Genomic DNA, 114,211 nt, shown 5'->3' with positions numbered 1-114,211 from the left:
GACCGCGCGCTTCAGCTTCTTGGCGGCGATCGCGGCAATCGCCGCGCATTGGTTGGCCTGCGTTTCCTTGCCGCCGAAGCCGCCCCCCATGCGGCGCACTTCCACCGTCACCGCGTGGCTCGGCACGCCGAGCGTGTGGGCGACCAGATGCTGCGTCTCGCTCGGCCCCTGGGTCGAGCAATAGACGATCACCTCGTCATCCTCGCCGGGGATTGCCAGCGACACCTGGCCTTCGAGGTAGAAGTGATCCTGGCCGCCAAGCCACATGCGGTTCTTGATGCGGCGGGGCGCTGCCGCGATCACCGTGGCCGCATCGCCGCGGCGCAAGATCAGCGGCGTGGTCACCTGCTTGTCGTTGACCGGATCGAGATCCCAGATGCCGATCACGGCGGGCAGTTCTTCATACTCGATCCTGGCCAGGCGCGCCGCGCGGCGCGCGGCCTCGCGCGTCTCGCCAACCACGGCGAAGATCGGCTGGCCGAAGAACTGCACCTTGCCTTCCGCAAGCACCGGGTCGTCATGCATGTTGCTGGGCGAGACGTCGTTCTCGCCGGGCACGTCGGCATAGGTCAGGACGTCGACGACGCCAGCGGCGGTCCGCACCGCCGATAGGTCGACACTCCTGAGCATGCCGTGCGCCACCTTGGACAGGCCGAGGCCGACATGCAGCGTGCCAGCCGGTTCCGGCATGTCATCGATATAGATGGCTGTTCCGCTGACATGCTTGTGCGCGGAATCATGGCGCTGGTCGGTGGCGACACCGCCGGTGATTTTTTCGGCCTTGAGGTTGGGAGCAGCGTGCTTGTTCATCGAGCGCCTCTTTTCCCTTCTCTCCGTTCACGGGGAGAAGGTGGCCCGGAGGGCCGGATGAGGGGCCGCGCCAAGGCTGACAAGTTTCCGGCAGCTGGCACAGCACGGCGCCGCCCCTCATCTGCCTGCCGGCATCTTCTCCCCGTGAACGGAGAGAAGGACGCTACTCGCGACCGTCCGGCCTGTTGTCCGAATGAGGTGATCCGCAAGCCCATCACGCCGCCTCGTATCTTGAAACCTGGATCGGCTCGCTTGTGCCGCTGGTCTCGGCAAAGAACCGCAAGAGAAGATTACGAGCCGCCAGAGCCCGGTATTCGGCGCTTGCCCGCATATCGGTCAGCGGCGTGAAATCCCTGGCGTATTCGGCCATTGCAGCCTCGACCGTGTCTTCCGTCCACGGCTTGCCGAGCAGCGCCTGTTCGACGGCCGACGCCCGTTTCGGCGTTGCCGCCATGCCGCCATAGGCGATGCGCACATCCGCGACCGTGCCGTCCTTGGCCAGTGTCAGGAAAAAGGCGCCGAGTGCCGCCGTGATGTCCTCGTCGCGGCGCTTTGTGATCTTATAGACAGCGAATTTTGTGCCCTTGGCCGGCACAGGAACGTGCACGGCCTCGACGAATTCACCGGCCTGCCGGTCCTGCTTGCCATAGGCGATGAAGAAGGTTTCCAGCGGGATCGTGCGCCGCTTGTCGCCCCTGCGCAGTGTCAGCCGTGCGCCGAGCGCGATCAAGGGCGGCGGCGTGTCGCCGATCGGCGAGCCGTTGGCGATGTTGCCGCCGATGGTGCCCATGTTGCGCACCTGCTCGCCGCCGATGCGGTCAAACAGCGGCCCGAGCGCCGGGATGCGTTTCGACAGCGTCGAGAAGGCTTCGGTGTAGGTGACGCCGGCGCCGATCGTTATGATGCCGTCATCTTCCGAAATGGTGCAAAGCCCATCGAGATCGCCGATGAAGATCACCGGCGAGATGTCGCGCATGTGCTTGGTCACCCACAGGCCGACGTCGGTTGAGCCGGCGACGATGGTGGCGCCGGGTTCCTTGTCCAGCACCGCAGCGAAATCATCGACATCGGCCGGCACCACCAGCCGCGCCTTGCCAGCGCCGATCTCGACACGGGCGCCATCATGCATGGCCTCAAGTCTCGCCGTGATCATCTCGCGCTCCGCCGCCAGCGGATCCTTGGCCGCCTTGCCATAGCTGGAGATGGCGTGCGCGGCGCGCATGATCGCCTCGTAGCCGGTGCAGCGGCAGAGGTTTCCTTGCAAAGCCTTTTCGATCGCCGCATCCGATGGGTCCGGCGACTTCATCCACAGCCCATAGAGCGACATGACGAAACCCGGGGTGCAGAAGCCGCATTGCGAGCCGTGGAAATCGACCATCGCCTGCTGGACGGGATGCAACTGGCCAGGTTCCCCACGCAGATGCTCGACGGTGACGACATGGGTGCCGTCGAGCGAGCCAAGGAAGCGGATGCAGGCATTGACGCTTTCATAGACCAGGCCGTCGGCCGAAAGCTTGCCGACGAGCACGGTGCAGGCACCGCAATCGCCCTCCGCGCAACCTTCCTTGGTGCCGCGCAGCGAGCGGTCAAGCCGAAGCCAATCGAGCAACGTCGCGTCAGGCGCCACGGACGACAGCACGACGTCCCTGCCGTTGAGGATGAAGCGGATCTCGTTGCGGATACTGACCTTGGCCATGCCTCAACTCCCCCTGTAGGTCGAATAGCCGTAGGGCGAGATCAGCAATGGTACATGATAATGCACCGCCTCCGCCATGCCAAAGCGGATCGGCACGCTATCGAGGAAGGCCGGCTTCGGCAGTTTCGTGCCCTGGCCGCGCAGATAATCGCCTGCCGCGAACACCAGCTCGTATTCACCGGCGCGGAATTCACTGCCTGCGAGCAGCGGCGCGTCGCAGCGGCCGTCGGCATTGGTGGTAACTGTCTTCAGATATGCCCGCGCGTCGCCGTCGAGACGGTAGAGCGAAATCGACAATCCCGCCGCCGGCTTGCCGGTGGCGGTGTCCAGGACGTGCGTTGTCAGACGACCGCCATCGGCTTTCGACGTTTCTGCCATTGGCCGCCTCCCATTTTTCGGTACACACGAATGGCCCGGTACAATCGAGCATTGCTGACGAATTGTGCGCCAATTAAAGGCGATGCATAAGTCCCGGTCGAGCGGAGTGCGACAAAAACACTTTCAAAAATTTTCGGGGGAATGCGAGAAGCACCCTTTCGATATCCTGATCATACTTCGGGCCATGCCCGGCGGGAGGGACGATGCGTTACACCAGGGACATGCGCGGCTATGGAGCCAATCCGCCGGATCCGAAATGGCCTGGCGGTGCCCATGTCGCCGTGCAGTTCGTCGTCAACTACGAAGAGGGCGGCGAGAACTGCGTTCTGCATGGGGATAAGGCCTCGGAAGCCTTCCTATCGGAGATCGTCGGCGCCGCGGCGTGGCTCGGCCAGCGCCACTGGAACATGGAATCGATCTACGAATATGGCGCCCGCGCCGGCTTCTGGCGGCTGCTTCGGCTGTTTAGCGAGGCCGAGGTCCCCGTGACCTGCTATGGCGTCGCCACCGCGCTTGCGCGCTCGCCGGACCAGGTTGCGGCCATGCAGGAAGCCGGCTGGGAAATCGCCTCGCATGGGCTGAGATGGATCGACTACCGCGACCACAGTGCCGAAGACGAGCGCCGCGACCTCGAAGCGGCGATCAAACTGCATTACGAGGTGACCGGTCAGCGCCCGACCGGCTGGTATACGGGCCGCACCTCCGTAAACACGGTGCGCCTTGTGGCCGAAGAAGGCGGTTTCGACTATGTGTCGGACACCTATGACGACGAGCTGCCCTACTGGTTCGAGCATGAGGGCGGCACGCAGCTGATCATCCCCTATACGCTCGACGCCAACGACATGCGCTTCGCCACGCCGCAGGGTTTCAATTCAGGCGACCAGTTCTATGCCTATCTGAAGGACAGTTTCGACACGCTCTATGCCGAGGGCAAGGCGGGGCGGCCGCGCATGATGAATATCGGCCTGCACTGCCGCCTCGTCGGGCGGCCGGGCCGGGTGGCGGCGCTGAAGCATTTCGTCGACTATGTGAAATCGCACGACAAGGTCTGGCTGGCGCGGCGCATCGATATCGCCCACCATTGGCAAGAGAACCATCCCTACAGGCCGGCGGCACTCAGACCATCGAAGATGGAGTTCGAAACGTTCGTGCACGCCTTTGGCGGCGTGTTCGAGCATTCGCCCTGGATCGCGGAGCGGGCCTACGAACTGGAGCTCGGCCCGGCGCACGATACATCAGGCGGCCTGCACAATGCGCTCTGCCGTGTCTTCCGTGCCGCAAGTGAAACCGAGCGGCTCGGCGTGCTCAACGCCCATCCCGACCTTGCCGGCAAGCTGGCCAAGGCCAAGCGGCTGACGGCGGAATCGACCCGGGAGCAGGCGTCGGCCGGCCTCGACGCGCTGACCGACAAGGAACGCGAGCTGTTCTCCAAGCTCAACGCCGCCTACGTCACCACCTTCGGCTTCCCCTTCATCATCGCGGTGAAGGGCAAGACCAAGGAGGAAATCCTGGCGGAATTCGAGGCGCGCATCGGCAACAGCCGCAGCGTGGAATTCGAGACCGCCTGCAAACAGGTCGAGCGCATCGCGCTGCTCCGCCTCACGGACATGCTACCGCAATAGGTTTGAACCCATGGATACGATCAGGATGCCCGAGCGCACCTACTACGCACCGCATGGCGGCCATTCCGGCCAGACCGAGCTTTTGACGGGCCGCGCCGTCTTCACCGAGGCCTATGCCGTCATTCCCAAAGGCGTGATGCAGGACATCGTCACCAGCGCCTTGCCATTCTGGGACGAGACCCGCGTCTGGATATTGTCGCGCCCGCTGTCCGGTTTTGCCGAGACGTTTTCGCAATACATTGTCGAGGTCGCGCCCGGCGGCGGCAGCGACAAGCCCGAGCCCGATGCCGCCGCCGAGGGCGCCCTGTTCGTGGTCGAGGGCGAACTGACGGTTGTGCTCGCCGGCAAGAAGCATAGCTTAAGGCCCGGCGGCTTTGCCTTCCTGCCGCCAGCCAGCGGCTGGACGGTTCGTAACGAGGCCAAGGCTGCCGCTCGTTTCCACTGGATTCGCAAGGCTTACGAGGTGGTCGACGGTCTCGACACGCCGGAAGCTTTCTTCACCAACGAGCAGGAGATCGCGCCGACGCCGATGCCCGGCACCGAGGGCCGCTGGGCAACGACGCGCTTCGTCGACCCCGCCGATCTGCGCCATGACATGCACATGACCATCGTCACGCTCGAGCCCGGCGCCGTCATCCCGTTTGCCGAGACGCATGTCATGGAGCACGGCCTCTATGTGCTCGAAGGCAAGGCCGTCTATCGCCTCAACCAGGACTGGGTCGAGGTCGAGGCCGGTGACTATATGTGGCTGCGCGCTTTCTGCCCGCAGGCCTGCTATGCCGGCGGCCCCGGCAAATTCCGCTATCTGCTCTACAAGGACGTCAACCGGCACGCCAAGCTCGGCGGGGCTGATATCGGCGGTCGCGCGCGGTGACCCGCATCACGGCCCGGCCGTTGACCCGGGAGGCCTTTGCCGGGTTCGGCGACGTCATCGACATGGGCGGCGACACCCACTATCCAATCAATGGCGGCAAGGCCGAGCGCTACCATGCTCTGGCGACCGCCGAAGCGACAGGGCCGAACGCCAGCGTGCTGATCTCGATGGTGCGCGGCACGCCTTACGAGATGCCGCTGAAGCTGACCATGGTCGAGCGTCACCCCTTCGGCAGCCAGGCGTTCATTCCGCTGTCGCCGCGCCCGTTCCTCGTCGTCGTTTGCCATGACGGCAAGGAAGGCCCAGGCGAGCCGCACGCCTTCATCACCGCGCCCGGACAAGGCATCAACTATTCCCGCAATCTCTGGCATGGCGTGCTGACGCCGATCGGCGAGCCTCAGGATTTCCTGATCGTCGACCGCGGCGGCGACGGTTCCAATCTCGAGGAATTCCATTTCTCGCACGCCTATGAGATCCATCTTCCCGACGAGACCCAGTCATGACCGAGATTTCGCTGATCGACCGCCTGCTCGACGTCATCGAGCACGACATCGTGCCGAAGACGGAAGAGGGCGTCGCGCATGGCAACAAGCTGTTCGGCGCGGCTATCCTGCGGAAGGCCGATCGCTCGCTGGTGCTGGCCGAAACCAACAACGAGATCGAAAACCCGCTCTGGCACGGCGAGGTGCATTGCCTGAAGCGCTTTTACGAGATGCCCAGGGCCGAGCGCGTCGACACCAAGGAGGCTATTTTCCTCGCCACGCACGAGCCCTGCTCGCTCTGCCTGTCGGCGATCACCTGGACCGGCTTCGACAATTTCTACTACCTGTTCAGTCACGAGGATTCGCGCGACAGTTTCGCCATCCCGCATGACCTGAAGATCCTGAAAGAGGTCTTCACCCTCGATCCGGGCGGCTACAATGCCGAGAACGCCTACTGGAAGAGCTTTTCCATACGCAGGCTGGTGCGGGCGTTGCCCGAGGCCGAACGCCTCCGGCTGGAGACGCGCATCGGGAAAATCTCGGCGCGCTACGACGAGTTGTCGGGCGCCTATCAGGCAAGCAAGGCCGAGAACGACATCCCGCTGAATTGATGGTTGCGGAATTTCATTGATGATCGTCTCTTGAATTGCCCCCTTTATGGGGGCATATTGCGCCATGGAGAAGCGCAGGCCTGCTTATGATCTTGATGCGATCAAGACGACATTTGGGTCTATCGATACGCTGGCAATTACAACATCAGCGCTGCGCGATGCTATTGGCCTCGGTTTCGATCGCGCGGGCGTGGTCGAGGTGATCGGCAGCATGACGCGAAAGATGTTCGTAAAGTCGATGACTACCTTCGCGGATCATCGGGTCTGGCAGGATGTCTATCATGTCCCGTCACGCGACCTGATCCTCTACGTGAAATTCCAGGCAGATGTCGTGACCGAATTCATGATCATGTCGTTCAAGGAGAAATGACCATGGCGACGAGAGAAAGCAGTGAAACGAATACGATGATCTCTCCCGAAACCGGAGAAACGTTGATGCGCGGAGTGCGTCCATTCACCGTGACTTATAAGGGCGAAAGCATGATCGTTGACCTGCCAGGTTACTATCCGGCATCGGGTGGCGAAGGCGTGCATGTCGGAGACGACATGATCGCTGTCGACGCGGCTCTGCGTGTTCTCAAGGAAAAGATCGACGGTGTCCCCGCCCCTGCAACCATCCGTCGCGTCCGCACGAAACTCAAACTGTCGCAGCGCGAGGCGGGATCTCTGTTCAAGGTTGGCGAGAACGCCTTCGACAAATATGAACGCGGTTTGATCGAGCCGAGTGGCCCGACCATTCAACTGATGACCCTGCTTGAAAGGCACCCCGAACTGCTGGATGAATTGCGGTAGCGGCACAGGTTGCATAATTCGCTGCTCCAGTCGCGAATCGCGATTGAAAGTTGCGGCGCGACCGGGCGTTATGACGCCATGAAAACCGTCACCGAGTTTCCCCGCAAGGTCGTCGAATTTCCCGATATGGGCATCGTCATGCCGGATGGCTGCCGGCTGTCGGCGCGTGTGTGGATGCCGGAAGATGCCGGCGACGATCCGGTGCCGGCAATCCTCGAGCACCTGCCCTACCGTAAGCGCGACGGCACGATCTTTCGCGATCAGCTGACGCATCCTTACTTCGCCGGTCACGGCTATGCCTCGATCCGCGTCGACATGCGCGGCAATGGCGATTCCGAAGGGCTGATGGACGACGAATATTCCGAGCAGGAATTGCAGGACGCCTGCGATGTCATCTCCTGGGCGGCGGCGCAGCCCTGGTGCAACGGCAATGTCGGCATGATGGGCATCTCCTGGGGCGGCTTCAACTGCCTGCAGGTGGCCGCCAAGCAGCCTCCGGCGCTGAAGGCGGTGATCAGCCTGTGCTCTACCGTCGACCGTTATGCCGACGACATCCATTACAAGGGCGGCTGCCTGCTGCTGGAAAATTTCGGCTGGGCCTCGACGATGCTTTCCTATTCGTCGCGGCCGCCGGATCCGCTGATTGCCGGTGGCAACCGCTGGCGCGATTTGTGGCTCAGCCGGCTGGAGAACCAGCCTTTCCTGCTGCCGCTGTGGCTCAGCCACCAGCACCGCGATGCCTACTGGAAACGCGGTTCGATCTGCGAGGATTTCTCGGCGGTCAAGGTGGCCGTGCTGTCGATCGGCGGCTGGCATGACGGCTATCGCAACACGATCTCGCATCTCGTCACCAACATCGAAGCGCCGGTCAAGGGCATCGTCGGCCCCTGGATCCACAAATACCCGCATTATGCCGGGCCAAAGCCGGCCATCGGCTTCCTGCAGGAAGCGCTGCGCTGGTGGGACCATTGGCTGAAGGGCACCGAGACCGGCGTCGAGAACGACCCCGCCTACCGTGCCTATGTGATGGACAGCGTGCGCCCGGCACGCTGGCACCCGGAACGGCCAGGCCGCTGGGTGGCGGAGAAGCAATGGCCGTCGCCCGCCATCAAGACGCATTCGATCGAGCTGATCCCCGGTGGCGGCAGGCCAGCCATCGTCGCCTCGCCGCAAAGCTGCGGGCTCGCCGGCGGCGAGTATTTTCCGTTCACTTTCGGCCCGGAACTGCCGGGCGACCAGCGCCCCGACGATGCGCTGTCGGTGTGTTTCGACCAGCCGGAACTCAGTGAGGCCATCGATATCGTCGGTGCGCCGGAAGTTCGGGTCACGCTCGCTTCCGACCGCCCGCAGGCCAATATCGCCATCCGGCTGTGCGACGTGCATCCCGACGGCGCTTCGGAATTGATCTCCTATGGCGTGCTCAATCTGACGCACCGCAACTCGCACGAATTCCCCGAAGCGCTGGTGCCGGGCGAAACCGCGTCGGCGCGCGTGGTGCTCGACCAGTGCGCCTACCGGGTGCCGGCCGGCCACCGCCTGCGCATCGCGGTGTCGAACGCCTATTGGCCCGCCATCTGGCCCTCGCCGGAGCCGGTGCAATTGACCTTGTCGGCCGCCGCGCTATCCCTGCCGCTGCGCCCGTTGGCGGCGGGCGACGAAGCAACATTCGCCGAGCCGGAAGGCGCAACACCCTGGGCGACCGAGACGGTTCGGCCCGCCAAATCCGAACGCCATGTCGATCGCGACGAAAAGACCGGAATTGTCATGCTTTCGATAACGGACGACTTCGGCGAAGTCCGTGATCTCGACCATGGCCTGGCCAATGGCAGCATCGTCCGCGAGACCTGGACAATCCATCCTGACAATCCTTTGTCAGCCTCGGGCAAGACGCACTGGACGCAGACCCTGTCGCGAAATGGATGGTCGGTGCGGACCGAAACCTTGGCCGAGATGCGATCCGACGCTGAAAATTTCATCGTCAGCGCCAGAATCGAGGCCTATGAGGGCGAAACTCTCGTCTTCCAACGCAATTTCGAGGAAAAGGTCCCACGCGCGCTTCTTTGAGGGCCGATTTCATTGGTCCAAATGCGACGTGCGATTTACGCCACGGCATGTCGTATTCGGTCTTGCTTACTGCTTTCCCTTGCAGTCATTATTCCCCTCACAAGAAGCAAGAAAATCGACCGCAGAGTCGAACCAACAGAGTGAGGAACTCAAAATGTCAAACGAACTGGAATTCCTTAGCCGGCATGTTGCGTCGGGCAAACTGAGCCGTCGTGATTTTCTCGGCCGGGCCGCGGCCCTCGGCATCGCCGCCCCCTTCGCCAACGCGCTGCTGTCAAGCGCGGCGCGCGCCGCGGGTCCGGTCAAGGGCGGCACGCTGAAGGCTGGCCTGGTCGGCGGTGAATCCACCAACAGTCTCGATCCCGCGCTGATGATGACGCAGGTGCCGTTCGCCTTCGGCAAGTGCTGGGGCGAAATGATCGTCGAGCTGTCGCCGGATGGCAAGCTAGAGAACCGCATCGCCGAGGAGATCGGCTCGTCCAAGGACGCCAAGACCTGGACGCTGAAGATCCGCGACGGCGTCGAGTTCCACAACGGCAAAACCGTGACCGCCGAGGACGTCGCCGCCACGCTCGAGCGCCATTCAGACGAAAAGTCGAAATCCGGCGCGCTCGGCTACATGAAGGGCATCCAGACCATCAAGGCCAATGGCAAGGAAGTGGTGCTGACGCTCAAGGAAGCCAACGCCGACCTTCCCTACCTGCTCAGCGACTATCACCTGATCGTCCAGCCCAATGGCGGCAAGGACAAGCCGGATGCCGGCATCTCGGCTGGTCCATACGTGGTCAAGACCAACGAGCCTGGTGTGCGCCATGGCGGCGAGCGCTTCGCCAACTACTGGCAGGGCGACAAGATGGGCCATGCCGACCAGATCGAGGTCATCGTCATCAACGACGCGACGGCGCGCACGGCGGCCCTGCAGGGCGGCCAGGTCAACATGATCAACCGCGTCGAGCCGAAGATCGTCGACCTGATCAAGCGCGTGCCGGGCGTGACCATCCGCAACCATGCCGGTCCGGGCCATTACGTGTTTATCATGCATTGCAATACGGCACCGTTCGACAACAACGACCTGCGCATGGCGCTCAAGCTCGCCATCGACCGCGAGGAGATGCTGACCAAGGTGCTGCGCGGCTATGGCTCGCTCGGCAACGACTTCCCGATCAACGCGTCCTATCCGCTGTTCACCGAGATCGAGCAGCGCAAGTACGATCCCGACAAGGCCAAGTTCCACTACAAGAAGTCCGGTCACGACGGCACGGTGTTGCTGAGGACCTCGGACGTTGCCTTCCCCGGCGCCGTCGATGCTTCCCAGCTTTTCCAGCAGAGCGCCGCCAAGGCCGGCATCAAGATCGAGCTCAAGCGCGAGCCCGGGGACGGTTACTGGAACGAAGTCTGGAACAAGCAGCCCTTCTGCGCCTCCTATTGGGGCGGCCGCTCGACCCAGGACCAGATGTACTCGACCGCCTATCTGTCGACCGCCGACTGGAACGACACGCGTTTCATGCGCCCGGACTTTGACAAGATGGTTCTCGCCGCACGCGCCGAGCTGGACGAGGCCAAGCGCAAGCAGATGTACCACGACATGGCTGTCATGGTGCGCGACGAAGGCGGCCTCATCCTGCCGATGTTCAACCAGTTCATCGACGCCACCGGCGCCAAGGTCGATGGCTGGGTGGACGATCCGCACCAGGAACTGATGAACGGCTACGCCTTGGCGAAGTGCTGGCTGCAGGCCTGAGTCCGGCTTTGCGGAGATGTCATCGCCCGTTGTGAAACTAATTGCCCAGCGCATCGCGCTGGGCATCATCCTTCTGTTGGCCATATCGGTCCTGATTTTCGCCGGCACGCAGATCCTGCCCGGCGACGTCGCGCAAGCCATACTCGGACAGTCGGCGACGCCGGAGTCGCTCGCCAATCTGCGCGAGCAGCTCGGGCTCAACGACCCGGCCTATATCAGGTATTTCCGCTGGCTTGGCGGCGTGCTCATAGGCGACCTCGGCACGGCCATGTCGAGCGGGCAGGACATTGCCACCTCGATCAAGGACCGGCTGTGGAACACGCTGTTCCTGGCCTTCTGGGCGGCGATCGTGGCTGTGCCGCTGGCGATCATCCTGGGTCTGATCGCGGTGCGCTACCGCAATGGCTGGGTCGACAAGCTAATCTCCGGGCTGGCGCTCGCCTCGACCTCCTTCCCGGAATTCTTCGTCGGTTATCTCCTGGTCTATTTCTTCGCCGTGAAATGGCAGGTCTTCCCCGCCATCTCGACCGTCTATGACGGCATGCCCTTTGGCGAGCGGATGCAGGCGATCGCGCTGCCTGCGACAGCACTGACGCTGGTGGTGCTTGCCCACATGATGCGCATGACCCGCGCGGCGATCCTCAACGTCATGCAGTCGGCCTATGTCGAAACGGCGGAGCTCAAGGGGCTTTCGGCCTTCGCCGTCATCCGCAAGCACGCTTTCCCGAACGCGATCGCGCCGATCATCAATGTCGTCATGCTCAACCTCGCCTATCTCATTGTCGGCGTCGTCGTGGTCGAGGTGATCTTCGTCTATCCCGGCATGGGGCAGTATCTGGTCGATCACGTCACCAAGCGCGACGTGCCCGTGGTGCAGGCGGTCGGCCTGATCTTCGCCGCCGTCTACATCAGCCTCAACATCATCGCGGACATTGCGGCGATCGTCGCCAATCCGCGTCTCAGACATCCGAAGTGAGGGGCGGGCATGCTCGATATAAAACGCATCCCCATCCCCGCCCTGATCGGCCTATTGCTGACCGCCCTGTTCGTGCTGGCGGCGATCTTCGCACCGTGGATTTCGCCGCACGACAATGCCGAGATCGTCGGTGACGTCTGGGAACCGATGTCGGCTGTGCATTGGCTGGGCACCGACAACCTCGGTCGCGACCTGTTGTCCCGCATGATCTACGGTGCCCGCATCACCTTGTTCATCGCCGTTCTCGCCACCGCGCTGTCGTTCTCGCTCGGTGCCATACTGGGCTTCTCGGCGGCGGTGTTCGGCGGCTGGTTCGATACCATCCTGTCGCGCCTCGTCGACCTTTTGATGTCGATCCCGACGCTGATCATGGGCCTGGTCGTGCTCTCTGTTCTGCCGACGAACCTGGTGACGCTGATCCTGGTCATGGGCATTCTCGACTCGACCCGCGTCTATCGCCTGTCGCGCGCGGTCGCCGTGGACATCAACGTCATGGATTACGTCGAGGCAGCGAAGCTGCGCGGCGAAGGCAGCGCCTGGATCATCTTCCGCGAAATCCTGCCAAACGCGCTGTCGCCGCTGGTCTCCGAACTCGGCTTGCGCTTCATCTACGCGGTGCTGTTCCTGTCGACGCTGTCCTTCCTCGGCCTTGGCGTGCAACCGCCTGACGCCGACTGGGGCGGCATGGTCAAGGAGAACAAGGACGGCATCGTCTTCGGCATAGCCGCCGCGCTCATTCCCGCGGCCGCGATCGCAGCCCTTGCCATCTCGGTCAATCTTGTGGCCGACTGGATCCTCAACCGCACGACAAGCCTGAAGGGAGGACGCGGGTGATGGCAGACAGCAAAGCGAAACCCGGCGTGCTGCTCGATATCCGCAACCTGCGCATCGAGGCGATGGTATACCCGCCCGGCGAGGCGCCAAGGAACATCGTGCTGGTGCATGATGTCTCGCTGACGCTCGAGAAGGGCAAGGTGCTCGGCCTGATCGGCGAGTCCGGTGCTGGCAAATCGACCATCGGCCTGTCGTCGATGGGTTATGGCCGTGGCGGCGTGCGCATCACCGGCGGCGAGGTCATTCTCAACGGCCGCGACATCCTGAAAGGCGGCAAGGAAGGTTTCCGCAAGCTGCGCGGCCGCGAGGTCTGCTATGTCGCGCAGTCGGCGGCGGCGGCTTTCAATCCGGCGCACAGGCTTATGGATCAGGTGGTGGAAGCCACGCTGCTGCACGGCACGGCGACACGCGCCGAGGCCGAGAAGCGGGCCGTCGCGCTGTTCAGGAAACTCAGCCTGCCCAATCCGGAAACCATCGGCGAACGCTTTCCGCACCAGGTCTCGGGCGGCCAGCTGCAGCGCGTGATGACGGCGATGGCGCTGTGCTCGGAGCCGGACCTGATCGTCTTCGACGAACCGACGACGGCGCTCGACGTGACGACGCAGATCGACGTGCTGTCGGCGATCAAGGATGCCATCCGCGACACCCATGTGGCGGCGCTCTACATCACCCACGACCTTGCCGTGGTCGCCCAGGTCTCCGACGAGATCATGGTGCTTCGCCATGGCCGGCTCGTCGAATGGGGCGGCACCCGCCAGATCATCAAGGAGCCGCGCCAGGAATACACCAACGCCCTGGTCTCGGTGCATGAGATCGAACATGCCGAGCAGAACCCCGGCGCCACGCCGTTCCTGTCGGTCAAGAACGTCACCGCCGCCTATGGGGGCGGCCACGTGAAGGTGTTGAAGAACGTCTCGGTGGATATCTATCCCGGCCAGACGCTGGCCGTGGTCGGCGAATCCGGCTCCGGCAAGTCGACGCTGGCGCGTGCCATCACCGGCCTCTTGCCGCCAGAACAAGGCACGGTCACCTTCGATGGGCGCCCGCTGGCCAACCGGCTTGCCGACCGGCCGAAGGAGGATCTGCGCCAGCTGCAGATGATCTACCAGATGGCGGACGTGGCAATGAACCCGCGCCAGACCGTCGGCACCATCATCGGGCGGCCGCTCGAATTCTATTTCGGCATGCGCGGCAGGGAGCGCGACAGGCGTGTAGCCGAGCTGCTCGACGAGATCGAGATGGGCAAGGGCTTTATCGACCGCTATCCCGCCGAGCTTTCCGGCGGTCAGAAGCAGCGCGTCTGCATCGCCCGCTCACTGGCCGCCAAGCCCAAGCTGATCATCTGCGACGAGGTAACGTCCGCACTCGACCCGCTGGTGGCACACGGCATCCTCAAGCTGCTCTTGAACCTGCAGCAGCACGAAAAGGTCGCCTATCTGTTCATCACCCACGATCTGGCGACGGTGAAGTCGATCGCCGATTCGATCGCGGTGATGTATCGGGGCGAGGTGGTGCGCTACGGCTCCAAGAGCAAGGTGCTGACGCCGCCATTCGACGCCTACACCGATCTTTTGCTGTCGTCGGTCCCGGAGATGGAGATCGGCTGGCTGGAGAAGGCGATCAAGGGGCGGCGCATGGAAAGTGCGGGGAATTAGCGATCGGCCGAATCAGGGGCGGCCGTCATCCGCATGCAACACAAGAACGCCACCGTCCTTCGGACGGGCGTCGCCTGTGTGACGTTGTTTTTTCAAGAAGGGGTAGGACATGAAGACTGAACTCGACCATCTCGCTGAACTCGCCGGCCGGGGCCGGATATCGCGTCGCGACTTTCTTGGCCGCACCGCGGCACTGGGCGTATCGGCGGCGCTGGCAACGACGCTGGCCGGGAAAGCCTTCGCACAGACGCCGGTCAAGGGCGGCATCCTCAAGGCCGGCCTGCAGGGCGGCGAATCGACCAACAGCCTCGATCCGGCGCTGAACCTCAGCCAGGTCACCTACAGCTTTGGCAAGCAGTGGGGCGAATATCTTGTCAGGCTGATGCCGGACAACAGCCTGACGCATCTGATCGCCGAGGAGATCGGCGCGTCCAAGGACGCCAAGACATGGACGATCAAGGTGCGCGACGGCATCGAATTCCATAATGGCAAGACCGTTGCCGCCGAAGACGTCGCCGCCACGCTCGAGCGCCATGCCGACGAGAAATCGAAGTCGGGCGCGCTCGGCGTCCTCAAGAACATCAAGGGCATCAAGGCCAGCGGCAAGGAAGTCATCGTCACGCTCGGCGACGCCGACGCCGATTTCCCCTATCTGATGGCCGACTATCACCTCGTCATCCAGCCGAACGGCGGCAAGGACAATCCCAACGCCGGCATCAGCGCCGGTCCTTACAAGGTCACGGTCAACCAACCAGGCGTGCGCCATGGCGGCGAGCGCTTCGCCAATTACTGGCGCGGCGACAAGGCGGGTCATGCCGACCAGATCGAGATCGTCGTCATCAACGACGCCACGGCCAGGCTGGCGGCGCTGCAGGGCGGTCAGGTCCACATGATCAACCGTATCGAGCCGAAGGTCGTCGACCTGGTCAAGCGCATCCCCGGCGTCAGCATCGAGAACGTGTCGGGCCGGGGCTACTACCCGTTCAACATGTTCTGCGACACCGCACCGTTCGACAACAATGATCTGAGGATGGCGCTGAAGCTCGCCATCGACCGCGACGAGATGCTGGAGAAGATCCTGCGCGGCTACGGCTCGGTCGGCAACGACTTCCCGATCAACGAGGCCTATCCGCTGTTTACCGCCATCGAACGGCGCAAGTTCGACCCGGAGAAGGCCGCGGCAGCCTACAAGAAGTCGGGCCACAGCGGCTCCATCCTGCTGCGCACCTCCGACGTCGCCTTCCCCGGCGCCGTCGATGCCGCCCAGCTCTACCAGCAGTCCTGCGCCAAGGCGGGCATCAAGATCGAGATCAAGCGCGAGCCCGGCGACGGCTACTGGTCGGAAGTCTGGAACAAGCAGCCCTTCTCGCTTTCCTACTGGGGCGGACGCCCGACGCAGGACCAGATGTATTCCACCGGCTATGTCTCGACCGCCGACTGGAACGACACGCGCTTCAAGCGGCCGGAATTCGACAAGATGCTGTTTGCGGCGCGCGGCGAACTCGACCAGGACAAGCGCAAGGCGATCTATCACGACATGGCGGTGATGATGCGCGACGAAGGCGGCCTGATCGTGCCATTCTTCAACCAGTTCATCGACGCGGCCGCGACCAGCAAGATCAGCGGCTGGGTGAAAAACCCGATCGGCGAAATGATGGATGGCTATGCGCTTGGCGAGTGCTGGCTGAACGCCTGATATCTCCCTGAGACTGAACAGCGCCGCGTGTTCAAACGACACGCGGCGCGCTCTTTTCCGCGGACAATTGCATGGAGGAGCCCGTGGCGCTCAAATCCAAACTCTTGCTGATCGTCCTCGACGGCGTGCCGTACCGGAACTGGCGCCGGCTAATGGGCAATCTCGAAGGCTGGGTGCAGTCCGGCGAGGCGCAAGTGTGGAAAATGCGTTCCGTGCTGCCGTCGACCTCCGCCTGTTGCTACGCTTCTATCCACACCGGGGTGTCGCCGCAGGTGCACGGTATCCTGTCCAACGAGAACCGGTTTCGGGTCGAGCAGCCGGACATCTTCTGCGAAGTCAGCAAGGCCGGAGGCAAGACCGGCGCGGTCACCCACTCCTACTGGTCGGAATTCTTCCGGTCCTATCCGTTCGATCTTGTCGAGGACATGGAATATGACGAGCCCGGCGGGCCGATCACGTATGGCCGCTTCCACACGATGACCGGCTACAACGCCCGCAACCAGATGACGCCGAGCGACGTCGACCTGTTCGCGACGCTGACCATGCTGACCAAACGCCACGGCATCGACTATGGCATCCTGCACACCTGCACGCTGGATTCGATGGGCCACCGTTTCGGCCATGACTGCCACGAGATGGACCATGCCTGCTATGCCATGGACGGCATGCTGGCGGCCTTCCTGCCGGGCTGGATCGCGGCCGGCTACGAGGTCATGGTTACCGCCGATCACGGTCAAACGGATCGCGGCCATCATGGCGGCCGTGATGACGAGATGCAGGATTTCGCGCTGTATTATTTCGGCGCCGGCAAAGGGCCGGAGGCAGATGTACTGCTCGACCAGTTGCAGCTGGCGCCGACGGTGCTGAGCCGGCTGGGTGTCCCGGTGCCGGCGACGATGAAGGCGAAACCGTTTTTGGGGTGAGTGGGCAACCGTGAGGTTGGCGCCCCTCTCCCCGTCCCCATACGGGGTGAGGGGCAGCGTAAACGTCGAATATGATCACTCCAACGCTCGTGCTGCCCCTCATCCGCCTGCCGGCACCTTCTCCCCGTGGAACGGGGAGAAGGGATACTCTGGCAACCTCCCCGCTCTTCGGTTAGCCTCCGCAAATTCCTTGGCGGAGGATGAACCTTTTTGGGCCGTTCAGCGACAGAGCAGGCAGGAGCCAGGCGGCTCGACCGGCCATGACGGCGGCGACGGAGACCGATCGCGCGCTTGTCGACCGGGTCGCGAAGGGCGACCGGGCCGCCGTGCGGCTCCTGTTCATGCGTCATCACGCGCGGGTCTACCGCTTCGTGGTGCGCCAGACGGGATCGGAAATGATGGCTGACGATATCGCGAACGAGGTGTTCCTTGAATTGTGGCGCCAGGCGCCGGGTTTCGAGGGACGTTCCGAAGTCTCGACGTGGCTGCTCGGCATCGCTCGGTTCAAGGCGCTGTCGCTGCTGCGCAAGAAGAAGGAAGACTGGATCGACGACGAGGCCGCGGCTGCGGTGCCCGACAGCGCCGACACGCCGGAAGTCGTCACCATGAAGGAAGACAAGGCCGCCGCCTTGCGGCGTTTCATCGACGCCTTGCCCGAAGAACACCGCACGGTGATCGACCTCGCCTATTATCACGGACAGTCGGTGACCGAGATCGGCGAGGTGCTCGGCATCCCGGTGGCGACCGTCAAGACCCGGATGTTCTACGCCCGCAAGAAACTCGGCGAGGCCCTCAAGGCCGCCGGTTACGACAGGGGGTGGCCATGAGCGCCGCTGAAAAGATGTCGCGCCGCGACGAAATGGAAGCGCTGCTGCCATTCTATCTGAACGGCTCTCTGGAAGGCGCGGAACTGGAAGCCGTCGAGGAGTGGCTGGCCAGCGACCCCGCAGCGATGGCGGCCCTTGGCGAGGCCGAGGCCGAATTCTCGGGTACATCAGCCGCCAATGAAGCGATCCGCCCACCCGCCGACGCGCTCAGCCGCTTCGCCAAGGCGCTCGACGCCGAGGCAGGACCGGCGCGGATGCCGACCGGCTCGTCCTGGCTGGCGCAAGCCTGGGGCCGCTTCATGGCGGTACCCGTCGGCGTCGCCTGGGCGGCGGCAGCGGTCCTGCTGGCGCTGATCGTGGTGCAGTCGCTGGTGCAGCCGGGCGGCAAGGGCAAGGATTTCGAGATTGCCGGCGCCGAGGACGATCTGGCGAAGATGCCGTTCGCGCTGGTCAAGTTCAAGCCGGATGCGAAAATGTCCGACGTTTCCAGCTTCCTCGGCGGCAATGGGCTGAGGATCATCGGCGGGCCGACCGCCGACGGCGTGTTCCGGCTCGCCATTCCCGCAGCCAACACGGCCGACTACAGCAAGGAGCTCGGCCTTATTGCCGCCCAGCCTTTCATCGAGACTGTGAGCGAGGGAAGGAAACCGGCTGATGGCGGCTAAGGCGGTCATTCGATTTGCGGCGATCCTGGAGCGGTTCACGGTTTCACCGAAACGTAAACCCGCTCCGTCTGCTTTCCTTTACGCAATTCCGGACGGAAAACCGCTACGCACTTTTGCTGGAATTGCTCTGGCGGCGGCGATGACAATCGCCGCCGTGCCTGCCTCGGCGCAGACCAACGGTACCAATCCCGACGGCACGAAAATCGACTGTCGCAACGGGGCCAACGCGGCCGGCGCCGATTGCGCCAAGGATGGCAATGGCGCCAAGAACAATGCCGGCGGCGCGGGTCCTGGTCAGCCGGTCTTTCTTCCCGCCCTGATCGTCGATCTGTTTCCCAACCCGGCGCCTGCGCTGGCGCCTGGGCCGGCACCACGGCCGGAACCGGCGATGCCGCCTGCCAACAACCAGGCCGGTCCGCCGCCGAGCGGCCCGATCGTGTCGCCGACCGACCTCATCGCCGTTCAGCCGCCGCGCGCCGTGGCCGGCGAATTCGTGCCCGACGAAGTGTTGGTGACGGTCGATGGCGATGGCGCCGCAGTGCAGCAGATTGCCGCCTCCTTCGGGCTTGAAGTGCGTTCGCAGCGCCAGTCGCGCCTGCTCGGCACCACTCTGGTGCGCTTCGGCATTCCCGACGGCCGCCCCGTCGGCGTGGTGCTGGCACAGCTTGCCGCCGACGGCCGCACGCAGCGGCGCGAACCCAACCACATCTACTCGCTGCAGCAGGCGGCCGGCATCGTCAACTATGCCTTCGACCGCATCGCGCTCGATTCCAAGCAGGCCAGCGGCGAGAACGTCCGTGTCGCGGTCATCGATACCGGCATCGACGAGACCAATCCGGCGCTGGCCGGTGTCATCGCCGCGCAATTCGATGCCATGCCCGATGTGCCGATCGCAAAGCGCGACCATGGCACCTCGGTCGACGGGCTGATCGCCGGTGTCGGCGCGCTGGAGGGCATGGCCCCGGGCGCCCGCATCTATCATGCCCGCGCCTTCGAGGGTGGCAAATCGACCATGGACGTCATCCTGGCCGCCCTGGACTGGGCTGCCGAGCAGAATGTCAGCATCATCAACATGAGCTTCGTCGGCCCGCAGAACGACCTGCTCGGCACCGCCTGCGGCAATGCGCGGGCGCTCGGCATGGTTCTGGTCGCAGCCGCCGGTAATAATGGACCGAAAGCGCCCTATGGCTATCCGGCGGCCTTCGACGGCGTCATCGCGGTGACCGCCACCGACGCCAGGGACGCGCTGATGCCGCAGGCCAATCGCGGCGCCTACGTTTTCATTTCGGCCCCCGGCGTCGAGATGGTGGCGCCGAGCGGCGCCGGTTCCGATGTCGTCACCGGCACCTCTTTCGCGGCGGCAATCGTGAGCGGCGCCATCGCCAACCTCATCCATGCCGCGCCCGACCGCTCGGCCGACGACATCGAGAAGGCGCTGGCTGCAACGGCGAAAGATCTCGGCCCCAAGGGGCGCGACAACGACTTCGGCTACGGGCTGCTGGACATCAAGGCAGCTGAGGCGGTTAAGGAATGAACGTTACACCTAAAACCGTCTAGACTGGCGCCCCGGCGACCGATCCCCTGACCACCAGGTCGACCGGCCAGACCTCGCCACGCGCGCCTTCTTCCAGCCCCGAGATCCGCGCCGCCAGCCGCTCTGCGACGCGCGCGCCGGCGAGACGGATGGAGGAGCGCGTCGTCGATAGCGGAACGGAAAAATTTTCGGGCCTCAGCCAGGGAAAGACGTCGTCATGAGCGATGAGCGACAAGTCGCCAGGGATGGTCAGGCCGAGGTCGCGCACCGCACGCACGACGCCCAGCGCCATGATCAGGCTGGAGCAGGCGATCGCGGTGGGCGCGCCATCCTGTTCGAGCAGGCGCCTGGTGGCGCGGTAGCCATTCTCCTCGGTCATGACGACGGAACAGACATGGCGGTCGCCCAGGGTCAGCCCGCTCGCGGCGAGCGCGCGGCGCACGCCGCGCTCGCGGTGGATGGCGAAGGTCTCGCGGTCGTCGCCATTGATCAGCGCCAGCCGCCGGTGACCGAGCTGGATAAGCAGGCGCGCCGCCTCGTGGAAGGCGCCCTCATTGTCGATGTCGAGATAGGGATAGTCGAAGCCGGAGCCTTCGCTGCGGCCATGGACGATGAACGGAATGCCGAGCGTGTTGACCAGCGCCACGCGCCGGTCGGCCGGCCATGGCGAGGAAATGTAGACGGCGTCGACCTGCCGGTTGGCGACGATGCGCCGGTAGGTCGTCTCCTGGTCGTCGGCATCGGCCGGCGACAATACGAGGTCGAGTTCGTGCGCGCGGGCATAATCGCCGAGGCCCGAGAGAAATTCGACGAAATGCGGATCGATGTCGACGGCCGCACCTGTCGGCAGGACGTAGCCGATCATGCCCGACTTGCCTGTCGCCAGCCGACGCGCGCTCGGGTTCGGGCGATAGCCATGCCGCTTGGCCGCGTCCATGACGCGCCTGCGCGTCTCCTCGTTGACCTCTGGATAGCCGTTCAGCGCACGGCTTACCGTGGTCTGCGAGAGCGCCAGCATATGCGCGAGCTGCTTGAGGTTCACAAGAGGCCTCCTTGCCTCAAAGCGCTTTTAATTGAATCGACCCAAGCGCCGCAAGGGCGCAGCCGTGAGATGGTGACCATAAGCGTGCGAGGAGTGAATTTGAAACAAAAAGTTGCTGCTGCAGTGCCAAAAACTGTGCTGCGACGCACTATTCGACCTCTAAGCGCTCGAAATTAAATCGATTAGCCTGCTGACCCTCTTGACTTCCGGTCGATTCAATGGCGAGATCGAAATAGCCAAAGCGCTTTGGAAGACTTTTCGAAAGGTTGCGGTTCCCTTGCGACTGAGTCACAGTCCTGCGGCGTCGGCGGGCGGAATGGAGGTTCCGTCCGGTGTATGTGACCCACTGGGAGGGAATACCGATGAAGAAAATGCTTTTGCTGGGTGTAGCGTTTGCCACGCTCGCCCTGAACGCGCCCGCGCAGGCCGAACTGAAGTTCAAGCCAGGCGAGGATCCGCGTTTTCACTGGGCGAATTACGAAGACCTCAAGAAAGTCGATCTCAAGGGTGAGACCCTGTCGATCTTCGGACCATGGCGTGGCGAGGACGAGACGCTTGTCCGTTCGGTACTCGATTATTTCTCCGAGGCCACCGGCGCGGAGGTCAAATATTCATCGTCCGAGAACTATGAGCAGCAGATCGTCATCGACACCCAGGCCGGCAGCCCGCCCAACATCGCCGTCCTGCCGCAGCCGGGCCTCATCCAGGACCTCGCTTCCAAGGGCGTGCTCACCCCGCTGGGCGACGACGTGGCCGCCTGGATCAAGGAGAATTACGCCGCGGGTGACTCCTGGGCCAAGCTCGGCACCTACACAGGCAAGGACGGCAAGTCCGGCTTCTACGCCTTTCCCTTCAAGATCGACGTGAAGGGGCTGGTCTGGTACTCGCCCGACAATTTCCAGGAAGCCGGCTACAAGGTGCCTAAGACGCAGGAGGAACTCGCCGACCTCGAAAAGAAGATCATCGCCGATGGCGGCAAGCCCTGGTGCATCGGGCTTGGCTCCGGCGGCGCCACCGGCTGGCCGGCGACCGACTGGGTCGAGGACCTCATGCTGCGCACGCAGCCGCCGGAAGTCTACGACAAATGGGTGAAGAACGAGATCCCGTTCAACGATCCGGCTGTGGTCAGCGCCATCGACATTTTCGGCAAGATCGCCACCGACGACAAGATGGTGGATGGGGGCGCCAAGGCGGTGGCCGCGACCGACTTCCGCGACAGCCCGAAGGGCCTCTTTACCGTGCCGCCGAAGTGCTACATGCACCATCAGGCGTCGTTCATCCCCTCCTTCTTCCCCGAGGGCGTGAAGCTCGGCCAGGACGCGGACTTCTTCTACTATCCGCCTTTCGCCTCAAAGCCGGAACTGGGCACGCCGCTGGAAGTGGCCGGAACGCTGGTGATGATCACCAAGGATTCCAAGGCATCGCGCGAATTCATCAAGTTCCTGCAGATGCCGCTCGCGCATGAATTGTGGATGGCGCAGAAGAGCTTCGTCACCCCCTTCAAGGCGGCCAACAAGGACGCCTATGGCAGCGAGGCGCTTAAGAAGCAGGGCGAGATCCTGATCGGAGCGACGACGGTGCGGTTCGACGGCTCCGACCTCATGCCCGGCAAGATCGGCGCGGGCTCCTTCTGGACCGGCATGATCGACCTGGTCGGGGGCAAGTCCGCGCAGGACGTCGCCACCGATGTCCAGAAGAGCTGGGACGCAATCAAGTAGGCCGCTGCGGCGCGACCTGAATCTTCCATATCGTCCTGCTGGATCCGGGCTACGGCCCGGGTTCGACCGGCGCCGCACACCGGATGCCTTAGCGTTTCGATTGTTCCGAACAACTGAAAGTCGGTGCATCCGGTCGCCAGCACTGCCTGGCCGATCATGCGCAGGGAGAGGGACCCATGGCGACTCAGATCTTCTCGGCCATATTTGTCATCATCATCGGCGTCGGCGGCTGTGTCGCCTATTTCTGGGGCGCCAACAAACTGCTCGACCTGATCTTCCCCTCGCGCGGGGTCTCCGGCACGGCTGCCGTCAACAATCTGCGCCGGCAGGGGTTGGTGCGGCCCTGGCTGTTCGTCGGCCCGGCTCTGATCATCCTGACCATCTACCTGATCTATCCGGTGATCGCGACGCTGTGGCTCTCCGTCTTCGACCGTGGCGGCACCAGTTTCGTAGGGCTCGCCAACTATGAATGGGCGTTGCGCGATCAGGATCTGCGAAACTCGATCCTGAACAACATCCTGTGGCTGGCGGTGGTGCCGGCGGCCTGCACCTTCCTTGGCCTGATCATCGCCGTGCTCACCGACAAGATCTGGTGGGGCACGATTGCCAAGAGCCTGATCTTCCTGCCGCTGGCCATCTCCTTCGTCGGCGCCAGCGTGATCTGGAAGTTCATCTACGAATATCGTGGTGAAGGCCAGATCCAGATCGGCCTGCTTAACGCCGTCATCCAGCATTTCGGCGGCCAGCCACAGGTGTGGATATCGCTGCCCTTCTGGAACAATTTCTTCCTGATGATCATCCTGATCTGGATCCAGACCGGCTTCGCCATGGTTATCCTGTCCTCGGCGCTGCGCGGCATTCCGGAAGAAACGCTGGAGGCCGCGGTCATCGACGGCGCCAACCCGTTCCAGATATTCTGGAAGATCATGGTGCCGCAGATCTGGGGCACCATCGCGGTGGTGTGGACCACAATCACCATCCTGGTGCTGAAAGTGTTCGACATCGTGCTGACCATGACCAACGGCCAATGGAACAGCCAGGTGCTGGCCAATCTGATGTTCGACTGGATGTTCCGCGGCGGCGGCGATTTCGGCCGCGGTGCCACGATCGCCATCATCATCATGATCGCGGTCATTCCGATCATGATCTGGAACATCCGTCAGGCCAACAAAGAGACGGGGGGGCACTGAGATGGCCGTCACCACCGGAAAGTCCTTTGTCGGCCGTTTCGGCGTCCACATCGCGGTGCTGGTCTTCGTCGTGATCTGGACCATCCCCACGCTCGGCATCCTCGTCTCGTCGCTGCGCGACAAGGATCAGATCGTCGCCTCGGGCTGGTGGAATTCCTTTGCCAGTTCCAGCCAGACCGAGGCCGGACGATTGCCGGCCGCCTCGACGCAGACCCAGAAGGACGGCAAATACGTCATCGAAGGCAACATCTTCGGCGATGGCGCCAAGCGCGCGATCAGCGCCTTCGGTGTCAAGGCCGCCGCGCCGACACAGTATCCGGCCGGCACGCCAGCGGACCTCGGTGACGGCGTGACCCTGCAGGTCAACGCCGACGGCAGTTTCGTGCTTGCCTCGCCCAAGGCGTTCGAAGGCGATCGCGGCCAGCGCGTCTATTTCGCCTCCTCGGCGCCACCGAAATTCACCACCGACAACTATCAGACCGTGCTGTTCTCGGAAGGCATCGGCCGCTCCTTCATGAACTCGCTGACGGTCACCATCCCGGCGACGGTTATCCCGATCCTGATCGCGGCCTTCGCGGCCTATGCGCTGGCGTGGATGCGCTTTCCCGGCCGCGCGCTTTTGATCGCGGTCATCATTGGCCTGCTAGTAGTCCCCCTGCAGATGTCGCTCATTCCACTGCTCAGGCTCTACAACGGCGTCGGCACTTTCTTCGGCGTACCGTCTAAGACCTATCTCGGCATCTGGCTGGCGCATACCGGCTTCGGCCTGCCCTTCGCCATCTACCTGTTGCGCAGCTACATTGCCGGCCTGCCGCGTGAGATCATGGAATCGGCGCGCATCGACGGCGCGAGCGACTTCGAGATCTTCGTCAAGATCGTGCTGCCGCTGTCTTTCCCGGTGCTTGCCTCGTTCGCCATCTTCCAATTCCTGTGGGTATGGAACGATCTCTTGGTGGCGATGGTTTTCCTCGGTACGGCGCCCGACCAGATCGTGCTGACGGCCAAGCTCAATGCGCTGCTCGGCTCACGCGGCGGCAATTGGGAGATCCTGACGACATCGGCCTTCATTACCATCATCGTGCCGCTGATCGTCTTCTTCTCCTTGCAGCGCTATTTCGTCCGCGGGCTGCTGGCCGGCTCGGTGAAAGGAGGTTGAGACAATGCAATCGGCTTTGAAGGCGACTTCGAGACCAGATCCCGCCATCGACCGTGACTGGTGGCGTGGCGCGGTCATCTACCAGATCTATCCGCGCTCCTACCAGGACTCCGACGGCGACGGCATCGGCGACCTGAAAGGCATAGTGCGGCGCCTTCCCTACATCGCCGCGCTTGGCGCGGACGCCATATGGATTTCGCCCTTCTTCAAATCGCCGATGAAGGATTTCGGCTACGACGTGTCGGACTATTGCGACGTCGACCCGATGTTCGGCACGCTTGCCGATTTCGATGCGCTGGTTGCGGAAGCGCACCGGCTGGGCCTCAAGGTGATGATCGACGAGGTGCTGTCGCACACCGCCGACATCCACCCGTGGTTCAAGGAGAGCCGGTCGAGCCGCACCAATCCCAAGGCGGACTGGTATGTCTGGGCGGACGCCAGACCCGACGGCACGCCACCCAACAACTGGCTGTCGATCTTCGGCGGATCGGCCTGGCAGTGGGACACCAGCCGCCAGCAATACTACCTGCACAACTTCCTCGCCGAGCAGCCGGATCTCAACTTCCACAACCATGAGGTCCAGGACGCGCTGCTCGACGTCACCCGCTTCTGGCTGGAGCGCGGCGTCGACGGCTTCCGCCTCGACACCATCAATTTCTATTTCCACAGCCAGGGGCTGGAGAACAATCCGCCGCTGCCGCCCGAGGAGCGTAACGACCAGACCGCGCCGGCGGTCAATCCCTACAATTACCAGGACCATATCTACGACAAGAGCCGCCCGGAAAACCTCGGTTTCCTCGAGCGCTTCCGCGCCTTGCTCGACGAATATCCGGCAACCGCCGCTGTCGGCGAAGTCGGCGATTCGCAGCGCGGGCTGGAAGTGGTCGCGGCCTACACCGCTGGCGGCAAGCGCGTGCACATGTGCTATTCCTTCGACTTCCTGGCGCCTGAAAAGATCAGCGCCGCCAAGGTCCGCTCGGTATTGGAAGCCTTCGGCAAGGTCGCCAGCGACGGCTGGTCGTGCTGGGCGTTTTCCAACCATGACGTGATGCGCCCGGCCTCGCGCTGGGCCGCCAATGAGGCTGACCCGATCGCCTATCTCAAGGTCATTTCGGCATTGCTGATGTCGCTGCGCGGCTCGGTCTGCATCTACCAGGGCGAAGAGCTGGGGCTCGGCGAGGCCGATCTGCGCTTCGAGGATCTGCAGGATCCCTATGGCATCCGCTTCTGGCCGGAATTCAAGGGCCGTGACGGCTGCCGCACGCCCATGGTGTGGGACGGCAGCGCCAAGAACGGCGGATTCTCCCAGGCAAAGCCCTGGCTGCCGGTGCCGGCCAAGCATCTGTCGCAGGCGGTCAACGTGCAGCAGGGCGACGACACGTCACTGCTCGAGCACTACCGGCGCTTTCTCGCCTTCCGTCGCGCCCATCCGGCGCTGGCCAAGGGCGATATCAATTTCATCGAAAGCCAGGGCGACACCGTCGCCTTCAAGCGCCGGGCGGGCTATGAGCAGATCGTCTGTGTCTTCAATCTGAGCGCCAAGCCGGCCGAGGTTGACCTTGGCGGCGGATCGCTGCAACCTTTGCCGGGACACGGATTTTCCGGGAAGGCGGACGCAGGCACCATCCGCCTCGGCGGCTACGGCGCCTGGTTCGGGCGCACAGACTGAATTTCAAATCACTGGGAGAAAATCATGGCCGATGTCACGCTGAGACAGGTGAAGAAGTCCTACGGCAATCTCAACATTCTCCACGGCATCGACCTCGACATCAAATCGGGCGAGTTCATCGTCTTCGTCGGCCCGTCGGGCTGCGGCAAGTCGACCTTGCTGCGTTCCATCGCCGGGCTGGAGGAGATCACCTCGGGTGAGCTCAAGATCGACGGCGAGGTGGTCAACGACGTGCCGCCGTCGAAGCGGGGCATCGCCATGGTGTTCCAGTCCTACGCGCTCTATCCGCACATGACCGTCTACGACAACATGGCGTTCTCGATGAAGATCGGCAAGGAAAGCAAGGCCGAGATCGACAAGCGCGTGCGCCAGGCTGCGGAAATCCTGCAGCTGACCAAATATCTCGACCGTCTGCCCAAGGCGATGTCGGGCGGTCAGCGTCAGCGCGTCGCCATCGGCCGCGCCATCGTGCGCAATCCGAAAGTGTTCCTGTTCGACGAGCCGCTGTCGAACCTTGACGCGGCGCTGCGTGTCGCCACGCGTATCGAGATCGCCAAGCTCAAGGAATCGATGCCCAAGACGACCATGATCTACGTCACCCACGACCAGGTCGAGGCGATGACGCTGGCCGACCGTATCGTGGTGCTGAAGGAGGGCCATATCGAGCAGGTCGGAACACCGATGGAACTCTACAAGAGGCCCGGCAATCTGTTCGTCGCCCAGTTCATCGGCTCGCCGGCCATGAACATCCTGCCGGCGACCGTCGACAGGACCGGCAGCCCAACCGTCGTTAGCCATGTCGGCGGCCGCAAGGCGACAGTGCCGATCGCAACGCCGGCATCTGCGAAGGGAGCGGCGGTAAGCTTCGGCGTACGGCCGGAAGATCTCGCGATCGCCGGCGGCACGGACTATCTGTTCGAGGGGACGGTCGATTATGTCGAACAGCTCGGCGAGGTCCAGCTGGTCTATGTCGACATCGGCAGGGCCGACCTGCCGCTGGTGACCAAGCTGCCTGGCAATGTCGAGGTCAAGCGCGGCTCGACGCTGCGGCTGACCGCCGATGCCGGCGACCTTCATATCTTCGACGCGGACGGCCGCTCCTTCGCGCTTCACGAGATAGAGGCAAAGGCGGCCTGAAACAGGTTCTGGTGATGAAAAAGAGCCGCGGGCATCGGCCTGCGGCTCTTTTTGTATTCCACATCAGCTATTAACGGCCGAAGAGGTTCCGGTCGCTGCCCTGTGGGGCGGACTTCTGGACGTCACCCGACGAATTGAGCAGTTTGTAGACAGGCGACTCTTCGTTGCGGATCGAGCCGGTATGCGAAGCGTCTATGTTGGCGGTCGTCGCCTGCTTGTTGATGTCGGTGCCGCCAACATTGTCGTTGGCCGCATAGGCGCTGCCGGCGGCAATCAGAAGTGCGGCGGCGGTAGAACAATCTTTTTCATTTCGGGTACTCCGGTATATTCCAACTCAGGCGGCGGGCTTGCCGCCGCCTGATGTCGGAAAGTTAGTTGTTGCCGAACAGGTTGCGGTCAGCACCGTGCGTGGGCGTCTGAGCCGCCGGTTCGGACTTCTTGATCGAAGCGGTATATGAGGTGTCGGTGGACGTGGCGGCCGGCTGGCTGGCGCCATTCGAGCCATAATTGTCACTGCCGGCGAAAGCGCTGCCGGAAATGGCCAGAATGGCGACGGCAGCAAGAGCGATCTTCTTCATTTCAAGTCTCCTGAATTCTTCGAGTGTCGCCAGGACGGCGAGTCAAAACCCGCCGCCTGCTGGAGATCGACTGTTAGTTGTTACCGAACAGGTTGCGGTCAGAACCGTGGATGGGCGTCTGGGCAGCCGGTTCCGACTTCTTGACCGAAGCGGTGTAGGAGCTGTCGACAGCGGTGGCCGCGGGGGCCTTCGAACCATAGTTGTCGCTACCAGCGAAGGCGCTGCCGGAAATGGCCAGAAAGGCGGCGGCAGTGAGGACAATCTTTTTCATTTTTTGGTACTCCAGTATTTTTCCGTCCGTCTAGCGGCGTGTCTTGGGATTAAAATCGCGTCGTTCGGACGACCCCGATGTGGGAGAGCCAGCTAGCCGTTTCCAATCACGAAGATGTTCAACGTGGACCATGAATCCACCACTTGAAATTGTACCAAGATCCCCCACATAAGATTTTTTTCCATGCAATATCAAAGTGTTAATTAAAATCGGCGCCGCCATCACCGACTGTATCGGAGGCTCAGCGTTCACACCGTCCTGCACGCACCGTCAACAGAAACGAACCGTTCGGTTCGATTTTAGAATCTGCTAATAGTCACTTTTCGAAACCGTAACCCTTTTTTGCTCCCAATCGGGGCCGACTCCCGGCGCCCGGCGCGCCGTCACCGCCATGATTCTCGCTGCCGCTGTTCGCGACCAGCTCGTTGCGCATGCGTGTCGCGCCACATGGATGCGATGTCGCTTTCATGCCGATGTCGCAAGCGCTGTCGTGGTTAGATCATGTCATCTCAGGTGCCGCTTCGTGACGACGGGGCGGAGAATTGGGAAGCCGGTCAAAGTCCGGCGCTGCCCCCGCAACGGTGGTGGAGTTCAAGTCGCAACGGGAGACCACTGGGCGAAAGCCTGGGAAGGTGTCGCGACAGTCCGCAAGGACACTCCAGAGCCCGGAAACCAGCCCGAGATATTTGAACTCGACTGATCGCGGCGGGCGGTCAAGGGGCGGATAGTGCATGTCCGGCGCTTTTACCGGCCTGCGTCCCATCCTTCCTCTCTTCCCCTCCGGTTCAGTCCTTGAATGCGAGGACAGGACATGGATGTGCGCATCGATATGCTGAGGCTCTTGAACAGCCGCAGAGAGGGCTTTTCGCTGGAACAGCCCTTCTACACCGACCCGGACTACTTCAAGCTCGACATGGAGCTGATCTGGTATCGCGACTGGCTGTTCATCGGCCATGATTGCGAATTGCCGAAGCCGGGAAGCTTCATCACCGTGCAGATCGGCGACTATCCGGTCGTGCTGGTGCGCGACCAGCAGGGCAAGATCAATGCCTTCCACAACTCCTGCCGCCATCGCGGCAGCCGCGTCTGCAACACCGACAAGGGCTTGGCCGCCAAACTGGTCTGCCCCTATCACCAGTGGACCTACGAGCTCGACGGCCGCCTGCTGTTCGCCCGCCAGATGGCCGACGGCTTCGACAAAAGCCAGTTCGGCCTGAAGCCGGTCGCCTGCGAGAGCGTGGCCGGCTACATCTTCATCTGCCTGGCCAAGGAGCCCGCCGACTTCGCACCGATGCGGGCGATGATCGAACCCTATCTCAAGCCGCACCGGCTGAGCGAAGCAAGGATCGCCTTCGAGAGCACCATCATCGAGAAGGGCAACTGGAAGCTGGTCTGGGAAAACAACCGCGAGTGCTACCATTGCGCCGGCAACCATCCGGAGCTTTGCAAGACCTTCCCGGAGGCGCCGACCGTGACCGGTGTACAGGGCGCCGACAGCGATCCGGAAATGCTGGCGCACTGGGCGAAATGCGAGGCGGCGGGCCTGGCGAGCAAGTTCCGTATCGACCCGGCCGGGCAATATCGCGCCACGCGCGCGCCGCTGCTGCGCGATGCGGTCAGCTACACGATGAACGGCAAGCGGGCGGTGAAGAAGAACCTCTCCGACAGCGTCTCGGCCGACCGCATCGGCACCCTGATGCACTATCACTATCCGACGACCTGGAACCATATCCTGATCGACCATGCCGTCACCTTCCGCGTGCTGCCGATCAGTGCCACGGAAACCGCGGTGACGACGAAATGGCTGGTGCATAAGGATGCGGTCGAGGGCGTCGATTACGATCTCGCCGAACTCATCCATGTGTGGACCGAGACCAACGATCAGGATCGCCGTATCGTCGAGGAAAACGCCTTCGGCATTCTGTCGCCGGCCTACGAACCAGGCCCGTATTCGGAGCTGCATGAGGGCGGCGTGATCCAGTTCGTCGACTGGTATGCGCGCTTCATTGGTCCGCGCCTCGCCGAGGATGGTCGACCAGCGCTCCGCAGTGTCGCCTGAGAGGCCAAGGGATGAACGCGATGACTGATCTTGGCCTTTACCGCCATCTCGACCAGATGGCGCCATGGAACGACAGGCTCCAGGTGCTGGAAGTGACCGGCGTCAGCGACGAGTCTCCTGACGTCAAGACCTTCACCTTCCGCTCCGACAACCAGACCTGGTTCCGCTACAAGCCGGGCCAGTTCGTGACGCTGGAACTGCCGACAGCCGACGGGCCGCTGATGCGCACCTATACATTGTCATCGTCGCCATCGAGGCCGTTCTCGATCGCCGTGACGGTGAAGGCGCAAGCCGGCAGCATCGGTACGCGCTGGATGTTCGACAATCTGAGGCCCGGATCGCACGTCAAGGCCTATGGGCCGGCCGGCGATTTCTCGCTGCACAGCCATCCGGCGGCAAAATATCTGTTCATCTCGGCCGGCTCGGGCGTGACGCCGATGATGTCGATGCTGCGCTGGCTGAACGACTGCGCGCCATGGACCGATGTCGGCTTCGTCAACTGCGCGCGGCGCCCCGAAGAGATCATCTTCCGCAAGGAACTCGAACTGCTCGGCGGCCATATGCCCGGCCTGTCGCTCGGCTTCATGATCGAGGAGCGCTCAAGCCGTGAGGGCTGGTACGGCCATATGGGCCGTATCGATGCCATAAGGCTGCCGCTGCTGGCGCCCGATTTCCGCGAACGCGAGATATTCTGCTGCGGTCCCGACCCTTTCATGCGGGCCGTGCGCGGCATGCTGGAAGGCGCCGGCTTCGACATGACGAAATACCACCAGGAGAGCTTCGCCGCGCCGGTGGTGGAGGAAATCCCGGCGCCGTTCGCGTCGCCCGCACAGGACGGCGCCCCTGTTCCCGTCGAAGCCGCGACAGCGATCCGCTTCGCGCTTTCGGACGTCGATGCCGAATGTGTCGCCGGCCAGACCGTGCTGCAGACGGCGCGCGCCTGGGGCGTGCGGATACCCGCGGCCTGCGAATTCGGCCTGTGTGGAACCTGCAAGGTCAAGAAAGTCTACGGCGATGTGGAGATGAGCCACAATGGCGGCATCCTCGATCATGAGATCGATGACGGCTTCATCCTGGCCTGTTGCTCCAAGCCGCTGTCGGCGTTGGAAATCGAGGCGTAATCGGTTCAAGGCCTCAACCGATCCGGGAAATCTTGCCGGCGTGATCGATGCGCTCGGCATGCCGGTGCGCCTGCTGCGGCAGGAGAATGCCGGGCCTGGCAGCGCCACGACCCGCGGCATGGCGGCGCTGACGACGCCATTCGCCGCGACGCTCGATGCCGACGATCTGTGGCTGCCGAGCAAGATCGAAAGACAGCTCGCGTATCTCGAGAGCTCTCCCGCGACATCGGGTGTCTTCTGCCATTTGCGGAACTTCCGCAACGACCTGCCCGACGCGCCCGAAGCAGCCGCCGTGCCTGGCTGGTCGCGCTCGACCATGCTGATCCGACGCGAGGTCGCCGAGACCGTCGGGCCGGTCATCGACCCGCCTGGCGGCCGTGGCGAAATGATCGACTGGATCGCCCGGGCACGCGAGGCCGGCTTCGCCCTCGATATGATGGACGAGGTGCTGGCGCTGCGCCGCATCAGACCGGGCAGCCTGTCCTATGGGCGCGACGCGGCCCGCGACCGCGGCTATCTGGAAGTGGCGCGGCTCGCCATGCTGCGGCGGGCCCTCAACAAGGCCGGTCCGGGCTGATGGCGAATATCCGCGGTATCGACCGACGCTTCCCTGATTATGGCTGGTCGTGGCCGACCGGCGGGCTCGACCAATTGCTCAAGGCAGCGCTGCTTCCGGACGAGGATGCCGCTGCTGCTTGCGCCGCGCGCTGGCTGGACGAGAACGATATCGATCTCGTCTCCTTCCGCGAGCACCGGCTGCTGGCCGCGATCTCCGACAGGTTCGGCAGGAAGCTGGCCGGCCACGCCGCCTATCCGCGGCTCGTAGGGCTGCAAAAGATGCTGTGGACCAAATCCCGCATGGCCATGCGGGAAGCCGAGCCGGCGCTGAAGGCGATGGTGGATGCCGGATGCCGGGTGATGCTGATCAAGGGCGCCAGCCGGACCGCCTTGAACGCCTCGGCGCAACGCGGCCGTGTGGCGCACGACATCGACATACTGGTGCGGCCCCACGACATGCAAACGGCCTTCGACGTGCTGCGCGACGGCGACTGGCAGATCGCTACCGGTGTCAGCCCGCAATATCTGAGGACGAGGCTGGCGTCGCTGCGCTCCATGAACTTCTTCAGGGGCAATCTGGGCGACATCGACCTGCACCAGCTTGGCTATGATGGTTCGCAGCAAAGCCAAGAAGACGACCTGGCCATATGGCAACGGGCTGTCGCGGCCGCGTTCAGCGACATCGGCGTGCTGGTGCCCTCGGCTGCCGACCGCATCGCGCTTGCCATCGCGCATGGCGGGCTCGACGCCCATACGCACAGCGACTGGCTGGTCGACTGCGTGGTGGCCATTCGCGGCGGCGATGTCGCCTGGGACGTGCTCCTCGATATCGTCGCCAGGCGTGGGCTTACCGTTGCCGCGGCGGTGGCGCTCTCCTACCTCGCGCTTGAAACCGGCGTCGCAGTGCCGGACAGCGTGCTGGCGCGCGTGCTGCAGATGGCCGACCGCACCGGTCTTTCGCGCTGGTCGGCGATGCTGCAGGCCAAGCCGCGGACCGATTTCGGTCGGCTGGTCTGGTTGTCGCGTGGCCTCGCCAAGCAATTGCGGCTGCGGCGCAAGAGCGTCCGGCTGCGGCAGGAGCCGCCAGCCAAGGCCTGGCGCGGCAGGGCAGCCCGCGCTGAGCCGGCCGAAAAGGCGGCGCTGCCGGTGTTCTCGGAATTCATACCTTGTCCGCGCACGACGGGGAACATGATGCTGGCCATCACGGTCAGGATCAGCGTGCCACCGGTCCGGCGCCGCATCGAGATGGAGATCAATGCCGATGACCACCATGTCGCCCGCCTGCGCGCCATGGCCATCAGCCGGTCCGGTCGGGAACGGGTGCTGCATTTTCGCGGCAAGGTGACGCTTGACGGCAAGAGGGATGCCTTGACGCTGGAGGCGCGTCCCTCCCGGCAGTTCCGGCAATGGGGTGATGAGGCGACAGTCGCGGCCTATGGCGCACTGCCTTTCCAGCTGATCTCGGCGACATTTTCGCCCCTGTCTTGAGCCGCGTTTGGCATCGGGGATGGGCCGGAGGCTGATACGGGCCGTTCATTCCGGCTTCCGGAAACCCTAATCCTCCTCTTTTTCTTCCTGGCTGGCGGGCAGGCTGTGCTCAGCCGACCGGTTAGAACGCCTTTAACCGCTGATCTGCTAGAGACCAACTGTTCTGATGATGAAGGCTGTTGGCATGGACTCGCCGCTTGTTGCTCCCGTCAAGCCGGCAGACTTGAAGCCTCGCCGGGCCGTGTTTCGTCTCGGCGCGCCGGTTGCCGCGACGCTGTTGGTCGTTGCCTATACGATCGCCGTGTCACTCGTCGTCGTGCCGAGCAATGTCGACGTATCGTGGCTGCTGACGGTTGGCGAGCGCGTCCTGGGCGACGAGCGGCTTTATGCCGATATCGCCGAGGGCAACCCACCTTTTTCAACCTGGCTCTATCTGCCTTTCCTCGTCATGGAACGGCTGACAGGGCTTGCAGCGGAGATTTGGGTGAGCGTGGGCCTAGCCGCGTTCGCGGTAACTTCTGTCTACTATTCCGCGCGCGTTCTAGTGCGGGGGGACGAAAAACCGCTGAAACAATGCGTCTGGATCATTCCAGCGGCGGTGTTTGTCGTGCTGTTCCTGTTCCCGCCGGATTTCGGCCAACGCGAGCAGATTGCCGTCATTGCCTTGCTGCCCTGGCTGGCATTGCTTTCGGCGCGCGACCGCGCGGCGGATTTTCGTGCAGGCAGCGTCGCCGAGCGGTTCGGAGCCGGTGTCGGCGCCGGTATCTTCGTCATGATCAAACCACCCTACAGTGTGCTCTCGCTGGCTGTGCCGGCCATGGTCATTGCGCTGCAGCGACGCTCACTCCACCCGCTTTTGACGACGGAAAATATGGTCGGCGGCACTTTGACCGTCGTCTACCTGGTTGTGCTCGCCGTTTTCATGCAGCCCTTCTTTACCGAAGTGCTGCCCTTGCTGCGCCAGGTCTATCTGCCGTTGCGCATCCCGGTGTTCGGCATGCTGATGCTGTGGCCTGTCACGATGTTCGCGGGCATGGCGGCGGCAACGCTGGTCATGGTCTATCCCGGTCGTCTCCATCGCGATGCGAAAATACTGCTTCTGGCGGGAGCGGCCTACGTCCCCGCCTTCGTCATCATGGGCAAAGGGTGGACCTATCAGGCGCTGCCGTTCCTGACATTCGGCGTCCTGGCACTGATGCTTCAGTCTATCCGGTTGAAACCGCTGCAAAGCCTGCCTGCACTAGCCAAGACTGGCGCCTTGCTTGGCTTGTTTTCGATCGTCAAGTTGATCGTGGTGCAACAAAGTCTGGCGTTTGCCCAGCCACGCAGTGATCTTGACGCAGCGGCGGTCGCCGTCAGCCGCGTCACTGATCATCCAACTTTCATGTCAATCGGTTCGCAGCTGCAGGCTGGCAACCCGCTCGCCCGGATGGTCGGCGCCCGTGTCGTGGCACGCAATCCTTCCGCCTGGATGGTCAATGATGCCGGGATTCTTATCCAGTTGGCGCAGGATCCTGCCCAGCGGCTGGATCTGGAGACCCTGCGTCAGGAATATATTCTGGCGATTGCCCGCGAACTTGCTGCCAAGCGACCGGACATCGTGGTAGACGACGGAACGGCAGAGCCGCGTGCGCCAACGCCCTTGAGGGACAATGTCACGATCGCCAAGGCGCTGGAGGGTTACCGCGCGCTGCTTCAGAACGGATCGGTGACCGTGCTCATCCGCGCCGACATCAAAGCGCGCCAATAGACACAATCAAGCTTCCGGCGACGGCATGTCGGTAGCCGCAACCGGGGCTCTGTGCTCGCGGGCAACGATGTTGGCAAGCATCCATGCCGACAGTGACAACGGCACCATCACGCCGATGCCAAGCCCGGCATTGTTTATCAGATGGGCGATGCCCGGATAGAGCCAGATCAACGCCAGAAAAATCCTGGGCATGGTGTTGCGCGTCGCGAATATATAGGCGACGGCAACGGCCAGACCGATCGTGTCGTAGCTGTAGCCGTAAGGCGTCGCCAGCGTCGCCAGCACGGCGGTGAGCACGACCCGTTCGCGATGCTCGACCTGCCGCCACGGCAACCAAGCCCAGATGGCTGCTGCGATCGCCGCAAGCGTGGCAATGGCCTGCAGAGCATAAGCCGCGGCCAGTCCCAAACCAGATGCACGAGCCAGGAAGAACATGGTTGCCGCATTGGACTGATAGGGCTGCGGATAAGGCGCTTCCAGTATCGCCGTCATCAAGGGGCGGGTTTCGGTCCAGAACAGTCGCCAGACATCGAATCCGAGCGAGGCTCCGGTGAACAGGAACAGCGCCGCCGATGACAGTACGGCAGCACCGATGGCGCGCCAACTGCCGCTGGCAAACAGACAGAACGGGACCAGAACGCCAAGATGAGGCTTGACCGTCAGCAACCCGAACAGCAGCCCGGCCAGGATCGGCCGCTTCGGCGCCGCCGCCAATCCGCCAACGAGCAAGGCCGTCGTCAAGGCGCCGTTTTGGCCGAAGGCCGCATTGATCAGCACGGCCGGACAGACAAGGATGGCCACTTCGACAAGCGTGCCCAGTTTCAGTGGCCGTACGGCCAGCCAGAGGCAAAAGAGGGTGCCGAACGTCCAGACGAAGTAGGCTGAAAAGATCGGCAACAGAGCAAGCGGCGCGCCGAAAATCAGGATGCTGGGCGGATAGCTCCACTCCTGATTGGGAAGGTCTGGCGAAAACAACTGCCGCAGACTTGCGCGATAGCTGTCCATGTCGAACAGGAACGCGACATGCCCATCAAGCGCCATACGTCCACCCGCCCACAGGTTTGTAAAGTCCCAATAGGGCATCCCGTGGCTGACCACGGACAGGCCACGCTCGTCTGACGTCCACAATCCCACATGATAGCGCAGCCCGATCAGTATCCCGGCGCACAACACAAGTGCCGCGAAACGGGCATCGGACCGGTTGGGGGCAGTCTGATTGACCGGTGCCATTGCGATCATATTCCGTGCATCCACGACCTTGGCTGCCTTAATAATGCCCGGGGGTTAAGATCGGCTTATGTAAGGGCGGCGCCCCCTTCCGGCTTCGTCACCCGGCGCAGCGTCAGATTGATCCTGCCGCCGTTTTTGAGCAGAGCCGAGGTTGAAGGATAGATGCGGTCGACGCCGTGGAAGGCGAGGCGGCCCTCGCCGCCAAGCACGACGACGTCGCCGCTCTTCAGCCTGAACGATTTGGTGGCGCCGTCGCGCGTCGTCTGGCCGACCCTGAACAGGCAGTCGTCACCCAGCGAGACGGAGATGACGGGGGCGGAGAAATCGGCCTCGTCGCGATCCTGGTGCAAGCCCATCTTGGCTTCGGCCGTGTAGAAATTGATGAGGCAGGCCTCCGGCGGATGCGGATAGCCCGACACCTGCCGCCAGAGATCGAGCAGGCCTTCGGGGATCGGCGGCCATGGCTCTCCGGTCAGCGGATGCGTCGGCTGGTAGCGGTAGCCGCGTTCCTTGTCGGTGACCCAGCCGAGCGGGCCGCAATTGGTCATGCGCACGCTCATCTCCTTGCCGGTGCGCGGCATGGCCGGCACGAACAGCGGCGCCTGCTGGACGATGCGTCTGACATTCTCGACCAGCGCCTCCTGGGCGGTGCGCGGCAGATAGGCCGGCATGTGGCGGACGCCCTTGGGCAGAACGAGCATGGGTTGCCTCGCATGGCGGTGGTGGATCGCCGCAACATGCCATTATCAAACGCGAACGGCGACCCGAAAGCGTCACGTGACGGGCTGCGGGTATTTCGGCACCAATGCGAATGCAGGCGCGGGGATAGACACTTGCAGCGGATAAGTGGAAGAGGCATCGGCACGGCAAACCAACAGCCAGGCGCCTTCGATTTCACCGCTTCGAAACGACGCGACCTTGGTGTGGTGCTTAATCGTTCTCCACCCGGCCGCGCAGCTTCTTGATCGTGCCGCGTCCGGCCTTGCTCTTCAGCCGCCGCTCGACCGCGCCTTTCGACGGCCGCGTCTTCTTGCGTGGCGGCGGCGGCGGTTCCGCCGCCTTGGCGACCAGCGCCGTGAGCCTTGCCCTTGCATCCGCCCGGTTCTGCTCCTGGGTTCGGAAGCGCCCGGCCTCAATGACGATGACGCCGTCCTTGGTGGCGCGCTGGCCGGCAAGCTTGATCGTGCGCGCGCGCACGCGTTCCGACAGGCCGGCGGCGTTGGCCGCGTCGAAGCGCAGCTGTACCGCCGTCGCCACCTTGTTGACGTTCTGGCCGCCGGGGCCGGACGAGCGGATGAAATCCTCGTGCAGGTCGCCCGGATGGATCACCGCTTCGCCTGATATGATGATGTTGTCGTCGGTCGGCATGCCGCAGTCATGGCGCGGCGGACCGAAAAAGAAAAGGCCCGATCGAAACCGGGCCTTCAATGGTGCCGAGCGCCAATGATGCTCAGCGATTCGGGCGGTTACTCCGCCGCTTCCTGCATGCGGGGCGCTGCCCCCATGATGGTTGCATCGACATGCGGTTCGAATTTCTCGAAATTGACGGCGAACATGCCGACCAGCCTTGCCGCCTGCCGGTCATAGGCAGCCTTGTCCGCCCAGGTCGCCCGGGGGTCCAGAATCATCGGATCGAGGATGGCGCTGTCGACGCCGGGCACCGCCACCGGCACCTCGAAGCCGAAATTGGCGTCGGTGCGGAACACGCCTGTCTTCAGCGAGCCGTCGAGTGCCCCGGCAAGCAGGGCGCGCGTCGCCTTGATTGGCATGCGCTTGCCGGTGCCATAGGCGCCGCCGGTCCAGCCGGTGTTGACCAGCCAGCAATCGGCGCCATGGCGGGCGATCAGCTCGCGCAGCAGATTGCCGTATTCCGACGGATGGCGCGGCATGAACGGTGCGCCGAAACAGGTCGAGAACGTCGCCTCGGGTTCGGTTACGCCCTTTTCGGTGCCTGCGACCTTGGCCGTATAGCCGGAGAGGAAATGGTACATCGCCTGCGCCGGGGTCAGGCGCGCGATCGGTGGCATGACGCCGAAAGCGTCAGCGGTCAGCATGATGATGTTCCTGGGATGACTGGCGCGCCCGGTCTTCGAGGCGTTGGGGATGAAGTCGAGCGGGTAGGCGCAACGGGTGTTTTCGGTGAGCCGGCCGTCGTTGAAGTCCGGCACGGCATCGGCGTCGAGCACGACATTTTCCAGCACCGTGCCAAAGCGCTGCGTGGTGGCGAAGATCTCCGGCTCGGCTTCCGCCGACAGCTTGATCGTCTTGGCGTAGCAGCCGCCTTCGAAGTTGAAGATGCCGTGCGGACCCCAGCCATGCTCGTCGTCGCCGATCAGCGTGCGCGACGGATCGGCCGACAGCGTCGTCTTTCCGGTGCCCGACAGGCCAAAGAAGATCGCGGCGTCGCCGGCCGGGCCCTCATTGGCCGAGCAGTGCATCGGCATCACGCCCTTTTCCGGCAACAGGTAGTTGAGCATGGTGAACACCGACTTCTTCATCTCGCCGGCATAGGACGTGCCGCCGATCAGCACGATCTTGCGGGTGAGATCGACCGCGATCACAGTTTCGGTGCGGCTGCCATGGCGAGCAGGGTCGGCGCGGAAGGACGGCAGGTCGATGATCGTCATCTCGGCTACGAACTGCTCGAGTTCGGCGTTGTCCGGGCGTATGAGCAGATTGCGGATGAACAGCGAGTGCCAGGCGAATTCGGTGATCACGCGGGTGGGCAGCTTCAGCTCCGTATCGGCGCCGCCGACCAGGTCCTGCACGTAGAGGTCCTTGTCCGCGGCATGGGCGCGGAAATCGGCGAGCAGCGTCTCGAACTGAGACGGCGAAAGCGCCTTGTTGTTGTCCCACCAGACATGCGGTTCGGTGGCGTCGTCACGGACGACGAACTTGTCCTTGGGCGAGCGGCCGGTGTGCTGTCCGGTTTCGGCGACCAGCGCGCCATGGGCGGTCAGCCGGGCCTCGTTGCGCCTGATCGATTCCTCATAAAGAGCGGCCGCGCCGAAATTGTAGCGCACCACGCCGGAGGTTTTGAGACCGATACGATCGATCGCACAGGCAGGATTGCGTTTGCCGACTTCCGACATTGGTGACCCTTCTCCGATTTGCCGCGTCTTTAAGCTGGCGCATTCCAGCATGCCCGCTGTCCGGGCAAAGATGGCAAAACCAGAAAAGCCAAATGATATCAAATCATTAATCGATTTAAAAAATTTGAAAGTTGTTTAAATCGTTTATATGTGCAAAAAGTTTCGTGGTTGCCCAAGGATTGGCCGTGTTCGTTCGTCCAATCCATGTCGAGGTAGGATTGTGGCCACCGGCACGCCGCCCGTGACAGCGGACTAGGCCTATGCCACATTTTGTACCTAATTTGTCCTGCAAAAGCCCCTTCTCTGCGAAAGAAGGGACAGCTCATGAGGGAGCCGCTTGAAATGGCAACAATCGCGCTTGTCGATGACGACCGCAACATTCTGACGTCGGTGTCGATCGCCCTCGAATCCGAGGGGTATCGCGTCGAGACCTACACGGATGGTGCGTCCGCGCTGGAAGGCCTGGCGGCTCGGCCGCCGAATCTTGCCATCCTCGACATCAAGATGCCGCGCATGGACGGCATGGAGCTTCTGCGCCGGATGCGCCAGAAATCCGACCTGCCGGTGATCTTCCTGACCTCCAAGGACGACGAGATCGATGAGTTGTTCGGCCTCAAGATGGGCGCCGACGACTTCATCCGCAAACCGTTCTCGCAGCGCCTGCTGGTCGAGCGGGTGCGCGCCGTGCTGCGCCGCGCCAGTGCCCGCGAGGCTGCGGCCAAGGCGCCCAGCCAGCAAGCTCGCTCGCTCGAGCGCGGCCAACTCGTCATGGACCAGGAGCGCCACACCTGCACCTGGAAGGGCGAGCCGGTGACGCTCACCGTCACCGAATTCCTGATCCTGCATTCGCTGGCGCAGCGTCCCGGTGTGGTAAAAAGCCGTGATGCGCTGATGGATTCGGCCTATGATGAGCAGGTCTATGTCGACGACCGCACCATCGACAGCCACATCAAGCGGCTGCGCAAGAAGTTCAAGGCCGTCGACGACGACTTCGAAATGATCGAGACCCTTTATGGAGTCGGATACCGGTTCCGCGAGGCATGAATAGGCAGTAGTGAGTAGGCAGTAGGGAATAGTCGGTAGTCAGTTTTGAATGGTGCTAGCGGCCACTCATCCATAGCCGGTCAGCCAGCCATTTTTCTATTCCCTACTGCCTACTGCCTACTCACTAATTAAGCAGGGAACTGCTATTCGATGGCAGTTGAAGCACAACGAAGCAGACCGGCGGGCGCCATCAGGCGGCCGTCGCGTATCATGCCGTCCTTCGTTTCGAGGATCACGGTGCCGATGCGCCGCTTCCTCGGCCATCACATCTTTTCCAGCCTGACGCGGCGCATCCTCTTCCTCAACCTCGCCGGACTGGCTGTTCTCGTCACCGGCATCCTTTACCTCAACACCTTCCGCGACGGGCTGATCGACGCCCGTGTCGAAAGCCTGATGACGCAGGGCGAGATCATCGCCGGCGCGATCGCGGCGTCGGCGACCGTCGAGACGGATTCGATCAGCATCGATCCGGAAAAACTGCTTGAGCTGCAGGCGGGCGAAAGCCTGGGGCCGGGCTCCGACCAGCTCGACAATCTGGACTTTCCGATCAATCCGGAACGCGTCGCCCCGGTGCTGCGCCGGTTGATCTCGCCGACCCGCACACGCGCCCGCATCTATGACCGTGATGCCAACCTGCTGCTGGATTCGCGCCACCTCTATTCGCGCGGCCAGATCCTGCGCTACGACCTGCCGCCGGTCGACCAGGAAGAGCCCGACCTTGTCGAGCGAATCCAGAAGTTCATCTTCGACTTCTTCCGCAACACTGACCTGCCGGTCTATCACGAGCAGCCGGGCGGTAACGGCGCGGCCTTCCCGGAACTGATCAAGGCTCTGACCGGCAGCCCGTCGACCATCGTGCGCGTCAGCGAGCAGGGCGAGCAGATCGTCTCGGTGGCCGTTCCGATCCAGCGCTTCCGCGCCGTCCTCGGCGTACTGATGCTGTCGACCGAAGGTGGCGACATCGACAAGATCGTTGCTGCCGAACGCAAGGCCATCCTGCGCGTCTTCGGCATCGCGGCGCTGGTCACCGCCATCCTGTCGATGCTTCTTGCCTCGACCATCGCCAACCCGCTGCGGCGGCTGTCGGCGGCGGCGGTGCGCGTGCGGCGCGGCGTCAAGAGCCGCGAGGAAATCCCGGACTTTTCCGACCGGCAGGACGAGATCGGCAATCTGTCGATCGCCGTGCGCGACATGACCAACGCGCTCTATGCCCGCATCGAGGCGATCGAGAGCTTCGCCGCCGATGTATCGCATGAGTTGAAGAACCCCCTCACCTCGCTGCGCAGCGCGGTGGAAACCCTGCCTCTGGCCAAGAACGACAATTCGCGCAGCCGGCTGATGGAGATCATCCAGCACGACGTCAAACGGCTGGACCGCCTCATCACCGACATCTCCGACGCCTCCCGTCTCGACGCCGAGCTTGCGCGCGAAGACGCGGGCACAGTGGACCTGAAGAAATTCATCACCGATCTGGTCGCGGTGTCGCGGGAGGCCACCCGCAACAAGAAGGCTGTCGAGATCGAGTTCAGGGTCGCCAAGTTGCCGCAAGGCGTCAAAGGCTATTTCGTCGTTGGCCACGATCTGCGCATCGGCCAGGTCATCACCAACCTGATCGAGAATGCGCGCTCCTTCGTTCCCGAGGACCATGGCCATATCATCCTGTCGCTGGCGCGCGCCGGCAAGTTCAATATCCTGACCGTCGACGACAACGGGCCCGGCATTCGCGCCGACAATATCGACCGCATCTTCGAGCGCTTTTACACCGACCGGCCGGCCGGCGAGGCGTTCGGCCAGAATTCAGGCCTTGGTCTGTCCATCTCCAGGCAGATCGTCGAGGCCCATGGCGGCACGCTGACCGCCGAGAACATCCCCGGCACCAAGCCCGGCGAGATCAAGGGCGCGCGCTTCGTCGTGACGCTGCCAGCCGAAGCGTGACGCCCGATCAAAGATTCAATTCGTGAAACCTGAAAACATCCACGCAACGGCGGTCCTGATCGGCGAGCGTGGCGTGCTCATCAGCGGCGCCTCCGGTTCGGGCAAGACGACGGTGGCGCTGGCGCTCATCGACCATTGCCGGCAGCGCGGAATGTTTTCGCGGCTGGTCAGCGACGATCAGCTTTTCGTCGCGGCGCATGCGGGGCGGCTGGTGTGCCGCGCGCCCGCGACCATAGCAGGCCTGGCCGAGGTGCCGCGGCTGGGTCCGCGGCCTCTGACGTTCGAACCGGCCTGCGTCGTCGACCTGCACCTGCGCCTGCTGCCGGCTGATGAAATCGCGCGTTTCCAGGTGGACGCCAGCACCGACATCGCCGGCTGCGCGGTGCCGCGGATCGATGTCGCCGAGCGCAATGTCGCAGCGGCCCTGCCTGCCGTGATGGCGCGGTTGTCGATCTCGCCTTTTTTATGATCCGTCCGGGTTTTTTTGCTGCAATGCGTCAAAATGGCATGGGCCGTCGCAATTTGGGGCTTGTCAACGGGCCGCGCGTCGACAAGATAGCGCTCCCGCCGCCCGGAATGGCTGGCGAGCATAAAATGCGCCTGTGAAGCGGCGATGACGGGAGCCACCAAAGAATGATCGGACTCGTGCTTGTAACGCACGGTCAACTGGCCACCGAGTTCCGACATGCCGTCGAACATGTCGTCGGGCCACAAGACAATTTCGAAACCGTGGCGATCGGTGCCGACGACGATATGGAACAGCGCCGGCGCGACATCGTCGACGCCGTGGCCCGGGTCGATAGCGGCGCCGGCGTCATCGTGCTGACCGACATGTTCGGCGGCACGCCATCGAACCTCGCGATCTCGGTGATGGAGTCCGGCCGCACCGAGGTGATCGCCGGCATGAACCTGCCGATGCTGATCAAGCTGTCCTCGATCCGCAAGGGCGACAACATGGCCGCCGCGCTCGACGAGGCGCAGGCCGCCGGCCGCAAATACATCAACGTCGCCAGCCAACTCCTGAGCAGCAAATGAGCATGGTTTCATCGGAAAAGGACCAGATCGTCCGCGAGTTTCCGATCGTCAACCAGCGCGGCCTGCACGCACGTGCCTCTGCGAAATTCGTCCAGCTCGCCAGCGGCTTCAACGCATCCGTCCATGTCGAGAAAGACGGCGTCAAGGTCGGCGGCACCTCGATCATGGGTCTGATGATGCTGGCCGCAAGCCCTGGATTGTCGATCCGCGTCACCGCCAGTGGGCCGGAGGCGCTCGAGGTCATGGACGCATTGGAACAACTCGTTGCCTCCCGCTTCGGCGAGGAATGCTGATCCCGTGCACCGCCAGTGCATGTCCGAGAGACATGCAGGGATAAAGATTTCTTTATATCCCATTGTCGTCTGGATGCCGATCTGCTAGTCAGGCCGGCAATTCGCGCCCTTCGATGCGCCTGCCAGCGCGGGCGCATCCGCAACCAATTCGCAAGCATAACAATTCGCATCGGAGTACTGCCATGACGGGTAGCAAGGATTATGTGGTCGCCGACATCTCGCTTGCCGGCTGGGGCCGCAAGGAACTCGATATCGCCGAAACCGAAATGCCGGGCCTGATGTCCTGCCGCGAGGAATTCGGCGCCAAGCAGCCGCTCAAGGGTGCGCGCATCACCGGCTCCCTGCACATGACCATCCAGACCGCGGTTCTGATCGAAACGCTGAAGGCGCTCGGCGCCGATATCCGCTGGGCTTCCTGCAACATCTTCTCGACCCAGGATCACGCCGCGGCAGCTATCGCCGAGGCCGGCATTCCGGTCTTCGCCGTCAAGGGCGAGAGCCTCGAACAGTACTGGGACTACACCGACCGGATCTTCCAGTGGGCCGATGGCGGCCTCTCCAACATGATCCTCGATGATGGCGGCGACGCCACCATGTACATCCTGATCGGCGCCCGCGCCGAAGCCGGGGAGGACGTGCTGTCCAATCCGCAGAGCGAGGAAGAGGAATATTTCTACGCCCAGGTCAAGAAGCGCCTGAAGGCCTCGCCCGGCTTCTTCACCAAGCAGAGGGAAGCGATCCGTGGCGTCACCGAAGAGACGACGACCGGCGTCAACCGGCTGTATCAGCTGCAGAAGAAGGGCCTGCTGCCCTTCCCGGCCATCAACGTCAACGACTCGGTCACCAAGTCGAAGTTCGACAACAAATATGGCTGCAAGGAATCGCTGGTCGACGGCATCCGTCGCGGCACCGACACGATGATGGCCGGCAAGGTCGCGGTCGTCTGCGGCTATGGCGACGTCGGCAAGGGTTCGTCGGCCTCGCTCAAGGGTGCCGGCGCCCGCGTCAAGGTCACCGAGGTCGACCCGATCTGTGCCCTCCAGGCGGCGATGGACGGCTTTGAAGTCGTCACGCTGGAGGACGCGGCTCCGACCGCCGACATTGTCATCACCACCACCGGCAACAAGGATGTCGTCACCCTCGACCATATGCGGTCGATGAAGGACATGGTGATCGTCGGCAACATCGGTCACTTCGACAACGAGATCCAGGTGGCGTCGCTGCGCAATTTGAAATGGACCAACGTCAAGCCGCAGGTCGACATGATCACCTTCCCGGACGGCAAGCGGATGATCCTCTTGTCGGAAGGCCGCCTGCTCAATCTCGGCAACGCGACCGGCCATCCGAGCTTCGTCATGTCGGCTTCCTTCACCAACCAGGTGCTGGCCCAGATCGAGCTGTTCACCAAGGGCGAGCAGTACCAGAACCAGGTCTATGTCCTGCCCAAGCATCTCGACGAAAAGGTCGCCCGCCTGCATCTCGACAAGCTCGGCGCCCGCCTGACCGAACTGTCGGGTGAGCAGGCCGCCTATATCGGCGTCACGCCGCAGGGTCCGTTCAAGCCGGAACACTACCGCTATTAACCAAAGCTAGATATCCTACCAGATATTGAGGCCGGGCGATTGACTTTTCGCCCGGCTTTATTTTTGCGCGCGACCAGCCTTCACGGCGATTCGGCGAGGGTTTATTGTCAGGTGATTCGCGACGCTTCCGGCCCGAGAGGGGATCGGAGAGGCGCGTTTCAGGGCGGTCTTGCATTCAGGCGGCGGAGAGGACCAAGACATGCCGGGGCAATACCCGCACGGAGCGGGACGGGCCGTTTCCGGCGGCCATGACGATTCGGGGACCACGGGCTCCCCAACACGGCGCGGGCGTCTTTCATGGCGTGGCCGCGCTGGATTGTTGCTTGCCGGCTCCACGCTTGCCAGTCCCTTGCTTGGCGCGGTGGCACGTGCCCAGGGCGCTGGCGTACCGGCAGCCGGTCTATCAATCAGCACGATCGAGGTGATGCAGCTTGCCGTGTTCGTCGGCGTGACGGGCGCGGCCTTTCTATCGGCCATCGTTCTCATCCGCGAACGGGCCCGCACCTCGGCGGAAAATGTCGAACTGAGAAGCCGCATCGCCGACGTCAACGCGGCGCTGCGCCGTTCGGAAGCGTTGCTCAATCTGCGCGACCAGCGTGTGGTCGTCTGGGCCTCGGAAAACAAGAAGCCCGAACTCATCGGCACCTTGCCGGTCGAAAGCGGCGCGCCTGAGGAGCGGGCGGCTTTCCTGGCCTTCGGCCGCTGGCTGATGCCGCGCTCGGCGGCGGCGCTCGAGCATGCCGTCGCGGGCTTGCGCGAAAAGGCGAGGCCCTTCGACCTCATCATCGAGTCCCAAGCCGGCGCGCCGCTCGAAGTGCATGGCCGCAAGAGCGCGGCGCACATACTGGTGCGGTTTGTCTCGCTTTCCGAGACACAGCGAAGCCAGGCCCGTCTGAAGATCGACAACCAGCGGCTGGCCGCCGATCATGACACGCTGATCGGTCTGCTCGAGGCGCTGAAGATGCCGGCATGGCTGCGCGACGAGCACGGGCGGCTGAAATGGGTCAACCGGGCCTATTCCGACGCCGTCGAAGCCGAGAGCGCGGAAGCCGCCGTCCGTGATGCCAAGGAGTTCCTCGGCGGCCAGGCACGTGAGACAATCGCCGCGCAGCACAAATCGCACCCGGTTTTCGAGCAGTCGCTTTCGACGGTGATCGAGGGCGACCGCCGCGTGTTCGCGGTGACCGACTTCGCCGGCGCCGACGGCTCGGCCGGCCTTGCCTGCGACACCAGCGCCATCGAGACCATTCGTGGCGAATATGAGCGCACGGTGCGCAGCCACGCCGACACGCTCGACCAGCTCAACACCGCGGTCGCCATCTTCGACACCGACGAGAAGCTGCGCTTCTTCAATCAGGCGTTCCAGAAACTGTGGGGGCTCGACAGCGGCTTCCTGCATAGCGCGCCCGACAATGCCTTGCTGCTCGACCGGCTGCGCAGCGAGGGCAAGATCGCCGAACAGCCCGAATGGCGCCGCTGGAAGGAAGGCCTGCTCGGCGCCTACCGCGCGGTGGAATCGCAGGAGCACTGGTGGCATCTGCCCGACGGCAAGACCATCCGAGTCGTCGCCAATCCGCAGCCCAAGGGCGGCGTCACCTGGGTGTTCGAGAACCTGACCGAGAAGATGGACCTGGAGAGCCGCTACCGCACCGCTGTGCGGGTCCAGGGCGAAACGCTGGACAACCTCGCCGAGGGCGTTGCCGTGTTCGGCCCGGATGGCAGGCTGCGGCTATCGAACCCGGCCTTCGCCGCGCTGTGGGGACTTGGGGCGGACGCCGCCAAGCCCAATGTGCACGTCTCGACCATACGCGACCTTTGCGACCGGCAGACGGCGGACAGCCCCTGGCCCGGTTTCGTCGCCGCCATCACCGGCTTCGACGACGAGCGCCGCGACCGCCATGGCCAGACCGAGCTCAACAACGGCACCGTGCTGCGTTACGCCGTGATCCCCTTGCCCAATGGCCAGGTGATGATGACCTTCGTCGACGTCACCGACAGCGTTCATGTCGAACGCGCGCTGAAGGACAAGAACGAGGCCCTGGAAAAATCGGACCAGCTCAAGAACGACTTCGTCCAGCACGTGTCCTACGAATTGCGCTCGCCGCTGACCAACATCATCGGCTTCACCGAACTTCTGTCCTTGCCGACGACCGGCCCGCTCAACCAGAAGCAGCGCGAATATGTCGAGCATGTCGGCTCGTCCTCCTCGGTGCTGCTGACCATCGTCAACGACATACTGGATCTCGCGACCGTCGATGCCGGCATCATGCAGCTCGACATCTCCGAGGTTCATGTCGACCGCACCATCGCGGCTGCCGCCGAACTGGTCGCCGACCGGCTGCAGGAGCATTCGATCCGTCTCGAGGTCAATGCCGCCGCGGCGCCGAAGACGTTCCACGGCGACGAAACCCGCATCCGGCAGATCCTCTATAATTTGCTCAGCAACGCCGCCAATTACGCCCCGGAGGCCAGCACCATCCGGCTCGCCTGCCGTCAGCTCGCGGACGGGGTGGAATTCTCGGTTCATGACGATGGCCCCGGCATGCCGCCGGATGTGCTCGATTCGGTGTTTCGCCGCTTCGAACCGCGCGCCAATGGCGGCCGCCGGCGTGGCGCGGGCCTCGGCCTGTCGATCGTCAAGAGCTTCGTCGAATTGCACGGCGGCGGCGTCCGCATCGAAACCGGCAAGGACAAGGGCACGACCGTCATCTGCACCTTCCCCGACATGCCGGGCATTCGCGCCGCGGCCGAGTAGCGCGTTCGATGACGGAACCGGTGCTCGAGCGTCTGCTCGCCGACGAGATACAGACGGCGCGGCTGGGCGAGGATCTGGCGCTGGCACTGCGCGTGGGCGACGTGCTGGCGCTCAAGGGCGATCTCGGCGCCGGCAAGTCAACGCTGGCGCGGGCGCTGATCCGGACGTTGGCGGACGATGCCGGCCTCGACGTGCCGAGCCCGACCTTTACGCTGGTGCAGAGCTACGACACGCGCATTCCGGTCCATCATTTCGACCTCTACCGCCTGTCGTCGGCGCGCGAGCTCGACGAACTCGGTTTCGAGGAAGCCCTGACGCAAGGTGCCGCCCTTCTCGAATGGCCGGAACGGGCCGAAGGCGAACTGCCGAAAACGACCGTCCTGATCGAACTCGTCCAGCATGGCGAAGGCCGCCTGGCGCGTCTGTCGGGGCAAGGGGCGGCTTTCGACCGCGCGGCGCGATCGCTGGCCATGCGCGGTTTCCTGGAAAGCGCCGGCTGGGGCGAAGCCCACCGCCGCCATTTCATCGGCGATGCCTCGGCCCGCTCCTATGAGATCGTGACACTTGCCGGTCGGGAACAGGTGCTGATGAATTCGCCACGGCTGGTGCTCGGCCCGCCGGTGCGTGACGGCAAACCCTATGCGGTGATTGCCCACACCGCCCAGTCGGTCTCCGCTTTCGTCGCCATCGACCGCGCCTTGAAAGCCGGCGGTGTCAGTGTCCCCGAAATCCTTGCCGAGGACCTGGACCAGGGCTTCCTCCTGCTCGAACATCTCGGTAGGCAAGGTTTTCTCGGCAAGGAGGGCGAGCCTGTTGCCGCGCGCTACGCAACGGCGGCCGAACTGCTGGCCATGATGCATGGCAAGAGCTGGCCGCGGCGTCTTGAAGCGGCACCGAACCGCTTCCACGACGTGCCGCCGTTCGACCGTGACGCCATGATGATCGAAGCCGACCTGCTGGTCGACTGGTATGTGCCGGCGATATCGGGCGGCCCGGCCAGCGACGACCTGCGGACGGGTTACACCAGGGAATGGAACGCGCTTTTCGACCGGTTGCAGGGCAGCGAATACACGCTGATGCTGCGCGACTTCCATTCGCCCAACATCATCTGGCGCGGCCACCGCTCCGGCCATGACCGGCTGGGCATCGTCGATTTCCAGGACGCGTTGATCGGACCTTCGGCCTATGACGTCGCCTCGCTCGCCATGGACGCCCGCGTCACCATTTCGCCGGAGATCGAGAAGCAGACGCTCGACGCCTATGTGGCAGCGCGCCACGCAGAGGGTGCCTTCGACGAAGAGAGTTTCCTGGAGGCCTATGCAATCATGGCCGCGCAGCGCAATTCCAAGATCCTCGGCATTTTCGTGCGCCTCGAAAAGCGGGACGGCAAACCCTATTATCTCAGGCACCTGCCGCGCATCCGCGACTATCTGCGCAGGGCGATGTCCCATCCCGCGCTCGCCAGCCTGCGGGATTTCTACGACACGCATGGGCTGCTTGAGGAACGAACGCTGTGACAGCAAGACCGGACACCGCCATCGTACTTGCCGCCGGGCTCGGCAAGCGCATGCGGCCGATCACCGACACGATCCCCAAGCCGCTGGTCACGATCGCCGGCAAGACGCTGCTTGACTGGGGCCTCGACAGCCTGGCCGCCGCCGGCGTCGTCAAGGCCGTGGTCAACGTCCATTATTTTCCCGAACAGATCGTCGCCCATGTCGCCGCGCGCCGCGCGCCGCGGATCATCATTTCCGACGAGAGCGAACGGCTGCTCGATTCCGCCGGCGGCATCGTCAAGGCGCTGCCAGAGTTGGGTGGAGAACCCTTCTACCTCCTCAACGCCGACACATTCTGGATCGACCACGGCCCGCTCAATCTCGGCCGCCTCGCCCTTGCATGGGACGCGGCGAAAATGGATATTCTGCTGATGCTGGCGGACCTCCATCAGGCGACAGGACATTGTGGCGGCACCGATTTCCTGGTGGCGCCGGACGGTGCGTTGCGGCGTTCAAAAGGCGATCCGGCAGGCCTGATCTATGCCGGCGCCGCGATCATTCATCCGCGCCTGTTCAAGGACGCGCCGACCGAACCGCATTCGCTCAACGCCTATTTCGACAAGGCCATTGCCGCCGACCGCCTGTTCGGCATGCCGATGCACGGCCATTGGATCACTGTCGGCACACCCGATGCCATCCCGCTTGCCGAAGCAGCGGTCGCCGACGCGCTAACCGAGCCGCAATGAGCGGCCCAAGCCGCGTTTTCTCGATCCCCCCTGGAGCGCCGTTTCTGCCGACGCTGGCCGAGGCGCTGCTTGCCGGCCGGCTGGTTCCGGGGTTCCGTTTCGATGGCGATCCGCTCGCCTTGGCCGATGTCACCATCTATGTGCCGACGCGCCGCGCCGCGCGGGCTCTACGTGGGGTCTTCGTCGACAGCTTGAAAGCACGCGGCGGTGGCGGTTCGGCGATCCTGCCGGTCATTCGTCCGCTCGGCGAGTTCGACGAGGACGAGGCCGCGTTCGACGCCGAGCCGTCGGCGGCAATCGATCTTGCGCCACCGATCGCCGCGACCGAGCGCCTGTTGCTGCTGACGCCGCTGGTGCGGGCATGGAAACGCAGGCTGCCCGCTCACGTCGCCGCCCTCTTCGCCGAGGAAATTGTCATCCCGGCCTCGACCGCCGATGCGATCTGGCTGGCGCGCGATCTCGCTGCATTGATGGACGAGATCGAGACGGAAGGCACCGACTGGAGCAAGCTCGCCGACCTGGTGACCGGCAACCTTGCCGGATGGTGGCAGGTGACGCTCGAATTTCTCGGCATCGTCACCGATGCCTGGCCGAGGTTTCTTAGAGAGAGCGACCGCTCCAATCCGGCCGCGCACCGCAGCGCGCTGATCCGCACCGAGGCGGCGCGGCTGCGGCGCAATCCGCCGGCCGGGCCGGTCATCGCCGCTGGGTCCACCGGCTCGATACCTGCCACGGCCGAATTGCTTGCCGCGATTGCTGGCTTGCCGGGCGGCGCCATCGTGCTGCCCGGGCTCGACCGGACGCTGGACGAAGCGTCCTTCCAGGCGCTTGTCGCCCCTGGCGCGCGCCCGGCCGTGCTTGGCCATCCGCAATATGGCCTGGCCAGGCTGATCGGCAAGATCGGCGTGCTGCGCTCGGATGTCGAGGAGATCGGCACGGCCGAGCCGCAGCTTGCGCTTCGCGCCGCCCTCGTCGGCGAGGCACTGCGGCCGGCCGAGACCACCGAATTGTGGGCCGAGACCCGCAACGGGTTTTCGGCAGCCGATATTGCCGGCGCCTTTGCCGACGTGACGCTGCTCGAAGCGGCCAGCGAACGCGACGAAGCTATCGCCATCGCCGTCGCGCTCAAGCAGGCGGTCGAGGTACCGGGCCAAAGGGCGGCTCTCGTCACCGGCGACCGTGCGCTGGCGCGGCGCGTCTCGGTCGAGCTCAAACGCTTCGGCGTCGTCGCCGACGATTCCGGCGGCACCCCGCTTGCCAACACGCCCGCGGCCAGCCTGCTCCGGCTGATGCTCGAGGCAGTGTTCCGGCCTGGCGACCCGGTCGGCCTGCTGTCGCTGCTCAAGCACCCGCTGCTCGGCCTCGGGCTCGAACGCGCCAATGTGCGGCATGCGGCGGAACTGGTCGAACTGGTGGCACTGCGCGGCGGCACCGGCCGCCCCGACATTGCCTCGCTGCCGGAGCTGTTCGAGGCCCGCCTCACGGGACTCGGCGATGATAGCCGCCCGCCCTTCTGGTTTGCCCGTCTCACCGTCCGCTCCATCGAGAATGCGCGAACCCTCCTCGCGCGGCTGGCAGAAGCGCTGGCACCGCTTTCGGTGTTTCGTGGTCAGCCGGATGCCGATCTTGCCGCGCTGGTCCGGGCGAGCGTCGAGACTCTGGAAAATCTCGGCCGCACCGCCGATGGCGGCCTTGGTGACCTCTACGCCGGCGATGCCGGCGACAAGCTCGCTGAACTGCTGCGCGGGCTTGTGTCGGCGTCGGCATCGCTGGCCTTTGCCGCCAGCGAATGGCCCGATGTCATGGACGCGCTGATCGCGCCCGAGACGGTCAAGCCGGCGCAGGGTACCGACAGGAACATCGCCATCTGGGGCGCGCTGGAGGCGCGGCTGCAGGATATCGACACGATCGTCATCGGCGGCCTCAACGAAGGCGTTTGGCCCCGCAAACCCGAGAGCGACCGCTTCATGTCGCGGCTGATGAAAACCGGCATCGATCTCGAACCGCCGGAACGGCGCATCGGCCTCGCCGCGCATGATTTCCAGATGGCCATGGGCGCTAAGAAAGTGGTGCTGGCACGCTCGGCCCGCGCCGGCGACGCGCCCGCCGTGCCATCGCGCTGGCTGCAGCGGCTGCTGACCTTCATCGGCAACGAGCACGCAGCAGCACTGCGCCGGCGTGGCGACGAATTGCTCGCCTGGGCGCGCGCGCTCGATACCGGCCCGAAGCTGGATTTCGCGCCGCGACCACAGCCGAAGCCGCCACTGCCGGTGCGCCCAACCCATTTCTCGGTCACCGAGATCGAAACCCTGCGCCGCGATCCTTACGCCGTCTATGCAAGGCGGATCCTCGGCCTGATGCCGCTCGATCCGCTCATCCGCGATCCCGGTGCGGCCGAGCGCGGCACACTGTTCCACGCCATCCTGCATCTGTTCTCGTCGCGCGTGGCCGATCCGCGCGCGTCCGACGCGCTCGCCAGCCTCATTGCCGCCGGCCGCGCGTGCTTTGCCGAGGCAGCGCTTCCAGCCGATGTCGAGGCGGTGTGGTGGCCGCGCTTCGAGAAGCTCGCCGCCAACATCATCGAGTGGGAGCGCACCCGGGCCGATGCGGTAATCCGGCGTCATGCCGAGGAGCGAGCCGGCAAGACCGTCGTCGGCCAGTCCGGCGTGACGCTGTCCGGCTACGCCGATCGTGTCGATCTGCTGGCCGGCGGCATGGCCGACATACTGGATTACAAGACCGGCTCCTCGCCATCCAAGGCGCAGGCGCACACGCTGCTGGCCCCACAACTGGCGCTGGAAGGCGCACTGCTGCGGCGCGGCGCCTTCAGGGATTTGGGCGCGCGTGAGCCTTCTCAGCTGGCCTTCGTGCGGCTGAAGCCGAATGGCGAGGTGTTCGAGGAGTCCATCCTCGAGCACAACCGCCAGCCGCGGACCGCGACCGATCTTGCCGAAGAGGCCTGGGCGCGGCTGGAGAAGTTGCTGATCCATTATGCCAAGCCGGAGACCGGCTATCTGTCGCGCGCGCTGCCGTTTCGCGAAGGCGAGACGGATGGCGACTACGACCATCTCGCCCGCGTGCTCGAATGGTCGGCCGGCGGCGATGCCGGTGACGAGGGAGGGGAGGCATGAAGAAGGCCTATCCCGTCCCGAGCGACACCGCTTCAAGCCAATCCCGCGCCGCCGATCCCGGTAATTCCGCCTGGGTGTCGGCCAATGCCGGCTCGGGCAAGACCCATGTTCTGGCCCAGCGCGTCATACGGCTGCTGCTCAACGGCACCGACCCGTCGAGGATCCTGTGCCTGACCTATACGCGCGCAGCCGCCGCCAACATGTCGAACCGGGTCTTTTCCACGCTGTCCGACTGGACGGCGCTCGGCGACGCCGAACTGGCGGTGAAGATCGAGGCGCTGGAGGGGCGCCGGCCCCACCGCGACACCATGCGCCGCGCGCGGCGCCTGTTCGCCGAAGCGCTGGAGACGCCCGGCGGACTGAAGATCCAGACCATCCACGCCTTCTGCGAATCCGTGCTCCACCAGTTTCCACTGGAAGCCAACATCCCGGCCCATTTCGAAATGCTCGACAGCCAGATGGAGGCATCGCTCTTCGCCACCGCGCGCCGCGAGATGATTTCGGCCGCCGGCGACAGGGACCTGGCCGACGCCTTCGCCACCGTGCTGGAACGTGGCGGTGAAGCCGGCCTAGATGCCCTGCTCGGCGAGATCGTGCGCAAGCGGGACGGGCTGCGGCCTTTCCTCGATGCGGTCGGGCTTGACGGCTTCCAGCCCCTGTTCGATGAATTCCGTTTCCGCCCCGGCCAGACCGCCGAGGGCATAGCGGCCTCGGTGTGGCCGCTACCGGGCTTCCTGCCCGACTATTTTGCCGGCTTTGTCCAGGCCGCCGAATCCACTGACGCCAGATCGGTGCTGAACAACATCCTGCCCTATGCACGACAGGCCTTCGCGGAGGGTGATCCCGTTCGCCGTCTTCAACTGCTTGCCAGAGCGTTCCTCAAGACGGATGGCGATCCCTACGATCCGGCAAAGGCCTTCAAGAAAGCGCTGACCGACCGGTTGCCGGACCTGGCCGAGCGCTATCGCTCGGCATCGGGCGCCGTTATCGAAACCGTCGACCGGCTGGCGCTGTTCCGGATGCTGGAAGGCACGCGCGCGGCACTCACCATTGCCGACTGGCTGATCGCCCGCTACGAAGTGCTGAAGCGTGGGCGCGGCTTTCTCGACTTCAACGACCTGATCACCCGGACGGTCAACCTGTTGGCACGGCCCGATGCAGGCCCCTGGGTGCAGTATAAGCTCGATCAGGGCATCGACCACATCCTGCTCGACGAGGCGCAGGACACCAGTCCGGATCAGTGGGAGGTGGTGAAGCGGCTGGCCGAGGAATTCTTTGCCGGCTTCGGGGCGCGCGACAGGATCCATCGCACGGTGTTTGCCGTCGGCGACGAGAAACAGTCGATCTATTCCTTCCAGGGTGCGGCGCCCGACTCCTTCGCCGACAGCCGGTTGTTGTTCGCCAGCCGGGTGCGCGATGCGGAGGCGTCGTTCGCCGACCTCAAGCTGACCTGGTCGTTCCGCTCGACCGACGACGTGCTGACCGCTGTCGACCGCGTCTTTGCCGATCCTGTCGTTCGGCGCGGCATCAGCCACGATCCCGATCCGCTGAGCCACAAGGCCATCCGCACCGATGCGCCGGGCTATGTCGAGGTGTGGCCGTCGATTGGCGCCGATATCGTCGATGAGCCCGACGACTGGACGCAGGCCATCGACCATGCCCATGCGCCGGCGGTACGCGTTGCCGAGAATGTCGCGGCCACCATCGCCGGCTGGATCGGCAGCGGCGAGATCATCGAAGGCCGCGGCAAGCGGCTGCGGCCCGGCGACGTGCTGGTGCTGGTGCGCAAGCGCGACAGTTTCGTCCACGCACTGACGCGGGCGCTCAAACGCCGCGACATTCCGGTTGCTGGCGCCGACCGGCTGAGCCTGCCCGGACATATCGCGGTCAAGGACCTGATCGCGCTCGGCCATCTCCTGATCCAGCCGCAGGACGATTTGTCGCTGGCCGCAATCCTGCGCAGTCCGATCTTCGACCTGCCGGAGGAGGCGCTTTTCACGCTCGCCGCGCAGAGGCCGCCCGGCCTGTCGCTGGCGGCGTCGCTGCGCCAGCAAGCCGAACAAAGCGAGCCCTTGGCAGCGGTCGTCGCCCAACTCGATGGCTGGGCCAGCGAAGCCGCCTTCAAGCCGGTGTTCGAGTTCTATGCCGGCCTGCTGGCACGCGATGGCGTGCGCCGGAAGATGATCGCCCGGCTCGGGCCGGGAGCCGGCGATATTCTCGATGAATTCCTGAGTTTCTGCCTTGCCGAGGAGCGGACCGGCCTGCCTGGGCTGGAAGCCTTCCTGTCGACGCTGGAAAATGCCGGGCCCGAGATCAAGCGTGAGATGGACCAGACCCGCGACGAGGTCCGCGTCATGACCGTGCACGCCGCCAAGGGTCTGGAAGCACCCGTCGTGTTCCTGGTCGATGGCGGCTCCGCCCCGTTCAGCGATCAGCATTTGCCACGCCTGATGCCTTTCGACGGCTCTGGCATGCACTGGAACGGCAAGGGCTATCTCTGGCGTTCGGCCAGCGATGTCGCCAACGGCTTTTCGAAAACGGCGGCGGCGCGAGCAAGGGAACTCGCCGACGACGAGTATCGCCGGTTGCTCTATGTCGGCATGACCCGCGCCGAGGACCGGCTGATCGTCTGTGGCTATCACGGCAAGCGGGCACCGAATGCCGGCACCTGGCATTCGATCGTCAGCCGCGCGCTGATCGGCGCGCCCGAGAGCGAACAGCGTGCGCATCCCGCCACCGGCGAGCCGGTGCATCGTTTTCATGTCACCAATCTGCCACCGGTCGCGCCGAGCTCCGGTGAGCAGTCGCGGCAGGCCGATGCTTTCGGCCCGCTGCCGGCGACCTTGTTCCGGCCCTTGCCGCCCTTCGAGGACCTTCCGCGCCCGCTGTCGCCATCCGGCGCGTCGGCGCTGATCGATGAAGGCAAGGAGGCGGTGGTCGACAAGGCTTCGCCGGTGCTGGACGCCGATGCGGAGCCCGGCTTTGCCGTGCTGCGCGGGCTTGCGCTGCACAAGCTGCTCCAGATGTTGCCCGGCATGGCCGAGGACGAACGGGAGCGAGCGGCGGACCGCTATCTGGTGCGCGTCGGTACTGACTGGCCTGCGTCAGAGCGGAAGAAGGCGCTGACGTCGGTCATCGCCATACTTTCCGATCCTCGCCTCGGCCAGTTGTTCGCGCCATCCTCTCGAGCCGAGGTCGCAATCATGGGCAGCCTGGAGGTAAGGGGAAAAAAGCGCTCCATTTCGGGCAAGATCGACCGTTTGGCGGTCACCGCGGACACGGTCTCGATCGTCGACTACAAGACCAACCGGCCCGCACCCGCCTCTCTCGCCGAAGTCCCGCCGGCCTATCTGCTGCAGCTCGCGCTCTATCGCGCCCTGCTGCAGCCGCTTTATCCCGGGCGGGAGGTCAAGGCGGCCCTGCTGTTTACCGAGGCGCCAAGGCTGATCGAACTGCCGGCCCGAGCCATGGATGACGCCCTTGCCCGACTCACGGGAGCGTGACACAAGACCTGCTTGAAGAAGGGCGCGACAACCACCACATTTGGGTGCGACAAAGAACTCTCGAAAGGATTTTTCCGCATGGGTGCCACCGTCAAGGTCGACAAGAACAATTTCCAGGCCGATGTGCTCAACGCCAAGGAGCCCGTCGTGGTCGATTTCTGGGCGGAATGGTGCGGCCCGTGCAAGATGATCGCGCCGGCGCTCGAAGACATCGCCACTGAACTCGGGGCGAAAGTGAAGGTCGCCAAGCTGAACATTGACGAGAATCCCGAGCTTGCCGCGCAGTTCGGCGTGCGCTCGATCCCGACACTGATGATCTTCAAGGGCGGCGAAGTGGCTGACATGAAGGTCGGTGCCGCGCCCAAGACCGCGCTGTCGCACTGGATCAACGGCAATCTCGCCTGAGTTTCCTAAAAATCGGATTGATAAGCCCGGCCTCGCGCCGGGCTTTTTGTTGGCGTCATCGGTGAACTGCTCTGGCCCTCACACAAGGGCTTTCCAATGCCTTCTGTTGTAAGCAGAAGCAGGGAGAGAAAAATGACCGGATCCGCCAAGGCCACCGTATTCATCGATAATGAGCGCGTCATCGTCACCGAATACCGCTTCCAGCCCGGTGACAACACCGGTTGGCACCGCCATGGCCACGACTATGTCGTCGTGCCGCTGATGGACGGCAAGGTGAAACTATTGACCAAGGACGGCGAATCCTTCGCCGAGATGAAGAAGGGCGCGCCCTATTTCCGCAAGGAGGGTGTCGAGCACGACGTCATCAACGCCAATGAGGGCGAATACGCTTTTATCGAGATCGAGCTGAAGTAACCGGCGTCTCGACGAATTGGTGTATATATCTTTCAAACGGGAGTTTGAAATGGCTGAACCACAACTGTCAGTGCGCAGTGCAAAAGCACGCGATCTGGCTCATCGCCTTGCTCGCCGGGAGAACCGCTCGATAGCCGATGTGGTCGAACGCGCGCTTGAATCCTACGAGATACGGGAAGCGGGCCGAGAACCCGCGTCCGCCTTCTATGCTCGTCTGACTGCAAGCAGCGGTGCCGACATTGATCTGGAGGAAGTCATCCGCGAAGGCCGCCAGGTTCATACAGGGCCCGAGCTTTGATTTTCCTCGATACCGACGTGATTTCGGAGACTCTCAAGAAGGCACCAGACGAAGCCGTACTGGCTTGGCTTGTCCGCCATGATGCGGAACTGGCCCTTCCCACGGTGACGATTGCCGAAATCGCGTTCGGCATCCAAAAAATACGACCTGATGAGCGTGCCGATCGGTTGGAGCATGGCCTTTCTCAATGGCGCCATCGATTTGCGGATCGCATTTTTGGACTGACCGAGGAGGCTGCCTTGGCTTATGGCGAGATCATGGAAACGGCCAGGAGGAAAGGCCGCGGCATGTCGGCTCCCGACGGAATGATTGCAGCAATCGCCCGCGTAAACGGTGGTCGGCTGGCAACGCGCAATCTCAACGACTTCGGGGCCACGAGCCTTGAACTGATCTCACCGTGGGATTTCTGAGCGGCCTCCTGGACAGGTCGGCTTAACGTCGAAGGAGGACAGACTTCCGCCACGCGCGCCGAACCGTGAGAGGCAGCACCTCAGGTCGGGGGCGTGCCGTTTTCGGCCAGCACCGCACCGGCGAGGTAAAGCGAGCCGCCGATCAGGATGCGCGGCGGCGGACCGTCCCAGGTGTCGCGCAGCAGCATCAGCGCGCTGGCGACGGAACTGACCGGCTCTGCCGACAACCCGGCTTCCGTGGCGCGGATCGCCAGTTCGTCGTTCGGCACGCCGGCGTCGCTCATGCTCACCGGCACGGTGTAGACATGCCGGACCAGGCCTTTGAAGGCGCGGAAATAGCCGCTCTGGTCCTTGGTGTTGATCATGCCCGAGATGAGGAAGAGCGGGCGCGGGTTCTTTTCTTCCTGCTCGGCCAAGGCTTCGGCAACGACCACGCCGGCGCCCGGATTGTGGCCGCCATCGAGCCAGATGTCGGCGCCCTTGGGCGCCAGCTCCGCCAGCCGGCCCTGCACAAGTTTCTGCATGCGGCCGGGCCAGGCTACACTGGTCATCGCCTTCTCGGCGGCGCGGTGGCCGATCTCGAAGCCGGCGGCCTTGACCGCGGCGATCGCCGCGGCCGCATTGGCGAATTGGTGACGACCTGGCAGCCGCGGCGGCGGCAGGTCCATCAGTCCGTCCTCGTCCTGGTAGACCATGCGGCCGTTTTCCTCGAAGGCCAGGAAATCCTGGCCGTAGACGAAGGTTGGGCATTCCAGCCGCTCGGCGGTTTCGATCAACACCTGCAGCGCCGTTTCGCTTTCCTGCGCACCGATCACCACGGGGCAGCCGCGTTTCATGATGCCGGCCTTTTCAGCCGCGATCAGTTCGACACGGTCGCCGAGATAGGCCTCGTGGTCCATAGACACCGGCATGATCACCGACACGGCCGGCTTGGCGATGACATTGGTGGCATCGAAGCGGCCGCCGAGACCGACCTCGATGATGGCGGCTTCGGCGGGATGCTCCGAAAACAGGATGAAGGTGACGGCGGTGAGTATCTCGAAGACGGTGATTTTCTGGCCTTCATTGGCCTTGGCGACGCGGGCAATGGCCTCGGCGAAAACATCATCGTCGACCAGCCTGCCACCGCCTTCGGCGGCAAGCCGATAGCGCTCGTGCCAACTGACCAGATGCGGCGACGTGTGCACGTGCACAAGGCGTCCGGACGCTTCCAGAAGCGCCCGCGAGAAGGCCGCGCACGAACCCTTGCCGTTGGTGCCGGCGATATGAATGACCGGCGGCAGCAAGTCCTGCGGATTGCCCAGCCGCTCCAAAAGCCGCGTGATGCGGTCGAGCGAAAGGTCGAAGCCTTTCGGGTGAAGCGCCATCAGGGCTTCGATTTCGCGGTCGGCGGCGAGCGTCGTCATGTCAGAATCCTTGCGCACGGCCCGAGAGCCAGAATCGCTCCCGCAATGACCACGGCAATCAAAAGGCTACAGCGCGCCATGGACACGGCGCAATCGTTGTTCGCGGCGGCTGGTGTCGCGTCAGGCCTGCGGCCTGGATTCGCCGGCAACCACAGCTGGCGGCAAGATTTCCGGTTCCAGCGGCTTTTCCGCCTCCGGCATCTTGAGCAGCATCTTGAGCAGGCGGGCGATCGTCTCGCGCAGCTCAAGCCGCGACACCACCATGTCGACCATGCCGTGCTCCATCAGATATTCGGAGCGCTGGAAGCCGTCCGGCAGTTTTTCACGGATGGTCTGTTCGATGACGCGCGGCCCGGCAAAGCCGATCAGCGCGCCGGGCTCGGCGATGTGCACATCGCCCAGCATGGCGTAGGAGGCGGTGACGCCGCCGGTGGTCGGGTTGGTCAGCACGACGATATAGGGCAGGCCGGCTTCCTTCAGCCGGTCGACGCCGACCGTTGTGCGCGGCAATTGCATCAGCGACAGGATGCCTTCCTGCATACGGGCGCCGCCCGAAGCAGCGAACAGGATCAGCGGCCGCCTGCGCTGCAGGGCGACCTCGAAAGCGTGCACGATGGCATCGCCCGCCGCCATGCCGAGCGAGCCGCCCATGAAGGCGAAATCCTGCACCGTCACCACCACCGGCAGGCCGTCGATGGTGCCGAGCGCGTTGACGATCGCATCTTCCAGGCCGGTCTTGGCCTTGGCGTCCTTCAGCCGGTCGGTGTAGCGCTTCTCGTCGCGGAACTTCAGCGGATCCTGCACGACCTTCGGGTTCTCGAGCTGCTCGTACTTGCCGTCGTCGAGGAAGTATTTCAGCCGCTCCTTGGCCGAGATCTTCATATGATGGCCGGAGGACGGGATGACGAACTGGTTGGATTCCAGATCCTTGTGGAACACCATCTCGCCGGTCTCGGGATCCTTGATCCAGAGATTCTCGGGCATGTCGGTGCGCCGGCCGAGCATCGAATTGATCTTCGGGCGAACGTAATTGGTGATCCAGTTCATCGCTTCGGCTCCTGTCCTGACGAAGAGTTGTTAATGCATGCCGCCCAAAAGTGGGAACCGGTTTTGGGATATCGGCATGCACAAAACCAGAGGTAGGAGAACTATTCGGCGGCAGCAAGGCGGGCCGAACGCACGCCTTGTGCAAGGCCGCTGACCAGCGTGGCGACGGCCTCGGCCGGATCGGCGGTCTTTTCACCCTTCGGCCCCAGCATATTGGCCACCGCATTGACGATCGCGGTGCCGACGACGACGCCATCGGCATTGGCGCCGATCACGCGCGCCTGCTCGGCGGTCTTGACGCCGAAGCCGACGCAGACCGGCAGCACGGTATGGGTCTTGATGCGCTTGACGGCGGCGGCCACCTTACCGGTATCGGCCAGCGCCGAGCCGGTGATACCGGTCATAGAGACGTAGTAGACGAAGCCGGATGTGTTCTGCAGCACCTTGGGCAGCCGCTTGTCGTCGGTGGTCGGCGTCGCCAGGCGGATGAAGTTGATGCCCGCCTTCAGCGCCGGAATGCAAAGCTCCTCGTCCATCTCGGGAGGCAGGTCGACGACGATCAGTCCGTCGATGCCGCTGGCCAGCGCGTCTTTCAGGAAACGGTCGACGCCGTAAATGTAGATCGGGTTGTAGTAACCCATCAGCACGATCGGCGTTTCATTGTCGCCTGCGCGGAACTCCGCCGCCATCTTCAGCGTCTTGACCAGCGTCTGGCCGCCTTTCAGCGCGCGCAGGCCCGCCGCCTGGATCGCCGGGCCGTCGGCCATCGGATCGGAAAACGGCATGCCGAGCTCGATAATGTCGGAGCCGGCCGCAGGCAGCGCCTTCATGATCGACAGCGAGGTGTCGTAGTCCGGGTCGCCGCCCATGAAATAGGTGACGAGCGCCGGGCGGCCTTCGGTCTTCAGCTTCGCCATGCGGCGGTCGATGCGGGTCGTCATGATCAGATCTCCATGCCCAGCATCGAGGCCACCGTGTGCACGTCCTTGTCGCCACGGCCCGAAAGGTTGACGATGACGATCTGGTCCTTGTCCATGGCGGGAACGATCTTCACCGCATGCGCGATGGCGTGCGCGGATTCCAGCGCCGGAATGATGCCTTCGACGCGCGTGGTCAACTTGAAGGCTTCCAGCGCCTCGTCATCGAGGATCGGCACATATTCGACGCGGCCGGAGTCACGCAGCCAGGAATGCTCAGGGCCGACACCGGGATAATCGAGACCGGCCGAGATCGAATGGCCGTCCATGATCTGGCCGTCGGCATTCTGCAGGAGATAGGTGCGGTTGCCGTGCAGCACGCCGGGCGAGCCGGCATTCATCGAGGCGCAATGCTCGATGCCGTCGAGACCGCGCCCGCCGGCCTCGATGCCGATGATGCGCACATTCTTATCATCAAGAAAGGGGTGGAACAAGCCGATGGCGTTGGAGCCACCGCCGACGGCGGCAATGATTGTGTCCGGCAGCCGGCCTTCCTGTTCGAGGATTTGCGCGCGCGCCTCCGAACCGATCACCGACTGGAAGTCGCGCACCAGCTCCGGATAGGGATGTGGGCCCGCCGCGGTGCCGATCAGGTAATAGGTGTCCTCGACATTGGTCACCCAGTCGCGCAGGGCTTCGTTCATGGCGTCCTTCAGCGTGCCGTGGCCAGCGGTGACCGGCCGCACTTCGGCGCCAAGCAGCTTCATGCGGAAGACATTGGGGCTTTGGCGGGCGACGTCGGTGGCGCCCATATAGACCACGCAGGGAAAGCCGAAGCGGGCCGCGACGGTGGCGGACGCCACGCCATGCTGGCCGGCACCGGTCTCGGCGATGATGCGCTTCTTGCCCATGCGCTTGGCGAGCAGGATCTGGCCGAGGCAGTTGTTGATCTTGTGCGAGCCGGTGTGGTTCAGGTCCTCACGCTTGAAATAGACTTTGGCGCCGCCCCCGAGCCCCTTCGCCGAGGAAACCTCACGAAGATGTTTCGTCAGCCCTTCAGCGAAATAAAGCTTCGACGGCCGCCCGGCATAGTGGGTCGAAAGATCGGTCAGCTCAGCCCTGAAATCCGGATCGTTCTTGACCTCGTTCCAGTTCTTTTCCAGATCGAGGATCAGCGGCATCAGCGTTTCGGCGACGAAACGGCCGCCGAAAATGCCGAACATGCCCTGCTCGTCGGGTCCGGTGCGGAAGGAATTGGGTGTCGCCGGCTTGTTCATCGCCGATCTCCTGCATCTTTGTTTGAGCATGTCCTTGTCGGAAAACCGGCTCCACTTTTCCGGGGCATGCTGCTTATCTGGTCTCTGAGCATGTCCTTGTCGGAAAACCGGTTCCACTTTTCCGGGACATGCTCTGGTTTGAGCCGGTCAGGCGGCGCGGTCGTCGCGTGCTGCCCGGACGGCCCGGAAAAACTGTTCGATCAGCCCCGGATCCTTGACACCCGGCGCGCTTTCCACGCCCGAGGAAATGTCTATTCCGGGCGGGTTTGCAAGCCGAAGGGCATCGCCGATATTGGCGGCGTTGAGCCCACCGGAAAGCATGTAATCGACGCCTGCGTCAAGGCCGGCGAGAATGCGCCAGTCGAAGGCCACACCATTGCCGCCCGGCAGCTCGGAGCCCCTAGGCGGCTTGGCGTCGAACAGGAAGCGGTCGGCAACGCCGATGAGCGGCTTGATCCGGTCGAGGTCGGCAGCCTCGCTGAGCGGCAGCGCCTTCATCACGGGCAGGCGATGGCGGGCCTTCAGTTCGGCCACCCGTCCGGGTGTTTCCGAGCCGTGCAACTGCAGCATATCGGGCTGCATCGCCTTGACGATCTCGTCCAGGAAGGCGTCGCTGGCATCGACCGTGACGGCGACCGCCAAAGCCTTGCCGCGCGCCGCTTCGCGCAGGCGACCGGCTTCAGCCGGCTCGACATAGCGAGGGCTTTTGGCGAAGAAAATAAAGCCGACATGGCTGGCGCCGCCGGCCAGGGCCGCGGCCATGGCCTGGTCGGTCTTCAAACCGCAGATCTTGATGTCGAGCGCCATGGCGCGGGAATTGGCACGAAAAGCGATAAGAGTCGAGAAAAAGCATGCTGTTTGCCGGCAAGGCCAAAGGCGCTACCTATTGATGGAGGGCACGTTGATGAACAGCATGCCGGGCGGGAGAACGACCATGACCGATACAACCGACCCAACCGTTGCCGAACTAAAGCAGAAGATCGCACAGGCGCGTGACGTCATCGCGCATCTCATGGACAAGGCCGCCTTCAACGGCGCCGAAGCACACCGCGCGCTGGAGTATTTCGGCAGCGACGCCTTCGACCGGAACTTTCTACCCTGGCCGCATCATGGGAATGAGGGGCTGAGACCGGAGGAGCTCAATGCGGCGAATGACGATTGAGGTGCCCAGAATAGAGTAAACACCCGAACAAGGCTGGCGGGACAGCACCCCCTCTGGCCTGCCGGCCATCTCCCCCGCAAAGGGGAGATCAGATGTCGCCTCGGTCTCGCCAATGTTCGACGTCGAAGGAAAGCGCCGTCGACGAAGCTGCCAATCTCCCCCCTTGCGGGGGAGATGTCCGGCAGGACAGAGGGGGGTGGGAAGGATCACCGCAGAACGACTTTATGGCTCTACTGTCGTCGTGCCGCCCTACTCGAACACGATCGCCTGCAGGGCGCCGCCATTGCGCTTCAGCCAGTCCTTGCAGCGGTCTGTTTCGGGGCAGAGCTTTTCGCATAGTTTCCAGAATTTCGGGCCGTGGTTCATCTCCTTGAGATGCGCCACCTCATGCGCGACGAGGTAGTTTATCACCGGTGATGGCGCCATCATGATACGCCAGGAGAAGGACAGATTGCCTTCCGAGGTGCAGGAGCCCCAGCGGCTTGACGTGTCCTTGTAGCGGATCGCCTTGGCGCGCTTGCCAAGCGCCTCGGTGTGCCTGACCACCAGCTTTTCGATCTCCTTCTTGGCTTCGCGCTTCAAGAAATCGGCGACACGGCGCGGCAGGTGCACACGCTCGCCATGCACGATCAGCAGCGGGCCGCGTTCGTCGCGCGACACGGTGACGGTGCCGCGCTTTGACGGTTCATGGACGATGCGGTGTGGCACGCCCCGAACTGGGATCTTGATGCCGGGCCGTACCTGAGGCCGCGTCGGCACCTTGGCCAGCCGCTGCTCCAGCCAGTCCTGATGGCGGTCGAGGAACCGCTCCACCTCGCCACGGCGCAGGCCAGGCGGCACGGTGATGCGCAGGCCCTGGCCACCGGAATCGATGCGCAGCGTCAGACGCCGCGCCCTGGCACTCTCGACGATCTTGAGCGGCAATGTGCGGCCGGCGACGCAATATTCACGCTCGACGACGGGCGTGGGCTTAGGCTTTGTCAGATTGCGAAAGAATCCGAGGGTCATGGCGGGACGATACGCGATTCGGGAAAAACGAATAGAACAAAAAAGAAACGGCGCCGCTTGCGCGACGCCGTCGTCATACCTCAGCCTGTCGCGCGGCTTCAGTCGTCGAGCAGGTTCGAGCCCTTGCCACGCTTGGCGGTCGACGTTCCGGCGCTCGGGTCGGCCTTGGTCGGAGCAGTCGACTTGTTGCGGTTCGCCATGAAGCGATCGAACTCGTCCTGATCCTTGGCACGACGCAATTCGCGGGCATAATCGTCGAACTCGGTCAGCATGTCGTCGAGTTTGCGGCGTTCCTCGGCGAGGCGCTCAAGCTCCTTTTCGCGCCAGTCGTCGAAGGCGACATTGCCGGTGCGGGCGGAGCCATTGCCCCAGCGCGCGGCCTTGTCGGAGCCGCGGCGGCAACCGGCGAAGATGCCGTCGGTCGCGCGGTTGACGTCACGCTTGAAGCCTTCAAGCCGGTCGCCCCAGATGATGTAGGCGAGCATGGCGAAGCCGAGCGGCCAGAACACCATGAAGCCGATCACCATCAACGCGATGGTTGCCGGCGTCCAGGCCGGGCGGATCAATGCAGATGTGTTCATTTTCTCCCATTCCTTCGGTTGGAGACAGCCAGGACCGGCTGCGTGGAATCGAAATGGGAAGGCAAAAACGGCGATTCAAGATAATGTCCGCTAAAACCGGACAAGCTTCTGAAATGATTGCCGCTTTTTGAGTATATCGAGGAAAAGCACGGTCAGCCCCGCGATCAGCCCCCAGAAAGCAGCACCGACGCCAAACAATGTCAGCCCGGAAGCGGTGACGGCAAAGGTGACGGTGGCGGCCATGCGCTCGCCCTCATCCTTGAGCGCGATCGCCAGCGCGTTGGCGAGCGAGGCCATCAGCGCGAGACCCGCCACCAACACGATCAGGCTTTGCGGCAGGACGGCGAAGATCGCCACCAGCGATGCGCCGAAGATCGCGAAGATGAGATAGGCAAGCGCGTAGAACGGGCCGGTCTTCCAGCGCTCGGCGGGGTCGGGATGGACATCCGGCCCGGTGCAGATCGCCGCCGAGATCGCGGCCAGATTGGTGGTCGAACCGCCGAACGGCGCCGACAGAAGCGAAAACAGACCGGTGACGCCGATCAGCGGACCAGGTTCGGGATGGTAGCCGGCTGCGCGCAGCACGGCGAGGCCGGACAGGTTCTGCGAGGCCATGGTGACAAGGTAGAGCGGCAGTGCCAGACCTATCATCGCCTTGACGGTGAAATCAGGTGCGATCAGCGTCAGCGTCGACAATTCGGGGGTGGGCAGGCCGCCGACACGGCCAGTGAGAAAAGCAGCGAGCCCGCCGCCGATCAGCACCGCCAATACCGATAGCGCCGGGTTGAACAGGCGGATGATAAAAAAGGCCGCGATCAACGGCAGGATCAGCCACGGATCGGCAGGAACAGTCTTGACCGCGTTGAGGGCGAAGGTGACGACGATGCCAGCCAGCATTCCGGAAGCGACCGAGGGCGGTATCCTGGAGATCAGCTGCGTCAACGGCCGGAACAGGCCGGTGGCGATCAACAGGATGCCGGTGACGATGAAGGCGGCGACGGCCTCGCCGATCGAAAAGCCGCTCGATGCCGCCAACAGCGCCAGGCCTGGCGTCGACCATGCGGTGATCACAGGCATTTTCGTGCGCCACGACAGCCACAGGCTTTCGATCGCCATGGCGAGGCAAATGGTCGTCACCCAGCTCGCCGTCTGAACCTGCGTCGCGCCGACCGCCTTGGCGGCGGCAATGACGATGGCCAGCGTGCCGCCGAAGCCGACGATTGCCGCGACGAAGGCGGAGACCGGGATGGAAAGGCGCATCGTCATTTGCCTCGTCCGGCTATGTCACCCACCGCCCGGACCAGCATGTCGAGATCCTGCGGCCGCGACAGGCGATGGTCGCCGTCGGGAATGAGCGACAGCGTGACATCGTCGGCCGGCAGCAGCCCGACCAGTCTCAACGCATGGCTCGACGGCACGTCGGGATCGGCAAGGCCCTGCAGGATATGGACCGGGCAATGCGTGTCGATCGGCCCGGTCATCACCCGGTTGTCGCGCCCGTCCTCGATCAGGGCCCTGGTGTAGATGTAGGCCTCCGTGGAATAGTCCGACGGCTCGGCGAAGAAACCTTTTTCGGCGAGGTCGCGTTTCTGCGCCTTGGTCAGCACCGGCTCGACCAGCTCACTGGTAAAATCCGGCGCCGGCGCCAAGAGCACCAGGCCGACGACATTTGTGTCGCCGGCCTTGCGCAGTTCCTGCACCATGCGCAGCGCGATCCAGGCGCCCATCGACGAGCCGACCAGAATCTGGGTGCCCTTGGTGAAATGCCGGAACACGGCAAGGCTTTGCGACAGCCATTTCGAAATCGTGCCGTCGGCAAAAGCGCCGCCGGATTCGCCATGGCCCGAATAGTCATGGCGCAAGAACGCGCGGCCTTCCCTCGCCGTCCAGTCGGCCAGCATCTCAGCCTTCGTGCCCAGCATGTCGGACTTGTAGCCGCCGAGCCAGACGATGCCCGGTGTGGCGCCGGATGTATGGCGGACCGCGATGCGCGATCCATCGACGTCCAGAAAAGTGGGGGCGGTGGCGGTCATGGGCTATCGATCGGTCCTGGTTGACTGGCCCGGTGTCTGGGCTCCGGTCTTTTGGCACAGCCAGAGGCGAGGCGGAAAGTGCTCGCGATGCTTCTTTGCTTGGTACAGGCTCTTGATCAGGTGATTTCCTGAGAACGCTGTGCTATTGACTCCGCCCGCGCGCTTCCCACATTGGCGCGTCCACATACAGTTTTGTACGAACCCTGAACGAAACGGCCAAGGAGACCACGACCATTCGCAGACCTTTCAAAGCAGCGGCGCCCACCAAGGATGGCCCGCGCTCCAACCGTGACATCCGGGTTCCCCGGGTCCAGCTTATCGACGCCGAAGGCCAGAACCGTGGCGACGTTTCCATCAACGACGCATTGCTGCTCGCCGAAGAGGCAGGGCTCGATCTCGTCGAAATATCGCCCAACGCACAGCCGCCCGTCGTAAAGATTCTCGATCTCGGCAAGTTGAAATACGCCAACCAGAAGAAGGCGGCCGAGGCGCGCAAGAATCAGAAGGTCATCGAGATCAAGGAGATCAAGATGCGCCCGAACATCGACAGCCATGATTACGAGACCAAGATGAAGGCGGTTCGCCGCTTCTTCGAGGAAGGCGACAAGGTCAAGCTGACGCTGCGCTTCCGCGGCCGCGAGATGGCGCATATGGAACTCGGCATGCAGCTCCTGAACAAGGTGCGCGAGGAAGTCGCGACCATCGCCAAGGTCGAGGCGGAACCAAAGCTCGAAGGCCGCCAGATGATGATGGTGCTGGCGCCGCGCTAAGCAGACACCGCTCGCTTCGCCGGCGTCGTCTGCTCAGGTTTCTTTGGTCGTCGCAGGTCCTCACCGCACCATGCGACACTTTGCGGAACCCGGCTCAGAGCACGTTAAGGTTAGGCGTGGCCGTCGCGCTCCAAATTCGCCTGAATTGTGCTACAGGCGTCCTGACGATCGGCGGGACGCCTGTTTCTTGGCCACAGCCGCGATCGCCGGCTTTGTTTTTATGCCTGTCGTTCTCCCAAAACCGAGTTCATTTTTTGGGCGGCAGGCGATAGGCTCCTCGACGATCGGATACCTCCCTTGGCCAATGAACCGAAATACGGGCTGGGCAACTACCAGCAGATGCGCAGGCTGGTGCTTGCCGTGCTGGTGGTGGTGCTGTTTCTGGCGCTGCTGTTTGGTCAGTCGACCTTCCCGCCCGACACGCCGGTGCATGAATCGATCGAAATGTTCGGCGTGCTCCTGATTTTCCTCGGCATCGTCGGTCGCCTCTGGGCGACGCTGTATATAGGCGGACGCAAATCTTCCGAGGTGGTCACGGGCGGGCCCTATTCGATCACCCGCAATCCGCTCTATGTGTTCTCGACCGTGGCTGCGGCCGGCGTCGGTGCGCAGATCGGCTCGTTCTCCGGCGTCATCCTGTTCGCGGTTCTGTGCGCGGGTGCCTTCCATATCGTCATCCTGCGCGAGGAGAGGTTTCTGAAGGAGGCGCTCGGCGCACCGTACCAGGCCTATCTGGAGAGGGTGCCGCGCTTCTTCCCTAAGCTTTCGCTCTACCAGGAAGGCGAAACAGGCAGCTTCAAGCCGCGTCTGCTGCTCACCACGCTGCTGGATGGGCTGGTGTTCCTGGTCGCACTGCCGGCCTTCGAACTGATCGACGGTGCCCAGCAGTCGGGCATGCTGCCGGTGTGGTTCACGCTTCCCTGATCTGTAGGGCAGTTCGGTCTCTATCGCGGTCAGCGAGCAGAATTGTCACGACCCGGGACTACTGTCACCGATGTCGGCGCTGCCCCTCACCTGCCTGCCGGCATTCTCTCCCCGTATAGTGAACGGGGAGAGGGGGCTCTCATCGATGGTTTCGCCAATCGCCGGCGTTGTCAGGAATAGCGCCAAGGGGTGCGGCCAGCTCTTTCTCCCCGTCACTATACGGGAAGAAATGCCCGGCAGGGCAATGAGGGCAGCGCCAACACTCGGAAGAGAAACTGAAGCGATAGCGATGGCGAGTGAATGTGTCGGGTGTTGCGCACGGGCCTTCTTTGACGTATAGGACCGCCGTTCAAGAAAACCGCCCGGCAGGGCATGCCGTGGCGGTTTCATTTGCTTTTCGGGCTTTGGTCGGCCCGAAGCGAACAAAACAAGAGGCGTGGAGTGCCGGAGGCACGACAGGGACCTCATAGAAACGGAGTAGCAAAATGCCCAAGATGAAGACCAAATCGGCCGCCAAGAAGCGGTTCAAGATCACAGGTACGGGTAAAGTCCTGTCGGCTGCGGCCGGCAAGCGTCACGGCATGATCAAGCGTTCCAACAAGTTCATTCGAAATGCCCGCGGCACGATGGTTCTGGCTGAACCGGATGGCAAGAAGGTCATCAAGAATTTTCTGCCGAACGGCCTCTAAGGCATTCGGTCTGGACAGCGTTTAAGGAGATCATGACATGGCACGCGTAAAGAGAGGCGTCACCTCGCACGCCAAGCACAAGAAGGTCCTGAAAGCCGCCAAGGGCTTCTACGGCCGCCGCAAGAACACCATCCGCATCGCCAAGCAGGCGGTGGAAAAGTCGCTGCAGTACGCCTACCGCGATCGCAAGAACCGCAAGCGCTCGTTCCGCGCGCTGTGGATCCAGCGCATCAACGCGGCGACGCATGAGCACGGCCTGACCTATGGCCGCTTCATCGACGGCCTCAACAAGGCCGGCATCGAGATCGATCGCAAGATCCTGTCGGACATGGCCATCCATGAGCCGCAGGCTTTCGCAGCCCTGGTCGCCAAGGCCAAGGTGGCGCTCGAATATCTGAAGAACACAACGCCGAACGCTTTTGAAAGCGCTGTCGCTTAAGACCAGCGCTTCCCAAGCATTCGAAATTCTGATTTGGGGAACCCGCGCTGGCACGGCTGGCGCGGGTTCTTTTATGCCTGAACTTTCAATTTGAACGTGACTTTCACGTTTGGAGCGGTTTCCAACACAGCGAGCTTGATCGTGAACGACGCAACCATTGGCCTTGACGCACTTGAAAATTCCTTGATGGCCGACATCGCCTCGGCCGCCGACGAAGCGGCAATCGAAGTGGTGCGTGTCGCGGCCCTCGGCAAGAAGGGCTCGATCTCGGAAATGCTGAAGACGCTCGGCGCGATGAGCGCCGAGGAACGGCAGGTGAAGGGTCCAGCAATCAATGGCCTGAAGAACCGCATCACGGAGGCGCTCACGGCTCGCAAGGCCGAGCTCAGGGATGTGGCGATCGCCGCCCGCCTCGCCGCCGAAAAGGTCGACGTGACGCTGCCGGTGCGGCAGTCGCCGGCCGAGCGCGGCCGCATCCATCCGATCAGCCAGGTCATCGACGAGATCGCGGCGATCTTCGGCGATCTCGGCTTCGCCATCGCCGAAGGTCCCGATATCGAGACCGACTACTACAATTTCACCGCGCTGAATTTCCCCGAAGGCCATCCGGCGCGCGAGATGCACGACACCTTCTTCTTCCAGCCGGACGAGAAGGGCGAGCGCAAGCTTTTGCGCACGCACACCTCGCCCGTGCAGATCCGCACCATGGAGCGGCAGAAGCCACCGATCCGCATCGTCATTCCGGGCAAGACTTATCGCCAGGATTCCGACGCCACCCACTCGCCGATGTTCCACCAGGTCGAGGGGCTGGTGATCGACAGATCAGCCAACGTCGCCAACATGAAGTGGGTGCTGGAAGAGTTCTGCAAGGCCTTCTTCGAGGTGCCCTCGGTCAAGATGCGCTTCCGCCCGTCCTTCTTTCCGTTCACCGAACCGAGCCTCGAGGTCGACATCCAGTGCGACCGCTCGCGGCCCGGCGAAGTGCGCTTCGGCGAAGGCTCCGACTGGATGGAGATCCTGGGCTGCGGCATGGTGCATTCCAACGTGCTGAAGGCCGGCGGGCTCGACCCGGACGAATACCAGGGCTTTGCCTGGGGCATGGGCATCGACCGCATCGCCATGCTGAAATACGGCATGCCGGACCTGCGCGCCTTCTTCGACGCCGACGTGCGCTGGCTGTCGCATTACGGCTTCCGGCCGCTCGACATGCCGACGCTGTTCGGGGGCCTGAGCCCGTGACGAGCCAAGAAATCCCTGCTGTCAAAGCTTACGGAACAGTACAATGAAATTCACTCTCTCCTGGCTCAAGGATCACCTCGAGACCGACGCCTCGCTCAATGAGATCGTCGAGCGGCTGACGTCGATCGGCCTCGAAGTCGAGCATGTCGACGACAAGTCCAGCCTGAAGCCCTTCGTCATCGCCAAGGTGCTGACGGCGGTGCAGCATCCCGACGCCGACCGGCTGCGGGTGCTGACCGTCGATACGGGCGACCGCAAGGCCCCTGTGCAAGTGGTCTGTGGCGCACCCAATGCCCGTGCGGGCCTGATCGGCGCCTTTGCCGCGCCCGGCACCTATGTGCCCGGCATCGACGTGACGCTGACCGTCGGCAAGATCAGGGGCGTCGAAAGCCACGGCATGATGTGTTCCGAACGCGAGCTGGAACTATCCGACGAGCACAACGGCATCATCGACCTCCCCGGGGATGCGCCGGTCGGCACCAGCTTCGCCGCCTATGCGCATCTCGACGATCCGGTCATCGAGATCAATCTGACGCCGAACCGGCCGGACGCCACCAGCGTCTACGGCATCGCGCGCGATCTCGCCGCGAGCGGGCTCGGACGGCTCGTGGGTGGCGCGATCATGCCGCATGTCGGCGAGGGCCTGTGCCCGGTGAAGGTGACGATCGAGGCGCCGGAACTCTGCCCCGGCTTCGCGCTGACGATGGTAAGGGGCGTCAAGAACGGCCCGTCGCCGAAATGGCTGCAGCAGCGCCTGATCGCCATTGGCCTCAGGCCCATCAGCGCGCTGGTCGATATCACCAATTATGTCACTTTCGACCGCGGCCGGCCGCTGCATGTGTTCGACGCGGCGAAGGTTGCTGGCAATCTCGTCGTGCGCCGGGCGAAGGACGGCGAAAAGCTGCTGGCGCTGGACGGCCGCGAATACACGCTCACGCCGGAGATGTGCGTGATCGCTGACGACAATGGCGTCGAATCGATCGCCGGCATCATGGGCGGCGAGCATTCCGGCTGCGACGAGAACACCACCGACGTGCTGATCGAGTCCGCGCTCTGGGACCCGATCGCCACCGCCCGCACCGGCCGCACGCTCGGCATCATCTCCGACGCCCGCTACCGGTTCGAGCGCGGCGTCGATCCCGAATTCATGGTGCCCGGCATCGAGCTGGCGACCAGGCTGGTGCTCGATTTCTGTGGCGGCACGCCTACCGAAATGGAAGTGGCCGGCTATGCCGGGCACAAGCCGAAGATCGTGTCGTTCCCGCTGTCGGAAGTGAAGCGGCTGACGGGCATCGAGGTGCCGAAGGCGGAAAGCCTCGACATCCTGACCCGCCTTGGTTTCCAGCCGCAGGGCTCGGGCGACGTCATCAAGGTCAAAGTGCCGTCCTGGCGGCCGGATGTCGACGGCAAGGCCGACCTTGTCGAGGAAGTGATGCGCATCCACGGCGTCGACAACATCGCGCCGCAGCCGCTCGGCGCGCATGACGCGGTCAACGCAAAGATCCTGACCACGCTGCAGATCCGCACCCGCACGGCCAAGCGGGCGCTTGCCGTGCGCGGCATGATGGAAGCCGTCACCTGGTCGTTCATTCCGGCCAAGCATGCCGAGCTGTTCGGCGGCGGCCAGGCGGCGCTGAAGCTCGCGAATCCGATCGCCGCCGATATGTCGGACATGCGGCCATCGCTGCTGCCGGGGCTGATCACGGCCGCGCAGCGCAATGCCGACAGGGGCATCGGCGACGTGGCGTTGTTCGAAGTGTCGGGCACCTATGAGGGCGACGGCGCCGACCAGCAGCGGCGCGTGGCCGCCGGCGTGCGGCGCGGCACCGCCAAGCTCGACGGCTCGGGCCGCAACTGGGCCGGCAATTCCGGCCCGGTCGGCGTGTTCGACGCCAAGGCCGATGCGATCGCGGCATTGGAGGCCTGCGGCGCGCCGGTCGAGCGGCTGCAGATCGAGCCCGGCGGTCCGGCCTGGTATCATCCCGGCCGTTCCGGCACGATCAAGCTCGGCCCGAAGACCGTACTCGGCACATTCGGCGAGTTCCATCCCAAGACAATGGAAGGGCTCGATGTCTCCGGGCCGCTCTGCGGCTTCGAAGTGTTCGTCGACGCCGTGCCCGAGCCGAAGGCCAAGCCGACGAAAACCAAGCCGAAGCTCGAGCTTTCCGCCTTCCAAACGGTGAAGCGCGACTTCGCCTTCGTCGTCGACAGAGGAGTCGAGGCCGGCACGCTGGTGCGCGCGGCCCTTGCCGCCGACAAGAAGCTGATCACGGCCGTTTCGGTTTTCGATATCTTCGAGGGCGCGTCGCTCGGCGAGGGCAAGAAGTCGATCGCCATCGAAGTGTCGATCCAGCCGGTCGAAAAGACGCTGACCGACGAGGATTTCGAGGCCCTGGCCAAGCGTATCGTCGAGAATGTCGGCAAGCAGACGGGCGGCGTGCTGCGAGGCTGAGCTATATTCACGTGACCCCACTCGAAATATTTTTTGTTCAGGAGTTTTGCCGTTCCGCGCGCATTTCTCCTGACTTGGTGAGCGTGTTGAAAGTTAAGGAGCGCAGCCGCAATCCTGTGGGATTCATGACCGCGATCATTCCTTCGTCGGTTGCCGAGGAATTGCGTTTTGATGGTCGAGTGTTCAGTTCAGCCAGAGTAGCGCATGTCGGACCCGACCGACTTCCTTGCGGCATGGTTCTGTTCTTCGATGAGGTTACAGGAATGCTCGATGCGATCGAAGGCTTCGCTTATGGCGAAGAGTGGCCTTCGGTCGAAGAACCTATCTTCTGGTCAGAGCCCAACGAACAAATGAGTTGACGGGTTGCAGTTGCACGTCGAATCGCCCTCCAAAGAGCGATGGACTATCTCCGCTATTCCGGGCTCTCGTTCGAGAAACAACGCGCGGCTTTTTTCGCCATCGTAGCGGCTGATCCGCTGCTGGCCGAAACGCTGGAGCGGGTGCGCGCGCTTGCGCTGCCGGACTGGCTGGTGGTCTCCGGCGCGCTCTACAACAGCGTCTGGAACCATCTGACCGGCATGCCGTCCGGCTACGGCATCAGGGATGTCGACCTGTTCTATTTCGAGGACAGCGACCTATCCTACGAGGCCGAGGACGCGGTCATTCGCGGGGCAGCCAAGCATTTCGAAGGGCTGGCGCTGCCGGTGGAGGTGCGCAATCAGGCGCGGGTGCATCTGTGGTATCCACAAAAATTCGGACGGCCTTGCCCGCGCTACCTGAGCTCCAGTGAATCGGTCAGTTATTTCGCCTCAAAGACGCATGCAGTGGGCGTGCGCTTTGACGCCGATGGGCAGCTCGATCTTGTGGCGCCATTCGGTCTCGACGACATCTTCTCGTTCCGCATCACACCGAACAAGGTGATGGACAACCAGCGAACGCATGAGGCTAAGGGCAAACGGGCGCGGGAGATGTGGCCGGAGATTGAGGTGGTGCCGTGGTGACCACCCTTCCCCCCCTTGTGGGGAGGGTGAAGGGCGCGCTGGAAGAAACCCACCCTGCTATTCGTTCCTGTCCCATGCAGTTTTCAATCACCAACAGCGCGACCCGGTATGGCTGGGCCATGATCATCCTCCACTGGCTGATCGGGATCATGTTTATCGGCCAGTTCGTGCTCGGCTTCATGATGGTGAGGATCCAGAGCCAGCGAACGGCCTTCGAACTCATTCAGTTGCACAAATCCCTGGGCTTCCTGCTGCTGGGCCTCGTCATCCTGCGTATCGGCTGGCGGCTCGGCAATGCGGCACCGCACTTGCCGCCTTCGGTCGGCGCCCTGGAGCGGCGCACGGCGCCGCTCGCGCATCTGGCGCTCTATGCCTTCCAGGTCGCGTTGCCCCTGTCGGGTTGGGCGCTGGTTTCGGTCTCGACGCTGGAAATCCCGACCATGCCGTTCAACCTGTTCGTGATGCCCGACCTGCCTTTGGCGGAGTCCGACGCCGCGGAGAGCTTCTGGGCGGCAACGCACTGGTATCTCGCCTATGCCGGCATCGCGCTGGTGGCGCTGCATGCCGCCGCTGCCCTGCGCCACCACTTCCTGCTGCGCGACAGCGTGCTCGCTCGCATGATCACACCTTCGTCAGCCGGGGAATAGTGCGGGCGGTTCTCGCGTTTGTGGGGTGAGGACGCGAAACGCGTTACCTCCAGGAAAGGAACAATCCATGCATGCGCGCATCCTTGGATTCGCGGCTTTTGCCGCATGCCTAGCCGTGCCCGCCACTGCCGCGGTGGCGCTGAGCGACGCCGCGGGCAGCTACACGATCAGTCCGGCAGGCTCCAGCATCCGCTTCACCATAGGCAAGGCCGGTGGCGGCGGCTTCGATGGCGCCTTCGCCCGCTTCAAAGGCATGATCCGCATCGACAATGGTGACGTCGGGCGCTCGAAGGTCGACCTCACCATCTATCCGGAAAGCGTCGGCACCGGCCAGGGCCGCATCGATGCCTTCCTGCGCTCCAACGCGGTGTTCGATGCGGCCAACAGCCCGGAGATCCAGTTCCACTCGACCAGCGTGACCCGCACCGGCGACACATCAGCCCTTGTCACCGGCAGGCTGACGGCGCGCGGCAAGACGTTTCCGGAAAAGTTCACCGCCGAACTCGATGGGTTGAAGGCCGGCACGATAAAATTCCATGTCACCGGCAAGGTGCTGAGGTCGCGCTATGGCATGGATGTCGGCACGCCGCTCTACTCCAACGTCGTCGATTTCAACATGACGCTGACGGGCAAGAGGGGCTAGTTCTAAGCCCCGCCTGCTCGGGTTCGTCATCAACTCTGAGGAATGATGGCGTCTCTAAGCCTGGCGTTTAGGGTGACGATGATCTTTCGCATGACGGCAGCGATGGCCACCATTGGCTTTTTGCCGTTGGCAACAAGGCGTTTGTAGAAAGCCGCGAATTCGCCCTTTCCGGCTGCGGCGCGCAAGGCTGGCATGAAGAGGGTGGTTCTGACGTCAGGGCGACCGCCGCGGATTTTGCGGTAGCCGTGTTTTTGGCCGCTGTCATTTGGGTGCGGCGCGAGGCCAGCAAGGGCTGCAGCCTTGCGGCGTGTCATGGAGCCGAGTTCCGGCAGGATGGCCAGAAGCTTGGCCGCCACGATCGGGCCGAGACTGTCCATGGCCGTGCAGACGGCGGCCCGGAACTTGAGGGTGCGGCTGTTGGCGATCAGCTCGCGTATCGCAGCATCGATGACTTTGATCTGCCGCTCGACGACTTTGATCACGGCCTCGAAGGAGCTCGCAAGCTTGCGGCCCCCAGGTGCCTTGGCGCGGTTCTTCTCTGCGACCTTCATGCTGATGAGTTCCTGGGGGCGGCGGACCAAGGCGCGCAAGTCGGTCTCATCGGCATCCGGAGCCTGCCAGAGGCCCAGCTTTGCCCAGCGTTCGCGACCGTAGGCTCTCAACATCCCGGCATCGATGGCGTCGCTCTTGCCGTGCGTGCCGTAGGAGCGGATGAAGCTCTTGACCTTGAGCGTGTCGGCGCGATGGCAGGCGATGCCGGCGCGCAGGCATTCTTCGAGCAGCAAGCCTTCATGTCCCCCTGTCGGCTCGCACACGACGAGGTCTATGTGTTTGTAGCCCTTCAGCAAGGCGCGGATCGCTCTGCGCTGATTGGCGATGGTGCGGGTGATGGCGCCGTCGGAGACGGTGATGGTGTCCTTGGCGATGTCGAAGCCGAGACACAATTGCGGTTGTTGGTGCAAGAAGGCCATGCTGATGGTATCCTTGTCGGGCTTCGGATTGTATGCGGGCGTGGCGCGAGCCAGCGGCCAATCAACTCTCCAAGCGATGGCGGACAAAGACGGCAGGGACCATGATGACGTCGGGTGTTACCCGATCCCAGGGACGGTCGCCTGCCGCCGGGACTGCTGGCTGTGATGGGCCGCAGTCCCGGCCGCCAGATTACCTGATCCTTCTCAAACAATCCTAGGGCGAAGCAAGGAGCGAAGCGGCGCGGCGCAGACCCCAGGATCCATTCCGTGACGCTAAGGCATTGCAACGGTTACGGAATTCTGCACCGTCGCACTTTACGTCATAGGTCACGGAATGGATCCCGGGTCAAGCTCGAGGATGACGAAGGCGCTTTGTGACCCGCGTCTGCGATTGGCTTTTCTTCGGAATTAGGGCACATCTCCTGATATAACCGACATGGAGAAGCGCGATGTTCCGATGGGGTGTGTTGTCGACGGCCAAGATCGGCCGCGAGCAGTTGTTGCCGGCAATCGTCGAGGCGGAGAATGGCGTGCTGTCGGCGATTGCCAGTCGCGACCTGTCGAAGGCCAAGGCATTGGGCGAGCGTTTCGGCGCGCGGCATGCGTTTGGCTCTTACGAGGAACTGCTCGCCTCCAATGAGGTCGACGGCGTCTACATCCCGCTGCCGACATCGCAGCATGTCGAATGGACGGCCAAGGCCATCGAAGCCGGCAAGCATGTGCTGGTCGAAAAGCCGCTGGCACTCGACGCCAAGGACATCCTGCCGCTGATCAAGCTGCGCGACCAGAAGAAGGTGCTGGTCTGCGAGGCCTTCATGGTCATCTATCATCCGCAATGGATCAAGGTGCGCGATCTCATCGCCGGCGGCGCCATCGGCCGGCTTCGCCACGTGCAGGGCGCGTTTTCCTATTACAATATCGACCCCAACAACATGCGCAACCAGCTCGACCTCGGCGGCGGCGCGCTGCCCGATATCGGCGTCTATCCGACCGTATCGACGCGCTTTTCGACCGGCAAGGAGCCGCTGCGCGTGCAGGCGACGATCGAGCGCGACAAAAAATTCGGCACCGATATCTATTCCTCGATCCGTGCCGATTTCGGTGACTTCGAACTGTCCTTCTACCTGTCGACGCAGATGGCGGCACGCCAGGTGATGGTATTTCACGGCGAAAAGGGTTTCATCGAGGTGTTCTCGCCCTTCAATGCCGGCCTCTACGACCATCACCGCGTCGAGCTGCACAACCAGAACCACACCGAGGCACAGGTGTTCCGCTTCCCCGGCACGCAGCAGTACAGGCTGGAGGTCGAGACCTTCGCGCGCGCAGCACTTGGCGGCGAGGAACGCGTCTTCACGCTGGAAGAATCCGTGCTCAACCAGAAAGTCATCGACGCCATCTTCCGCGCCGGCGGCAAGGACGGCTGGGAGGCCGTCTGACTCTTTGTTTGACGCAATTCCGGACGGAAAACCGCTTACACTTTTCCTGGAATTGCGTTAGCCGGCTAATTCTGGGAGGAAAAATGGCTGTCGACGCGGACGTGATCATTGTCGGCGCCGGCCTTGCCGGGCTGGTTGCCGCCGCCGAGCTTGCCGAGGCCGGCAAGAAAGTCATCATCGTCGACCAGGAGCCGGAGCAGTCGCTTGGCGGCCAGGCATTCTGGTCTTTCGGCGGGCTTTTCCTCGTCGATTCGCCCGAACAGCGGCGCATGCGCATCCGTGATTCCTTTGACCTGGTGCTCGAGGACTGGATGGGCACCGCCGCTTTCGACCGGCCTGAAGATTTCTGGCCGCGCAAATGGGCGGAGGCCTATGTCGGCTTCGCCGCCGGCGAAAAGCGCTCCTGGCTGATTGAGCGCGGCCTGAAGTTTTTTCCCGTGGTTGGCTGGGCTGAGCGCGGCGGCGGCAACGCCATCGGCCACGGCAATTCGGTGCCGCGCTTTCACATCACCTGGGGCACCGGCCCCGGCGTGCTCGAACCCTTCGTGCAGCGCGTGGGCGAGGCCCAGAAAAGCGGGCTGGTCAGCTTCAAGTTCCGTCACCGGGTCAACGAACTGACACGCACGGGTGCTGCCGTCACCGGTGTGCGCGGCGAGATCCTCGAGCCGAGCACTGTCGAGCGCGGTCACAAGAGCTCGCGCGAAATATCAGGCGATTTCGAGCTTCACGCGCAAGCGGTCATCGTCGCTTCGGGCGGCATCGGTGGCAACCATCAGCTGGTGCGGGAAAACTGGCCCAAGCGCCTCGGCTCGGCGCCGAAGCGCATGATCACCGGCGTGCCAGACCATGTCGATGGCCGCATGCTGGCGATCACGGAACAGGCCGGCGGCTCGATCATCAACCGCGACCGCATGTGGCACTATGTCGAAGGTATAAAAAACTGGGCGCCGATCTGGACCGATCATGCGATCCGCATCCTGCCCGGCCCGTCCTCGCTCTGGCTTGATGCGCGCGGCAAGCGCCTGCCCGTGCCGCTCTATCCTGGCTTCGACACGCTGGGCGCGCTCAGCCATATCATGGGCACCGGCTTCGACTACTCCTGGTTCATCCTGACCAGGAAGATCATCCAGAAGGAATTCGCGCTGTCGGGTTCCGAACAGAACCCGGACCTGACCGGAAAAAGTTGGCGTCAGGTGCTTGGCCGCGCCACATCGGGCATTCCCGGTCCGGTGAAAGCCTTCATGGAGAAGGGCGAGGATTTCATCGTCGAGGCCGAATTGCCCAAGCTGGTGGCGCGTATGAACGCGCTGGCCGGTGGCGAGCCGCTGCTTGACGTCGCGCAGGTCGAACGCGAAATCCGTGCCCGCGACCGGCAGCTCGACAACCCGTTCTCCAAGGACATGCAGGTCATTGCGCTGCGCGGTGCGCGCGCCTATCTCGGCGACCGGCTGATCCGCACCGCCAAGCCGCACAAGATGCTCGACCCCGCGAATGGCCCATTCATCGCGGTGCGTCTCAACATCCTGACCCGCAAGACGCTGGGCGGCCTGCAGACCGATCTCGACAGCCGGGTGCTTGGCGCCGATGGCCAGCCAGTTGAGGGACTTTATGCCGTGGGCGAGGCCGCCGGCTTCGGCGGCGGCGGCATGCATGGCTATGCGGCGCTCGAAGGCACGTTCCTCGGCGGCTGCATCTTTTCCGGCCGCAGCGCCGGCCGGGCGGCGGGGCGTTCGGTGGCGTAGGCCGGGCCAGTGCAGCCTGGCGCATATGCCCTGCCGGCACCCGATCAGGGATTCCGGCGCGGTCGGCGCGGCTCGATACAATCGGATGACGGCGCCGTCGCCGGGCCGCCACGGCAATCCGGCTCGCCGGGCTGGATGTCAGGCCGCGGCGCACAATCGATTGCCGGCCCGCCGACGCAATCGGGCCGATCCGGGCGATCCGGCCTGTCGGGCCCATCCGGTCTGTCCGGACGCTCGGGCCTATTTGGCCAGTCTGGCCTGTCGGGTCGGTCCGGGCGATCGGGCCTGTCGGGGCGCCATGGTCTATACGGTCTCCAAGGCCTGTCGGGTCTGTGGTCGCGATCGCGCCAATGGTGGTCGCGCCAGGGGCGGTCGTGATAATCGTCCGTGTCGACACATGCGCTGAGCGTCGCGGCGCAAAGAAGGAGCGCCAAGGCGCTTCCGAACCTGGTCATGATAGCTGCTGTTTCCTTGCCATTGGCCACCCATGGGGATGGATCTGCCCGTCCGGCATTGCGCCTGCATTACGCGGCGTGCGAATGGGTCGCGAAATTTCCCGGACAATGCCGCGGCTGAAGAAAATCGCTTACCAGGGCCAAGCGCCCCTCCCAAGCGCAGCTGCCGCGTCGACAATGCGGGTGAAGCTGGCGCGGGCGCGCCCCACCGTGTGCCGAGCCCTGAGATAGCCGTGCACCAGACCCTTTTCCTCGATCCAGACGGCCCGTCCGCCCGCCGCGACGACCCGGTCGCGATAGGCCTCGCCGTCCGACGACAGCGGATCGCACTCGGCGGTAATCAGCACTGACGGCGGCAGGTTGGCGAAATCGGCGTCGGCGAGCGGCGATAGCGTTATGTCGCCGGTCTGGTCCGCGCCGCCGGTACGGATATGCTTGTAGAATTCGAGATCGCGCATGGTCAGCATCGGCGCCTCGGCGTGCGTGACGTAGGAACCCTTCGAGCGGTCGCCGCCGAGCCCGGGATAGATCAGTACCTGGCCGATCGGCCTTTTCGCGTGGCCGCGCGTGGCATGGCTGACCGCGGCGCAGAGATTGCCGCCGGCGCTGTCGCCGCAAAGCAGGATAGGGCTGTCGTAGGTGGCGGCAGCCCATTCGAAGGCACTCATGGCGTCGTCGAAGGCAGCCGGATGCAGGTGCTCCGGCGCCAGCCGGTAATCGACGGAGACAACCTCGTAGCCGGTGCGGGCGCAAAGCTCGGCGCAGACATCGTCATGGCTGTCCAGGCCGCCGAGGATGAAGCCGCCGCCATGGATGTAGAGCACCGTCGCTGCCTTGTCAGGCACTCCATTGCGATAGATACGGATCGGGATCTTGTGCTCGGGCGTCGCAATGGCCGATGTTTCGGCCGTGACGCCCTCTGGATAGCCGGCAAAGAATTCCCGGCACATGCGATCATAGATCTCGCGCTGCTGCGCGATCGTGTAGTCGATCGTATCGGGCGGATAGTAGGAATTGGTCCGCTCGATGAAGGCCCAGGTCTCGGCGTCGATGAGGGCTTTGTAATCGGTCATGGGGCGGATTGCCAAAGCTGAGCCCAGGCACCCCCCTCTGTCCTGCCGGACATCTCCCCCGCAAGGGGGGAGATTGCCAGTTCCGCTGGCGGCGCATTCTTTTGAACGTCGAAGATTGGCGAAAGCTGAGATGGCATCCGATCTCCCCCTTTGCGGGGGAGATGCCCGGCAGGCCAGAGGGGGGTGGGACGGAATGCCATCATCTCCGAGTCACTTTCCCTTCCACACCGGCTCCCGCTTCTCGGCAAAAGCGCGGAAACCTTCCATATTGTCTTCGGAACCATAAAGCGCATCGACCGTCGCCAATTGCCGGCGCGTCACCCGGTTCATGGCGTCCTGGAAGGTAAGCGCTTCGGCCACCCGCGCGGTCTCCTTGATCGCGGCGAAGACCAGCGGCGGGCCGCTGGCCAGCAGCCGGGCGATTTCCCAGACGCGATCCTCGAGCTTCTCCTTGGGGAGGACCTCGTTGACCAGGCCCCAGCGATGCGCCTCGGCGACGTCCATCCAGCGACCGGTGAGCAGCAGGTCCATGGCGACATGATAGGGGATGCGCTTCGGCAGCTTGATCGTCGCCGCGTCGGCCAGCGTGCCGGCGCGGATTTCTGGCAGCGCGAAGGAGGAGTGGTCGGAGGCATAGATGAGGTCGCAGGACAGCGCCAGTTCGAAGCCGCCGCCGACCGCCATGCCGTTGACGCAGGCGATGACCGGCTTGTTGAGGCCGCGCAATTCCTGCAGCCCGGCAAAGCCGCCGACGCCATAGTCGCCGTCGACCGCATCGCCGCCGGCAGCCGCCTTCAGGTCCCAGCCGGCGCTGAAGAACTTGTCGCCGGCGGTCTTGACGATGGCGACGCGCAAGCTGGGATCGTCGCGGAACGCCTTGAAGGTCTCGCCCATCAGCCGCGAGGTCTTCAGGTCGATGGCGTTGGCCTTGGGCCGGTCGAGCGTGACCTCGAGGATCGAGCCTTCGCGGCGAGTTGAAATGACGTCAGACATTCCTGTTCTCTCCCAGTACCAGCAGCGCGTCGGCGATCCAGGCGCCCTTGCCTTCGACGCAGACGATCAGCGGGTTGATATCGAGTTCCTCGATCTCGCCAGCATTCTTCTGCACGAAGGCGGCGATGCCCGCGATGGCATCGATGGCAGCCGCGACGTCGGCTTTCGGCCGGCCGCGATAGCCTTCGAGCAGCGGATAGAGCTTCAGGCCGCGCAATGCCGCCTCGATGTCGTCGCGGGTCGCGGGCAGCATCAGCGTGACGCTGTCGCGCAGCAATTCGACCAGCACGCCACCGGTGCCCAGCGTCATCACCGCGCCGAACATCGGATCGCGGGTGAAGCCGACGATCAGTTCGGCGACACCGTCGCGCACCATGCGCTCGACATAAAGCCCGGTGCCGAGCGGCAGCAGGTCATGCGCCGCGGTGCTGACGGATTCGGCATCCTTAAGGTTGAGCCTGACGGCGCCGACCTCGGATTTGTGGGTGACGCCCAGCGCCTTCAGCGCCACGGGGAAACCAAGCGCCATCGACGAGATCACCGCCTCGACCGCATTACCGGCGCGCTCGCCCTTGGGTACAGGAAGCCCGGCCTTGATCAGCCGCGCCTTCGCCACAGCCTCGTCCGGCGTAACATGCTCGCCCTCCGAAGCGCCTGCGGCCGATGTATCGACCGGCTGCGCCTGCGGCTCGCGCCAGGCCCAGCCAATGAAGGCCGCCGCCTGGGCGGCATCCATGGCTTCGGAAATGCCGAACAGCGGCACCATGCCGCGCGCCATCAGCTCGGCGGTGTATTCCTCGGGCAGGTTCTCCGGCAGCGATGAAACGATCGCACCATGTGCCTTGTTGGTCTTCAGCGCCGATTCGAAGGCACGCAGCGTCGCCCACCAGTCCGTGACCGAGCAGCGGTCGGGGCGCGGAAAGTCGAGCACCAGCATGTTCAAGTCGAAACCGCCCGACACCATGGCGGTGAAGGTGGCGGTCATCGCCGGCTCGTTGTTCCAGATGAAGGTGTGATAGTCCAACGGATTGGCGACCGCGACCAACGGCCCGAGCGTCGATTTGACATGGGCCCGGTGCTGCTCCGTCAGAACCGGAAAGTTGACCCAGCGCCCTTCGGCGCTGTCGGCCATGACCGATGCCTCGCCGCCCGAACAGCTCATCGACGACAGACGATAGCCGGGCAGCGGACCGGTGATGTGCAGCAGCTTCAGCGCCTCGATGAAGGCGGGGATCGAATCGACGCGGGCGATGCCCAGTCGCCTCAGGAAGGCGCCGGATGCCGCATCCGAGCCGGCAAGCGAAGCCGTGTGCGACACCGTCGCCTGCCGCGCCTGCTCGGAGCGGCCGACCTTCATGGCGATGATCGGTTTTTTCAATTCCCGCGCCCGGGCGGCCAGCTTCTCGAAGCCGGCCACCGAATCGAAAGCCTCGATATGCAGGCCGAGCGAGGTGACGCGCTCGTCCTCGATCAGGCCGAGCGCCATTTCCGACAGGCCTGTCTGCGCCTGGTTGCCGGCTGTCATCAGGAAGGCGATGGGCAGGCCTCGCTTCTGCATCGTCATGTTGATGGCGATGTTGGACGATTGTGTGATGATGGCGACGCCTTTGCCGCCCTCGGCCAGCCTGATGCCGCCATGCTGGTCGGGCCACAGCAGTGCGCCGTCGGCATAATTGATCAGGCCGTAGCAATTCGGGCCGATGATCGGCATATGGCCTGCTGCCGCGACCAGTTCGGCCTGCAGCCGCTCGCCGTCCTCGTCATAGGCCTCGGTTTCGAGGAAGCCGGCGGCAAAGCAGACGGCGCCGCCAGCGCCACGCTCGGCCAGTGCCTTGACCACCTCGATGGTCAGGTGCCGGTTGACGCCGACAAAGGCGGCATCCGGCGCGCCGGGCAGGTCCGCCACCGAACGATATGCCTTGCGACCGGCGACCTCATCCTTGGTCGGGTGCACCGGCCAGATTTCGCCGGCAAAACCCATCTTGATCGATTGCGCCACGACGGCGGCGGCCTGCACGCCGCCGAACACGGCGATCGATTTCGGGCGCAGGAGACGTTCGAGTTTATGCATGGTCATCTTTTCATTTGAGCGCGATGTCAGGACAAACGATCACGTTTGTCCTGCAAAACCGAATCCCGGCTTTGGGCGATCATGCTCTAAGCCCCGAACGGACGCAGCAGCGCCCGCGAAATAATATGTCGCTGAATCTCCGACGTGCCTTCCCAGATGCGCTCGACGCGGGCATCGCGCCAGATGCGCTCCAGCGGCAAATCGTCCATCAGCCCCATGCCACCATGGATCTGGATCGCCTCGTCGGCAACATAGGCCAGCATTTCAGTGGCTTTCAGTTTGGCCATGGCCATGTCCTGATCGGTGACAGTGCCCTGATCGTACTTCCAGCCGGCCTCGAACACCATAAGGTCGGCGGCCTTCAGTTCAGTCGCCATGTCGGCGAGCTTGAACGACACGCCCTGGAACTTGCCGATCTGCTGGCCGAACTGCTGGCGCTGCGCGGCGTACTCGACCGCATGGCCAAGCGCCCGCTCGGCGCGGCCAAGACAGGTGGCACCGACCTGCAAACGCGTGGCGCCAAGCCAGGAGTTGGCGACGTCGAAGCCTTTATGCACCTCTCCCAGCACCTGGCTCGCCGGCAGCCGGCAATCGTCGAATTCAAGGATGGCGTTGGTGTAGCCGCGATGCGAGACGTTGCGGTAGCCGTCGCGCACCGTGAATCCCTTGGTGCCCTTGTCGACGAAGAAGGCGGTGATCTTCTTGCGCTTGCCGCGCGGTGAGTCCTCTTCGCCCGAGGCCATGAAGACGATCGCGAAATCGGCAAGATCGGCGTGGGAGATAAAATGCTTGGTGCCGTTCAGCACCCAGTCGTCGCCATCCTGCACCGCGGTCGCCTTCATGCCGCGCAAATCCGAGCCGGCGCCCGGCTCGGTCATCGCCAGACAGTCCCATTTCTCACCACGGATGCAAGGGAAGAGATATTTTTCGCGCTGTTCGGGCGTGCCGGCGAGCAAGATGTTGGAGGGGCGCGCCACGCAGGTCCAGTGCAGCGCGTAGTTGGCACGGCCGAGCTCTTTCTCGTAGAGCAGCCAGGTCACCGTATCCAAGCCCGCGCCGCCGACATCGGCCGGCATGTTGGCGGCATAGAGCCCGGCCTCGATCGCCTTGGCCTTCAGTTCCTCGATCAGCTCGCGGCGCAGCACGCCGGTGCGCTCGACCTCGCGCTCATGCGGGTAGAGCTCGTTCTCGACAAAGGCGCGCGTCGTCTCGACGATGAGCTTCTGCTCTTCCGAAAGACCGAAATCCATGGCCTCAGCCCTTCTTCTTGTTCTTCGGCTTATCCGCCTTCTTCACCGGCTTGGAGGCCTTGGCCTTCTCGGCCGCCTTTGAAGCGGTCGGCTTCTTCGCCGCCAGCTTGGCCAGCTGCGTCGTATAGTCCTTGTGCAAGGCGCCGGCGCCCCAGCCCTTGCTTTTGTTCTGCTTCGACAGCGCATCCATGATGGCGACCAGATTGTCGTCGCGGATCTTTTCCAGCTCGCGGATCGAGAGGCCATGCGCCTGGTCGTCCGACTGGGTGGCGATCAGATCGACCAGCTCGTCGTTGAACTCCGGCACATCCATCAGCTTGGTCCATGGCCATTTCAGGCAGGGCCCGAACTGCGCCATGAAGTGGCGCATGCCGGCTTCGCCGCCGGCGACACGGTAGACCTGGAACATGCCCATCTGCGCCCAGCGCAGGCCGAAGCCGTAGCGCATGATATCATCGAGTTCCTCGACCGTGCAGATGCCGTCCTTGATCAGCCACAGCGCCTCGCGCCAGGCGGCTTCAAGCAGGCGGTCGCCGACAAATGCTTCGATCTCCTTGCGGATGACGACAGGCTTCATGCCGATCGAGGCATAGATCTCCTTGGCGACCTCGATCGCCTCGGGAAAAGTCTGGTCGCCGCCGACGATCTCGACCAGCGGCAGGAGGTAGACCGGGTTGAACGGGTGGCCGACGACCAGCCGTTCCGGATGCTTCTTCATCGCCACCTGCATGTCCGTCGGCTTGATGCCGGAGGTGGAGGAGCCGACAATGGCGTTGGCCGGCGCATGGGTGTCGATCTCGGCCAGCACCTTGTGCTTGAGGTCGAGCCGTTCCGGGACGCTTTCCTGGATGAAATCGGCGTCTGCCACTGCCTCGGCGATGGTCTTGGCGAAGGTCAGCTTGCCTTCTTTCGGCAGGCCACCGGGCACCATCTGCTTGTAGGCGCGGCGCGCGCCCTTCATCACTTCGCTGACCTTGCGCGACGCCTCGGGATCGGGATCGAAGATTGCCACGTCGATGCCGTTGAGCAGCAGGCGCGCGACCCAGCCGGCGCCGATGACACCGCCACCGATGGCGGCTGCCTTGTTGATGATGCTCATGTGGTGGCTCCGGTTCTTGTCCTGGCTGTTTCGGGATCGATGAGCGGCACGCGCTCGCCGGCGCGTATCACCGATGGGTCGTAGACCCTTCGGGCGAAGACTTCGAGCACGAAGGGCCGGAAGAAGTCGATCGGCAGCGTCTCGTAGTCGGGATCGAAGCTCGACTGGTCCCAGCGCTCGCAGAACTGGTCGCAATCGTCGAAATAGGCATGGCCGGCGAAGCGGTCGCGGGCATGGCGATTGCCGCCAAGGTGATGGGCGTAATAGAGGCGCTGGAAATCGCCGTGCTTTTCCACCACCCAGGTGCATTGCTCGCGCACGAAAGGTTTCAGGATCGACGCGGCATATTCGTCATGGTTGTAGGGCGCGTAGATGTCGCCGATGTCGTGCAGCAATGCACAGGCGATCCAGTCGGTATCGGCGCCGTCGCGCCAGGCGCGTGTCGCCGCCTGCAGCGAATGGCCGAGCCTGGTGATCTTGTAGCCCGAAAGGCCCTTGTCGAGTTGCACCAGCGCGTCGAGCAATCGCTCGCCGGTCTTGGCCGCATAGTCGATTTCATGCGCGGTCAGGAACTCGTAGTCGTCCCTGTCGCCATCCTTCATCGCGGTGAATTTAACGGTCGTCATCTGCGTCTCCCCGGTTGGCTTGCTGAGCGCATGATCTTTCCGAAAGCCGGCTACGGCTTTTCGGGATCAGGCTCTGGCTCACGCTGCGATGGGCGCCCGCTTGGTCAAATTCAACTTCTTGCGCACTTCCTCGGGCCCGAGGATCGTGGCGCCGAGATTGGTGACGATGCTGGCGGCGCGCTCGACCAGCTGCGCGTTCGTCGCCAGCACGCCCTTGTCGAGCCACAGATTATCTTCCAGGCCGACGCGGACGTTGCCGCCGGCCAGCACGGCGGCGGCGGCATAAGCCATCTGGTTGCGGCCGATGGAAAAGGCCGACCAGGTCCAGGTCGACGGCACGTTGTTGACCATGGCCATGAAGGTGTTGAGGTCGTCGGGCGCGCCCCACGGCACGCCCATGCAGAGCTGCACCAGCGCGTCGGGGTTCAGCACCCTTTCCTCCACCAGCTGCTTGGCGAACCAGAGATGGCCGGTGTCGAAGGCCTCGATCTCGGGCTTGACGCCGAGTGCCGTCATCATGCCGCCCATGGCGCGCAGCATGCCGGGCGTGTTGGTCATGACATAGTCGGCCTCGGCGAAATTCATGGTGCCGCAGTCGAGCGTGCAGATTTCGGGCAGGCACTGGCGCACATGTTCCATGCGGTTGGTGGCGCCGCCCATGTCGGTACCCTTTTCGTTGAGCGGCAGCGGCGCTTCCGGGGAGCCGAACACCATGTCGCCGCCCATTCCGGCGGTGAGGTTCAGCACCACGTCGACATTGGCCTCGCGGATGCGCTCGGTGACCTCACGATAGAGATGCACGTCGCGCCTGGGCTTGCCGGTTTCGGGATCGCGGACATGGCAATGGACGATGGCAGCACCCGCCTTGGCCGCGTCGATGGCCGAATCGGCGATCTGCTTGGGCGAACGCGGCACATGCGGGCTGCGATCCTGCGAACCGCCGGACCCGGTCACGGCACAGGTAATGAAGACCTCACGGTTCATCGCGAGCGGCATGGAATTTCTCCTCCCATAGAAACAGACCGCAACAATGACCGACTTGCCGGAAACTGTTTTGCGTTTTACGAAGCTTCCATGATTAAAAGCGAAAAGCCGAGCATCTTTCTTGCAGAGCGCACGCCGCTCAAGGTGACGCTGCTGGTGTTTTCCGGCTCGTCCATCATGTGCGTCGCGTCGGCTGTCGACCCGCTGCGCGCCGCAAACCGCATTTCAGGCGAGACATTGTTCGACTTCAAGCTGGTCTCGGTGACCGGCGAGGCTCCGGTCACCACTTGCGGCCTGCCGGTGGTGGTCAGCGGCCGCTTCGATGCAAACGAACCAACCGACGTTCTTGTCGTCGTGGCTGGTTTCGGCACCCAGAACTACGCGACATCGGCGCTGCTCGCAGGCTTGCGCCGCGCGGCACGGACGGCGCGCGCCTGCGGCGGCGTCGAGGCAGGCACATGGCTGGTGGCGCGTGCCGGCCTGCTGGAAGGGCGAAGCGCCACCACCCATTGGGAGGACATGGAAGATTTTTCATCGGCTTTCCCCGGCGTCGATGTCCGTCCGGACCGCTATGTCATCGACGGACCGGTCTTCACCTCGGGCGGCGCCTCGCCAACCTTCGATCTGATGCTGCATCTCATTCGCACGCGTCTCGGCATGGCCGTGGCGCTCGATGTCGCCAGCGTCTTCATCTACGACCAGGCGCGCGCCGCGACAGATGCGCAACCGCTGGTCTCGCTCGGCCGGCTCGACGGCTACGATCCCCGTCTGGCGCAAGCCATCCGGCTGATGGAAGCGCATGTCGACCAGCCGCTGACCATCGAGGCGGTCGCCAAGCGCGCCGGCGTGACCGCACGGACACTGGAAAGCATCTTTCGCAAGTCGATCGGCGAGACGCCGGGCGCTTATTATCTCAGGCTGCGCCTGGGTGCCGCACGACGGCTGGTGGTCGACACGCGGATCGCGATGGCGGACATTGCCGGACGGACCGGCTTTTCGTCCGCAGCCGCATTTTCCAGGGCGTTTTCCAGGGCTTTCGGTGAAGCGCCGGTCAGGCTGCGGCGCGGCTGAGTATCCAGTCTGTCGCGGCGGCGAGGTCGTCGACCAGCGCCGTGGGCGCCGGGTCGAAGCGCGTTTCGTCGCCAGGGCGGTACTTGCCCGTTCGCACGAGCAGCGCCGCGCCAAACCCCGCGCGCAGGGCGCCGGCGACGTCACTCTCCGCATCGTCGCCAACCATGACCGCATCGGCGGCCGGGCAATTCAAGCCGGCAAGCGCCGAGAGGAAGAAATCGGGTGACGGTTTGCCGAGCACGACGGGACTTCGCCCGCTGGCGAATTCGAGGGCCGCGACGAAGGCCCCGGCGTCGAGGCTGAGCAGGCCGTCGGCATCCTTGAAGGTGCGGTTGGTGGCAAGCGCCAGAAAATCGGCGCCGGCAACGAGTTCGCGAAACACCCGGTTGAGGCTTGCATGGTCGAAGGCATCGCCGGCGTCACCGACGACGACAGCGCGGCCATTGCCGCCGTCCAGGCCTGAAAACTCGGCCTTGAGGTCTGGATGGACGAGCAGATGAGGCTGGCGGCCGTGCCTGCGCAACCATTCGACCGCGGCACGCGCCGGCGTCAGCAGCTCCTCGTCCTTCACGCGGACGCCCAGAGCGGCAAGCTGTGCGAGGATTCTGTCGCGCGGCGAACGTGTCGTGTTGCTGACGAAGCGAAGCGGCAGGCCAGCCTTGCGCAGGTGTTCGACGGCGGCCACGGCGCCCGCTATCTGGGTGTCGCCATCGTAGACGACACCCAGAAGATCCAGGAGCACCGCGCGTATCATCGATGCAGGATGGAGAAAGCGTCTCCATTCGTCAAACCGCGGAAGAATCAGACCACTGAAATCACGGAAGAATCAGGCGGCGTCGCGGCCGTCGCTGACGATGCGCGAGCGCATGCTCTTGGCCAGTGCCGTTTCGAGCCGCGCGGCGACCGCGCGATCCCATTCATTTGTCTTGCGGGCGCTGTCTTTCGAATGCGGCAGCGCCATCAGCCGATCGATGATCGAACCAGCCTCGCCAGGTGAGAGTAGGGCGTCGATTTCACGTTCGTGCTGCATATCGTTTCGCCTCCTTTCCTTCCCGCCACGAGCCACTCTTATACGAGATTCGTGACGACCATTTGAAGGCAGGAGCGGGGCGATTAAGGGGCGGTGCGGGGCAAAAGATTGTCCCTGATTTCGACATGGCGCGCGGAAGGTTCCGCGCGCCAACCTTTCGAGCGGACCGGTTGCCGGCCTGGATTGCTGGCCGGCAAACGTCTCAGACGTAGCGGTTGACGATGTTCTCCAGCAGCTCCTGGCGGCCGGAGCGCGGCTGCGGCTCGATCTTCTTCTTCACCACACGTTCGGCGATCTCTTCCAGCGTACGCTTGCCCGACAGCATCGCCTTTGCCTCGGCGCTGTTCCAGCCGGCGTAGCGTTCGGCCAGCGGTCCCGACAATGCCTTGTCCTCGACCATGCGCGCCGCCGCCTTGAGGCCGCGCGCGCAGGCGTCCATGCCGCCGGTATGAGCGATCAGCAGGTCCTGCGGATCGAGCGACTGGCGACGCAGCTTGGCGTCGAAATTGGTGCCGCCGGTCTTGAAGCCGCCTCCTTGCAGGACCTGGTAGTAGGCAAGCGCCATCTCCGGCACGTTGTTGGGGAACTGGTCGGTGTCCCAGCCCGACTGGTAGTCGTTGCGGTTCATGTCGATCGAACCGAAGATCCCGAGCGCGTTGGCCAGCACCAGTTCGTGCTCGAAGGAATGGCCGGCGAGGATGGCATGGCCCTGCTCGATGTTCACCTTGACCTCCTTCTCCAGGCCGAAGCGCTTGAGGAAGCCATAGACGGTCGCGACGTCGTAATCATACTGGTGTTTTGTCGGCTCCTGCGGCTTCGGCTCGATCAGGATGGTGCCCTTGAAGCCAATTTTGTGCTTGTACTCGACGACGAGATTGAGGAAGCGGCCGGCCTGCTCCTGCTCGCGGGCAAGGTCGGTGTTGAGCAGCGTTTCGTAGCCTTCGCGGCCGCCCCACAGGACATAGTTCTCGCCCTTCAGCCGCTTGGTGACGTCGATGCAGCTTTTCACCGTCGCCGCCGCGTAGGCAAAGACATCCGGATCGGGATTGGTCGCGGCGCCCGACATGAAGCGGCGGTTGGAGAACAGGTTCGCCGTGCCCCAGAGCAGCTTGACGCCGGTCTGCTTCATCTTGATAGCGAAATAGTCAGCGATTTCATCGAGCCGTGCGGCACTCTCGGAAAAATCCTTGCCCTCCGGCCGCACGTCGGCGTCGTGGAAACAGAAATAGGGGGTGCCGAGCAGCGAGAACATCTCGAAGGCGACATCCGCTTTCAGTTTCGCCAGTTCCATCGTGTCGATGCCGCCGGCCTTGGGGAACCAGGGGCGGTCGAAGGTCTGGCCGCCGAACGGATCGCCGCCGGGCCAGGCGAAGGAATGCCAGTAAGCGACGGCGAAGCGCAGATGGTCTTCCAGCCGCTTGCCGGCCACCAATTCGTCCGGGTTGTAGAACCGGTAGGCCAGCGGATTGGTCGAATCCGGTCCTTCATATTTGATCTTCTGGATGTCGCCGAAAAATCCGCTGCTCATGATTCCTGTCCTCTCTCGAATAGTTCGCCCTGATTACCTCAGGCGTAATTGGTTTCGGTCCTGGGGTGGTCGAAAAGGTTCGTGTCAAAACCGTCAAACAAAGGAGACAGACCATGACCGACCTCAACAGAATAGCCGAGGGCTACATCACCGCCTGGAACGAAAGCGACGCCGGCCGCCGCGCCGAATTGCTCAAGGCGACCTTCACCGAGGACGTCAGCTATCGAGATCCGATCATGCAGGGCGACGGCCATGAAGGCGTCGCGGCCCTGATCGACGGGGTGCAGCATCGTTTTGCCGGCTTCCGGTTCTCGCTGAAGGGCACGCCGGACGGCTTTGCCGACAAGATCCGCTTTTCCTGGAACCTTGGACCCGAAGGCACGGATCCCGTCATCGAGGGCACCGATGTCGGCGTCATCGAGAACGGCCGGCTGAAGAGCGTTACCGGCTTCCTCGACAAGGTGCCGGCGCAGTGAGGCTAACTGGGTAAGAGGGGCGCGAGACACCCCCCTCTGGCCTGCCGGCCATCTCCCCCGCAAGGGGGGAGATTGGCTCTCACGCAGACCTCGGCCAATCGCCAGCATTGAAAAGAGGGCGGCAGCGCCGAAGCTGCCAATCTCCCCCCTTGCGGGGGAGATGCCCGGCAGGGCAGAGGGGGGTGTCTCGCGCCAACTCACGCGGTTACGGCCTTGATCGCCGGATAGAGCGCGCGGTAACGATGATAGGCGTCCGCGTAGGCGCCGTCGAGCGCGCCATCCGGCTCGATCGTGGCATCTGTCCTCGGCGCGGAGCATACGGCCAGCGGATCGGCGCCAGTCGCCGCGATCAGGCCAAGCCGAGCCGCACCAAAGGCGGCGCCGAAATCGCCGTCAGCCGGAATATCCACCGGCACCTGCAGCGCGGTGGCGATCGCTTTCAGCCAATAGCGCGAGCGCGAGCCGCCGCCGATCGCCGTCACCCGCGTCAGGGTGGTGCCGGCTTTCTTCAACGCTTCGAGGCTGTCGCGGAAGGCGAAGGCGACCCCTTCGAGCACCGCCTGGGTGAGAACGGCGCGGCTCGATTGATGAGCCAGCCCGGTGAACGAGCCGCGAATGGCGGAATCATTGTGCGGCGTGCGCTCGCCCGAGAGATAGGGCAGGAAGGACACGCCGCTCGGCGCCTTCAGCGTGTCGCCGAGTTCCGATGTCAACTCGCCGGCGCCTCTGCCGGTAATCTCCGACAGCCAGTTGAGCGAATCGGTCGCCGACAGGATCACGCCCATCTGGTGCCAGGTGTTTGGCAGGGCATGGCAGAAGGTATGGACCGCGCTCGCCGGGTTGGGCAGATAAGACGCGTTGGCGGCAAACAGCACGCCCGACGTTCCGAGCGAGACGAAGGCATGGCCGGCCTCGACCGTGCCCATGCCGCAAGCGGAAGCCGCATTGTCGCCGGCGCCGCCTGCAATCGGGATACCCGACTCGATGCCCCATTTCGATGCCAGTTCGCCGCGCAACGCGCCGGCCTTCCCGGTGCCCTCGACCAGAGACGGCATGTGCTTCTCGTCGAGCGATGTGGCCGCGAGCAGATCGGCGGACCAGTGGCGCTTGCCGACATCGAGCCAGGACGTGCCGGCCGAATCCGACATTTCCGAAATATGTTCGCCGGAGAGCCAAAGCCGCAAGAAATCCTTCGGCAGCAGCACCTTCGCCACCTTGGCGAAGACGGCGGGCTCGTTGTTCTTCACCCAGGCGAGTTTCGGCGCGGTGAAGCCAGGGAAAACGATGTTGCCGGTGAGCTTGCGGAAGCGCGGATCGGCGTCGAGCGCGGCCGCCTCGACATGGCTGCGCGTGTCGTTCCACAGGATGCAGGGGCGCAGCACCTTGTCGGCAGAATCGAGCAAGGTCGCGCCATGCATCTGGCCAGACAGGCCTATGCCTTTAACCGCCGCGAGTTGCTTGGGATGGGATGCCCTGAGTTCGGCAATCGCATCTTCGCAGGCGCGTATCCAGTGGGCAGGGTCCTGCTCGGACCAGCCGGGATGCGGCCGCGAGACGTCAAGCGAGCCATGGCCGGAACCGATGACGGTCTGTCCGGCATCGATCAGCAGCGCCTTGACGCCCGACGTGCCCAGGTCGAGGCCGAGATACATGTCTTCCTCCCACCAATATTTTTTTCGGAACTCGAAAAAATCTGGCCGAGCCAGTTTCTAAGGCAAGATCCGCTCCGGGTCAATTCTCTGACAAATCGGCCGCGCGTCGCGAAAACAGCGCCGCCAACGGACTGTCCGGCCGCGCCATCGAACGCTCGGCCGTGAGGGCCCTGGCGAGCGCGCCGTCACCGGCCCTCAGCGCCGCTTCGATCAGCGTCAGGTCGATGACGTCGCGCTGCGCGTGGCTGCCGCCGAAACGTTTGGCGATCGCCCGGATCGGCCGGATCAGGCGTATGGCCTCAGGGTAATTGCCTTCGCCAAACGCCTTGATGGCGAGCGTCAGGGGATGGCCGACATCCCTGGTGAAAACGGCGTTGTCGTCGCCGCCGCGCATGGCCGCACGCTGTGCCTCGAGCAGGGTCCGGGCCGCCGCGTCGAGCCCGGCGCCGACAAAGGCCATCATCGCGTGGGCGTCGTTGAAGGCATAGTTGCCGGCACCGGCCTTGGGAGCCCAATTGGCCGCAAGGGCTACCCAGCGGTCACCGACATCGACGCCGCCGAGGTGAAGCCGCCACAGGATCGCCGAGGCATCGACCATGTTGAGCGCCAGCGTCGATCGCGCGCCGTAGACAGGGCCGTCATAGAGCGCCAGCACCTCGTCGGTATCGCCGAGATCATAGTGGAACAGCGCCAGGTGCCACCAATTGTGCACCTTGAGGAAGCTCTCCCTTGTCCATGCTTCCGGATTGGCGCGCATCCAGGCGATCCCATCCCTTTGCCGGCTTTGCATTTCCATGACATGCGCCACGGCGTGCTGCGCCCAGCCGTCGCGCGGCTCGATCTCGACCGCCGCGCGGCCAAGCTTTTCGGCCGGTGCATACTCTCCCATCTCCTCCAGCCCGAAGGCCTGCATGCCGAGGATGGCGTGGTAGCCAGGCATGTCGGTTTGCCATGAGGGCAAGGCGCGCGCGATGCGATCGCGCAGCATGCGGGCATTGCCGGTGAAGAAGTCGATCTGGTGCCCGACCTGCAGAGCCACGGCGTCGAGCGGGAAGTCGATGGCGATGCCCTCGAGAATGCCGCCGGCCTCGTGCCAGCGCCCGTTGGCGAGGCGACCGAGGGCCGAGACATGCGCCTGCTCGCGTTCTGTCGCGGCAAGCGGCAGCGCCACCTGGTGGCAGGCCCTTGCCACCGCCATCGCCTCCCGCTCGGTGGCAAGGGCAAAGAGATAGCCCTTGAAGACATGCGCCATGACGAAACCGGGATCCTTCGCGATGGCGCGATCGACGGCGGCCACCGGATCGCCGATGAAGCATTGCAATTGGCGTACGGCCTGGCTGTAGGGCGTGAACCCCGCTTCCGTCGCGCCCGAAAATGCCAGGCCGAATGCATCCCTGATCGCCATGCGAACCCCTCGATCGGCTGGATACGGCACGCTCTGTCCAGGCGATCTTAGAGCATGGCACATAGGCGCGCCAACCATGCGCGATGTCGAGGTGCCGGTCTATTGGGCCGGTCCGCTCGTGGCCGAGCACCCGGACGAAAAACCGTGTCTCACTTTTCCTGGAATTGCTCTAATTGCCCGAACGCATCGCGACAGTCGCGATGCCGGCGCCGACGAGCAGCGTGCCGCCGGTGCGGTTGAAAATGCGGATCGCCCTGGGGTTGCGCACAAGGGTGCGCGCCCGCGAAGCGATCAGTGCATAGCCAAACGCATTGGTGAAGGCGAGCGCCAGGAAGGTCGTCTCGAAGATCAGCATCTGCGGCCAGAAATCAGCATGCCGGTCGAGGAACTGCGGCAGGAAGGCGACGAAGAAGGTGATGCTTTTCGGGTTGAGCGCGGTGACCAGCCAGGCATGCGCCAACATCCTCGCGGAAGACACCGTGTCCGTGCGTGGCTCGGCCTTCAGCGAACCGCCGGCGCGGAACAGTTTCACGCCGAGATAGATCAGGTAGCCGGCGCCGATCAGCTTCAGGACGGTGAAGACACCGGCCGAAGCCGCCAGCAGGGCGCCAATGCCCAGCATCGACAAGGTCATGGCCGTGAAGTCACCCAGCGCCACGCCAACGGCCATCGGCAGGGCGGTGCGCCAACCCTGACCCAGCGCATAGGATACGACCAGAAGGATGGTCGGACCCGGAATGATGAGGAGGATGGTCGACGCAGCGGCGAAAGCGGCCCAGTTTTCGAAGGACATGTCTGTCTCCCTTGGGTTAAAGAAAAGGATAAATCCTGAGCCCAGGGAGAATGTAAAGAGGCCTGCTTTTTGTTTTTACGCAAAATACGGGCGCAAAACCGCCATGCGATTTTCCTGGGATTGCCGCGCCATCAATTGCGCCAACGGCAGGTCGGCGTCAGTTCGCGACGCCCAGCGTGCTCACGATATCGGCCAGGCTGACATTGGCACCGAGAACCAACGCCGCCGCGACAATGGCAGCGGCAAAAAGCTTGATGTCGGTTTTTAACGTCTTGCACATGAGGGCCCCTCGCTGATCGCCTGGAAACCTAGGAACGGCCGGCGTCGTGATTATGACCCGGCCCAGGTCTTTTTGTGCAGGACCTCTCGGTTGGTGGCCCGCCGGGGCTGACCATACTCGGCCTACCAGCGCGCAAAAGCAGATGGCGCAAGGCATTCACGCTTTATCAACCATGAATGATGAAAATGCCTGACATCGGCCGGACCGTGCTTCCCGCCGTCAGCGTAGGGTTGGGTATATGCGTGAGTTGCCGCAAGGTCCGACGCCATCACGAAACGGCGAGGCGATCGAAACCGATATTCTTCTCTCCCGCCGCGCCATTTTGTCTGGCGCAGGCGCAATGGCTTTGCTCAGCGTCGCCGGATGCTCGACCTCGGGCGGCGACCTGCCGGCACTTCAGCTCGACGATACGGTCACCGGCTCGGTGCGGCCGATCCGCCCCGCGATCAGTGTCGACAAGAACATCACCAGCCCCGACGTCATGTATGCTGGTTTGACCGATGGCGGCTTCAACGTGCCCGAGGTGCCTTACCCGAAGGTCAAGCCGGAATTCCGCCGCCAGATCGTCGTCGATCCCACCGGCGAGGCACCCGGCACCATCGTCGTGCGCCTGCAGGAGCGTAAGCTCTATCTCGTCCAGACTGGCGGTGACGCCATCCGCTACGGCGTCGGCATCGGCAAGGACGGTTTTCGCTGGTCGGGCCGCGCCAACATCCAGTACGGCCGGGAATGGCCGACCTGGACGCCACCACCCGAAATGATCGTCCGCAAGCCGGAACTGGTGAAGTGGCAGGGCGGCCAGCCCGGCGGCCTCACCAATCCGCTCGGCGCCCGCGCGCTCTACATCTACCAGGACGGCAAGGATACGGGCTACCGTATCCACGGCTCGCCCGAGTGGTGGAGCATCGGCCAGGCGATGTCGTCGGGCTGCGTGCGCCTGATCAACCAGGACATCATCGACCTCTACAGCCGCGTTTCGAAGAAGAACCCGGTCGTCGTCGTCTGATCGTTTCAGGCGGCCGGCGGCCGCCATCTGTTCTGGTTTGAGCATGATCTTTTCCGAAAACCGATCCCCACTTTTCGGGATCATGCTCCGGATTCTCCCGTTGCGCGACGCCGCAAGACAGGCGAAGGTGGCCGGAAAACCATCGCCTGGAGCCGGATGATTTCAGGTCCAATGGACCTGAAATCTGAATCCGTCTCTAAATCCAAGAGATAGAACATGATGTCGTCCGAAAACCGCTTCACACTTTTCGGCATCATGCTCTAGGGAGAGATCAAGCATGGCCGGAACCTTCGTCATCGCGCAGGGCGGCGGCCCGACCGCCGTCATCAACCAGACGGTTGTGGGCGCCACGCTGGAGATCCGCAAAAAACACCCCAGCGCCAAGGTGCTGGGCTCCATCCACGGTGTGCGCGGCATCCGGGACGGCAATTATGTCGACCTCTCCGCCATCCCGGAGGAGCGGCTGCGGCTGATTGCCGGAACGCCAAGCGCGGCGCTGGGCTCGACGCGCGACAAGCCGGATGCCGCCTATTGCGAGGTCATCCTCAAAGGCCTGCAGAAGGCCGGCGCCGACGCCTTCATCTATATCGGCGGCAACGACACGTCGGGCACGCAGCAGATCCTGACCGACGCCGCCGGCGGCAGGATCGCCTTTGTCCATGCGCCCAAGACCATCGACAACGATCTCGAGGAGAACGACCATACGCCGGGCTTCATCTCGGCGGCCGAGTTCGTCGCCGGCGCCTTCCTGTCCGTCGATCTCGATTTTCGCGCCCTGCCCGGCATCTATGTCGGCATCGTCATGGGGCGGCATGCAGGCTTCCTGACCGCGGCGGCCGCCGCCTGGCAGCTCGATCCCGACAGCGGCCCGCACCTTGTCTACGTACCGGAGCGGCCGTTTTCGGCGGCAGGCTTCATCGACGATGTGCGCGCCGCGCTCGACCGCCACAAGCGCTGTATCGTCGCCGTGTCGGAAGGCGTCAGCACCGCCGACGGCAAGGCATTGGTGGAAAGCCTGGTGCCCCCGGAGAAACTGGAACGCGACCAGCATGGCAATGTCAAGCTGTCGGGCAGCGACCTGCCGGCGGCGCTTGAAAGGGCCTTGGCCGAGGGCCTGCCGGGCAAGCGGGCCCGCGTCGATGCCCTTGGCTACATGCCGCGCGGCTATGTCGGCGCCATCAGCGCGGTCGATGCGCAGGAGGCTTTCGATGCCGGCGTCTTCGCCGTCTCTGTCGCCGAACAGGGCGGCGGCTCCGTGGCGCTGCAATATGATGGCACCAAAACGGTGTTGAAGAAGGTGCCGCTGAAGAATGTCGCCGGCAAGACCCGCCACATGCCGGATAATTTCATGAAGGCTGACGTCAACCAGCTGTCCGATGCCGGCATGGCCTACCTCAAGCGGCTGGTGCCGGAAAAATACAAGGTCGGGAAACCGTTCGTCTGATGCCCGGCTCACACTTGATGCCCGGCTCACACCTGATGCCCGGCTCACACCTGATGCCCGGCCCACATCGATGTCCGGCCTACATATGATGCCGGTAATGCCGGACTGGTTCAGCAAGAACATCGTCGACGAGAAGACGACGATGCTGACCGAACCGTTCGTGCATGGCTATGTGCGCGCCAATATCTGGCATCTGCGCGGCCGCGACGCCGACCTTCTGGTCGACACAGGCATGGGCATCCGTCCGCTGGCGCCGGAGATCGAGACGCCAAAGGGCAAGCCGCTTCTGGTGGTCGCGACGCACATCCATCTCGACCATGTCGGCTCGCTGCACGAATTTCCGCTGCGGGTCGGGCCGAGGATGAGTGCGGCGCAGTTCGAAACCATGGATGACGCGGCGACCTACGCCTATATGTTCCACAACCTCGAGGGCGCCGTCTCGAAACTGCCGGCGCCAGGCTGGAGGTCGGCCGATTACAAGATACCGCCGGCGCCATTGACACGGACGCTTGGCGAAGGCGACGTCGTCGATCTCGGCGACCGCCAGTTCCGCGTCCTGCATCTGCCAGGACATTCGCCGGATTCGATCGCGCTGTTCGACGAGGCCGACGGCCTGTTCTTCAGCGGCGATGCCATCTACGACGACACGCTGATCGACGATCTGCCGGATTCCGACCGCGCCGCCTATATCAGCACCATGCGGCGCCTGCTCGACCTGCCGATCCGTATCGGCCATGGCGGCCATGGCCCGAGCTTCGACGGCAAGCGTATGCGCGAGATCGCGTCGGCCTATCTTAATCGCCATGACGGGTCCGTGAGCCCGTTCTGAATTAAATCTTCGTAAGGTCGGCCCAAAACCCTAAATCAGGCCGATCCACGCCCTAGATAACTGGTTGTCGATCCGGCCGGCCGCCATGTACGGCGAGGCAGGCGATCCCGGTGGTCGACACGCCGACAGGCGCGGCTCCCAAGCGCGCCTGCGGTGCCCGATCAACGCTCGCCCGGACAGAACGACCATGTCACCCATGAGCATTCTTCGCAGACATCGCGTCGCGGCCCTGCTGGGCGCTGCGCTGATCATCTCCCCCGTCGTCGTCTCATTCGCCCAAAACACCGGCAATACCGGTTTGAGCACCGTCGCTGCGACGACCCAGACCCCCGTCGTGGGGACCAAGGCCCCGAATGGTTCGCTGGCGCCGGTCGTGGCCACCACCAAGCCGGCCGTCGTGACGGTCACAACGGTCATGAAGGCACAGGCACAAACCATGAGCGAACCCTCTCCCTTCGGCGGCAATTCGCCTTTCGACGACTATTTCCGCCAGTTCTTCGGCGATCAGGGCGCCCCGATGCCGAGAACGCCGCCCCAGCAGGTACCGCGCCAGGAAGCCCTCGGATCCGGCTTCATCGTGGGCGCGGATGGCACCATCGTGACCAACAACCACGTCGTCGACGGCGCCACCTCGATCAAGGTCACGCTTGACGATGGCACCGAGCTTCCGGCCACGCTGGTCGGGCACGATGCCAAGAACGATCTGGCGGTGCTCAAGATCAAGACCGACAAGCCGCTGCCCACCATAAAATGGGGCGATTCCGACAAGCTGATGACCGGCGACCAGGTGCTGGCGATCGGCAATCCGTTCGGCATCGGCACCACCGTCACCTCCGGCATCGTCTCGGCGCGAGGCCGCGACCTGCACAGCGGACCGTTCGACGATTTCATCCAGATCGATGCCCCGATCAACCACGGCAATTCCGGTGGCCCGCTGGTCGACGTGAACGGCAATGTCGTCGGCATCAACACGGCGATCTACTCACCCAACGGCGGCAGCGTCGGTGTCGGTTTCGCCATTCCGTCCGACCAGGCCCAGAAGGTGGTCGCCAAGCTGATGAAGGGCGGCAACATCGAATACGGCTATCTTGGCGTCGAGATCCAGCCTGTGACCCCGGATGTAGCCAGCGCCATCGGGCTCGATCATCCCGGCGGCGCACTGGTCTCTCAGGTCAATGATGGCTCGCCCGCGGCCAAGGCAGGCGTCGAGACCGGCGATGTCATCACCGGCTTCGCCGGACAAGACGTCAAAGACCCCAAGGACCTGTCGCGGGCCGTCGCCGACGTCGCGCCGGGCGTCAAGGAAACGCTTCAGGTCTGGCGCAAGGGCAAGGCCATGCAGATTTCCGTCGATGTCGGGCGCAACCAGGACGAGGTGAAGACGGCATCGACTGGCAATTCCGGCGCGCCGAGCGCCGAGCAGGGCACGCGCGCGCCGGCGATCGGCCTCGGCCTGATGGACATCACGCCCGACATCCGCCAGCAGATGAACCTCGCCGACAGCGAGCATGGGGCGGTGGTTGCGAGCGTCAATCCCGACAAGGCGGCAGCCGCCGCCGGCATCCAGCCGGGCGATATTATCGTCGCCGTCAACCAAGCGCCTGTGAAGAGCGCCAAGCAGGTCACCCAAGCGATCGCGCAGGCCGGCAAGTCGGGCCGCAAATCGGTGCTGTTGCTGGTGGAACGAGGCGGCGGCCAGATTTATGTCGCCGTGCCCTTCGCCAACGGCTGAGACCTGGTGCTGAATTGGATAATCGCCTGGCAGGCTCGTCGCTGACGACCCTGCCAGGCGATCTATAGCTTTCGCAGCGCCACTTCCTCGACCAGATGGTCGGCGCCCTTGCGCAGGATCAGGTCGGCGCGGGCACGCGTCGGCAGGATATTCTCGCGCAGGTTCTTCAGATTGATGTTGGTCCACAGGCCTTCGGCGATCGCCCGGGCCGAATCCTCCGACAGCTGCGAATAGCGATGGAAGAAGGAGTCCGGATTGCGGAAAGCGGTCTCGCGCAGCCGCATGAAGCGTGAGATATACCACTGATGGATCAGCTTCTCGTCGGCATCGATGTAGATGGCGAAATCGAAGAAGTCCGACAGAAAAGGCACGATCTTGCCGTCCTGCGGCAGCTTGCCCGGTTGCAGGACATTGATGCCTTCGAAGATCAGGATATCCGGGCGGTCGATGGTGACGAACTCGCCGGGAATGACGTCATAGGTGAGATGCGAATAGACCGGCGCCTGGACGCTGCTCTGCGCCGATTTGATGCCCGAGAGGAAGCGCAGCAGCGCCCCGACATCGTAGCTGTCGGGAAAACCCTTGCGTTCCATCAGGTTTTCGCGGCGCAGCACCTCATTGGGCAGCAGGAAGCCGTCGGTGGTGATGAGATCGACCTTGGGACTCGACGGCCAGCGTGCCAGGAGCTCCTTCAGCACGCGCGCGGTGGTCGATTTGCCGACCGCGACGGAACCGGCGACGCCAATGATGAACGGCGTCTTGACCACGTCCACGGCGTTGAAGAAGGCCTGGCGCTGCCGGAACAGAAGCTGGCTCGCCTCGACATGGGCGGACAGAAGCCGCGACAGCGACAGATAGATGCGCTTGACCTCTTCGAGGTCGACCGGATCGTTGAGCGAACGCAGGCGACGGAACTCGTCCTCGCTCAGCGTCAGCGGCGTGTCGGCGCGGAATTGCGACCATTGCTCGGCCGAGAAGAAACGAAAGGGGGAATATTTCTCGGTTTGCGCGAGCTGATCCATCGAGTTTCCTGTCCTCCCTCGCGGTCAGCCCTTGGGCCGCGACGCCTTCTCGGCGATGCCCGAACGCCCCGTGCGGCCTTCGAGTTCCTTGAGCACGTCGCTCAACGGAACACCCGAAATGCCGAGAACGACGAGCCAATGATATATAAGATCGGCACTTTCCGAAATGAGAGCCGGCTTGTCGCCGTGAACAGCGGCAATCACCGTCTCGACCGCCTCCTCGCCGAGCTTCTGCGCCGCCTTGTCGATGCCGCGCGAAAACAGCTTGGCCGTCCATGAGTCCGGATCGCCGGACTCGGCGCGTTCCCGGATGGATTTTTCCAGATCGGACAGCGAAAACGCGGACATGGCGATGTCTATCTTCTTGTCATGCCTGATCTTTTCCGAAAGCCGGCTTCTGCCATGCTCTAAGACCTGTTGCCGTGGGAGTCCAGCCGCATCGGCAGGCCGGCCTCAGCCATATGCGCCTTGGCTTCGGCGATCGTATAGGTGCCGAAATGGAAGATAGATGCGGCGAGCACGGCGCCGGCATGACCATCGCGAATGCCTTCGACCATGTGATCGAGCGTGCCGACACCCCCGGACGCGATGACCGGCGCCCGCACCGCGTCAGCGATCGCGCGGGTGAGCGCGATGTCGTAACCGGCCTTGGTGCCGTCGCGGTCCATCGAGGTCAACAGGATCTCGCCGGCGCCGCGATCGACCATTTGCCGGGCGAATTCCACCGCGTCAATGCCGGTCTTCTCACGCCCGCCATGGGTGAAGATCTCCCAACGGTCGGCCTCGCCGGGGCCGGACACTTTCTTGGCGTCGATGGCGACGACGATGCACTGGTTGCCGAACTTGTCGGCGGCCTCGGCGACGAAATCCGGGTTCTTCACCGCCGCCGTGTTGATCGACACCTTGTCGGCGCCGGCCAAAAGCAGCCTCCTGATATCGGCGACCTGGCGCACGCCGCCGCCGACGGTCAGCGGCATGAAGCATTGCTCGGCGGTGCGGGCAATGACATCGAAGATGGTCTCGCGGTTGTCCGATGACGCCGTGATGTCGAGAAAACACAATTCGTCGGCACCGGCAGCGTCATAGGCCTTGGCGGCCTCGACCGGATCGCCGGCGTCGACGAGATCGACGAAGTTGACGCCCTTGACGACGCGGCCGTCCTTGACGTCGAGGCAAGGGATGACGCGGGCTTTCAGCATCAGCGGCCCTCTATCGTGGCGATGAGATCGTTGAGCAGCTGACCGACCATCGGCGGCACATCGCCCTGGGCATCGAAGGCCGGATCGTACGCGGAAACGGTGATGCCAACGACCGGCACCGAAAGCGCCATGGCACAGGTCGCGTCGCGCAACTGTTCCGGGTTCGGACCGCCGGGGGTGACGTAGCGGTTTACCTGCAGATCCTTCGGGTCATGCACGTCGAGATCGATATGCATGTGCACCCTTTCGGCGCCGGCGGTCCTCAGCTTTTCCGTCGCCTGCGCCACGCCAGGACATTCCGTCTGGATGACCGGCAAAGTCTCGAGAAGTTTTTTCTCCGCCGGATCTAGATCGCGCGCGTTGACGAGCACGCAACGCTGGGGATCGATCGGCTTGAAGCCTGGGATGGCCCCCGCCATCGGGCGCCAGCACAGGCCAAGCACGGTCGCCAGCGCCATGCCGTCGAGAAAGCCGTACATGGAGGTTTCGGGCGTGTTGAGGTCGCCATGCTGGTCGGCCCAGATGATCGCATCGGCGCCTTCGCCGGCTACGGCACCGGCTGATGTCAGGCAGTTGCCGGCGAGCACGATGGGAAACCGTCCTCTGTCGATGGCGATGCGGACCTCGCCGGAGACGGCGTTGCAGACGGCAAAACCAGTGGCGATCTCGCGCTCCTGATCGTCGCCGACCTTGCCGATGTCCTCGACGACGACGTCGTGACCGGCCATGGTCAGCGCGTCGACCAACCCGCCCGATATCAGCGCGTCCGGCCCCTGGCCCATGCCGCCGTGATAGTGCCCGCTATCATAAGAGGCGAGAATGATGGAGATTTTCACAACCGCGTCTCCACTGCCGCCTTGCCTTGCAGGATCGCCAGCGCCTCGGCCGGGTCGATACGGCCGTCATAGAGCGCGCGCCCGGAAATGGCGCCCTCGAGCTTCCGTGCATCGGGCATGGTCATGCGCACGATGTCGGCGATCGAGGCCAGCCCGCCCGAGGCGATGACCGGAATCGATACGGCATCGGCGAGGTCGAAGGTGGCGTTCCAGTTGATGCCGGTGAGCACGCCGTCGCGGTCGATGTCGGTGTAGATGATGGCGGCCACACCCGCACCCTCGAATTTCCTGGCCAGTTCAATGACGCCAAGGCTGGAGGCTTCCGCCCAGCCCTCGACCGCAACCTTGCCGCCCTTGGCGTCGATGCCGACGGCGATCTTGCCAGGAAAGGCCTTGCAGGCCTGCTTGACCAGATCGGGATCGCGCACCGCGACCGTGCCAAGGATGACGCGGGCCAGCCCACGGTCGAGCCAGTCCTCGATCTGGTCCAGCGTGCGGATGCCGCCGCCAAGCTGCACCGGGTTCTTCGTCGCCTTGAGAATGGCGCCGACCGCGGCGCTGTTGACGCTCTGGCCCTTGAAAGCACCGTTGAGGTCGACGACGTGCAGCCATTCGAAGCCCTGTTCCTCGAAGGCTCTCGCCTGAGCGGCAGGATCATCGTTGTAGATGGTCGCGGTCGCCATGTCGCCGTGCTTCAGGCGCACGCACTTGCCGTCCTTGAGATCGATGGCTGGAAACAGGATCATCCGTTCAAGCGCCTTCAACGATGACGAAATGACCGGTCGAGGCGGCAAGCCGGAACTTCGACGCATGCTGGTATTCGGGCGAATGATAGCATTCGACCGCCTTGTCGAAAGAATCGAACTCGACCAGTACATGGCGGTTGCCGGTCGGCCCTTCCGGATTTTCGTGGCGGCCGGCCCGCACAGCGAATTTCGCGCCATATTTCGCAAAGGCCGCGGCATTGGCCTCGATGTACTGCTTGTACAATTCGGGATCGCGAACATCGATCATCGCCATCCAATAGCCCTTCTTGCTCATGGTCTAGGGCCTCCAGCGCAGGAAATTGGCGATCAGCGCCAGGCCGAGCGCCTGGCTCTTTTCGGGATGGAACTGCGTGCCGACGAGATTGTCGCGGGCGACTGTCGCCGTTACCGGGCCACCATAGTCGGCAACCGCCAGAACCTCGTCCAGCTTTTTTGCATCAAGATGATAGGAATGGACGAAATAGGCATGCAGCCCGTGCGGCCCGGTTGGAATGTCGGCAAACAGCGGATGCTGGCGCGTGAGTTCGATCGTGTTCCAGCCGATCTGCGGGATCTTCAGCGCCGGATCGGCCGGCGTGATTTCCTTGACATCGCCCGATATCCAGCCAAAGCCGTTCGTCACGGTCTTTTCCAGGCCGCGCTCCGACATCAGTTGCATGCCGACGCAGATGCCAAGGAACGGCCGCCCCTTGGCAATCGCCACCTCTTCCACCGCTTCCCACATGCCGGGGACAGCACGTAAGCCAGCCGCGCAGTCGGCATAGGCGCCGACGCCAGGCAGGACGATGCGGTCGGCGCTGCGCACCCGTTCGGCATCGGCCGTCAGGCCGATCTCGGTCGCAATGCCAGCTTCACGCGCGGCACGTTCGAAGGCCTTGGTGGCCGAGCGCAGATTGCCCGAGCCGTAATCGATGATCGCAACCCGCATGTCAGCGCCGTCCCGGAATGTGGGTCAGCCCCAGCGCCATCCCGGGCTGCGCCGGGCGCGCCAGGGCGGCATCCGGAACCATTCGCGGCGCTGGTGGTGCTTCCTCCGGATGCTTCTCGACCTCCAGCGCATAACGCGTGTCGGCGTCGTCCAACCAGCCGGCCTCAACGACGCCCCACTCGTGCCAGCCGCGCCGGCGGAGTGCCGCAATGCGCAGCCCCTGGCCCTCCAGGCCGACATAGAGCGAGACGAGCAGCGACAGCAGCGAGCCGGCCAGTCCAAGGCCAAGTCCTTGGCCAAGCATCGAAAGCACAGCCATGACGACGAAGGTGAGCGCCGCTTCGATCCACAGCCGGTTCCAGGCAAGCCACAGCGGCGGCACCAGGAGACCGAGCCAGGTGAAGCCATCGCGGATGAAGGCCGGTGTTTCGACCTTTTCGCCGCGGCTGGGCGGTTCCATCACGACATAGCTGGCCATGAGGCTATCCCTTCAAAGATCCCTTGGTGGAGGGAACCGCGTCCGGCTGGCGCGGGTCGCGCTCCAGTGCCGCACGCAACGCACGCGCCACCGCCTTGAAACAGGTCTCGGCGATATGATGGTTGTTGGCGCCATAATGATTGGTGACATGCAGCGTGATGCCTGCATTCTGCGCCAGCGCCTGGAAGAATTCACGCACCAGTTCGGTGTCGAAGCTGCCGATCTTCGGCGACGAGAACGACACATTCCAGACCAGGAACGGACGGCCGGACACGTCGATCGCCGCGCGCGTCAGCGTTTCGTCCATGGCAAGGTCGATCGAGGCATAGCGCATGATGCCGCGCCGTTCGCCCAGCGCCTTGGTCAAGGCCTGGCCGAGCGCGATGCCGGTATCCTCGACCGTGTGGTGATCGTCGATATGCAGGTCGCCCTTCGCCCTGACAGTCATGTCGATCAGGGAATGGCGCGAGAGCTGGTCCAGCATGTGGTCGAAGAAGCCGACGCCCGTCGCAATGTCCGCCTTGCCCGAACCGTCGACATGGACCGACACGGAGATGTCGGTTTCCCTGGTCTTGCGGCTTGCTTCGGCGGATCGGGGCGCCATCACTCTATCCTTGTCCCAGCGGTGCACATCGTGACCGGTTCACGGGCCTCAAGCGCTCGCGGGCTTGAAAACGAAAGCCTTCTACCAGCATGATCCGGCGATTGCCAGTTGCCTTGCGTAGAGGCATCGGCCTTGCCGGAGAGGCGATTTGCAATCGTTCGCCCTATGCATACATATGGCCGATCAAAGTTACTCGTACCGCGCCAATCGCCTTTTTGGGATCGCGCGAATCGGAGCCAGGACATGTCTGATAATCTGACCATGCACGCCACGACCATCGTGACGGTGCGCAAGGGCAACAAGGTGGTGATCGCCGGCGACGGCCAGGTCAGCCTTGGCCAGACCATCATGAAGGGCAATGCCCGCAAGGTGCGCCGCATCGGCAAGGACGGCAATGTGATCGCCGGTTTCGCCGGCGCCACGGCCGATGCCTTCACGCTTCTGGAACGGCTGGAAGCCAAACTTGAACAATATCCCGACCAGCTGACGCGCGCCTGCGTCGAACTCGCCAAGGACTGGCGCACCGACCGATATCTGCGCCGGCTGGAGGCGATGATGCTGGTGGCCGACAAGTCGGTGTCGCTGGCGCTGACCGGCACGGGCGACGTGCTGGAACCCGAATTTGGCGTCATGGCCATCGGTTCTGGCGGCAACTACGCGCTGGCGGCTGCACGGGCGCTGATGGACACCGACAAGGACGCCGAGGAGATCGCCCGCAAGGCGATGCAGATCGCTTCCGACATCTGCGTCTACACCAACAACAATTTCGTTGTCGAAACGCTCGATGCCGCCTGAGAAGGCCGGCCATGATCCCCGAACCGCAGGACCGCGTAAGCGAAAACTGGCAACCGGTTTTCGGACAAGATCATGACCAAACAAGAACATAGCTATGATTTTCGGCCGGTGACCAAGATGGACCTGCCGATGATCGCCGGCTGGCTGGCCGAACCGCATGTCGCGGAGTGGTGGGACGATCCGGAGACCGAACTCGCCGAGATCCGCGATCACATCGATTCAATTTCCGTCGAACCGCTGATCGTCGAGCTCGACGGCAAGCCGATCGCCTATCTGCAGAGCTACGATCCGCATATGGAAGACGAGCATCCCTATGCCGACCAGCCGTTCGGTACGCTGGGCATCGATCTTTCGATCGGCCGGCCGGAACTGGTCGGCATCGGCCATGGCTCGGCGATCGTGCGTCAGTTCGTCCAAGACCTGTTCGAGGAAGGCGTGCTCCGGGTCATCATCGATCCCCATCCCGCCAACATCAGGGCCATCCGCGCCTATGAAAAGGCCGGATTCCGGATCATTGATCGCAGGCAATCGGTCTATGGCGACGCCGTGCTGATGGCGATCGATGCCGAAGACGTGGAAGAGGGGGAAGCGGCGTGAACATATCCGGCGAGGACAAGGACCTCTCGGCCTATGAGAACAGCTGGCGGATGGGACTGCTGATCGTCGCCAGCTTGATCATTGTCCAGGCCGTGACGCTCTACCTGATGGGTCATCCGCCGATCTGCACCTGCGGCTACGTCAAACTCTGGCATGGCGTGGTGAACAGCTCCGAGAATTCCCAGCATATTTCGGACTGGTACACCTTCTCGCACATCATCCACGGTTTCCTGTTCTATGCGCTGGCAAGGTTCCTGTTCCCGCGCTCGCCGATCGGCTTGCGGCTGGCATTCACCGTCCTCGTCGAGGGTGGCTGGGAGCTGCTGGAGAACAGCCCGTTCATCATCGAGCGCTACCGCGCCGGCACCATCTCGCTCGACTATTATGGCGACAGCATCATCAATTCGGTGTCCGACACACTGGCCATGGTGCTGGGATTTGTCATGGCGCGGAAGCTACCTATATGGGTGATCGTCAGCCTCGCCATTCTCTTCGAATTGGGTACCGGCTACCTCATCCGCGACAATCTGACACTCAACGTGATCATGCTGCTGCATCCGTTCGAGGCCATCAAGCAGTGGCAAAGTGGAATTTAGTGATATGAGCACATTCTCCCCCCGCGAAATCGTTTCGGAACTCGACCGCTTCATCATCGGCCAAAAGGACGCCAAGCGCGCCGTGGCCATTGCGCTCCGCAATCGCTGGCGCCGCCAGCAGCTGGAGGGGCAGATGCGCGAAGAGGTGATGCCCAAGAACATCCTGATGATCGGGCCGACCGGCGTCGGCAAGACCGAGATCTCGCGCCGCCTGGCGCGGCTGGCCGGTGCGCCCTTCGTCAAGGTCGAGGCGACCAAGTTCACCGAGGTCGGCTATGTCGGCCGGGATGTCGAGCAGATCGTGCGCGACCTTGTCGAGATCGCCATCGGCCTGGTGCGCGAGAAGATGCGCGAGGACGTCAAGGCCCGCGCCCACATCAACGCCGAGGAACGCGTACTGGAGGCGCTGGTCGGCAAGACGGCAAGCCCGGCGACGCGTGACTCCTTCCGCAAGAAGCTGCGCGAAGGCGAGCTCGACGACAAGGAAATCGAAATCGAAGTGGCGGACACCGGCAATGGCGGCATGCCCGGCTTCGAGATTCCTGGCATGCCGGGCGCCAATATCGGCGTGCTCAACATCAACGACATGCTGTCGAAGGCGATGGGCGGCAAGAAGACCAAGCTGCGCAAGACGACGGTGAAGGAGTCTTACGACCTGCTGGTCAGTGACGAGTCCGACAAGCTGCTCGACCAGGACGAGGTGGTGCGCCGGGCGCTGGACGCTACCGAAAACGACGGCATCGTCTTCCTCGACGAGATCGACAAGATCGCGGCGAGATCCGACATTTCCGGTGGCCCTTCCCGCGAAGGCGTGCAGCGTGATCTGCTGCCGCTGGTCGAAGGCACGACGGTGGCGACCAAATATGGGCCGGTGAAGACCGATCATATCCTGTTCATCGCATCGGGTGCGTTCCACGTCTCGAAGCCGTCCGACCTTTTGCCGGAATTGCAGGGCCGCCTGCCGATCCGCGTCGAATTGCGCGCGCTGGAGAAGGAGGATTTCGTCCGCATCCTGACCGAGACCGAGGCCAGCCTGATCAAGCAGTATATCGCGCTGATGAAGACCGAGGGTGTCGACCTGACCTTCACCGACGACGCCATCGATTCGCTTGCCGGTGTGGCTGTCGACCTCAACGCCAGCATCGAGAATATCGGTGCCAGGCGGCTGCAGACGGTGATGGAGCGGGTGCTGGACGAAATCTCCTACGACGCGCCGGACCGCCACGGCACGGCCGTCACCATCGATGCCGCCTACGTCAAGAAGCATGTGGGCGATCTGTCGCGAAACACAGATTTGTCGCGATTCATCCTTTAAACGCCAGGACCGGAACGTTCCGGCGCCGGGATTGGAGCGCCGCGCGTCCTCTGGACGCGCAAAGGGCGCTCCAACAACTTTGACCGATGCTTCGGCACCGTTTCCGGCAAGAATCAATGTGTGGCCAGATGGTACCATCTGGCCACCTTTCGTCTCGCCGACCGAAGGGGCGCTCTCGACTCGACCAAGAGCGATACCCTAGTTTGCGCGGCAATACCTGTAGGCGGCGGCGCATGAAAAAACTGATCCTGTTCATTCTCGGCTTGACGCTGGCGGCGACGCTTTTCGCAGCCGATGCGGCGACGCTGGTGCCGCCGGGAAACCGAAATGCCGAGCAGCCCGATATTCCCGGCGCCTCCAGCCGGCGCACGCAGGCGACCAACACCACCTTCCAGGCGAAGTATCGCAAGGTCTATGCGCTGCTGCAGAACGACGCCGATCTGCGCGGCAAGATCAAGAAGGCAGCAAGCGCCTATGGCATCGATCCTATGCATATTGTCGGCGCAATCGTCGGCGAGCACACCTATAATGTCGACGCCTATGACCGGCTGCAGACCTACTATGTCAAGGCGATCTCCTACCTCTCAAGCAAACTGTCCTTCGCCTATGACGGCGAGGATGTCAGCGATTTCGTACAGCGGCCGGAATTCAGAAAATGCGGTGCAATCTCGGACAGCTACGATCTGTGGGAATGCCGCGAACAGGTCTGGAACCATTCTTTTCGCGGCAAGACCGTCGGCGGCGAGGATTTCCCCGACAACCGCTTCGGCGCCACTTTCTTCCAGCCCTACTATGCCGGCCAGACCTTCGGCCTCGGCCAGCTTAATCCGCTGACCGCCTTGCAGATGAGCGATCTCGTGCACAAGATCTCGGGCCTGCCGAAGCTCGATGTCGGCGATCCCAACTCGGTCTACAAGACCATCATGGATCCGGACCTGACGCTGCCTTATGTCGCGGCGACCATCAAGAAATCGATCGATGCCTACAAGAGCATTGCCGGCTTCGACATTTCAGGCAATCCGGGGCTGACCGCCACGCTCTACAATGTCGGCAATCCGGAGCAGCGCGCCTATGCGCTGAAGGCGGAAAACGACAAGCGCCGCGCTTCCGGCGAGCTGGAAAAGCTGCCGGAAGAGAATTATTACGGCTGGCTGGTCAACAACAAATTGGACGAGCTGAAGGCGCTGTTTTAGGTGTCCTGGCGGAGTTGAATCTTCCTGAGTTTGCGCCGCCCCTCATTGCCCTGCCGGGCATTTCTCCCCGTATAGGGACGGGGAGAAAGAAGCCGTCATCGACGGTTTCGCCGATTGTTGGCGATGTGGGAAAGGCAGCGAGGTTGCCACAGCCCCTTCTCCCCGTTCCACGGGGAGAGCGACTGTCTTGGATTTCAAGCGGGTTGCCATGGTTTTTGGTCCCTGATCATGGCGTTGAGGATTGTGAGCAGTTTTCGCATTGTAGCGGTAACGGCGACGATCTTGGGCTTTCCGGCAGCGACGAGGCGATCGCGGAAGGCCTTGAGAACCGGGTTATGGCGAATGGCGACGAGGGCGGCCATGAACAGAGCCGAACGCACGCTGCTCCTGCCGCCGCTGATAAAGCTCTTGCC

General features: G+C 63.6%; 110 protein-coding genes and 1 riboswitch (1 of these 111 cut by a window edge). Of the genes, 65 read left to right on the top strand and 45 right to left on the bottom strand.

Annotated features, from left to right (window positions below; translation table 11 throughout):
- From xdhB to uraH, 3 genes are all read right to left on the bottom strand, one after another.
- Positions 1–810 carry the 5' portion of a xanthine dehydrogenase molybdopterin binding subunit gene (gene xdhB / locus FJ958_RS17005; protein ID WP_140744356.1) on the bottom strand. The gene continues 1,554 nt to the left of window position 1, outside the view, so 810 of the gene's 2,364 nt are visible here — the first part of the coding sequence; it begins with the start codon at positions 808–810; its stop codon lies off the left edge, out of view.
- 214 nt (positions 811–1,024) lie between these two features.
- The gene (gene xdhA / locus FJ958_RS16995; RefSeq protein ID WP_140744354.1) at positions 1,025–2,506 is read right to left on the bottom strand and encodes a xanthine dehydrogenase small subunit; all 1,482 of its coding nucleotides are present in this window, start codon (positions 2,504–2,506) and stop codon (positions 1,025–1,027) included.
- A gap of 3 nt (positions 2,507–2,509) precedes the next feature.
- Positions 2,510–2,884 (bottom strand): hydroxyisourate hydrolase, encoded by a 375-nt coding sequence (gene uraH / locus FJ958_RS16990; protein ID WP_140744353.1) that lies wholly within the window; start codon positions 2,882–2,884, stop codon positions 2,510–2,512.
- Positions 2,885–3,087: 203 nt separating this feature from the next.
- Here uraH and puuE point away from each other — a divergent pair, with 203 nt between their 5' ends.
- The 16 genes from puuE (at position 3,088) to FJ958_RS16910 (ending at position 20,180) form a co-directional block, all read left to right on the top strand.
- Positions 3,088–4,506, top strand: a complete 1,419-nt coding sequence (puuE, locus tag FJ958_RS16985; protein WP_140744352.1) for an allantoinase PuuE — start codon at positions 3,088–3,090, stop codon at positions 4,504–4,506.
- 10 nt (positions 4,507–4,516) lie between these two features.
- Positions 4,517–5,380, top strand: coding sequence for a bifunctional allantoicase/(S)-ureidoglycine aminohydrolase (locus FJ958_RS16980; protein ID WP_140744351.1), 864 nt, complete (start codon positions 4,517–4,519; stop codon positions 5,378–5,380).
- Positions 5,377–5,883, top strand: a complete 507-nt coding sequence (locus tag FJ958_RS16975) for an ureidoglycolate lyase (RefSeq protein ID WP_140744350.1) — start codon at positions 5,377–5,379, stop codon at positions 5,881–5,883. Before FJ958_RS16980 ends, FJ958_RS16975 begins: the two co-directional genes overlap by 4 nt.
- On the top strand, positions 5,880–6,473 hold the full coding sequence (locus FJ958_RS16970; RefSeq protein ID WP_140744349.1) for a nucleoside deaminase: 594 nt from the start codon (positions 5,880–5,882) through the stop codon (positions 6,471–6,473). The genes FJ958_RS16975 and FJ958_RS16970 overlap by 4 nt, the downstream gene beginning before the upstream one ends.
- A gap of 64 nt (positions 6,474–6,537) precedes the next feature.
- Positions 6,538–6,843 (top strand): type II toxin-antitoxin system MqsR family toxin, encoded by a 306-nt coding sequence (locus FJ958_RS16965; RefSeq protein ID WP_140744348.1) that lies wholly within the window; start codon positions 6,538–6,540, stop codon positions 6,841–6,843.
- A gap of 2 nt (positions 6,844–6,845) precedes the next feature.
- Positions 6,846–7,265, top strand: coding sequence for a type II toxin-antitoxin system MqsA family antitoxin (locus FJ958_RS16960; protein ID WP_140744347.1), 420 nt, complete (start codon positions 6,846–6,848; stop codon positions 7,263–7,265).
- A 78-nt stretch (positions 7,266–7,343) separates the two neighbouring features.
- Positions 7,344–9,329: a CocE/NonD family hydrolase gene (locus FJ958_RS16955; RefSeq protein ID WP_140744346.1), complete on the top strand. Its 1,986-nt coding sequence runs from the start codon at positions 7,344–7,346 to the stop codon at positions 9,327–9,329.
- A gap of 154 nt (positions 9,330–9,483) precedes the next feature.
- Positions 9,484–11,070, top strand: a complete 1,587-nt coding sequence (locus tag FJ958_RS16950; RefSeq protein ID WP_140744345.1) for an ABC transporter substrate-binding protein — start codon at positions 9,484–9,486, stop codon at positions 11,068–11,070.
- 16 nt (positions 11,071–11,086) lie between these two features.
- On the top strand, positions 11,087–12,046 hold the full coding sequence (locus FJ958_RS16945; protein WP_140744344.1) for an ABC transporter permease: 960 nt from the start codon (positions 11,087–11,089) through the stop codon (positions 12,044–12,046).
- Positions 12,047–12,055: 9 nt separating this feature from the next.
- The gene (locus FJ958_RS16940; RefSeq protein ID WP_140744343.1) at positions 12,056–12,880 is read left to right on the top strand and encodes an ABC transporter permease; all 825 of its coding nucleotides are present in this window, start codon (positions 12,056–12,058) and stop codon (positions 12,878–12,880) included.
- On the top strand, positions 12,880–14,535 hold the full coding sequence (locus tag FJ958_RS16935; protein ID WP_140744342.1) for an ABC transporter ATP-binding protein: 1,656 nt from the start codon (positions 12,880–12,882) through the stop codon (positions 14,533–14,535). The genes FJ958_RS16940 and FJ958_RS16935 overlap by 1 nt, the downstream gene beginning before the upstream one ends.
- 109 nt (positions 14,536–14,644) lie before the next feature.
- Positions 14,645–16,231, top strand: coding sequence for an ABC transporter substrate-binding protein (locus FJ958_RS16930; protein ID WP_140744341.1), 1,587 nt, complete (start codon positions 14,645–14,647; stop codon positions 16,229–16,231).
- 83 nt (positions 16,232–16,314) lie between these two features.
- Complete coding sequence (locus FJ958_RS16925; RefSeq protein WP_140744340.1) at positions 16,315–17,154, top strand: alkaline phosphatase family protein; 840 nt, start codon at positions 16,315–16,317, stop codon at positions 17,152–17,154.
- Positions 17,155–17,414: 260 nt separating this feature from the next.
- Positions 17,415–17,981: a sigma-70 family RNA polymerase sigma factor gene (locus FJ958_RS16920; protein ID WP_140744339.1), complete on the top strand. Its 567-nt coding sequence runs from the start codon at positions 17,415–17,417 to the stop codon at positions 17,979–17,981.
- The gene (locus FJ958_RS16915; RefSeq protein ID WP_140744338.1) at positions 17,978–18,646 is read left to right on the top strand and encodes an anti-sigma factor; all 669 of its coding nucleotides are present in this window, start codon (positions 17,978–17,980) and stop codon (positions 18,644–18,646) included. Before FJ958_RS16920 ends, FJ958_RS16915 begins: the two co-directional genes overlap by 4 nt.
- A 139-nt stretch (positions 18,647–18,785) precedes the next feature.
- On the top strand, positions 18,786–20,180 hold the full coding sequence (locus tag FJ958_RS16910) for a S8 family serine peptidase (protein ID WP_140744337.1): 1,395 nt from the start codon (positions 18,786–18,788) through the stop codon (positions 20,178–20,180).
- A gap of 19 nt (positions 20,181–20,199) precedes the next feature.
- Here the strand turns inward: FJ958_RS16910 and FJ958_RS16905 are convergent, their stop codons facing one another.
- The gene (locus FJ958_RS16905; RefSeq protein WP_140744336.1) at positions 20,200–21,222 is read right to left on the bottom strand and encodes a substrate-binding domain-containing protein; all 1,023 of its coding nucleotides are present in this window, start codon (positions 21,220–21,222) and stop codon (positions 20,200–20,202) included.
- A gap of 362 nt (positions 21,223–21,584) precedes the next feature.
- On the opposite strand from FJ958_RS16905, the gene FJ958_RS16900 reads away from it, so the two are divergent.
- The 5 genes from FJ958_RS16900 to ugpC all read left to right on the top strand — a co-directional run bounded on the left by FJ958_RS16900 (position 21,585) and on the right by ugpC (position 28,092).
- On the top strand, positions 21,585–22,940 hold the full coding sequence (locus FJ958_RS16900) for an ABC transporter substrate-binding protein (RefSeq protein ID WP_140744335.1): 1,356 nt from the start codon (positions 21,585–21,587) through the stop codon (positions 22,938–22,940).
- A gap of 176 nt (positions 22,941–23,116) precedes the next feature.
- Complete coding sequence (locus FJ958_RS16895; RefSeq protein WP_140606704.1) at positions 23,117–24,130, top strand: sugar ABC transporter permease; 1,014 nt, start codon at positions 23,117–23,119, stop codon at positions 24,128–24,130.
- Position 24,131: 1 nt separating this feature from the next.
- The gene (locus FJ958_RS16890; RefSeq protein WP_140744334.1) at positions 24,132–25,286 is read left to right on the top strand and encodes a carbohydrate ABC transporter permease; all 1,155 of its coding nucleotides are present in this window, start codon (positions 24,132–24,134) and stop codon (positions 25,284–25,286) included.
- 4 nt (positions 25,287–25,290) lie between these two features.
- A complete protein-coding gene (locus FJ958_RS16885) occupies positions 25,291–26,955 on the top strand; it encodes an alpha-glucosidase family protein (RefSeq protein WP_140744333.1) in 1,665 nt (554 codons plus the stop codon).
- A gap of 24 nt (positions 26,956–26,979) precedes the next feature.
- On the top strand, positions 26,980–28,092 hold the full coding sequence (ugpC, locus tag FJ958_RS16880) for a sn-glycerol-3-phosphate ABC transporter ATP-binding protein UgpC (protein ID WP_140744332.1): 1,113 nt from the start codon (positions 26,980–26,982) through the stop codon (positions 28,090–28,092).
- 70 nt (positions 28,093–28,162) lie between these two features.
- Here the strand turns inward: ugpC and FJ958_RS16875 are convergent, their stop codons facing one another.
- From FJ958_RS16875 to FJ958_RS16865, 3 genes are all read right to left on the bottom strand, one after another.
- On the bottom strand, positions 28,163–28,420 hold the full coding sequence (locus FJ958_RS16875; protein WP_140744390.1) for a DUF680 domain-containing protein: 258 nt from the start codon (positions 28,418–28,420) through the stop codon (positions 28,163–28,165).
- Positions 28,421–28,463: 43 nt separating this feature from the next.
- Complete coding sequence (locus FJ958_RS16870; protein WP_140744331.1) at positions 28,464–28,670, bottom strand: DUF680 domain-containing protein; 207 nt, start codon at positions 28,668–28,670, stop codon at positions 28,464–28,466.
- A 73-nt stretch (positions 28,671–28,743) separates the two neighbouring features.
- Positions 28,744–28,941 (bottom strand): DUF680 domain-containing protein, encoded by a 198-nt coding sequence (locus tag FJ958_RS16865; RefSeq protein ID WP_140744330.1) that lies wholly within the window; start codon positions 28,939–28,941, stop codon positions 28,744–28,746.
- A 494-nt stretch (positions 28,942–29,435) separates the two neighbouring features.
- Positions 29,436–29,637, top strand: a riboswitch (cobalamin riboswitch).
- Positions 29,638–29,752: 115 nt separating this feature from the next.
- Here FJ958_RS16865 and FJ958_RS16860 point away from each other — a divergent pair.
- The 5 genes from FJ958_RS16860 (at position 29,753) to FJ958_RS16840 (ending at position 35,917) form a co-directional block, all read left to right on the top strand.
- Positions 29,753–31,000: an aromatic ring-hydroxylating dioxygenase subunit alpha gene (locus FJ958_RS16860; RefSeq protein ID WP_140744329.1), complete on the top strand. Its 1,248-nt coding sequence runs from the start codon at positions 29,753–29,755 to the stop codon at positions 30,998–31,000.
- Between the two features lie 20 nt (positions 31,001–31,020).
- Positions 31,021–32,121 (top strand): hybrid-cluster NAD(P)-dependent oxidoreductase, encoded by a 1,101-nt coding sequence (locus FJ958_RS16855; RefSeq protein ID WP_140744328.1) that lies wholly within the window; start codon positions 31,021–31,023, stop codon positions 32,119–32,121.
- Positions 32,122–32,161: 40 nt separating this feature from the next.
- Positions 32,162–32,698 carry a glycosyltransferase family A protein gene (locus tag FJ958_RS16850; RefSeq protein ID WP_246679611.1) on the top strand — a complete coding sequence of 179 codons (537 nt, stop codon included), beginning with the start codon at positions 32,162–32,164 and terminating at the stop codon, positions 32,696–32,698.
- Positions 32,698–34,167 (top strand): nucleotidyltransferase family protein, encoded by a 1,470-nt coding sequence (locus tag FJ958_RS16845; RefSeq protein WP_140744326.1) that lies wholly within the window; start codon positions 32,698–32,700, stop codon positions 34,165–34,167. The genes FJ958_RS16850 and FJ958_RS16845 overlap by 1 nt, the downstream gene beginning before the upstream one ends.
- A gap of 166 nt (positions 34,168–34,333) precedes the next feature.
- Positions 34,334–35,917, top strand: a complete 1,584-nt coding sequence (locus FJ958_RS16840) for a hypothetical protein (RefSeq protein ID WP_210243449.1) — start codon at positions 34,334–34,336, stop codon at positions 35,915–35,917.
- Between the two features lie 6 nt (positions 35,918–35,923).
- Here the strand turns inward: FJ958_RS16840 and FJ958_RS16835 are convergent, their stop codons facing one another.
- From FJ958_RS16835 to FJ958_RS16820, 4 genes are all read right to left on the bottom strand, one after another.
- The gene (locus FJ958_RS16835) at positions 35,924–37,147 is read right to left on the bottom strand and encodes a glycosyltransferase family 87 protein (protein ID WP_140744324.1); all 1,224 of its coding nucleotides are present in this window, start codon (positions 37,145–37,147) and stop codon (positions 35,924–35,926) included.
- Positions 37,148–37,212: 65 nt separating this feature from the next.
- On the bottom strand, positions 37,213–37,848 hold the full coding sequence (locus FJ958_RS16830; protein ID WP_140744323.1) for an alpha-ketoglutarate-dependent dioxygenase AlkB: 636 nt from the start codon (positions 37,846–37,848) through the stop codon (positions 37,213–37,215).
- A gap of 229 nt (positions 37,849–38,077) precedes the next feature.
- A complete protein-coding gene (gene arfB, locus FJ958_RS16825; protein ID WP_140744322.1) occupies positions 38,078–38,515 on the bottom strand; it encodes an alternative ribosome rescue aminoacyl-tRNA hydrolase ArfB in 438 nt (145 codons plus the stop codon).
- A 98-nt stretch (positions 38,516–38,613) separates the two neighbouring features.
- Positions 38,614–40,239, bottom strand: coding sequence for a phosphoenolpyruvate carboxykinase (locus tag FJ958_RS16820; protein WP_140744321.1), 1,626 nt, complete (start codon positions 40,237–40,239; stop codon positions 38,614–38,616).
- A gap of 342 nt (positions 40,240–40,581) precedes the next feature.
- On the opposite strand from FJ958_RS16820, the gene FJ958_RS16815 reads away from it, so the two are divergent.
- The 15 genes from FJ958_RS16815 to FJ958_RS16740 all read left to right on the top strand — a co-directional run bounded on the left by FJ958_RS16815 (position 40,582) and on the right by FJ958_RS16740 (position 59,287).
- Positions 40,582–41,283 carry a response regulator transcription factor gene (locus FJ958_RS16815; RefSeq protein WP_010912942.1) on the top strand — a complete coding sequence of 234 codons (702 nt, stop codon included), beginning with the start codon at positions 40,582–40,584 and terminating at the stop codon, positions 41,281–41,283.
- Between the two features lie 150 nt (positions 41,284–41,433).
- Complete coding sequence (locus tag FJ958_RS16810; protein ID WP_140744320.1) at positions 41,434–43,218, top strand: sensor histidine kinase; 1,785 nt, start codon at positions 41,434–41,436, stop codon at positions 43,216–43,218.
- Positions 43,219–43,240: 22 nt separating this feature from the next.
- Positions 43,241–43,687, top strand: a complete 447-nt coding sequence (locus tag FJ958_RS16805) for an HPr kinase/phosphorylase (RefSeq protein WP_140744319.1) — start codon at positions 43,241–43,243, stop codon at positions 43,685–43,687.
- A gap of 164 nt (positions 43,688–43,851) precedes the next feature.
- Positions 43,852–44,253, top strand: a complete 402-nt coding sequence (locus tag FJ958_RS16795; protein ID WP_126057117.1) for a PTS sugar transporter subunit IIA — start codon at positions 43,852–43,854, stop codon at positions 44,251–44,253.
- The gene (locus FJ958_RS16790; RefSeq protein ID WP_140606689.1) at positions 44,250–44,546 is read left to right on the top strand and encodes an HPr family phosphocarrier protein; all 297 of its coding nucleotides are present in this window, start codon (positions 44,250–44,252) and stop codon (positions 44,544–44,546) included. Before FJ958_RS16795 ends, FJ958_RS16790 begins: the two co-directional genes overlap by 4 nt.
- A gap of 182 nt (positions 44,547–44,728) precedes the next feature.
- Entirely contained in the window at positions 44,729–46,129 is a 1,401-nt protein-coding gene (gene ahcY, locus FJ958_RS16785) for an adenosylhomocysteinase (RefSeq protein ID WP_140744317.1), read from the top strand.
- A gap of 199 nt (positions 46,130–46,328) precedes the next feature.
- Entirely contained in the window at positions 46,329–48,884 is a 2,556-nt protein-coding gene (locus tag FJ958_RS16780; RefSeq protein ID WP_140744316.1) for a PAS domain-containing sensor histidine kinase, read from the top strand.
- 8 nt (positions 48,885–48,892) lie between these two features.
- Entirely contained in the window at positions 48,893–50,401 is a 1,509-nt protein-coding gene (gene tsaE / locus FJ958_RS16775) for a tRNA (adenosine(37)-N6)-threonylcarbamoyltransferase complex ATPase subunit type 1 TsaE (protein ID WP_140744315.1), read from the top strand.
- Positions 50,398–51,126 carry a nucleotidyltransferase family protein gene (locus tag FJ958_RS16770; RefSeq protein ID WP_140744314.1) on the top strand — a complete coding sequence of 243 codons (729 nt, stop codon included), beginning with the start codon at positions 50,398–50,400 and terminating at the stop codon, positions 51,124–51,126. Before tsaE ends, FJ958_RS16770 begins: the two co-directional genes overlap by 4 nt.
- Entirely contained in the window at positions 51,123–54,257 is a 3,135-nt protein-coding gene (gene addB / locus FJ958_RS16765) for a double-strand break repair protein AddB (RefSeq protein WP_140744313.1), read from the top strand. Before FJ958_RS16770 ends, addB begins: the two co-directional genes overlap by 4 nt.
- Positions 54,254–57,760, top strand: coding sequence for a double-strand break repair helicase AddA (addA, locus tag FJ958_RS16760; protein ID WP_140744312.1), 3,507 nt, complete (start codon positions 54,254–54,256; stop codon positions 57,758–57,760). The genes addB and addA overlap by 4 nt, the downstream gene beginning before the upstream one ends.
- 78 nt (positions 57,761–57,838) lie before the next feature.
- A complete protein-coding gene (gene trxA, locus FJ958_RS16755) occupies positions 57,839–58,165 on the top strand; it encodes a thioredoxin (protein ID WP_140744311.1) in 327 nt (108 codons plus the stop codon).
- A 132-nt stretch (positions 58,166–58,297) separates the two neighbouring features.
- Positions 58,298–58,579, top strand: coding sequence for a cupin domain-containing protein (locus FJ958_RS16750; RefSeq protein WP_140606681.1), 282 nt, complete (start codon positions 58,298–58,300; stop codon positions 58,577–58,579).
- A gap of 49 nt (positions 58,580–58,628) precedes the next feature.
- Positions 58,629–58,877, top strand: coding sequence for a type II toxin-antitoxin system VapB family antitoxin (locus FJ958_RS16745; protein ID WP_140744310.1), 249 nt, complete (start codon positions 58,629–58,631; stop codon positions 58,875–58,877).
- Complete coding sequence (locus FJ958_RS16740; RefSeq protein ID WP_140744309.1) at positions 58,874–59,287, top strand: type II toxin-antitoxin system VapC family toxin; 414 nt, start codon at positions 58,874–58,876, stop codon at positions 59,285–59,287. Before FJ958_RS16745 ends, FJ958_RS16740 begins: the two co-directional genes overlap by 4 nt.
- Positions 59,288–59,367: 80 nt before the next feature.
- On the opposite strand, the gene FJ958_RS16735 is transcribed toward FJ958_RS16740, so the two are convergent.
- From FJ958_RS16735 to FJ958_RS16715, 5 genes are all read right to left on the bottom strand, one after another.
- Complete coding sequence (locus FJ958_RS16735) at positions 59,368–60,693, bottom strand: folylpolyglutamate synthase/dihydrofolate synthase family protein (RefSeq protein WP_140744308.1); 1,326 nt, start codon at positions 60,691–60,693, stop codon at positions 59,368–59,370.
- 120 nt (positions 60,694–60,813) lie between these two features.
- Positions 60,814–61,740: an acetyl-CoA carboxylase, carboxyltransferase subunit beta gene (gene accD / locus FJ958_RS16730; protein ID WP_140744307.1), complete on the bottom strand. Its 927-nt coding sequence runs from the start codon at positions 61,738–61,740 to the stop codon at positions 60,814–60,816.
- 101 nt (positions 61,741–61,841) lie between these two features.
- Entirely contained in the window at positions 61,842–62,681 is an 840-nt protein-coding gene (gene trpA, locus FJ958_RS16725; RefSeq protein ID WP_140744306.1) for a tryptophan synthase subunit alpha, read from the bottom strand.
- A gap of 2 nt (positions 62,682–62,683) precedes the next feature.
- Positions 62,684–63,934, bottom strand: coding sequence for a tryptophan synthase subunit beta (gene trpB / locus FJ958_RS16720; protein WP_140744305.1), 1,251 nt, complete (start codon positions 63,932–63,934; stop codon positions 62,684–62,686).
- A gap of 147 nt (positions 63,935–64,081) precedes the next feature.
- Positions 64,082–64,741: a phosphoribosylanthranilate isomerase gene (locus FJ958_RS16715; protein ID WP_140744304.1), complete on the bottom strand. Its 660-nt coding sequence runs from the start codon at positions 64,739–64,741 to the stop codon at positions 64,082–64,084.
- Between the two features lie 127 nt (positions 64,742–64,868).
- On the opposite strand from FJ958_RS16715, the gene FJ958_RS16710 reads away from it, so the two are divergent.
- Positions 64,869–65,096, top strand: a complete 228-nt coding sequence (locus FJ958_RS16710; protein WP_140744303.1) for a hypothetical protein — start codon at positions 64,869–64,871, stop codon at positions 65,094–65,096.
- 249 nt (positions 65,097–65,345) lie between these two features.
- On the opposite strand, the gene FJ958_RS16705 is transcribed toward FJ958_RS16710, so the two are convergent.
- The 4 genes from FJ958_RS16705 to FJ958_RS16690 all read right to left on the bottom strand — a co-directional run bounded on the left by FJ958_RS16705 (position 65,346) and on the right by FJ958_RS16690 (position 68,718).
- A complete protein-coding gene (locus tag FJ958_RS16705; RefSeq protein WP_140744302.1) occupies positions 65,346–66,104 on the bottom strand; it encodes a M48 family metallopeptidase in 759 nt (252 codons plus the stop codon).
- A 98-nt stretch (positions 66,105–66,202) separates the two neighbouring features.
- Positions 66,203–66,685 (bottom strand): DUF2852 domain-containing protein, encoded by a 483-nt coding sequence (locus FJ958_RS16700; protein ID WP_140606673.1) that lies wholly within the window; start codon positions 66,683–66,685, stop codon positions 66,203–66,205.
- Positions 66,686–66,775: 90 nt separating this feature from the next.
- Positions 66,776–67,945 carry a benzoate/H(+) symporter BenE family transporter gene (locus FJ958_RS16695; RefSeq protein WP_140744389.1) on the bottom strand — a complete coding sequence of 390 codons (1,170 nt, stop codon included), beginning with the start codon at positions 67,943–67,945 and terminating at the stop codon, positions 66,776–66,778.
- A 2-nt stretch (positions 67,946–67,947) separates the two neighbouring features.
- Entirely contained in the window at positions 67,948–68,718 is a 771-nt protein-coding gene (locus tag FJ958_RS16690; protein WP_140744301.1) for an alpha/beta hydrolase, read from the bottom strand.
- Positions 68,719–68,951: 233 nt separating this feature from the next.
- Between FJ958_RS16690 and infC the strand changes: the two genes are divergently transcribed.
- The 10 genes from infC (at position 68,952) to FJ958_RS16635 (ending at position 77,522) form a co-directional block, all read left to right on the top strand.
- Complete coding sequence (gene infC / locus FJ958_RS16685; protein WP_140491142.1) at positions 68,952–69,488, top strand: translation initiation factor IF-3; 537 nt, start codon at positions 68,952–68,954, stop codon at positions 69,486–69,488.
- A 297-nt stretch (positions 69,489–69,785) separates the two neighbouring features.
- Complete coding sequence (locus FJ958_RS16680; RefSeq protein WP_140744300.1) at positions 69,786–70,412, top strand: isoprenylcysteine carboxylmethyltransferase family protein; 627 nt, start codon at positions 69,786–69,788, stop codon at positions 70,410–70,412.
- A 485-nt stretch (positions 70,413–70,897) separates the two neighbouring features.
- Positions 70,898–71,101: a 50S ribosomal protein L35 gene (gene rpmI / locus FJ958_RS16670; protein ID WP_006201248.1), complete on the top strand. Its 204-nt coding sequence runs from the start codon at positions 70,898–70,900 to the stop codon at positions 71,099–71,101.
- A gap of 37 nt (positions 71,102–71,138) precedes the next feature.
- Complete coding sequence (rplT, locus tag FJ958_RS16665; protein ID WP_006201247.1) at positions 71,139–71,540, top strand: 50S ribosomal protein L20; 402 nt, start codon at positions 71,139–71,141, stop codon at positions 71,538–71,540.
- A 186-nt stretch (positions 71,541–71,726) separates the two neighbouring features.
- Positions 71,727–72,779, top strand: coding sequence for a phenylalanine--tRNA ligase subunit alpha (gene pheS, locus FJ958_RS16660; RefSeq protein WP_246679613.1), 1,053 nt, complete (start codon positions 71,727–71,729; stop codon positions 72,777–72,779).
- 43 nt (positions 72,780–72,822) lie between these two features.
- Positions 72,823–75,231, top strand: coding sequence for a phenylalanine--tRNA ligase subunit beta (gene pheT, locus FJ958_RS16655; protein WP_140744298.1), 2,409 nt, complete (start codon positions 72,823–72,825; stop codon positions 75,229–75,231).
- A gap of 11 nt (positions 75,232–75,242) precedes the next feature.
- Entirely contained in the window at positions 75,243–75,590 is a 348-nt protein-coding gene (locus tag FJ958_RS16650) for a hypothetical protein (protein WP_140744297.1), read from the top strand.
- A gap of 39 nt (positions 75,591–75,629) precedes the next feature.
- Entirely contained in the window at positions 75,630–76,232 is a 603-nt protein-coding gene (locus tag FJ958_RS16645; protein WP_140744296.1) for a nucleotidyltransferase family protein, read from the top strand.
- A 74-nt stretch (positions 76,233–76,306) separates the two neighbouring features.
- On the top strand, positions 76,307–76,879 hold the full coding sequence (locus FJ958_RS16640; RefSeq protein ID WP_140744295.1) for a cytochrome b: 573 nt from the start codon (positions 76,307–76,309) through the stop codon (positions 76,877–76,879).
- A 67-nt stretch (positions 76,880–76,946) separates the two neighbouring features.
- Positions 76,947–77,522: a YceI family protein gene (locus tag FJ958_RS16635; RefSeq protein ID WP_140744294.1), complete on the top strand. Its 576-nt coding sequence runs from the start codon at positions 76,947–76,949 to the stop codon at positions 77,520–77,522.
- A gap of 29 nt (positions 77,523–77,551) precedes the next feature.
- Here the strand turns inward: FJ958_RS16635 and FJ958_RS16630 are convergent, their stop codons facing one another.
- Positions 77,552–78,493, bottom strand: a complete 942-nt coding sequence (locus tag FJ958_RS16630) for a transposase (protein ID WP_140744293.1) — start codon at positions 78,491–78,493, stop codon at positions 77,552–77,554.
- Between the two features lie 449 nt (positions 78,494–78,942).
- Between FJ958_RS16630 and FJ958_RS16625 the strand changes: the two genes are divergently transcribed.
- Together FJ958_RS16625 and FJ958_RS16620 are read left to right on the top strand one after the other, a co-directional pair.
- On the top strand, positions 78,943–79,929 hold the full coding sequence (locus tag FJ958_RS16625) for a Gfo/Idh/MocA family oxidoreductase (RefSeq protein ID WP_140744292.1): 987 nt from the start codon (positions 78,943–78,945) through the stop codon (positions 79,927–79,929).
- Between the two features lie 83 nt (positions 79,930–80,012).
- Entirely contained in the window at positions 80,013–81,671 is a 1,659-nt protein-coding gene (locus FJ958_RS16620; protein WP_140744291.1) for an FAD-binding dehydrogenase, read from the top strand.
- 586 nt (positions 81,672–82,257) lie between these two features.
- On the opposite strand, the gene FJ958_RS16610 is transcribed toward FJ958_RS16620, so the two are convergent.
- From FJ958_RS16610 to FJ958_RS16575, 7 genes are all read right to left on the bottom strand, one after another.
- A complete protein-coding gene (locus FJ958_RS16610; RefSeq protein WP_140744289.1) occupies positions 82,258–83,199 on the bottom strand; it encodes an alpha/beta hydrolase in 942 nt (313 codons plus the stop codon).
- A gap of 210 nt (positions 83,200–83,409) precedes the next feature.
- Positions 83,410–84,192 (bottom strand): carnitinyl-CoA dehydratase, encoded by a 783-nt coding sequence (locus FJ958_RS16600; protein ID WP_140744287.1) that lies wholly within the window; start codon positions 84,190–84,192, stop codon positions 83,410–83,412.
- Entirely contained in the window at positions 84,185–86,263 is a 2,079-nt protein-coding gene (locus tag FJ958_RS16595) for an acetate--CoA ligase family protein (RefSeq protein ID WP_140744286.1), read from the bottom strand. Before FJ958_RS16595 ends, FJ958_RS16600 begins: the two co-directional genes overlap by 8 nt.
- Before the next feature lie 86 nt (positions 86,264–86,349).
- A complete protein-coding gene (locus tag FJ958_RS16590) occupies positions 86,350–87,513 on the bottom strand; it encodes an acyl-CoA dehydrogenase (RefSeq protein ID WP_140491110.1) in 1,164 nt (387 codons plus the stop codon).
- A gap of 4 nt (positions 87,514–87,517) precedes the next feature.
- Positions 87,518–88,612, bottom strand: coding sequence for a carnitine 3-dehydrogenase (locus FJ958_RS16585; protein ID WP_140744285.1), 1,095 nt, complete (start codon positions 88,610–88,612; stop codon positions 87,518–87,520).
- The gene (locus FJ958_RS16580; RefSeq protein WP_140744284.1) at positions 88,609–89,238 is read right to left on the bottom strand and encodes an HD domain-containing protein; all 630 of its coding nucleotides are present in this window, start codon (positions 89,236–89,238) and stop codon (positions 88,609–88,611) included. Before FJ958_RS16580 ends, FJ958_RS16585 begins: the two co-directional genes overlap by 4 nt.
- A gap of 78 nt (positions 89,239–89,316) precedes the next feature.
- Positions 89,317–90,234, bottom strand: a complete 918-nt coding sequence (locus FJ958_RS16575) for a 3-keto-5-aminohexanoate cleavage protein (protein ID WP_140744283.1) — start codon at positions 90,232–90,234, stop codon at positions 89,317–89,319.
- Between the two features lie 78 nt (positions 90,235–90,312).
- Between FJ958_RS16575 and FJ958_RS16570 the strand changes: the two genes are divergently transcribed.
- Positions 90,313–91,293 carry a GlxA family transcriptional regulator gene (locus FJ958_RS16570; protein ID WP_140744282.1) on the top strand — a complete coding sequence of 327 codons (981 nt, stop codon included), beginning with the start codon at positions 90,313–90,315 and terminating at the stop codon, positions 91,291–91,293.
- Here the strand turns inward: FJ958_RS16570 and FJ958_RS16565 are convergent.
- From FJ958_RS16565 to xylA, 3 genes are all read right to left on the bottom strand, one after another.
- Positions 91,274–92,047 (bottom strand): TIGR01458 family HAD-type hydrolase, encoded by a 774-nt coding sequence (locus FJ958_RS16565; protein ID WP_140744281.1) that lies wholly within the window; start codon positions 92,045–92,047, stop codon positions 91,274–91,276. The genes FJ958_RS16570 and FJ958_RS16565 overlap by 20 nt on opposite strands.
- A gap of 72 nt (positions 92,048–92,119) precedes the next feature.
- Positions 92,120–92,323, bottom strand: a complete 204-nt coding sequence (locus FJ958_RS16560; protein ID WP_140744280.1) for a hypothetical protein — start codon at positions 92,321–92,323, stop codon at positions 92,120–92,122.
- A 202-nt stretch (positions 92,324–92,525) separates the two neighbouring features.
- Positions 92,526–93,851, bottom strand: coding sequence for a xylose isomerase (gene xylA / locus FJ958_RS16555; RefSeq protein ID WP_140744279.1), 1,326 nt, complete (start codon positions 93,849–93,851; stop codon positions 92,526–92,528).
- Between the two features lie 113 nt (positions 93,852–93,964).
- Here xylA and FJ958_RS16550 point away from each other — a divergent pair, with 113 nt between their 5' ends.
- Positions 93,965–94,327, top strand: coding sequence for a nuclear transport factor 2 family protein (locus FJ958_RS16550; RefSeq protein ID WP_140744278.1), 363 nt, complete (start codon positions 93,965–93,967; stop codon positions 94,325–94,327).
- Positions 94,328–94,524: 197 nt separating this feature from the next.
- On the opposite strand, the gene xylB is transcribed toward FJ958_RS16550, so the two are convergent.
- From xylB to FJ958_RS32425, 4 genes are all read right to left on the bottom strand, one after another.
- Entirely contained in the window at positions 94,525–95,979 is a 1,455-nt protein-coding gene (gene xylB / locus FJ958_RS16540; RefSeq protein WP_140744277.1) for a xylulokinase, read from the bottom strand.
- Positions 95,980–96,058: 79 nt separating this feature from the next.
- Complete coding sequence (locus tag FJ958_RS16535) at positions 96,059–97,384, bottom strand: tetratricopeptide repeat protein (RefSeq protein ID WP_140744276.1); 1,326 nt, start codon at positions 97,382–97,384, stop codon at positions 96,059–96,061.
- Positions 97,385–97,553: 169 nt separating this feature from the next.
- Complete coding sequence (locus tag FJ958_RS16530; protein ID WP_140744275.1) at positions 97,554–98,177, bottom strand: LysE family translocator; 624 nt, start codon at positions 98,175–98,177, stop codon at positions 97,554–97,556.
- A gap of 157 nt (positions 98,178–98,334) precedes the next feature.
- Positions 98,335–98,457 (bottom strand): hypothetical protein, encoded by a 123-nt coding sequence (locus FJ958_RS32425; RefSeq protein WP_140744274.1) that lies wholly within the window; start codon positions 98,455–98,457, stop codon positions 98,335–98,337.
- Between the two features lie 238 nt (positions 98,458–98,695).
- Here FJ958_RS32425 and FJ958_RS16520 point away from each other — a divergent pair, with 238 nt between their 5' ends.
- The 4 genes from FJ958_RS16520 (at position 98,696) to FJ958_RS16505 (ending at position 103,468) form a co-directional block, all read left to right on the top strand.
- Entirely contained in the window at positions 98,696–99,463 is a 768-nt protein-coding gene (locus FJ958_RS16520) for a L,D-transpeptidase (protein WP_140744273.1), read from the top strand.
- A gap of 277 nt (positions 99,464–99,740) precedes the next feature.
- Positions 99,741–100,907: a diphosphate--fructose-6-phosphate 1-phosphotransferase gene (locus tag FJ958_RS16515; protein WP_140744272.1), complete on the top strand. Its 1,167-nt coding sequence runs from the start codon at positions 99,741–99,743 to the stop codon at positions 100,905–100,907.
- A gap of 97 nt (positions 100,908–101,004) precedes the next feature.
- On the top strand, positions 101,005–101,736 hold the full coding sequence (locus tag FJ958_RS16510) for an MBL fold metallo-hydrolase (protein WP_140744271.1): 732 nt from the start codon (positions 101,005–101,007) through the stop codon (positions 101,734–101,736).
- Between the two features lie 196 nt (positions 101,737–101,932).
- The gene (locus FJ958_RS16505) at positions 101,933–103,468 is read left to right on the top strand and encodes a DegQ family serine endoprotease (RefSeq protein ID WP_140744270.1); all 1,536 of its coding nucleotides are present in this window, start codon (positions 101,933–101,935) and stop codon (positions 103,466–103,468) included.
- 62 nt (positions 103,469–103,530) lie between these two features.
- On the opposite strand, the gene coaA is transcribed toward FJ958_RS16505, so the two are convergent.
- The 9 genes from coaA to hisB are packed head-to-tail and all read right to left on the bottom strand — an operon-like array spanning position 103,531 to position 109,302.
- Positions 103,531–104,490 carry a type I pantothenate kinase gene (gene coaA / locus FJ958_RS16500; protein ID WP_140606643.1) on the bottom strand — a complete coding sequence of 320 codons (960 nt, stop codon included), beginning with the start codon at positions 104,488–104,490 and terminating at the stop codon, positions 103,531–103,533.
- A gap of 24 nt (positions 104,491–104,514) precedes the next feature.
- Entirely contained in the window at positions 104,515–104,838 is a 324-nt protein-coding gene (locus tag FJ958_RS16495) for a phosphoribosyl-ATP diphosphatase (RefSeq protein ID WP_140744269.1), read from the bottom strand.
- A gap of 59 nt (positions 104,839–104,897) precedes the next feature.
- Positions 104,898–105,692 (bottom strand): imidazole glycerol phosphate synthase subunit HisF, encoded by a 795-nt coding sequence (hisF, locus tag FJ958_RS16490; protein ID WP_181176414.1) that lies wholly within the window; start codon positions 105,690–105,692, stop codon positions 104,898–104,900.
- The gene (locus tag FJ958_RS16485; protein WP_140744267.1) at positions 105,689–106,525 is read right to left on the bottom strand and encodes an arginase family protein; all 837 of its coding nucleotides are present in this window, start codon (positions 106,523–106,525) and stop codon (positions 105,689–105,691) included. The genes hisF and FJ958_RS16485 overlap by 4 nt, the downstream gene beginning before the upstream one ends.
- Positions 106,522–107,271, bottom strand: coding sequence for a 1-(5-phosphoribosyl)-5-[(5-phosphoribosylamino)methylideneamino]imidazole-4-carboxamide isomerase (gene hisA, locus FJ958_RS16480; protein ID WP_140744266.1), 750 nt, complete (start codon positions 107,269–107,271; stop codon positions 106,522–106,524). Before hisA ends, FJ958_RS16485 begins: the two co-directional genes overlap by 4 nt.
- A gap of 4 nt (positions 107,272–107,275) precedes the next feature.
- Positions 107,276–107,566: a DUF1330 domain-containing protein gene (locus FJ958_RS16475; protein WP_140606638.1), complete on the bottom strand. Its 291-nt coding sequence runs from the start codon at positions 107,564–107,566 to the stop codon at positions 107,276–107,278.
- A 3-nt stretch (positions 107,567–107,569) separates the two neighbouring features.
- Positions 107,570–108,220: an imidazole glycerol phosphate synthase subunit HisH gene (gene hisH, locus FJ958_RS16470; protein ID WP_140744265.1), complete on the bottom strand. Its 651-nt coding sequence runs from the start codon at positions 108,218–108,220 to the stop codon at positions 107,570–107,572.
- A 1-nt stretch (position 108,221) separates the two neighbouring features.
- Positions 108,222–108,698 carry a DUF2628 domain-containing protein gene (locus FJ958_RS16465; protein WP_140744264.1) on the bottom strand — a complete coding sequence of 159 codons (477 nt, stop codon included), beginning with the start codon at positions 108,696–108,698 and terminating at the stop codon, positions 108,222–108,224.
- Positions 108,699–108,702: 4 nt separating this feature from the next.
- Complete coding sequence (gene hisB, locus FJ958_RS16460) at positions 108,703–109,302, bottom strand: imidazoleglycerol-phosphate dehydratase HisB (protein ID WP_140744263.1); 600 nt, start codon at positions 109,300–109,302, stop codon at positions 108,703–108,705.
- A gap of 243 nt (positions 109,303–109,545) precedes the next feature.
- Here hisB and hslV point away from each other — a divergent pair, with 243 nt between their 5' ends.
- The 5 genes from hslV (at position 109,546) to FJ958_RS16435 (ending at position 113,798) form a co-directional block, all read left to right on the top strand.
- A complete protein-coding gene (hslV, locus tag FJ958_RS16455) occupies positions 109,546–110,097 on the top strand; it encodes an ATP-dependent protease subunit HslV (protein WP_140744262.1) in 552 nt (183 codons plus the stop codon).
- A gap of 72 nt (positions 110,098–110,169) precedes the next feature.
- On the top strand, positions 110,170–110,694 hold the full coding sequence (locus FJ958_RS16450; RefSeq protein WP_140744261.1) for a GNAT family N-acetyltransferase: 525 nt from the start codon (positions 110,170–110,172) through the stop codon (positions 110,692–110,694).
- A gap of 50 nt (positions 110,695–110,744) precedes the next feature.
- Entirely contained in the window at positions 110,745–111,290 is a 546-nt protein-coding gene (locus FJ958_RS16445; protein WP_140744388.1) for a DUF2585 domain-containing protein, read from the top strand.
- 4 nt (positions 111,291–111,294) lie between these two features.
- On the top strand, positions 111,295–112,605 hold the full coding sequence (hslU, locus tag FJ958_RS16440) for an ATP-dependent protease ATPase subunit HslU (RefSeq protein ID WP_140744260.1): 1,311 nt from the start codon (positions 111,295–111,297) through the stop codon (positions 112,603–112,605).
- Positions 112,606–112,838: 233 nt separating this feature from the next.
- Entirely contained in the window at positions 112,839–113,798 is a 960-nt protein-coding gene (locus FJ958_RS16435; RefSeq protein ID WP_140744259.1) for a DUF1402 family protein, read from the top strand.
- 194 nt (positions 113,799–113,992) lie between these two features.
- On the opposite strand, the gene FJ958_RS16430 is transcribed toward FJ958_RS16435, so the two are convergent.
- Positions 113,993–114,211: transposase (locus FJ958_RS16430; protein ID WP_140744258.1), on the bottom strand; the 219-nt coding region annotated here is incomplete at its 5' end.

This window comes from Mesorhizobium sp. B2-3-5, assembly GCF_006442395.1.
Classification (GTDB): domain Bacteria; phylum Pseudomonadota; class Alphaproteobacteria; order Rhizobiales; family Rhizobiaceae; genus Mesorhizobium.
The sequence above is the reverse complement of the archived record's forward strand: the minus strand, read 5'-3'. Positions and strand labels throughout refer to the sequence as shown.

Bases quoted from the DNA above. Each gene is read 5' to 3' on its own strand.
- FJ958_RS16790 (WP_140606689.1), top strand. From the start codon at position 44,250: ATGAGCATGGTTTCATCGGAAAAGGACCAGATCGTCCGCGAGTTTCCG.
- FJ958_RS16860 (WP_140744329.1), top strand. From the start codon at position 29,753: ATGGATGTGCGCATCGATATGCTGAGGCTCTTGAACAGCCGCAGAGAG.
- FJ958_RS32425 (WP_140744274.1), bottom strand. From the start codon at position 98,457: ATGTGCAAGACGTTAAAAACCGACATCAAGCTTTTTGCCGCTGCCATT.
- FJ958_RS16435 (WP_140744259.1), top strand. From the start codon at position 112,839: ATGAAAAAACTGATCCTGTTCATTCTCGGCTTGACGCTGGCGGCGACG.
- addA (WP_140744312.1), top strand. From the start codon at position 54,254: ATGAAGAAGGCCTATCCCGTCCCGAGCGACACCGCTTCAAGCCAATCC.
- FJ958_RS16930 (WP_140744341.1), top strand. From the start codon at position 14,645: ATGAAGACTGAACTCGACCATCTCGCTGAACTCGCCGGCCGGGGCCGG.
- rpmI (WP_006201248.1), top strand. From the start codon at position 70,898: ATGCCCAAGATGAAGACCAAATCGGCCGCCAAGAAGCGGTTCAAGATC.
- xylB (WP_140744277.1), bottom strand. From the start codon at position 95,979: ATGTATCTCGGCCTCGACCTGGGCACGTCGGGCGTCAAGGCGCTGCTG.
- FJ958_RS16820 (WP_140744321.1), bottom strand. From the start codon at position 40,239: ATGTCGGAAGTCGGCAAACGCAATCCTGCCTGTGCGATCGATCGTATC.
- FJ958_RS16560 (WP_140744280.1), bottom strand. From the start codon at position 92,323: ATGCAGCACGAACGTGAAATCGACGCCCTACTCTCACCTGGCGAGGCT.
- tsaE (WP_140744315.1), top strand. From the start codon at position 48,893: ATGACGGAACCGGTGCTCGAGCGTCTGCTCGCCGACGAGATACAGACG.
- puuE (WP_140744352.1), top strand. From the start codon at position 3,088: ATGCGTTACACCAGGGACATGCGCGGCTATGGAGCCAATCCGCCGGAT.
- hisA (WP_140744266.1), bottom strand. From the start codon at position 107,271: ATGATCCTGTTTCCAGCCATCGATCTCAAGGACGGCAAGTGCGTGCGC.
- pheS (WP_246679613.1), top strand. From the start codon at position 71,727: ATGGCCGACATCGCCTCGGCCGCCGACGAAGCGGCAATCGAAGTGGTG.
- FJ958_RS16910 (WP_140744337.1), top strand. From the start codon at position 18,786: ATGACAATCGCCGCCGTGCCTGCCTCGGCGCAGACCAACGGTACCAAT.
- FJ958_RS16465 (WP_140744264.1), bottom strand. From the start codon at position 108,698: ATGGCCAGCTATGTCGTGATGGAACCGCCCAGCCGCGGCGAAAAGGTC.
- arfB (WP_140744322.1), bottom strand. From the start codon at position 38,515: ATGCCGACCGACGACAACATCATCATATCAGGCGAAGCGGTGATCCAT.
- FJ958_RS16865 (WP_140744330.1), bottom strand. From the start codon at position 28,941: ATGAAAAAGATTGTCCTCACTGCCGCCGCCTTTCTGGCCATTTCCGGC.
- FJ958_RS16980 (WP_140744351.1), top strand. From the start codon at position 4,517: ATGGATACGATCAGGATGCCCGAGCGCACCTACTACGCACCGCATGGC.
- FJ958_RS16640 (WP_140744295.1), top strand. From the start codon at position 76,307: ATGCAGTTTTCAATCACCAACAGCGCGACCCGGTATGGCTGGGCCATG.
- FJ958_RS16750 (WP_140606681.1), top strand. From the start codon at position 58,298: ATGACCGGATCCGCCAAGGCCACCGTATTCATCGATAATGAGCGCGTC.
- hisB (WP_140744263.1), bottom strand. From the start codon at position 109,302: ATGGCGCCCCGATCCGCCGAAGCAAGCCGCAAGACCAGGGAAACCGAC.
- FJ958_RS16625 (WP_140744292.1), top strand. From the start codon at position 78,943: ATGTTCCGATGGGGTGTGTTGTCGACGGCCAAGATCGGCCGCGAGCAG.
- FJ958_RS16895 (WP_140606704.1), top strand. From the start codon at position 23,117: ATGGCGACTCAGATCTTCTCGGCCATATTTGTCATCATCATCGGCGTC.
- FJ958_RS16920 (WP_140744339.1), top strand. From the start codon at position 17,415: ATGACGGCGGCGACGGAGACCGATCGCGCGCTTGTCGACCGGGTCGCG.
- FJ958_RS16590 (WP_140491110.1), bottom strand. From the start codon at position 87,513: ATGGATTTCGGTCTTTCGGAAGAGCAGAAGCTCATCGTCGAGACGACG.
- rplT (WP_006201247.1), top strand. From the start codon at position 71,139: ATGGCACGCGTAAAGAGAGGCGTCACCTCGCACGCCAAGCACAAGAAG.
- FJ958_RS16835 (WP_140744324.1), bottom strand. From the start codon at position 37,147: ATGGCACCGGTCAATCAGACTGCCCCCAACCGGTCCGATGCCCGTTTC.
- FJ958_RS16965 (WP_140744348.1), top strand. From the start codon at position 6,538: ATGGAGAAGCGCAGGCCTGCTTATGATCTTGATGCGATCAAGACGACA.
- FJ958_RS16970 (WP_140744349.1), top strand. From the start codon at position 5,880: ATGACCGAGATTTCGCTGATCGACCGCCTGCTCGACGTCATCGAGCAC.
- FJ958_RS16475 (WP_140606638.1), bottom strand. From the start codon at position 107,566: ATGAGCAAGAAGGGCTATTGGATGGCGATGATCGATGTTCGCGATCCC.
- FJ958_RS16550 (WP_140744278.1), top strand. From the start codon at position 93,965: ATGACCGACCTCAACAGAATAGCCGAGGGCTACATCACCGCCTGGAAC.
- hslU (WP_140744260.1), top strand. From the start codon at position 111,295: ATGAGCACATTCTCCCCCCGCGAAATCGTTTCGGAACTCGACCGCTTC.
- FJ958_RS16855 (WP_140744328.1), top strand. From the start codon at position 31,021: ATGACTGATCTTGGCCTTTACCGCCATCTCGACCAGATGGCGCCATGG.
- FJ958_RS16580 (WP_140744284.1), bottom strand. From the start codon at position 89,238: ATGACGACCGTTAAATTCACCGCGATGAAGGATGGCGACAGGGACGAC.
- FJ958_RS16495 (WP_140744269.1), bottom strand. From the start codon at position 104,838: ATGTCCGCGTTTTCGCTGTCCGATCTGGAAAAATCCATCCGGGAACGC.
- hisH (WP_140744265.1), bottom strand. From the start codon at position 108,220: ATGCGGGTTGCGATCATCGATTACGGCTCGGGCAATCTGCGCTCGGCC.
- FJ958_RS16950 (WP_140744345.1), top strand. From the start codon at position 9,484: ATGTCAAACGAACTGGAATTCCTTAGCCGGCATGTTGCGTCGGGCAAA.
- FJ958_RS16705 (WP_140744302.1), bottom strand. From the start codon at position 66,104: ATGACCCTCGGATTCTTTCGCAATCTGACAAAGCCTAAGCCCACGCCC.
- FJ958_RS16715 (WP_140744304.1), bottom strand. From the start codon at position 64,741: ATGGCGCTCGACATCAAGATCTGCGGTTTGAAGACCGACCAGGCCATG.
- FJ958_RS16795 (WP_126057117.1), top strand. From the start codon at position 43,852: ATGATCGGACTCGTGCTTGTAACGCACGGTCAACTGGCCACCGAGTTC.
- hslV (WP_140744262.1), top strand. From the start codon at position 109,546: ATGTCTGATAATCTGACCATGCACGCCACGACCATCGTGACGGTGCGC.
- addB (WP_140744313.1), top strand. From the start codon at position 51,123: ATGAGCGGCCCAAGCCGCGTTTTCTCGATCCCCCCTGGAGCGCCGTTT.
- FJ958_RS16845 (WP_140744326.1), top strand. From the start codon at position 32,698: ATGGCGAATATCCGCGGTATCGACCGACGCTTCCCTGATTATGGCTGG.
- FJ958_RS16510 (WP_140744271.1), top strand. From the start codon at position 101,005: ATGCCGGACTGGTTCAGCAAGAACATCGTCGACGAGAAGACGACGATG.
- FJ958_RS16745 (WP_140744310.1), top strand. From the start codon at position 58,629: ATGGCTGAACCACAACTGTCAGTGCGCAGTGCAAAAGCACGCGATCTG.
- FJ958_RS16960 (WP_140744347.1), top strand. From the start codon at position 6,846: ATGGCGACGAGAGAAAGCAGTGAAACGAATACGATGATCTCTCCCGAA.
- FJ958_RS16535 (WP_140744276.1), bottom strand. From the start codon at position 97,384: ATGGCGATCAGGGATGCATTCGGCCTGGCATTTTCGGGCGCGACGGAA.
- FJ958_RS16505 (WP_140744270.1), top strand. From the start codon at position 101,933: ATGAGCATTCTTCGCAGACATCGCGTCGCGGCCCTGCTGGGCGCTGCG.
- FJ958_RS16620 (WP_140744291.1), top strand. From the start codon at position 80,013: ATGGCTGTCGACGCGGACGTGATCATTGTCGGCGCCGGCCTTGCCGGG.
- uraH (WP_140744353.1), bottom strand. From the start codon at position 2,884: ATGGCAGAAACGTCGAAAGCCGATGGCGGTCGTCTGACAACGCACGTC.
- trxA (WP_140744311.1), top strand. From the start codon at position 57,839: ATGGGTGCCACCGTCAAGGTCGACAAGAACAATTTCCAGGCCGATGTG.
- FJ958_RS16710 (WP_140744303.1), top strand. From the start codon at position 64,869: ATGACCGATACAACCGACCCAACCGTTGCCGAACTAAAGCAGAAGATC.
- FJ958_RS16780 (WP_140744316.1), top strand. From the start codon at position 46,329: ATGCCGGGGCAATACCCGCACGGAGCGGGACGGGCCGTTTCCGGCGGC.
- accD (WP_140744307.1), bottom strand. From the start codon at position 61,740: ATGAACTGGATCACCAATTACGTTCGCCCGAAGATCAATTCGATGCTC.
- FJ958_RS16840 (WP_210243449.1), top strand. From the start codon at position 34,334: ATGATGAAGGCTGTTGGCATGGACTCGCCGCTTGTTGCTCCCGTCAAG.
- FJ958_RS16810 (WP_140744320.1), top strand. From the start codon at position 41,434: ATGGCAGTTGAAGCACAACGAAGCAGACCGGCGGGCGCCATCAGGCGG.
- FJ958_RS16870 (WP_140744331.1), bottom strand. From the start codon at position 28,670: ATGAAGAAGATCGCTCTTGCTGCCGTCGCCATTCTGGCCATTTCCGGC.
- FJ958_RS16690 (WP_140744301.1), bottom strand. From the start codon at position 68,718: ATGACCGCCACCGCCCCCACTTTTCTGGACGTCGATGGATCGCGCATC.
- FJ958_RS16450 (WP_140744261.1), top strand. From the start codon at position 110,170: ATGACCAAACAAGAACATAGCTATGATTTTCGGCCGGTGACCAAGATG.
- coaA (WP_140606643.1), bottom strand. From the start codon at position 104,490: ATGGATCAGCTCGCGCAAACCGAGAAATATTCCCCCTTTCGTTTCTTC.
- FJ958_RS16735 (WP_140744308.1), bottom strand. From the start codon at position 60,693: ATGACGACGCTCGCCGCCGACCGCGAAATCGAAGCCCTGATGGCGCTT.
- trpB (WP_140744305.1), bottom strand. From the start codon at position 63,934: ATGAACAAGCCGGCGACACCCAATTCCTTCCGCACCGGACCCGACGAG.
- FJ958_RS16815 (WP_010912942.1), top strand. From the start codon at position 40,582: ATGGCAACAATCGCGCTTGTCGATGACGACCGCAACATTCTGACGTCG.
- pheT (WP_140744298.1), top strand. From the start codon at position 72,823: ATGAAATTCACTCTCTCCTGGCTCAAGGATCACCTCGAGACCGACGCC.
- FJ958_RS16515 (WP_140744272.1), top strand. From the start codon at position 99,741: ATGGCCGGAACCTTCGTCATCGCGCAGGGCGGCGGCCCGACCGCCGTC.
- FJ958_RS16635 (WP_140744294.1), top strand. From the start codon at position 76,947: ATGCATGCGCGCATCCTTGGATTCGCGGCTTTTGCCGCATGCCTAGCC.
- FJ958_RS16940 (WP_140744343.1), top strand. From the start codon at position 12,056: ATGCTCGATATAAAACGCATCCCCATCCCCGCCCTGATCGGCCTATTG.
- FJ958_RS16595 (WP_140744286.1), bottom strand. From the start codon at position 86,263: ATGCATAAACTCGAACGTCTCCTGCGCCCGAAATCGATCGCCGTGTTC.
- FJ958_RS16570 (WP_140744282.1), top strand. From the start codon at position 90,313: ATGATTAAAAGCGAAAAGCCGAGCATCTTTCTTGCAGAGCGCACGCCG.
- FJ958_RS16900 (WP_140744335.1), top strand. From the start codon at position 21,585: ATGAAGAAAATGCTTTTGCTGGGTGTAGCGTTTGCCACGCTCGCCCTG.
- FJ958_RS16530 (WP_140744275.1), bottom strand. From the start codon at position 98,177: ATGTCCTTCGAAAACTGGGCCGCTTTCGCCGCTGCGTCGACCATCCTC.
- FJ958_RS16565 (WP_140744281.1), bottom strand. From the start codon at position 92,047: ATGATACGCGCGGTGCTCCTGGATCTTCTGGGTGTCGTCTACGATGGC.
- xylA (WP_140744279.1), bottom strand. From the start codon at position 93,851: ATGAGCAGCGGATTTTTCGGCGACATCCAGAAGATCAAATATGAAGGA.
- FJ958_RS16890 (WP_140744334.1), top strand. From the start codon at position 24,132: ATGGCCGTCACCACCGGAAAGTCCTTTGTCGGCCGTTTCGGCGTCCAC.
- FJ958_RS16935 (WP_140744342.1), top strand. From the start codon at position 12,880: ATGGCAGACAGCAAAGCGAAACCCGGCGTGCTGCTCGATATCCGCAAC.
- FJ958_RS16585 (WP_140744285.1), bottom strand. From the start codon at position 88,612: ATGAGCATCATCAACAAGGCAGCCGCCATCGGTGGCGGTGTCATCGGC.
- FJ958_RS16600 (WP_140744287.1), bottom strand. From the start codon at position 84,192: ATGTCTGACGTCATTTCAACTCGCCGCGAAGGCTCGATCCTCGAGGTC.
- FJ958_RS16575 (WP_140744283.1), bottom strand. From the start codon at position 90,234: ATGCCGCTCGCGATGAACCGTGAGGTCTTCATTACCTGTGCCGTGACC.
- FJ958_RS16695 (WP_140744389.1), bottom strand. From the start codon at position 67,945: ATGCGCCTTTCCATCCCGGTCTCCGCCTTCGTCGCGGCAATCGTCGGC.
- FJ958_RS16645 (WP_140744296.1), top strand. From the start codon at position 75,630: ATGGACTATCTCCGCTATTCCGGGCTCTCGTTCGAGAAACAACGCGCG.
- FJ958_RS16945 (WP_140744344.1), top strand. From the start codon at position 11,087: ATGTCATCGCCCGTTGTGAAACTAATTGCCCAGCGCATCGCGCTGGGC.
- ahcY (WP_140744317.1), top strand. From the start codon at position 44,729: ATGACGGGTAGCAAGGATTATGTGGTCGCCGACATCTCGCTTGCCGGC.
- xdhA (WP_140744354.1), bottom strand. From the start codon at position 2,506: ATGGCCAAGGTCAGTATCCGCAACGAGATCCGCTTCATCCTCAACGGC.
- FJ958_RS16830 (WP_140744323.1), bottom strand. From the start codon at position 37,848: ATGCTCGTTCTGCCCAAGGGCGTCCGCCACATGCCGGCCTATCTGCCG.
- FJ958_RS16610 (WP_140744289.1), bottom strand. From the start codon at position 83,199: ATGACCGATTACAAAGCCCTCATCGACGCCGAGACCTGGGCCTTCATC.
- FJ958_RS16955 (WP_140744346.1), top strand. From the start codon at position 7,344: ATGAAAACCGTCACCGAGTTTCCCCGCAAGGTCGTCGAATTTCCCGAT.
- FJ958_RS16445 (WP_140744388.1), top strand. From the start codon at position 110,745: ATGGGACTGCTGATCGTCGCCAGCTTGATCATTGTCCAGGCCGTGACG.
- FJ958_RS16885 (WP_140744333.1), top strand. From the start codon at position 25,291: ATGCAATCGGCTTTGAAGGCGACTTCGAGACCAGATCCCGCCATCGAC.
- FJ958_RS16915 (WP_140744338.1), top strand. From the start codon at position 17,978: ATGAGCGCCGCTGAAAAGATGTCGCGCCGCGACGAAATGGAAGCGCTG.
- FJ958_RS16520 (WP_140744273.1), top strand. From the start codon at position 98,696: ATGCGTGAGTTGCCGCAAGGTCCGACGCCATCACGAAACGGCGAGGCG.
- FJ958_RS16630 (WP_140744293.1), bottom strand. From the start codon at position 78,493: ATGGCCTTCTTGCACCAACAACCGCAATTGTGTCTCGGCTTCGACATC.
- FJ958_RS16700 (WP_140606673.1), bottom strand. From the start codon at position 66,685: ATGAACACATCTGCATTGATCCGCCCGGCCTGGACGCCGGCAACCATC.
- ugpC (WP_140744332.1), top strand. From the start codon at position 26,980: ATGGCCGATGTCACGCTGAGACAGGTGAAGAAGTCCTACGGCAATCTC.
- trpA (WP_140744306.1), bottom strand. From the start codon at position 62,681: ATGACGACCCGCATCGACCGCCGCATGGCGAAGCTGAAGACCGAAGGC.